Source organism: Sorangium sp. So ce406 (assembly GCF_051474675.1).
GTDB classification, from domain to species: Bacteria; Myxococcota_A; Polyangia; order Polyangiales; family Polyangiaceae; genus Sorangium; species Sorangium cellulosum_G.
This window is the reverse complement of the sequence record NZ_CP150340.1, coordinates 9,717,908-9,833,250: the sequence shown is the minus strand read 5'-3', so window position 1 is coordinate 9,833,250 and position 115,343 is coordinate 9,717,908. Positions and strand designations below refer to the sequence as shown.

Annotated in this window: 92 protein-coding genes and 1 pseudogene (2 of these 93 running past the window's edge); 45 read left to right on the top strand and 48 right to left on the bottom strand. The window is 71.8% G+C overall.

All coding sequences use genetic code 11. The features are described 5' to 3' along the window. On the top strand, positions 1 to 2,339 hold the 3' portion of the coding sequence (locus tag WME96_RS36905; RefSeq protein ID WP_437286266.1) for a hypothetical protein. Its footprint begins 352 nt before the window's first position; 2,339 of the gene's 2,691 nt are visible here — the last part of the coding sequence; the start codon falls outside the window, past its left edge; its stop codon occupies positions 2,337 to 2,339. A 94-nt stretch (positions 2,340 to 2,433) separates the two neighbouring features. Further along, positions 2,434 to 3,306, top strand: a complete 873-nt coding sequence (locus WME96_RS36900) for a DNA-formamidopyrimidine glycosylase family protein (protein WP_437286265.1) — start codon at positions 2,434 to 2,436, stop codon at positions 3,304 to 3,306. A gap of 84 nt (positions 3,307 to 3,390) precedes the next feature. Here the strand turns inward: WME96_RS36900 and WME96_RS36895 are convergent, their stop codons facing one another. Together WME96_RS36895 and WME96_RS36890 are read right to left on the bottom strand one after the other, a co-directional pair. Continuing rightward, positions 3,391 to 4,086 carry a hypothetical protein gene (locus tag WME96_RS36895; protein ID WP_437286264.1) on the bottom strand — a complete coding sequence of 232 codons (696 nt, stop codon included), beginning with the start codon at positions 4,084 to 4,086 and terminating at the stop codon, positions 3,391 to 3,393. Further along, positions 4,083 to 4,751, bottom strand: a complete 669-nt coding sequence (locus tag WME96_RS36890; RefSeq protein WP_437286263.1) for a hypothetical protein — start codon at positions 4,749 to 4,751, stop codon at positions 4,083 to 4,085. Before WME96_RS36890 ends, WME96_RS36895 begins: the two co-directional genes overlap by 4 nt. 731 nt (positions 4,752 to 5,482) lie before the next feature. On the opposite strand from WME96_RS36890, the gene WME96_RS36885 reads away from it, so the two are divergent. The 5 genes from WME96_RS36885 (at position 5,483) to WME96_RS36865 (ending at position 12,110) form a co-directional block, all read left to right on the top strand. Continuing rightward, on the top strand, positions 5,483 to 6,292 hold the full coding sequence (locus tag WME96_RS36885) for a cyanophycinase (protein ID WP_437286262.1): 810 nt from the start codon (positions 5,483 to 5,485) through the stop codon (positions 6,290 to 6,292). 24 nt (positions 6,293 to 6,316) lie between these two features. Beyond that, positions 6,317 to 9,001 (top strand): cyanophycin synthetase, encoded by a 2,685-nt coding sequence (gene cphA, locus WME96_RS36880; protein WP_437286261.1) that lies wholly within the window; start codon positions 6,317 to 6,319, stop codon positions 8,999 to 9,001. Beyond that, complete coding sequence (gene iadA / locus WME96_RS36875; RefSeq protein WP_437286260.1) at positions 9,001 to 10,155, top strand: beta-aspartyl-peptidase; 1,155 nt, start codon at positions 9,001 to 9,003, stop codon at positions 10,153 to 10,155. Before cphA ends, iadA begins: the two co-directional genes overlap by 1 nt. Continuing rightward, the gene (locus WME96_RS36870) at positions 10,130 to 10,999 is read left to right on the top strand and encodes a cyanophycinase (RefSeq protein WP_437286259.1); all 870 of its coding nucleotides are present in this window, start codon (positions 10,130 to 10,132) and stop codon (positions 10,997 to 10,999) included. Before iadA ends, WME96_RS36870 begins: the two co-directional genes overlap by 26 nt. A 220-nt stretch (positions 11,000 to 11,219) precedes the next feature. Continuing rightward, complete coding sequence (locus WME96_RS36865; protein WP_437286258.1) at positions 11,220 to 12,110, top strand: LamG-like jellyroll fold domain-containing protein; 891 nt, start codon at positions 11,220 to 11,222, stop codon at positions 12,108 to 12,110. A gap of 331 nt (positions 12,111 to 12,441) precedes the next feature. Here WME96_RS36865 and WME96_RS36860 read toward each other — a convergent pair whose 3' ends face one another. Continuing rightward, complete coding sequence (locus WME96_RS36860) at positions 12,442 to 12,813, bottom strand: hypothetical protein (RefSeq protein WP_437286257.1); 372 nt, start codon at positions 12,811 to 12,813, stop codon at positions 12,442 to 12,444. 786 nt (positions 12,814 to 13,599) lie between these two features. Here WME96_RS36860 and WME96_RS36855 point away from each other — a divergent pair. After that, entirely contained in the window at positions 13,600 to 17,580 is a 3,981-nt protein-coding gene (locus WME96_RS36855; RefSeq protein ID WP_437292393.1) for a protein kinase domain-containing protein, read from the top strand. A gap of 161 nt (positions 17,581 to 17,741) precedes the next feature. Then, the gene (locus WME96_RS36850; RefSeq protein ID WP_437286256.1) at positions 17,742 to 18,563 is read left to right on the top strand and encodes a hypothetical protein; all 822 of its coding nucleotides are present in this window, start codon (positions 17,742 to 17,744) and stop codon (positions 18,561 to 18,563) included. A gap of 75 nt (positions 18,564 to 18,638) precedes the next feature. On the opposite strand, the gene WME96_RS36845 is transcribed toward WME96_RS36850, so the two are convergent. Further along, positions 18,639 to 19,568, bottom strand: a complete 930-nt coding sequence (locus WME96_RS36845) for a hypothetical protein (RefSeq protein WP_437286255.1) — start codon at positions 19,566 to 19,568, stop codon at positions 18,639 to 18,641. 217 nt (positions 19,569 to 19,785) lie between these two features. After that, positions 19,786 to 20,508, bottom strand: a complete 723-nt coding sequence (locus tag WME96_RS36840; protein WP_437286254.1) for an MBL fold metallo-hydrolase — start codon at positions 20,506 to 20,508, stop codon at positions 19,786 to 19,788. Positions 20,509 to 20,978: 470 nt separating this feature from the next. On the opposite strand from WME96_RS36840, the gene WME96_RS36835 reads away from it, so the two are divergent. The 3 genes and pseudogenes from WME96_RS36835 to WME96_RS36825 all read left to right on the top strand — a co-directional run bounded on the left by WME96_RS36835 (position 20,979) and on the right by WME96_RS36825 (position 22,213). Further along, a complete protein-coding gene (locus WME96_RS36835) occupies positions 20,979 to 21,572 on the top strand; it encodes a hypothetical protein (protein WP_437286253.1) in 594 nt (197 codons plus the stop codon). Positions 21,573 to 21,613: 41 nt separating this feature from the next. After that, positions 21,614 to 21,826: pseudogene (locus WME96_RS36830) on the top strand (VOC family protein); the annotation flags it as partial. A gap of 69 nt (positions 21,827 to 21,895) precedes the next feature. Further along, the gene (locus tag WME96_RS36825) at positions 21,896 to 22,213 is read left to right on the top strand and encodes a hypothetical protein (protein WP_437286252.1); all 318 of its coding nucleotides are present in this window, start codon (positions 21,896 to 21,898) and stop codon (positions 22,211 to 22,213) included. Between the two features lie 125 nt (positions 22,214 to 22,338). On the opposite strand, the gene WME96_RS36820 is transcribed toward WME96_RS36825, so the two are convergent. Next, the gene (locus WME96_RS36820) at positions 22,339 to 22,836 is read right to left on the bottom strand and encodes a hypothetical protein (RefSeq protein ID WP_437286251.1); all 498 of its coding nucleotides are present in this window, start codon (positions 22,834 to 22,836) and stop codon (positions 22,339 to 22,341) included. 286 nt (positions 22,837 to 23,122) lie between these two features. Between WME96_RS36820 and WME96_RS36815 the strand changes: the two genes are divergently transcribed. Then, positions 23,123 to 24,874 carry a hypothetical protein gene (locus tag WME96_RS36815; protein WP_437286250.1) on the top strand — a complete coding sequence of 584 codons (1,752 nt, stop codon included), beginning with the start codon at positions 23,123 to 23,125 and terminating at the stop codon, positions 24,872 to 24,874. 82 nt (positions 24,875 to 24,956) lie between these two features. On the opposite strand, the gene WME96_RS36810 is transcribed toward WME96_RS36815, so the two are convergent. Continuing rightward, positions 24,957 to 26,816: an FG-GAP repeat protein gene (locus tag WME96_RS36810; RefSeq protein WP_437286249.1), complete on the bottom strand. Its 1,860-nt coding sequence runs from the start codon at positions 26,814 to 26,816 to the stop codon at positions 24,957 to 24,959. A 322-nt stretch (positions 26,817 to 27,138) separates the two neighbouring features. Between WME96_RS36810 and WME96_RS36805 the strand changes: the two genes are divergently transcribed. Then, complete coding sequence (locus WME96_RS36805; protein ID WP_437286248.1) at positions 27,139 to 27,819, top strand: hypothetical protein; 681 nt, start codon at positions 27,139 to 27,141, stop codon at positions 27,817 to 27,819. A 69-nt stretch (positions 27,820 to 27,888) separates the two neighbouring features. On the opposite strand, the gene WME96_RS36800 is transcribed toward WME96_RS36805, so the two are convergent. After that, on the bottom strand, positions 27,889 to 28,686 hold the full coding sequence (locus WME96_RS36800) for an MBL fold metallo-hydrolase (protein WP_437286247.1): 798 nt from the start codon (positions 28,684 to 28,686) through the stop codon (positions 27,889 to 27,891). A gap of 65 nt (positions 28,687 to 28,751) precedes the next feature. After that, a complete protein-coding gene (locus WME96_RS36795; RefSeq protein WP_433929382.1) occupies positions 28,752 to 29,936 on the bottom strand; it encodes a thiolase family protein in 1,185 nt (394 codons plus the stop codon). Positions 29,937 to 30,167: 231 nt separating this feature from the next. On the opposite strand from WME96_RS36795, the gene WME96_RS36790 reads away from it, so the two are divergent. From WME96_RS36790 to WME96_RS36780, 3 genes are all read left to right on the top strand, one after another. Next, complete coding sequence (locus WME96_RS36790; protein ID WP_437286246.1) at positions 30,168 to 31,052, top strand: DUF2515 family protein; 885 nt, start codon at positions 30,168 to 30,170, stop codon at positions 31,050 to 31,052. A 168-nt stretch (positions 31,053 to 31,220) separates the two neighbouring features. Beyond that, entirely contained in the window at positions 31,221 to 31,793 is a 573-nt protein-coding gene (locus WME96_RS36785) for a peroxiredoxin (RefSeq protein WP_433929378.1), read from the top strand. A gap of 271 nt (positions 31,794 to 32,064) precedes the next feature. Continuing rightward, on the top strand, positions 32,065 to 34,200 hold the full coding sequence (locus WME96_RS36780; RefSeq protein WP_437286245.1) for a glycosyl hydrolase: 2,136 nt from the start codon (positions 32,065 to 32,067) through the stop codon (positions 34,198 to 34,200). Between the two features lie 13 nt (positions 34,201 to 34,213). Here WME96_RS36780 and WME96_RS36775 read toward each other — a convergent pair whose 3' ends face one another. The 5 genes from WME96_RS36775 to WME96_RS36755 all read right to left on the bottom strand — a co-directional run bounded on the left by WME96_RS36775 (position 34,214) and on the right by WME96_RS36755 (position 41,373). After that, positions 34,214 to 35,959: a class II glutamine amidotransferase gene (locus WME96_RS36775; protein WP_437286244.1), complete on the bottom strand. Its 1,746-nt coding sequence runs from the start codon at positions 35,957 to 35,959 to the stop codon at positions 34,214 to 34,216. Between the two features lie 21 nt (positions 35,960 to 35,980). After that, on the bottom strand, positions 35,981 to 37,018 hold the full coding sequence (locus tag WME96_RS36770) for an alpha-E domain-containing protein (protein ID WP_437286243.1): 1,038 nt from the start codon (positions 37,016 to 37,018) through the stop codon (positions 35,981 to 35,983). Further along, a complete protein-coding gene (locus tag WME96_RS36765; protein ID WP_437286242.1) occupies positions 37,015 to 38,616 on the bottom strand; it encodes a circularly permuted type 2 ATP-grasp protein in 1,602 nt (533 codons plus the stop codon). Before WME96_RS36765 ends, WME96_RS36770 begins: the two co-directional genes overlap by 4 nt. 63 nt (positions 38,617 to 38,679) lie before the next feature. After that, positions 38,680 to 39,147, bottom strand: a complete 468-nt coding sequence (locus tag WME96_RS36760) for a response regulator (protein WP_433929372.1) — start codon at positions 39,145 to 39,147, stop codon at positions 38,680 to 38,682. Between the two features lie 327 nt (positions 39,148 to 39,474). Further along, positions 39,475 to 41,373 (bottom strand): chloride channel protein, encoded by a 1,899-nt coding sequence (locus tag WME96_RS36755; protein ID WP_437286241.1) that lies wholly within the window; start codon positions 41,371 to 41,373, stop codon positions 39,475 to 39,477. A gap of 206 nt (positions 41,374 to 41,579) precedes the next feature. Between WME96_RS36755 and WME96_RS36750 the strand changes: the two genes are divergently transcribed. Together WME96_RS36750 and WME96_RS36745 are read left to right on the top strand one after the other, a co-directional pair. Next, positions 41,580 to 41,948: a hypothetical protein gene (locus WME96_RS36750; RefSeq protein WP_433929369.1), complete on the top strand. Its 369-nt coding sequence runs from the start codon at positions 41,580 to 41,582 to the stop codon at positions 41,946 to 41,948. Between the two features lie 101 nt (positions 41,949 to 42,049). Further along, positions 42,050 to 42,436 carry a hypothetical protein gene (locus tag WME96_RS36745; protein WP_437286240.1) on the top strand — a complete coding sequence of 129 codons (387 nt, stop codon included), beginning with the start codon at positions 42,050 to 42,052 and terminating at the stop codon, positions 42,434 to 42,436. A gap of 46 nt (positions 42,437 to 42,482) precedes the next feature. On the opposite strand, the gene WME96_RS36740 is transcribed toward WME96_RS36745, so the two are convergent. Then, positions 42,483 to 43,187 carry a hypothetical protein gene (locus WME96_RS36740; RefSeq protein ID WP_437286239.1) on the bottom strand — a complete coding sequence of 235 codons (705 nt, stop codon included), beginning with the start codon at positions 43,185 to 43,187 and terminating at the stop codon, positions 42,483 to 42,485. A 497-nt stretch (positions 43,188 to 43,684) separates the two neighbouring features. Between WME96_RS36740 and glgC the strand changes: the two genes are divergently transcribed. From glgC to WME96_RS36715, 5 genes are all read left to right on the top strand, one after another. After that, complete coding sequence (gene glgC / locus WME96_RS36735) at positions 43,685 to 44,953, top strand: glucose-1-phosphate adenylyltransferase (protein ID WP_061614391.1); 1,269 nt, start codon at positions 43,685 to 43,687, stop codon at positions 44,951 to 44,953. A 244-nt stretch (positions 44,954 to 45,197) separates the two neighbouring features. Continuing rightward, positions 45,198 to 45,893 (top strand): metallophosphoesterase, encoded by a 696-nt coding sequence (locus WME96_RS36730; RefSeq protein ID WP_437286238.1) that lies wholly within the window; start codon positions 45,198 to 45,200, stop codon positions 45,891 to 45,893. Positions 45,894 to 46,016: 123 nt separating this feature from the next. After that, the gene (locus tag WME96_RS36725) at positions 46,017 to 46,982 is read left to right on the top strand and encodes a 50S ribosomal protein L11 methyltransferase (protein WP_437286237.1); all 966 of its coding nucleotides are present in this window, start codon (positions 46,017 to 46,019) and stop codon (positions 46,980 to 46,982) included. Continuing rightward, positions 46,979 to 47,728 carry an RsmE family RNA methyltransferase gene (locus WME96_RS36720; protein WP_437286236.1) on the top strand — a complete coding sequence of 250 codons (750 nt, stop codon included), beginning with the start codon at positions 46,979 to 46,981 and terminating at the stop codon, positions 47,726 to 47,728. Before WME96_RS36725 ends, WME96_RS36720 begins: the two co-directional genes overlap by 4 nt. 31 nt (positions 47,729 to 47,759) lie before the next feature. Continuing rightward, positions 47,760 to 48,674, top strand: coding sequence for an alpha/beta hydrolase (locus WME96_RS36715; protein ID WP_437286235.1), 915 nt, complete (start codon positions 47,760 to 47,762; stop codon positions 48,672 to 48,674). A gap of 50 nt (positions 48,675 to 48,724) precedes the next feature. Here WME96_RS36715 and WME96_RS36710 read toward each other — a convergent pair whose 3' ends face one another. From WME96_RS36710 to WME96_RS36695, 4 genes are all read right to left on the bottom strand, one after another. Then, complete coding sequence (locus WME96_RS36710; RefSeq protein WP_437286234.1) at positions 48,725 to 49,654, bottom strand: hypothetical protein; 930 nt, start codon at positions 49,652 to 49,654, stop codon at positions 48,725 to 48,727. 129 nt (positions 49,655 to 49,783) lie between these two features. Further along, positions 49,784 to 50,323 (bottom strand): hypothetical protein, encoded by a 540-nt coding sequence (locus WME96_RS36705; protein ID WP_437286233.1) that lies wholly within the window; start codon positions 50,321 to 50,323, stop codon positions 49,784 to 49,786. Beyond that, positions 50,320 to 51,105 (bottom strand): hypothetical protein, encoded by a 786-nt coding sequence (locus WME96_RS36700; RefSeq protein ID WP_437286232.1) that lies wholly within the window; start codon positions 51,103 to 51,105, stop codon positions 50,320 to 50,322. The genes WME96_RS36705 and WME96_RS36700 overlap by 4 nt, the downstream gene beginning before the upstream one ends. After that, positions 51,102 to 53,705 carry a TonB family protein gene (locus WME96_RS36695; RefSeq protein WP_437286231.1) on the bottom strand — a complete coding sequence of 868 codons (2,604 nt, stop codon included), beginning with the start codon at positions 53,703 to 53,705 and terminating at the stop codon, positions 51,102 to 51,104. The genes WME96_RS36700 and WME96_RS36695 overlap by 4 nt, the downstream gene beginning before the upstream one ends. Before the next feature lie 258 nt (positions 53,706 to 53,963). On the opposite strand from WME96_RS36695, the gene WME96_RS36690 reads away from it, so the two are divergent. From WME96_RS36690 to WME96_RS36665, 6 genes are all read left to right on the top strand, one after another. Beyond that, positions 53,964 to 54,380, top strand: coding sequence for a hypothetical protein (locus WME96_RS36690; protein ID WP_061617236.1), 417 nt, complete (start codon positions 53,964 to 53,966; stop codon positions 54,378 to 54,380). A gap of 113 nt (positions 54,381 to 54,493) precedes the next feature. Beyond that, complete coding sequence (locus WME96_RS36685) at positions 54,494 to 55,303, top strand: ParA family protein (protein WP_061617235.1); 810 nt, start codon at positions 54,494 to 54,496, stop codon at positions 55,301 to 55,303. Further along, entirely contained in the window at positions 55,278 to 56,126 is an 849-nt protein-coding gene (locus WME96_RS36680; RefSeq protein WP_437286230.1) for a hypothetical protein, read from the top strand. The genes WME96_RS36685 and WME96_RS36680 overlap by 26 nt, the downstream gene beginning before the upstream one ends. Beyond that, on the top strand, positions 56,123 to 57,043 hold the full coding sequence (locus WME96_RS36675; protein ID WP_437286229.1) for a hypothetical protein: 921 nt from the start codon (positions 56,123 to 56,125) through the stop codon (positions 57,041 to 57,043). The genes WME96_RS36680 and WME96_RS36675 overlap by 4 nt, the downstream gene beginning before the upstream one ends. Continuing rightward, positions 57,040 to 58,347, top strand: coding sequence for a hypothetical protein (locus tag WME96_RS36670; RefSeq protein ID WP_437286228.1), 1,308 nt, complete (start codon positions 57,040 to 57,042; stop codon positions 58,345 to 58,347). The genes WME96_RS36675 and WME96_RS36670 overlap by 4 nt, the downstream gene beginning before the upstream one ends. 176 nt (positions 58,348 to 58,523) lie before the next feature. Further along, positions 58,524 to 59,465, top strand: coding sequence for a fibro-slime domain-containing protein (locus WME96_RS36665; RefSeq protein ID WP_437286227.1), 942 nt, complete (start codon positions 58,524 to 58,526; stop codon positions 59,463 to 59,465). A gap of 114 nt (positions 59,466 to 59,579) precedes the next feature. Here the strand turns inward: WME96_RS36665 and WME96_RS36660 are convergent, their stop codons facing one another. From WME96_RS36660 to WME96_RS36640, 5 genes are all read right to left on the bottom strand, one after another. Next, positions 59,580 to 60,821, bottom strand: a complete 1,242-nt coding sequence (locus tag WME96_RS36660) for a thioester reductase domain-containing protein (RefSeq protein ID WP_437286226.1) — start codon at positions 60,819 to 60,821, stop codon at positions 59,580 to 59,582. Positions 60,822 to 61,087: 266 nt separating this feature from the next. Next, positions 61,088 to 62,485, bottom strand: coding sequence for an MFS transporter (locus tag WME96_RS36655; RefSeq protein ID WP_437286225.1), 1,398 nt, complete (start codon positions 62,483 to 62,485; stop codon positions 61,088 to 61,090). Positions 62,486 to 62,610: 125 nt separating this feature from the next. After that, the gene (locus tag WME96_RS36650; RefSeq protein ID WP_437286224.1) at positions 62,611 to 64,416 is read right to left on the bottom strand and encodes a fatty acyl-AMP ligase; all 1,806 of its coding nucleotides are present in this window, start codon (positions 64,414 to 64,416) and stop codon (positions 62,611 to 62,613) included. Next, positions 64,413 to 64,679, bottom strand: coding sequence for an acyl carrier protein (locus tag WME96_RS36645; RefSeq protein ID WP_012239660.1), 267 nt, complete (start codon positions 64,677 to 64,679; stop codon positions 64,413 to 64,415). Before WME96_RS36645 ends, WME96_RS36650 begins: the two co-directional genes overlap by 4 nt. 103 nt (positions 64,680 to 64,782) lie before the next feature. Then, positions 64,783 to 65,778 (bottom strand): helical backbone metal receptor, encoded by a 996-nt coding sequence (locus tag WME96_RS36640; RefSeq protein WP_437286223.1) that lies wholly within the window; start codon positions 65,776 to 65,778, stop codon positions 64,783 to 64,785. A 160-nt stretch (positions 65,779 to 65,938) separates the two neighbouring features. On the opposite strand from WME96_RS36640, the gene WME96_RS36635 reads away from it, so the two are divergent. After that, positions 65,939 to 67,345, top strand: coding sequence for a serine/threonine-protein kinase (locus WME96_RS36635; RefSeq protein ID WP_437286222.1), 1,407 nt, complete (start codon positions 65,939 to 65,941; stop codon positions 67,343 to 67,345). Positions 67,346 to 67,352: 7 nt separating this feature from the next. On the opposite strand, the gene WME96_RS36630 is transcribed toward WME96_RS36635, so the two are convergent. Beyond that, complete coding sequence (locus WME96_RS36630) at positions 67,353 to 67,946, bottom strand: DUF2231 domain-containing protein (protein ID WP_437286221.1); 594 nt, start codon at positions 67,944 to 67,946, stop codon at positions 67,353 to 67,355. Positions 67,947 to 68,409: 463 nt separating this feature from the next. On the opposite strand from WME96_RS36630, the gene priA reads away from it, so the two are divergent. Beyond that, the gene (priA, locus tag WME96_RS36625) at positions 68,410 to 70,866 is read left to right on the top strand and encodes a replication restart helicase PriA (protein WP_437286220.1); all 2,457 of its coding nucleotides are present in this window, start codon (positions 68,410 to 68,412) and stop codon (positions 70,864 to 70,866) included. A gap of 18 nt (positions 70,867 to 70,884) precedes the next feature. Here the strand turns inward: priA and WME96_RS36620 are convergent, their stop codons facing one another. Next, entirely contained in the window at positions 70,885 to 71,454 is a 570-nt protein-coding gene (locus WME96_RS36620) for a hypothetical protein (protein WP_437286219.1), read from the bottom strand. A 339-nt stretch (positions 71,455 to 71,793) separates the two neighbouring features. On the opposite strand from WME96_RS36620, the gene WME96_RS36615 reads away from it, so the two are divergent. Then, positions 71,794 to 72,237 (top strand): helix-turn-helix domain-containing protein, encoded by a 444-nt coding sequence (locus WME96_RS36615; protein ID WP_437286218.1) that lies wholly within the window; start codon positions 71,794 to 71,796, stop codon positions 72,235 to 72,237. Positions 72,238 to 72,249: 12 nt separating this feature from the next. On the opposite strand, the gene WME96_RS36610 is transcribed toward WME96_RS36615, so the two are convergent. Next, positions 72,250 to 72,810: an RNA polymerase sigma factor gene (locus WME96_RS36610; RefSeq protein WP_437286217.1), complete on the bottom strand. Its 561-nt coding sequence runs from the start codon at positions 72,808 to 72,810 to the stop codon at positions 72,250 to 72,252. A gap of 517 nt (positions 72,811 to 73,327) precedes the next feature. On the opposite strand from WME96_RS36610, the gene WME96_RS36605 reads away from it, so the two are divergent. Together WME96_RS36605 and WME96_RS36600 are read left to right on the top strand one after the other, a co-directional pair. Next, positions 73,328 to 74,248 (top strand): prephenate dehydratase, encoded by a 921-nt coding sequence (locus WME96_RS36605; protein ID WP_437286216.1) that lies wholly within the window; start codon positions 73,328 to 73,330, stop codon positions 74,246 to 74,248. A 265-nt stretch (positions 74,249 to 74,513) separates the two neighbouring features. Then, positions 74,514 to 76,595: a hypothetical protein gene (locus tag WME96_RS36600; RefSeq protein ID WP_437286215.1), complete on the top strand. Its 2,082-nt coding sequence runs from the start codon at positions 74,514 to 74,516 to the stop codon at positions 76,593 to 76,595. 193 nt (positions 76,596 to 76,788) lie between these two features. On the opposite strand, the gene WME96_RS36595 is transcribed toward WME96_RS36600, so the two are convergent. From WME96_RS36595 to WME96_RS36585, 3 genes are all read right to left on the bottom strand, one after another. Continuing rightward, a complete protein-coding gene (locus WME96_RS36595) occupies positions 76,789 to 78,717 on the bottom strand; it encodes a bifunctional metallophosphatase/5'-nucleotidase (RefSeq protein WP_437286214.1) in 1,929 nt (642 codons plus the stop codon). Between the two features lie 91 nt (positions 78,718 to 78,808). Then, a complete protein-coding gene (locus WME96_RS36590; protein ID WP_437286213.1) occupies positions 78,809 to 80,092 on the bottom strand; it encodes a diaminopimelate decarboxylase in 1,284 nt (427 codons plus the stop codon). 134 nt (positions 80,093 to 80,226) lie between these two features. Further along, positions 80,227 to 81,195 carry a protocatechuate 3,4-dioxygenase gene (locus tag WME96_RS36585; RefSeq protein WP_437286212.1) on the bottom strand — a complete coding sequence of 323 codons (969 nt, stop codon included), beginning with the start codon at positions 81,193 to 81,195 and terminating at the stop codon, positions 80,227 to 80,229. Positions 81,196 to 82,402: 1,207 nt separating this feature from the next. On the opposite strand from WME96_RS36585, the gene WME96_RS36580 reads away from it, so the two are divergent. Next, positions 82,403 to 82,810 carry a response regulator gene (locus WME96_RS36580; protein WP_437286211.1) on the top strand — a complete coding sequence of 136 codons (408 nt, stop codon included), beginning with the start codon at positions 82,403 to 82,405 and terminating at the stop codon, positions 82,808 to 82,810. A gap of 65 nt (positions 82,811 to 82,875) precedes the next feature. Then, positions 82,876 to 83,772, top strand: coding sequence for a dienelactone hydrolase family protein (locus WME96_RS36575; protein WP_437286210.1), 897 nt, complete (start codon positions 82,876 to 82,878; stop codon positions 83,770 to 83,772). Between the two features lie 3 nt (positions 83,773 to 83,775). Here the strand turns inward: WME96_RS36575 and WME96_RS36570 are convergent, their stop codons facing one another. Beyond that, positions 83,776 to 88,101 carry a VIT domain-containing protein gene (locus WME96_RS36570; protein WP_437286209.1) on the bottom strand — a complete coding sequence of 1,442 codons (4,326 nt, stop codon included), beginning with the start codon at positions 88,099 to 88,101 and terminating at the stop codon, positions 83,776 to 83,778. A gap of 650 nt (positions 88,102 to 88,751) precedes the next feature. On the opposite strand from WME96_RS36570, the gene WME96_RS36565 reads away from it, so the two are divergent. Further along, positions 88,752 to 89,462: a thermonuclease family protein gene (locus tag WME96_RS36565; protein WP_437286208.1), complete on the top strand. Its 711-nt coding sequence runs from the start codon at positions 88,752 to 88,754 to the stop codon at positions 89,460 to 89,462. Between the two features lie 557 nt (positions 89,463 to 90,019). After that, positions 90,020 to 91,360, top strand: coding sequence for a cytochrome B6 (locus tag WME96_RS36560; protein WP_437292392.1), 1,341 nt, complete (start codon positions 90,020 to 90,022; stop codon positions 91,358 to 91,360). On the opposite strand, the gene WME96_RS36555 is transcribed toward WME96_RS36560, so the two are convergent. After that, on the bottom strand, positions 91,357 to 92,295 hold the full coding sequence (locus WME96_RS36555; RefSeq protein WP_437286207.1) for a LysR substrate-binding domain-containing protein: 939 nt from the start codon (positions 92,293 to 92,295) through the stop codon (positions 91,357 to 91,359). The genes WME96_RS36560 and WME96_RS36555 overlap by 4 nt on opposite strands. Before the next feature lie 128 nt (positions 92,296 to 92,423). Between WME96_RS36555 and WME96_RS36550 the strand changes: the two genes are divergently transcribed. After that, positions 92,424 to 92,825, top strand: a complete 402-nt coding sequence (locus tag WME96_RS36550; protein ID WP_437286206.1) for a cupin domain-containing protein — start codon at positions 92,424 to 92,426, stop codon at positions 92,823 to 92,825. Positions 92,826 to 93,001: 176 nt separating this feature from the next. On the opposite strand, the gene WME96_RS36545 is transcribed toward WME96_RS36550, so the two are convergent. The 5 genes from WME96_RS36545 to WME96_RS36525 all read right to left on the bottom strand — a co-directional run bounded on the left by WME96_RS36545 (position 93,002) and on the right by WME96_RS36525 (position 103,547). Then, positions 93,002 to 95,983: a penicillin acylase family protein gene (locus WME96_RS36545; RefSeq protein WP_437286205.1), complete on the bottom strand. Its 2,982-nt coding sequence runs from the start codon at positions 95,981 to 95,983 to the stop codon at positions 93,002 to 93,004. A gap of 116 nt (positions 95,984 to 96,099) precedes the next feature. Beyond that, a complete protein-coding gene (locus WME96_RS36540; RefSeq protein ID WP_437286204.1) occupies positions 96,100 to 96,762 on the bottom strand; it encodes a glutathione S-transferase family protein in 663 nt (220 codons plus the stop codon). Between the two features lie 160 nt (positions 96,763 to 96,922). Then, positions 96,923 to 100,762: a methionine synthase gene (metH, locus tag WME96_RS36535; protein ID WP_437286203.1), complete on the bottom strand. Its 3,840-nt coding sequence runs from the start codon at positions 100,760 to 100,762 to the stop codon at positions 96,923 to 96,925. A gap of 2 nt (positions 100,763 to 100,764) precedes the next feature. Next, positions 100,765 to 101,718, bottom strand: coding sequence for a metalloregulator ArsR/SmtB family transcription factor (locus tag WME96_RS36530; RefSeq protein WP_437286202.1), 954 nt, complete (start codon positions 101,716 to 101,718; stop codon positions 100,765 to 100,767). A gap of 272 nt (positions 101,719 to 101,990) precedes the next feature. Beyond that, a complete protein-coding gene (locus tag WME96_RS36525) occupies positions 101,991 to 103,547 on the bottom strand; it encodes a sigma-54 interaction domain-containing protein (RefSeq protein WP_437286201.1) in 1,557 nt (518 codons plus the stop codon). Positions 103,548 to 103,731: 184 nt separating this feature from the next. Between WME96_RS36525 and WME96_RS36520 the strand changes: the two genes are divergently transcribed. From WME96_RS36520 to WME96_RS36505, 4 genes are all read left to right on the top strand, one after another. Continuing rightward, on the top strand, positions 103,732 to 104,967 hold the full coding sequence (locus WME96_RS36520; RefSeq protein WP_437286200.1) for an RtcB family protein: 1,236 nt from the start codon (positions 103,732 to 103,734) through the stop codon (positions 104,965 to 104,967). Further along, the gene (locus WME96_RS36515) at positions 104,964 to 105,617 is read left to right on the top strand and encodes a peptide chain release factor-like protein (protein WP_437286199.1); all 654 of its coding nucleotides are present in this window, start codon (positions 104,964 to 104,966) and stop codon (positions 105,615 to 105,617) included. The genes WME96_RS36520 and WME96_RS36515 overlap by 4 nt, the downstream gene beginning before the upstream one ends. A 375-nt stretch (positions 105,618 to 105,992) precedes the next feature. Beyond that, a complete protein-coding gene (locus WME96_RS36510) occupies positions 105,993 to 106,277 on the top strand; it encodes a hypothetical protein (protein WP_437286198.1) in 285 nt (94 codons plus the stop codon). A 200-nt stretch (positions 106,278 to 106,477) separates the two neighbouring features. Then, a complete protein-coding gene (locus WME96_RS36505) occupies positions 106,478 to 107,428 on the top strand; it encodes an acetyl-CoA carboxylase carboxyltransferase subunit alpha (RefSeq protein WP_437286197.1) in 951 nt (316 codons plus the stop codon). Between the two features lie 24 nt (positions 107,429 to 107,452). Here the strand turns inward: WME96_RS36505 and WME96_RS36500 are convergent, their stop codons facing one another. From WME96_RS36500 to WME96_RS36480, 5 genes are all read right to left on the bottom strand, one after another. Then, positions 107,453 to 108,172, bottom strand: coding sequence for an SDR family NAD(P)-dependent oxidoreductase (locus tag WME96_RS36500; RefSeq protein WP_437286196.1), 720 nt, complete (start codon positions 108,170 to 108,172; stop codon positions 107,453 to 107,455). 124 nt (positions 108,173 to 108,296) lie between these two features. Further along, positions 108,297 to 108,902 carry an antibiotic biosynthesis monooxygenase family protein gene (locus WME96_RS36495; RefSeq protein ID WP_437286195.1) on the bottom strand — a complete coding sequence of 202 codons (606 nt, stop codon included), beginning with the start codon at positions 108,900 to 108,902 and terminating at the stop codon, positions 108,297 to 108,299. Then, a complete protein-coding gene (locus WME96_RS36490; protein ID WP_437286194.1) occupies positions 108,899 to 109,534 on the bottom strand; it encodes a hypothetical protein in 636 nt (211 codons plus the stop codon). Before WME96_RS36490 ends, WME96_RS36495 begins: the two co-directional genes overlap by 4 nt. 51 nt (positions 109,535 to 109,585) lie before the next feature. After that, on the bottom strand, positions 109,586 to 110,191 hold the full coding sequence (locus WME96_RS36485) for an antibiotic biosynthesis monooxygenase family protein (RefSeq protein WP_437286193.1): 606 nt from the start codon (positions 110,189 to 110,191) through the stop codon (positions 109,586 to 109,588). A 7-nt stretch (positions 110,192 to 110,198) separates the two neighbouring features. Beyond that, entirely contained in the window at positions 110,199 to 110,600 is a 402-nt protein-coding gene (locus WME96_RS36480) for an antibiotic biosynthesis monooxygenase family protein (RefSeq protein WP_437286192.1), read from the bottom strand. Positions 110,601 to 111,200: 600 nt separating this feature from the next. Between WME96_RS36480 and WME96_RS36475 the strand changes: the two genes are divergently transcribed. Further along, the gene (locus tag WME96_RS36475; protein WP_437286191.1) at positions 111,201 to 111,659 is read left to right on the top strand and encodes a hypothetical protein; all 459 of its coding nucleotides are present in this window, start codon (positions 111,201 to 111,203) and stop codon (positions 111,657 to 111,659) included. A 17-nt stretch (positions 111,660 to 111,676) separates the two neighbouring features. Here WME96_RS36475 and WME96_RS36470 read toward each other — a convergent pair whose 3' ends face one another. The 6 genes in view from WME96_RS36470 to WME96_RS36445 are tightly spaced (at most 60 nt apart) and all read right to left on the bottom strand, a layout consistent with a single transcriptional unit that may run on beyond the window. Further along, positions 111,677 to 112,417, bottom strand: a complete 741-nt coding sequence (locus tag WME96_RS36470) for a glucose 1-dehydrogenase (RefSeq protein ID WP_437286190.1) — start codon at positions 112,415 to 112,417, stop codon at positions 111,677 to 111,679. 36 nt (positions 112,418 to 112,453) lie between these two features. Beyond that, positions 112,454 to 112,972 carry a hypothetical protein gene (locus WME96_RS36465; protein WP_437286189.1) on the bottom strand — a complete coding sequence of 173 codons (519 nt, stop codon included), beginning with the start codon at positions 112,970 to 112,972 and terminating at the stop codon, positions 112,454 to 112,456. Positions 112,973 to 113,019: 47 nt separating this feature from the next. Next, positions 113,020 to 113,391, bottom strand: coding sequence for a holo-ACP synthase (locus WME96_RS36460; RefSeq protein ID WP_437286188.1), 372 nt, complete (start codon positions 113,389 to 113,391; stop codon positions 113,020 to 113,022). Between the two features lie 25 nt (positions 113,392 to 113,416). Then, positions 113,417 to 113,665, bottom strand: coding sequence for an acyl carrier protein (locus WME96_RS36455; RefSeq protein WP_437286187.1), 249 nt, complete (start codon positions 113,663 to 113,665; stop codon positions 113,417 to 113,419). A gap of 60 nt (positions 113,666 to 113,725) precedes the next feature. Beyond that, the gene (locus WME96_RS36450; protein ID WP_437286186.1) at positions 113,726 to 114,970 is read right to left on the bottom strand and encodes a beta-ketoacyl-[acyl-carrier-protein] synthase family protein; all 1,245 of its coding nucleotides are present in this window, start codon (positions 114,968 to 114,970) and stop codon (positions 113,726 to 113,728) included. 14 nt (positions 114,971 to 114,984) lie between these two features. Continuing rightward, a protein-coding gene (locus tag WME96_RS36445) for a beta-ketoacyl-[acyl-carrier-protein] synthase family protein (RefSeq protein WP_437286185.1) crosses the window boundary here: on the bottom strand, positions 114,985 to 115,343 show its 3' end. 922 nt of this gene lie beyond the right edge of the window; 359 of the gene's 1,281 nt are visible here — the last part of the coding sequence; its start codon lies beyond the right edge, outside the window; its stop codon occupies positions 114,985 to 114,987.

The following is a 115,343-nucleotide window of genomic DNA, read 5'->3' as shown; positions in this document are numbered from 1 at the left end:
AGATCGCGATCGACCTCTACGCGATCATGACGCGGCGCGAGCTGCTCGAGCAGTTCGGGCTCGTCACGCTGGCGGTCTGGGGGCTCGCGTTCGGCGCCTCCGTGCTGCTCAGCCACCTCGCGATCCCGCACGACTACGACGGCCGCGGCCCCGTCCCCGACACCGGCTTCCTCGACCGGATCTGGTGGTCCTTCCGCCAGCTCGAGAGCGCCGACAACCTCGTCGCCAACCTCCACGTCCACCCCATCGTCGCCGTCATCTCGCTCGGCCTCACGATGGTCGGGGTCTTCGTGACCTCGTTCATCATCGGCATCGGCGCCAACGTGGTCGATCAGGTCGTGCGCGCGGCCCGGCGGCGGCCTGTCGGCTATGCGGGCCACGCCCTCGTGATCGGCCCGGTGCACGAGGCCGAGATGCTGGTGCAGGAGTTCGTCCGCCTCTACGAGCGCCACCGGTCGCTCCGCAGCATCCGGCTCTCGGAGCTCTGGCTCTGGCTGCTCCGCCGCGGGCCCGCGCCGACCCGGCACGCGCTCCCGCGGATGGCCCTCCTCGGCGCCGAGGACGACCCGCCCGCGTACCTCTACGCCCCGAGCATGCGCTGGGTCGTCTACCGCAAGGGCGACAGCGCGCAGCCCGAGGCGCTCGACCTCGTGGGCGCCGCCGGCGCGAAGCGGGCGCTGATCCTCGCGCGCCACGACGCGGGGCCCGACGCCGATGCGTTGACGGCGATGGCGCTCTCGTCGTTCCGCACGCAGAACCGGCGCGGCCACGTGTTCGTCGAGGTGCAGGAGACCAGGAACCGCGACCTCATCCAGGCGGTGGGCGGGCCGGGGACGTACCCGCTCGACATGCAGCGGTTCCTCGGCCTCTTCCTGTGCCAGCACCTGATCACGCCCGGCGTCGAGTCGCTCTACGCCGACCTCATGACCGCCGACGGCTCGGAGTTCTACACGCACGTCTTCCTCGGCGCGGACGAGGCGCGCGCCGTCGCCGCGCTCGGCGAGGGCCCAGGCGGCGAGATCTCGTTCTCGCGCATGGCGCGCGCGGCCCACGAGAAGAGCGTGATCCTTGCGGGCGTCTTCCTCGGCGACGAGGTGCCGGAGCGCAGGGAGGGCGAGCTCGTGCCGGTGGAGGGGCTCGTGCAGTGGCTCAACCCGCTCCTCGATCCGCCCGAGGGGTCGCCGGCGTGGGCGCTCGGCGCGCGGGCGGGCCGGGTGCCGGCGCGGCGGCTCCGGGGCCTCATCGGCGTGTCGGCCACGTACGCGCCGCTCCGGCGCTACGGGCGCGAGCTGCTCATGGGCCGGGGCGTCGCGGCGGTGAGTGACGCCGCGCGCGCGGCGGACGGCGCCGAGGCGGCGCGCGCGTGGACCGAGGCGTGGGCGGCGACGCTCTCGCGGCGCCGCAGCCACCTCGAGCGGGTGCTGATCGTCGGCTACAGCCCGGCGCTGCCCTCGCTGCTCCACGCGCTCGCGCGGTTCGTCCCTGGGGTCGACGTGACGCTGGTCCTCGGCGAGCGCGGCGACGAGCGGATGCCGCTCGCCGACCGGCTCGCCTCGCTCGGCATGACGCTCGCGCCCGACGGCCCCCCGCCGGGCGCGGAGGGCGCGCCGCTCTCGCTCCCGCGCGGCGGCCGCGCGACCGTGTACACGCAGCGCGGGCACGACCTCGCCTCGCTCGCGGTGCGCTGCGCCGCGCGCGGGGCCCCCCCGTCGGCGGCCGTGTTCCTGAGCGAGCCCGAGGGGCTCGATCGCGACGCGCGCACGGCGATGCGGCTCATCCGCTTCGCGCGGGCGCTGGAGAGCCGGGAGCTCGCGCACGGCGGGCGGCTGCACGTGCTCGCGGAGTTCTCCTCGGTGGCCAAGGGCGAGCACGTCCGCAGCCTCCTCGACGCCGGCCGGTGCGGCTTCGCCGGCCCGGACCGGCTGCGGCTCAGCCTCGTCAGCACCGAGCGCATCAAGAACTACTTCATGGTCCACAGCGCCTTCGTGCCGGGAGTAACGACGCTTTACGAAGAGCTCCTCGGCGAGGGCGGGCAGGATCTCGTGCGCATCGAGGCGCGGCCGCCCGGCGCGGCGGAGCAGGCGCGCGGCGCCATCGGCTTCGACGATCTCCGCGCGGCGCTCGAGCCGAGGGGCGCGGTCCCGGTGGCGCTGGAGCGCGACGACGGGACCGTCCTCCTGAACCCGGAGCCCGGGTCGATGCACGCGACCGCGCGCATCCGCGCCGTGTACGCGCTCGCGCGGAGCCCGGAGCTCGCGGCGCCGGGCGAGCGGCGGGCGAGGGAGAGCGACGGCGGCGGCGCCGCGCGCGCCGAGGGGGCGCCGCCGATCAGCGCGTGATCGGCGCCGGGCGGCCCGCGCCGCGCGCTCCTTTTTTCCGCCTGGCGGGAAAACCGCACGTCGACCTCCGCGGCGAGATGGGTATTCTGGGGTGGTGCCGGAGCGCCCAGACCTGGAGTACGTCGTCCCGATCCTCGCGCGCGAGCTCGCGGGCGCGGCCGTGGTCGGGGTCCGGGCCGACAGCCCGGTGGTGCTGCGCGTCCTCGTGCCGGAGCGGGTCGACGCGCTCTTGCCGGGCGCGCAGATCCGGCGCGTCGCGCGGCGGGCGCACGCGGTGATCTTCGAGCTCGGCGGGCCGCGCGCGCTCGATCTCGTGATCTGCCCGATGCTGGCGGGGCGGTTCTCGATCACGCTGCCCGGCGAGACGCGGATTCCGACCGATCTCGCCTTCTCGCTCGTCCTCTCGGACGGGCGCGAGCTCAGGTATCGGGACGAGGTGCAGATGGGCAAGGTCTACGTGCTCGCGCGGGGCGATCTCGACAAGATCCCCGGCCTCGGTCGCGTGGGCCTCGACGTGCTCGATCCCCGGGTGTTCACGCCCGAGGCGTTCCGCGCCGCCGCGCGCGGCCGGCGCGACCTCGCCAAGGATTTCCTGATGGACAAGGCGGCGCTCGACTCCATGGGGAACGCGTACGCCGACGAGGTGCTGTTCGAGGCGAAGATCCACCCGAAGGCGTCGGTCAAGGGGCTCTCGGACGAGGAGATCGACCACCTGCACGCGGCGATCGTCCGTGTCCTCGGCGACGCGACGCGGACGATCGCGCAGCGGTCGCCGGCGCTCGACGAGAAGCTCCGCGACTTCCTGAAGGTCCGCGGGCGCCCGGGCCATCCGTGCCCGCGCTGCGGCGACAAGCTCCGACGCGCGAGCGTCCACGGCCACGACGCGATCTTCTGCCCGACGTGCCAGCCGGAGGATCGGAAGAGCGCGTCGTTGGGCCTCCGCCGCCCCCGGCGGGAGCCGGGGTGACGCGGGGCCGGCGACTCTTCAGGTCACTGCCGGGCTGAGCGCGCCCCCAGGGGCGCTGCGCCTCATGGGGCGGAGCGATGGTGTCTAGCGCGGCGGGGGCAGGGGCGGCGGCGCGGGCGTGTCGCTCTGCTGTTCCGGCGCGGGGGACTCGGCACCTGGCGAGGCCGCGGGAGCGGGCTCCGGCGCGGCCTCGGAGCCGGGTTGCGGCGCGGGCTCCGGCGCGGTCTCGGGCGCAGGCGCGGCCGGCGGCGGGTAGGTGAGGTCGTCGCACGTGGCGCCGAGGCTCCCGACAGCGTCGTTGTAGTGGTTCATCGCGTCGAACGCGTGCCCGTGGGCGTTCTCCTTGCCTTGCCTGGAGAGCGCGCCCAGCACGACGGCGGTCACGGCGACGGCGACGCCCGTGCCGAGGATCACGCCCATGGCGGCCTCGTTCTTGTCGTGGAAGTAGAGCCCTGAGAACCCGCCGAGGCTCCCGAGCCCGAGCACCACCCCGAGGGTGGAGAGTGTCGTCGCGGAGCGGCCGCTCTCCGACGCCTGGCGCGCGTGCTCGCGCGCCTCGGGGACACAGCGCACGAAGCGCTCCAGGCCGTCGTAATGGTAGCTCTCCGCCACCTTCCGGCCGCCGGCCCACAGCGTGAAGCCCTCGTCGTAGGTCGCCGTGAGCTCGCCCCGCGCCACCACGCGCGGTGTGTACATCGTGTGCCCGCTGGAGCAGCCGAGGAGCGTGGAGCCGAGGACGCTCGCGATCAGGGCGGTGGGGGGGCGCTTCGCCGGCCTCACGGGAGCTGCCCTTCTGTCGCCGGGAGCGCGCACGGCGAGCCGGGGGTGCGCGCGAGGTCGTTGTAGGCGTTGACCTGGTCGAGCGCGAGGGCCGAGTCCTTGTCTCGCTCGGGGCTCCCGACCGAGAGCCCCACCGCGATCGGCGGCAGTGCGGCGAGCGCGAGGACCGCGACCGTGGCCAGCAGGATCGAGGCCGCCGCGTTGCCGCCGTTGGCGCCGCTGCCGCCGTTACCGCCGGAGGCGGAGCTGCCGCCGTGCCCGGGCTTGCCGCCCTTCGAAGGGGACGCGGGGGTCCGCACCACCTCCGGGCCGGGCCTGTGGAGGTGCGGCGGCGGCGGCGCCACGCCGTGCCGTTCGACGACGATGCGCGGTCCGAAGTAGATCGGCACCCAGAAGCCGCCGCTGACGCGCACGGGCGAGGCCGCGGCGGCGCGCGAGGCCGGCGGAGGCAGCGCTGCGCCCGACCCGGGCTCACCGGAGAGGCACTCCGGGATCGCCCCGCCGAGCTCCATCGCGACCGCTCCGTCGCGGTACACCGGGCGGGCCCGCCCGTCCGGCGGCGGAACGTACTCGGAGACGTAGGATCCGCAGCCCGACAGCGCGGCGAGCGCGAGGGCGCCGAGCGCGGCGCGCGTGACGCGGAAAGAAGGTCGACGAGACTTCACGGCAGTGCCCGCGAGAGTATCCGCCCGCAGTTGCCCTGCATAGGGTCTGCCGCGCCGCGAGCGTGCTGCGATGCGGGCCCGGAGAGAGATTGAACCACAGAGGCACAGAGGGCACAGAGGCGAGAGGAAGAGAGGCTGAGGAATCCCTCATTTCGCAGCCGCTTTTCAGCGGGAAGATTGAACAGGGAGGCGGGGAGTATTTGAAGATTTTTCCTCCCCGCCTCCCCGCCTCCCTGTTCAATCTTCCGAAGAATTTTGAGGGGTCGTCAGGAAGAGAGGTGAAGAGAAGCGCGTCTTCATCTCTCTCTCTCTCTCTCTCCCTCTCTCTCTCCGTGGTTCATGTATCCATCTCTCTCTTCTCCCCTCTGTGCCCTCTGTGCCTCTGTGGTTCAATCTCTCTTTCTTCATCCGGCACGCAGGGCACCCGCCACGCGCCCCGCTAGCCCCCTGTGAAGCACATCACCGCAGCAGGCCTCTGACGAGCGCTCGACGGTGTGCGCCCGACCGGCCGAGCCGAGCCCATGCCTCCGCGCAAAGCCGGCCGGCCTCAGCGCCTCACGTCGCCGGCCAGTCCACGCCAGGCGCCAGCCTCATCCGGAGCCGAAGAGGGGCAATCGGACACCCTGTGGCATTTTGCCATGGTGCAGGTCTGACCATCTCGTCGAAACCTGCGTGAAGCGGAGCGAACCCTGCCTGGCCCGGGCGTTGCGAGAGCGCGTGAGCTCCTGGACATGGTCCCCGGTACGAACTTTCCGCGCTTGGTGGCCATCGGCGGCGCCGAGGACAAGGAGGGGGAGCGCACCATCCTTCGCGAGTTCGTGCGCCTCGCCGGCGGCCAGGACGCCTGCCTCGTGGTCATCCCCTCGGCCAGCGAGACGCCCGATGTGGTCGGCGAGCTCTACCAGCGGCTCTTCCACGAGCTCGGCGCCTCCGAGGTCGCCGTGCTCACCATCGCTGCCCGCGACGACGCGCGCAACGAGGCCGCCATGCGGCAGGTCGAGCGGGCGACTGGCACCTTCTTCACGGGGGGCGACCAGCTCCGGATCATGAACCGGCTCGGCGGCACCGGGGTCGATACCATGCTCCACCGGCGGTGCGAGGAGGGGATGGTCGTCGGCGGCACGAGCGCCGGCGCGGCGGTCATGTCGTCGACCATGATCGTCGAGGGCGAGACGAAGTCCCCCCGCGCGGGCGCCGTGCGCACCGGCCCAGGCCTCGAGCTCCTGCCCGGCGTCATCATCGATCAACATTTCGCCCAGCGCGGCCGCATCGGCCGGCTCCTCTCCGTGGTCGGGCTGTTCCCCCATTACCTCGGCGTCGGCATCGACGAGGACACCGCCATCGTCGTCCAGGGACACCGCGCCACCGTGATCGGGAGCGGCGCCGTCACCATCGTCGACGCCGGCGGCGCCTCCTTCAACGACGCCGTGGACACCCCATCGGGAGGCTGCATCACGCTCTGCGGGGTCACCCTGCACTCGCTCCCTCACGGACGGAGCTTCGATCTGCTCGAGAGAAAACCCATCATCGCCGCTGACTGACTCCAACACAGCCGAGCTAGACCCATGCGCATCATCACCATCCGTACGCTTCAGGGCCCGAATGTGTTCGCCAGCTGGCCGGTCCTCCGCATGACCCTCGACCTCGAGGACCTCAACGAGACGAGCAGCGCGCAGGTCCCTGGCTTCGTCGACCGCCTGCTCGGGCTCCTGCCGGGCCTCGCCGAGCACCACTGCTCGCGGGGCAAGCCGGGGGGGTTCGTCGAGCGCCTCCGGGAAGGCACGTACTGGGGCCACATCGTCGAGCACGTCGCGCTCGAGCTCAGCGAGCCGGCGGGGATCGGCGTCACGTACGGCAAGACGGTCTACGCCGGGGCGCCCGGGCTCTACGACGTCGTGGTCGAGTTCGAGAACGAGGCCGCCATGCGCCTCCTGCTCGAGGCCGCCTTCGAGCTCGTCACCGCCGTGCTCGAGGGGAAGCCCTACGACGTGGCGGCGAAGGTCGCCGAGGCCGCGCAGGTCGCCCAGGAGACGGCGCTCGGGCCGAGCACGCGGGCCGTGGTCAAGGCCGCCGAGAAGCGGGGAATCCCCTGGTCGCGCCTCAACGACGAGAGCCTGCTCGTGTTCGGCTACGGAAAGCACCGGCGCTTCGTCCAGGCCACCACCTCGTGCAACACGAGCTGCGTGGCCGTCGAGATCGCCGGCAACAAGCAGCTCACCAAGGAGCTGCTCGAGCGCGCCGGGCTGCCGACGCCGCGAGGGGTCGTGGTGAGGACGGCCGGCGAGGCGGCGCGGGCGCTCGGCGAGCTGCGCGCGCCCGTCGTGGTCAAGCCCCTCGACGGCAACCAGGGAAAGGGCGTGTCGCTGAACCTCTGGACCGAGGCGCAGGTGCGCGAGGCGTTCGACATCGCGCGCGAATACCGCGCTCGGGTCCTCGTCGAGGAGATGGTGAGCGGGCGCAACTACCGCGTTCTGGTCGTGAACGGGCGCGTTGTCGCGGCGAGCGAGCGGCTGCCGGCCCACGTGGTCGGCGACGGACAGCGGACCGTGGCCGAGCTCATCGCGCTGGAGAACCAGAACCCGCTGAGGGCCAACGGGCACAACGGTGTCCTCACGAAGATCGTCGTCGACGACGTGGTCCGCGCCGGCCTCGCCAAGCAGGGGCGCTCGCTCGACGAGGTGCCGGCTGCCGGCGAGCGGTTCTTCCTGCGCGAGAGCGTCAACCTCTCGACCGGGGGCATCGCGCGGGACGTCACCGACGAGATCCACCCCGACACAACCCGCCTGTGCGAGCGCGCGGCGCGCGCCATCGATCTCGACATCTGCGGGATCGACCTCGTGGCCGACGACATCGCGCAGCCCCTCGGCCGCGGCGCGATCATCGAGCTGAACGCCGCGCCGGGCATCCGCATGCACGAGCACCCGAGCGAGGGGAAGCCGCGGGACGTGGGCGGCGCCATCGTCGAGATGCTCTATCCGCCGAGGACGCCGTCGCGCATTCCCATCGTCTCGATCACGGGCACCAACGGCAAGACCACCACCACGCGCATGGTGGGCCACATCCTCGGGGCGACGGGCGCCACCGTGGGAATGACAACGACCGAGGGCATCTACGTCGGCGGGCACTGCGTCGAGTCGGGGGACACGACCGGACCGGGGTCGGCGCGCACGATCCTGTTCGACCCCACGGTGGACATCGCGGTGCTCGAGACGGCGCGCGGCGGCATCGTCCGGCGGGGGCTCGGCTACGACTGGTCCGACGTCGCGATCATGACCAACATCGGGCCGGATCACCTGGGCCAGGACGGGATCGAGAGCGTCGACGACCTGCTCTGGATCAAGATGGTGGTCGCCGAGCGGGTGCGCGAGGGCGGGACGCTGGTGCTCAACGCGGAGGACCCGCTGCTCGCCGCCGTCCCGGAGCACCGCCGCATGAAGAAGCTCTCGCGGAACATCGTGTTCTTCTCGCTCGACCCGTCGAACGCGGTGCTGCGGGACCACGTCGCCCGCGGCGGGACGGGCTACACGCTGAGGGACGGCGCCATCGTGGAGCTCCAGCGCGGCGTCGAGCTGCGCATCATCCGGGCCGCCGACATCCCGGCGACCTTCGCGGGCGCGGCGCTCTTCCAGGTCGCCAACGCCATGGCGGCGATCGCCGCCTGCCGCGCGCAGGGGGTGATGGTCGAGACCATCCAGCGCTCGCTCCGGACCTTCGAGGCGTGCACCAGGAACAGCGGTCGAATGAACCTCTACCAGCTCGAGGACAACTACGTCCTGATCGACTATGGCCACAACCCGGGCGCCTTCCGCGCGACGTGCGCGCTCGCGGCGCAGTGGGAGGGGCGGAGGATCACGGGCATCGTGAGCCTGCCCGGAGACCGCTCGAACGCGCTGCTCGAGGCGTGCGCCTGCGAGATCGCGGAGGGCGGGTTCCACCGCATCATCGCCAAGGACGACGATGAGCGGCGGGGTCGCGCGCCTGGCGAGGTCCCGGCCCTGCTGCAGCGGGTCGTGAAGGAGGTGAGGCCCGGGCAGCTCTGCCAGGTCGTCCCGGAGGAGCGCGAGGCGGTCGAGCACGCGCTCGCCACGGCGGAGCCGGGCGAGGTCATCGTGCTGTTCACCGAGGAGGCGTCCCGGATGGGCGAGATGCTCACCCGGATGGGGGCTGTCGCGGTGAACGAGGTGCCCGAGCTGATGTCCGGTCCCCGGGCCCGCACGCGGCGCCGCCAGGACGCGATCGTGGCGGTCTGATGTTCGTGCTCATCGAGGGCGGGGAGGTCTTCGCGCCCGAGCCGCTCGGCGCCGCGCCGGTGCTCGTGGCCGGCGACCGGATCGCGAAGGTGGGTCCGGTCGACGGCCGCGCGCTCGCCGCCCTCGGGATCGACGTCGACGTGATCGACGCGCGCGGGTGCGCGGTGATTCCCGGGCTGCTCGACCCCCACGAGCACCTGCTCGGCGGCAGCGGCGAGCGCGGCTTCGCGTCGCAGACGCCCGAGATCGCGCTGGGCGAGGTGGTGACGGCGGGCATCACCACGGTGGTGGGGTGCCTCGGCGTCGACACGATGACCAAGACGATGGCGGGTCTGCTGGCGAAGGCCAGGGCGTTCAAGGAAGAGGGGATATCGGCGTACCTCTACTCGGGCGGCTACGACGTGCCGCCCGTCACGCTGACGGGCACGGTGCGCCGCGACATGCTGCTCGTCGAGGAGGTCATCGGGGCCGGCGAGGTGGCGGTCTCCGACCTCCGCAGCGCCGAGCCGTCGCTCGCCGAGCTCGCGCGGCTCGCGAGCGACGCGTACGTGGGGGGTATCCTCACCGGCAAGGCGGGGATCACGCACCTTCACGTGGGCGACGGGCCGAGGCGGCTCGAGCCGGTGCGCCGGCTCATCGCCGAGCATGACGTCGCGCCGGGGTGGCTCTATCCGACGCACGTCGAGCGCAACGAGGCCTTGATGCGCGAGGCCGTCGCGCTCACGCGGCAGGGGGTGACGGTCGATATCGACACCGTCGAGGAGGACCTCGGCCAGTGGCTGCGCTTCTTCTGCGACGAGGGCGGCGACCTCGACCGCCTGACGGTCTCGTCGGACGCCTCGATACCGAGCCCTCGCACCCTCTTCGAGCAGCTCCGGGAGGTGGTGCGCGAGCACGGCTTTCCGCTGGAGCGCGCGCTGCCGCTCGTCACGTCGAACACGGCGCGCACACTGAAGCTCGCGCGCAAGGGGGCATTGCGGCCCGGCCACGACGCGGATGTGGTCGTGCTCGAGAGGGGCTCGCTGGAGATCGTCGAGGTGATCGCGCGGGGGCGGCGGATGGTCAAGGCAGGGCGCCTCGCCGTCACGGAGCGGTTCCTCGAGCAGAGCAATCGAAAGGTCGAGTTGCATGGTCGAAAGCAAAGGGGGCGCTGAAGGGCCGGACAGGGATGCTCCGGCGGGCGCGCCGCGCGGCCGCCCGGGCGGCGCGCTGGTGCTGATCGGGGGGCACGAGGACAAGGAGGGGGCGCGGGAGATCCTGCGCGAGGTCGTGCGCCGCGCCGGCGCGCGGCCGATCGTGGTGGCCACGCTCGCGAGCGAGGTCGCCGGGGAGCTCTGGGTCGAGTACGAGCGGGTCTTCCGGGCGCTCGGCGCGGGCGACGTCAGGCACCTCGACATCGCGCAGCGCGATCAGGCCAGGGAGGCGCGATGGCTGGAGAGCCTCGAGGGCGCGGGGTGCGTGTTCTTCACGGGGGGCGATCAGCTCAAGATCACGAGCAAGCTCGGCGGCAGCCGCCTCGCCGACGCGATCTGCGCCGTGTACCGGCGCGGCGGCACCGTCGCGGGCACCTCGGCCGGCGCCTCGGTGATGAGCGAGACGATGCTCGTGGGCGGGGCAGGCGAGGAGTCCGCGAAGGTGCGCGGCGCCGTGCGCATGGCGCCCGGCCTCGGGCTGGTGCGCGACCTCCTCGTCGATCAGCACTTCGCCCAGCGCGGCAGGCTCGGCCGTTTGCTCGGCGCCGTCGCCCATAACCCCCGCTTGCTCGGGGTCGGCGTCGACGAGGATACGGCCGCCGTGATCGAGCCCGATCGCCGCCTGCGCGCGCTGGGGACAGGCGCAGTCTACATCGTAGACGGACGCAACATCAGCCACACGAACATCGGCGAAGAGGAGGGGGATCGCGTGCTCAGCCTGTTTGACGTGCGGCTCCACGTGCTGAGCGCCGGGGACTCGTTCGACCTCGAGACAGGGCGCCCGGGGTGCGGGCAGCCTCGTTGATCCGAGGCCGGCTGCGGCCCATCGCTGAAGGGTGGCAGACGTGACAGGCGAAGACGGCGCAGAGCGATGAGCGATCTCCGCGCCTCCTTGGTTCATTTTTCTTCTCATGGCATCTGCGCAGGCCAGCGGAGGAGAGCGCGCTGACATCGATCGCATCTTCGCGAGAGGCTCGGTGACAGTGCGCGGCCTCCTGAGCTACGCTGCTCGCAGGAAACACAGGATGCTTGTCTCATCACATCTTTCCACATGCCGCCTGGCCGGCGTGGCCCTCGTGCTGCTGTCCTCGACGGGGTGTGTCCTCGAGGGGGGCGGCACGGCGGCGCCGCGCGGGGCCGAGCAACAGCAGCCGCCCCCTCGGGAAGAGCTCCCCGGGCAGGGGCCTGGCCCTCAAGATGAGCGCCCGGACCAGGAGCCTGGCCCTCAGGGGGAGCTCCCCACGCAGGAGCCTGGGCCTCAGGGGGAGCTCCCCACGCAGGAGCCTGGGCCTCAGGAGGAGCGCCCCGCTGCGCTGTGCGAGGCGGGAGACCCGTCGCTCATCGCGTGCTTCGCGTTCGAGGGAGATCCCAGCGATGGCTCGCAGCACCGCTTCATGCCCGATCGCACGCGCAACCTGGAGTACGCGCCTGGGAAGGGCGGCAAGGCGCTCCGCGTGACGAAGGGGAGCCGCCTCCGCTTTGGCCACGACGCCGCTTGGACCGCCCCCGCGATGACGATCGATGTCTGGATCAACCCGGCTTCCCTCCCGGAGAAGGAGCGATTCACCGTGATCGACAGCGGCGGGAAGCCCTCCCTCTTCCTGATGCCGGACGGCCAGATCCGCTGCACCATGGGTGTCGAGCGAAACGTGCCCTACTCCATCGTACCTGGGGAGTGGACGCACATCGCCTGTCTGTCAGATGGCCAGACGCAGAGCCTCTATGTGAACGGCGTCGAGGTCGACCGGAGCCCCTCCGGGCCGGTGCTCGCCGACGGAGAGCAGCCGATCCACATCGGCTCGGAAGAGCCGACCGACCAGGACGAGTTCCACGGGCTGATCGACAGCCTCCGCCTCTTCGGCCGGACGCTCGCGCCGCAGGAGATCTGCGCCGCCGCCGGCAAGAACGGCTGCTGAGCGAAGGGGCGCTGCCTCCAAGGGGGCTCTGCTCCAGCGCAGCAGGGGTGTGCCTGCGCTGTAGCGATGTGCCGACGCTGTAGCGATGTGCCTGCGCGGCCGAGGGCTCCGTGCTTGCCCTGGCGGAGCTCCACGCGCGCCCGGGCCAGGCCCTGGCGGTGCGCCGCGCCTGCGCGGCGGCAGCCGCACGGCCGGGCCAGGCGCAGGCCGACCGGCGCGCCCAGACGCTCAGGTCCGGGCTGCCGGGGGGACGCGCGCTCGGAGCGCGAAGAATGACGTGAGGGATGAGGGAAGGAGAGGGAAGGGAGACAACGCCCCGGATCGGAGCCGATCAGAAGGCGTTGGCGCGGAGCTCGTCCTTGTACTTCTTCTTGTACATGTCGTGGCAGCTCTTGCAGCTCGCCTTGGCGCCGTCGATGTCGCCCTTCTTGGCCTTCTCCGCGCCCTCCTTCGAGATCGCGGCCCACTTGGCCATCCCCGGCGGCGGCTTGGCCGCGACGTACTCCAGCGCTTCCGCGATCTTCGCGCCGTCGCCGCTGTTGGTCGCCGACTGCATCACCGTCTTCATCCAGCCCTGCATCGGACAGGGCTTCTGTCCTTTTTCACCGCAGCCGAAATCCTTCTTTTCGGCGATGGACGCGGGGACGTCCGTCGTCCCGCCCGCTGCCCACGCGGCCCCAGCAAACCCAATGCCGACGCTCATCAGCACGACACTCATCAACTTGCTCATCGACATCCGACGTCTCCTGTAGGTAAGGGCAAGCTCAGCGAGAGACATCGCAGCTCCGCGGGTGGTTGTCAACTGCCACCTTGAGCATCGAACGCGCTCGCGAACGCCACCCAGGCGCAGACGAGGTCGGGGGCAGAAACTTCATTCGAGCCTCCGTTTTTTGCTCCGTCGCCGGCGGCAGCGCGGTGCACGCGGAAATTTCCATCCACGTTACGCGGCGAGCGCGATCGTCACGATGAAGCCGAGCCGCGTGATCACGAGAACCATGCCGAGGAGCAGCGCCGCGCCGAGCAGGACTGAGTGGATCAGCGCCGCGCCACCGACGTTGATCGCAAGACCGTGGAGGGCGAGGACCCCTGTCGAGGAGCGACGGCCCCTGGCAGGTGCGGATGACGCAAGGCGGCATCCACAGCCCGAGCGTCGCGAGCGTGGCGAGGAGCACGGCGGAGGTGGGTGGGCGTGCGGTCATGGGTGTTCCTCCGGCGAGCCCGGTGGGCTCGGTGGACCCGCCCGGGGCGGCGCGCTTGCCCGAGGCACACGAAGCGGTCCGGCGCGACACCGTGGGTTGTGCCGGCATTCACAAGGGCGGGAACACCGCTCCTCGCCGAACGCACTCTTTCGATCCATGTCACCCGCGACGCATCGCATCGAGCGAATGAGCCGGCCGCATCCGCGATGATGTGAGTCCGCGCACCATCCCAGGACCGGATCCGGACCAGGAGGGCCGCGCGCGTGATATCGCTGGATCCACGGCGGTTGATGCGCGCGGGAGAGATCGTCGACGAGCGGTTCGAGATCGAGGGCCTCGCGGGCTCCGGCGGGATGGGGCACGTCTACCGCGCGCGCGACCGGCGCACCGGCGACACCGTCGCTCTCAAGGTGCTTCGCCGCGCCGGCAAGAGCGAGCTCGGGCGCTTCTCCTGCGAGGTGCAGGCGCTCTCGGCCCTGCGCGTCCCCGGCGTCGTGCGCTACATCGATCACGGCGTCACCGCGGACGGCAAGCCGTATCTCGTCATGGAGTGGCTCTCCGGCGAGACGCTCGCCGAGCGCATGGCCGCGCGGGGGCTCACCCCGGCCGAGAGCGTCGATGTCGTCGCGCGGGTCGCGGGGACGCTCGGCGCCATTCACCGGCAGGGCGTCGTCCACCGCGATCTCAAGCCGAGCAACCTGCTGCTCGTCGAGGGGCGGCTCGATCGGGTGATGGTGCTCGACTTCGGGATCGCGCGCTTCCGGATCGACCAGCAGATCACGACGCCGGGCACCGTCCTCGGGACCCCGGAGTACATGGCGCCCGAGCAGGCGCGCGGCGAGCGGAGCGTCGACGCCCGCGCGGACGTGTTCGCGCTCGGGTGCGTGCTGTTCAAGTGCCTCACCGGGCGCGCCGCCTTCCAGGGCGCAGGGGCGCTCGCCGTGCTGGTCAAGGTGCTCCTCGACGAGCCGCCGCGCCTCCGCGAGCTCCGCCCCGAGCTGTCCGAGGAGCTCGACGCGCTCATCGCCAGGATGCTCGCGAAGCAGCCGGGCGAGCGGCCCCGCGACGGCGAGGCCGTCGCCGAGGCGCTCGGCGCGATCGAGGTGCGCGGCGTCGACGCGGCGGACGGCCGCGCGGCCGCCGCGCCGGTGCGCGTCCTGGAGCTCACGAGCAGCGAGCGGCGCGTCACGTGCCTCGTGCTCGCGCACGAGCGCTCGGCGCCCGAGGAGGAGACGCGATCGCAGGAGGAGGAGCAGGCGCGCGCGCTCGAGCGGACCGAGGAGCTGCGCGCGCTCGCCGCGCGCTACCAGGGGCAGCTCGAGCTCATCGACGCGAGGTCGCCGCTGCTCGTGCTGACGAGCGCCGAGGCGGCCACGGATCTCGCGGCGCAAGCAGCCCGCTGCGCGCTCGCGCTGCGCGCTCTGCTCGGGGGCGCGCCGGTGGCGCTGGTGACGGGGCGGGCGGAGCTCACGCCGCGCATCCCGATGGGCGAGCTCATCGACCGGGCGGTGCAGCTCCTGCCGACGCGCGGCGAGCCGGCCCCCGCGGCCGCGGTCCGGATCGACGAGGTGACGGCGGGGCTGCTCGGCGGCCGGTTCGAGACGAGCTGCGAGGGCGGCGCGAGGTTCCTGCACGGGGCGCGGGACGACCTCAAGGTGGCGACCGCGCCGGCGCTGCTCGGCAAGCCGATGGCGTGCGTGGGACGGGAGCGGGAGCTCGCGGTGCTGAGCGCGGAGCTCGAGCGGAGCATCGAGGAGTCGACCTCGGGCGCGCTGCTGGTCGTCGCCGCCGCGGGGATGGGCAAATCGCGGCTGCGGCAGGAGTTCCTCGAGAAGGTGCCGTCCGTCGCGGCGCGCGGCGTGAACGGCGCGCGCGACGCCGGGGGCGGCGGCGTCGAGGTGTGGGTCGGCCAGGGCGACCCGATGAGCTCCGGCTCGGCGTTCGGGCTCCTGTCGCGCGCGCTGCGCCGCGCGATGGGCATCGTCGACGGCGAGCCGCTCGAGGAGCGGCGGCGCAAGGTGCGGGCGCGGGTCGAGCGCCACCGGGAGCTCGACGTGGGGCGCGTCAGCGCCTTCCTCGGCGAGCTCGTGGGCGCGCCGTTCCCGGACGACGACATCCAGGTCGGCGCCGCGCGGCGCAACCGCCTGCTGATGGGCGATCAGCTCCGGCTGTCGTGGGAGGAGTTCATCCGCGCCGAGTGCGCGAAGCAGCCGGTGCTGCTGATCCTCGAGGACCTGCAGTGGGGCGACCTGCCCACGGTGACGATGGTGGAGGCGGCGCTCCGGAGCCTGAAGGACCTGCCGTTCCTCGTGCTCGGCCTGGGCCGCCCCGAGGTGCACGACATGTTCCCCGGGCTCGCGCAGGGCCGCTTCGGCAACCAGATGATGCTGCCGCCGCTCACGCGCCGCGCGAGCGAGCGGCTGGTGCGCGCGGCGCTCGGCGACGAGGCGAGCGAGGAGCTCGTGGCGACGCTGGTGGACCGGGCCGACGGCAACCCGTTCTACCTCGAAGAGCAGGTGCGGGCGGTGGCGGCCGGCCACGGGGCGGACCTGCCGGAGACGGTGCTCGCGATGGTGCAGGCGCGCATCGAGGCGCTCGACGCGGAGGCGCGGCGCGTGCTGCGGGCGGCGAGCGTGTTCGGCCAGGCGTTCTGGCCGAGCGGGGTGAGCGCGCTGCTCGGCGGGGCGGGGGTGACGCGGTGGCTCTCGGAGCTGGAGCGGCGCGAGGTGATCCACCGGCGCGGCCCGGGGCGGCTGCGGGGCGAGGTCGAGTACCGCTTCCGGCACGCGCTCGTGCGCGAGGCGGCGTACGGCATGCTGACCGAGTCGGACCGGCGGCTCGGCCACGCCCTGGCGGGCGCCTGGCTGGAGGGCGCGGGCGAGCCCGACGCGATGACGCTCGCGGAGCACTTCGAGCGCGGCGTCGTGCCGGCGCGCGCCGCGGCGGCGTACCTGCGCGCCGCGCAGCACGCCCTGGAGGGCAACGACCTCGGCGCCGCGATCGCGCGGGCCGAGCGCGGGCTCGCGTGCGCCCCGGAGCCCGCCGTGGTGGGGGCGCTGCGGCTCGTCCAGGCCGAGGCCCACGTGTGGCGCGGCGACCTCGCGCTCGCCGAGGAGCGGGGGACAGAGGCGGCCCGGCACCTCGCGCGCGGCTCGGCGCCGTGGTTCACGGCCGTCGCGCAGGTGGTCGCCGCCATGGGCAAGCTGGGCGATTTCGAGGGGGTGGAGCGGTGGACGGGCACGGCGGCCGTCCTGCCTGCGTTGCAGGGCGCCGAGGGCGCGAAGAGCACCTGCCTCTCCATGGGGGCCTCGACGCTGGCCTTCACCGGCCGCCTCGCCGTCGTCGACGCGCTGATCGCGGCGGTGGAGCGCGCCCTCGACGGCGGGTCTGCGGCGGGCGCCGAGGTGGTCGCGGGGCTCCACCAGGCGCGCGCCTTCCGCGCCATGAGCGGGGGCGACCCCGGCGCCTGCGTCACCGGCCTGGAGGCCGCGCTGGCGGCGTTCGAGCAGGTCGGCGACCGGCGCAACGCGTGCATCACCCGGGCGAACCTGGGCTATTCGTACGGGGAGCTCGGCGATTTCGAGGGCGCCGAGATGGCGCTCCGCTCCGTGCTGGAGGCCGCCGAGCGGATGGGCCTCCACGAGGTGGCGGCGGCGGCGCAGGCCAGCCTGGGGCAGGTCCTCGCCTACCGCGGTCGGCTCGCGGAGGCGCGGGCGGTCGAGGAGGCGGCGCTCGCGTCGAGCCAGCGGCTCGGCGATCCGCGCGCCGAGGTGGTGTCGCGCTCGTACCTGGCGAAGATCGCCTTGCTGGCCGGCGACTTCGGCGCCGCGGAGCGCGAGGCGCGCCTCGCCGGGGCGCTGGAGAGCGCGTCGCCGCTGCGCGTCGCGGCCACGGCGCTGCGCGCGCGGGCGCTGCTCGGGCTCGGGCGCGCGGGCGAGGCGCTCGCGGCCGCCGGCGAGGCCCTGGCCGCGCTCGAGTCGCTCGGCGGGCTGGAAGAGGGCGAGTCGATGATCCGGCTGGTGTATGCCGAAGCCCTCGCGGCGAACGGCGATCTCGGCAGGGCCTCCGCCGCCATCGCCTCGGCGCGCGACAAGCTGCTCGAGCGGGCGGGCAGCGTCCGTGACGCCGAGTGGCGCAGGCGCTTTCTCTCCCACGTCCCCGACAACGCCCGCACACTGGAGCTCGCGGCGCAGTGGGTCGGAACAGGTCGGAACGGGTCAGAACAGAGCGCCGCTGTCCCACGGGAGAATCTGCACAGGGCGTGCAATTAACAGCTGACAGAGCAGGTGATTCGCCGTACCCTGTCCATAGACGTGGAGAGTTCCCGGCAGCGGTCGCCCTGAGCGAAGCGCCGGAGGGCGTGCTGTGATCGGGGAGCGCGAGCGCTCCTCTTGGCTCGCTACCGAGGTCTCATCACGTGAAAACCAGGGATATGCTTGGATGCGCAGGCATCCTTCTCGCGATCACCGGCTGCATGGCGCCCGAGCTCGCGTCGGACGAGGAGACTGACGGTCTCATCTCGAGCGCCGATGCGCTCGTGAGCGGAAATGCGCTGAGCGCCAACGCGCTGAGCGCCAACGCGCTGAGCGCCAATGCGCTGAGCGCCAATGCGCTGAGCGCCAATGCGCTCAGTCGTGAGGCGGCGTTGACGCTGCAGGATCCGGGCGAGGGGGGAGAGCTCTTCCGGACGCTCGTGAAATACATGGTGAGCTGCGCGCTCGACGCGTCCCAGAGCTTCAGCTTCTCCTGGACCGACGCCGCTGGCAGGACCCACGACGAGGTGTATCACGGGGAGCTCGGGCTCGCCGATGCGTGGGGCGAGGGCCCGCTCGACCCGGCCGGCAAGCAGATCGTCTCTGCCTGCCTGGCGGCGCGCACGAACCGTTATGGCGTGTCGGTCGTCATCTCGATGCGCTCTCACCAGGACCCGCTGCGCCACGAGGTCGGGCGCGAGGAGCGGGAGGCGTACCCTCACGTCGAGGGGGCCTTCTGGGGGAATCTCTTCGCGGAGACGCCGTACCTGCGCGCCTGCTACAACAGGGCGAGCGTCGATCTGTCGCGCGCGGCGCGGCGCGACTGCGCGGCGGGGCACGTCGACGGGGAGGGGGATCTCGAGGCCTGCGGGATGATCGAGATCGTCGGAGACTGCCAGGCTCACTGCAGCAAGCTCCACCCGCCCGGGCAGTACTACAAGGACTGCGTGGATCCGGAGGCGGGCAAGACGCGGTATGTCGTCACGACGGCGCTGCGCTGAGCCCGTCCTTCACGTACGTCTCCGGGCCTCGCGGCAGCGGCCTTTCCCGCCTTGTCGGGCTGCCTCCGTCGACCGTCAGGAGAGCACTTCGGCGGCGGTCTCGGCCCCGAGGACGTTATCGATCCAGCGGTCGAGGGTCGCGATGTCCGTGCATGCCTGGACGCGCGCTCTCTCGTCCTCGGTGAGCACGAGCCCTGCGCGCGCGAGCAGCCGCAACAGCGTGTCCCTTTTGCCTTTGAGCTCGCCCTCGCGCATGCCCTTGAGCTCGCCCTCGCGCATGCCTTTGAGCTCGCCCTCGCGCATGCCGCGATCGATGAGCTTCTGCACGAACGGGGGAAAAGTCGCCTCGCCTTCGATCTGCCGTTCCATGACCAACGCCTCCAGAGCTTGCCGCATCGGCTCACGCAACCCGTTCCAGATGAGCTGAAAGTAGACCATGGCGTGCTCCTGGTCGAGCAGGCCGAGGGCAACGAGCGCCGCCTGGACCACGGTGAGCCCGTTCGGCCCGTTGCCGTGCGCCACCGCCGAGAGCACCGCGAGCTCGGCCTCCTTCTCCGCGTCGGCCGGGTCGGTGATCTCGGGGACGACGGCCGGACCGAGCACCAGCGGCGCGACGTTGCCGAGGCCCAGGCCAAGGTCGATGTTCTCCGCCGCCCAGGCCGCCACGCCCTCGTCCGGCGCGACCACGAGGACGACCGTACCGCAGCGCTTCCTGGCGCGCACGACCGTGACGTACGTCGGCCACGAGAACTTCTTGTCCGGGTCCACGTCGCGCTGGACCTCGACGACGATCGCCAGCACGAGCGTGCCAGTCGCGCCGCGGAGCTCGAGCACCAGGTCAGCGCGGAATTCCACCGGGATGAGCTGGTCGAGCGACGACTCGACCACCGCGACCGAGGCGTGCGGCGGCACCTCGACGTGGAGGAGCGTCGCCAGGAAGTGGGGCGCGAGCGCCGGGTGCTCGCGGAACATCTCGACGAGGGCGTTGTGCTCGAGCGTCGGCATGACGCTCGGCCTCGAGCACGCCGCATGCCGGCACGAAACGCAGGCGAAATGCGAGCAGAGCTCCAGCTCAGGGGGTGGCGGCGCCATGGCGGACGCAGGCGGCCAGCGACGCCGGCTGGGAAGCGAACCGGGCCGGCGACGGCGGCCGGGGCACGCCGGGCCGTCCGTCTCCTCGCACGCCCACCACCCCACGCTTCCGAGGGGCGCCGAGCGCCGCTCACGTCGCGCCGGCGAGCGCGCGCGCGAGCCCGCCCAGGAGGGCGGCGCCGTCCCCCTCGTACGCCCGGCCGTGCATGCAGGCGAGAAGGCGGGGAGATGTGGCCGCGAGCTTCTCGAGGAGTCCGGGCGCGTCGCGGCCGTGCGCGTAGTAATCCATCGCCCGGCGCATGGCCTCGCTCGGCTCGAGGATGTCGTCGCGCGTGAGCGCCGGGTGGACGGCGCCGGGCTGCGTGAAGAGATCGCCGCACAGCAGCGTGGCGGTGGACTCCTCGAACAGGTAGCCGCACTCCCAGCCGTGCGGCAGGTGGGGCGCATCGAGCCAGCGCACCCGGCGCCGGCCCAGCTCGAGGACCTCGCCGTCGTCGAGCGCCCGCGGCGCGCGGTCGAACAGGTCCTCGTCGACCACCGCGGCGATCCGCCCGCACACCGGCGCCGCCTGCGGGGCGGCGGCGAGCAGCTCGTTCATGGAGCCGCACTCGTCCGACTCGCAGTGGGAGAACGCCACGTAGCGTAGCCGCTCGACGGGCATCACCCGCGCGATCGCCGCGCGCACCGCCGGGAAGAGGCGGCGCGGGCCGGTGTGGAAGAGCAGCGGCGCGTCGTCGACCAGGAGATACTGGTTGAACGAGAACCCAGCTTTGCCCTCCCCCACCGGGGTGTGGAGCTGGTAGATGCCATTGGCCACCTCGGTGACCCGAGCCTCCGCCGATGAATTGGTCATCTGTTCCTCCTCTCCAGCCGTACTGGACGCCGCCGCCGGGCCTTGCGGCGCGGGCGGCGACTCACGCAATGTCGCACGGATTCAGCGTCCTCCACCACGGTCGCTCGACGAGCTCGCGACGCGCGGGGGGTCATCCCACCGGCTCTTCGCCGCGGCGCGCCCCGGAGAACAGATGATTTCTGTCGATTGCTCGCGTGGCCTGCGCCCCCGCCGTCGCAGCATCGCAGGGCCGGATCGATGCCGGCGCGACCGGGCGTAGAGGTGCATCCAACGCATTGAATTTGCTCGGTTTATCCGGCCGCAAGCCCCGTCCTCCGGCCCTGGCGAGCTGGGACAATGTCCGTCCGATCGATCCCTTTCCGGACGGGTCGAAGGTGGCCATCCGTGGTAGACGTCAAGCACACGGGGTGACGGACGGCGTGCTCTCGCGAGCCGCGCGCGCTGGACGGCTTCGTTTTGTAGGAGACTTCATGGACAAGATCTCGCTCACGTACTTTGTCGACTTCGTTCTCAAGGCCGGGGCGCCCAAGCTGACCGGCGTCAGGGAGTTCAAGGAGCGGAAGGATGAGCTCCACACGGACTTTTACAGGCAGGTCACAGAGGCGATTGTCGACATGCACAGGAGCGGAAAGCCGACCAGCGTGCTCGACACCTTCCTCGCCGCCCAGCACGACGAGCGGCGCCGCCGCATCTATCCGTCGGTCGTCCACGGATACCGCAAGTTCCTCGCCTCCGGGAAGATGACGTGGTTCGATCCGCCCGTGGCGACATACCGTCTCGGCGATCTCGAGATCAACGTCAACCCGGAGCTCGGGCTCGTCATCGACGGGACGCCTCACGTGATCAAGATGTATTTTCGCGGGGAGCCGCTGTCGTCCAAGCGCGTGTCGGTCGTGCTGAACCTCTTGATGAACGGCCTCGCCGAGAGCACGCCGGGCGGCGCCTTCGCGGTGCTCGACGTGCGCAACGCCAGGATTCACACCTTCAAGGTCCCGAACCCGCGGATCGGCCTGCTGCTCCGCGGCGAGGCCGCCTCCTTCGCCACCATCTACACCGGGCTGTGACCGCCGTCCCGCCGCGCGAGCCCGTCGTCACATCTCCCCGCATGCCATGGGAGCGAGGCAAGCACGCGTTCCTTGTCTCGGTCCGCGGCGACTCGGCCAAGGAGATCACCGAGCTCTGGGAGAAGCTCTCTCTTGGCGCGACCGTCGCGCAGCCTCTGGCGCCGTCGGGATGGACGCCCCTCTACGGGATGCTCGAGGATCGCTTCGGCATCACCTGGGTCCTGGATGTCGTCACGGAGTACAAGGTCCCCTGAAGGCAGAACGCGCGGAATCGCCTCGTCCAGGGGCCGACGCTGGGACTCCCGCGACGATGAAGGCCAAGCGTGGGTGATTGTGCCGCGCTTTGCAGCGTAAGCGCCCAGCCCCGAGAACTTCTTGTCCGGATCCACGTCGCGCTGCACCTCGATGACCATCGCCAGCACCAACGCGTCGTTCTCGTCTCGAAGATCGAGCACCAGATCGGCGCGGAACTCCACCGGGATGGGCTGGTCGAGCGACGACTCGACCACCGCGACCGCCGCGTGCGGCGGCACCTCGACGTGGAGGAGCGTCGCGAGCAAGCGGGGCGCGAGTTCCGGGTCCTCGCGGAACATCTCGACGAGGGCGTTGTGCTCGAGCGTCGGCATGACACGCGGCCTTGAGCACGCCCCATGCCGACGCGAAACGGCGGGGAAACGCGACGAGAGGTCCAGCTCAGGGGTGGCGGCGCCATGGCGGAAGGGGCCGCACGACGCCCCACTCCATGGCGCGCCTTTGGGGCGGTCCGCTATTCGTTGGCATCCACAAACTCGCTCCAGAACCGGATCCTGCGCATCTCTTCGTGGACGGCGTCGATGTGAGATGTCCGATGGAATTCGTGCCGCAGGTACGTCGCGAGATTGCTGCCGTAGTAAATGATGTCGGTCTGATAGACTGAAAACACGGGGTTTCCGGCGAGATCTGGCTCCGCCGGAATGTAGCGGTGGCCCGCGATCGGAATCAGGCGGGGCGCCTCGGCGACGATGGCCCGCGCGATCCGTATCGCTTCCGGCAGCTCCGAGGGCCGAACGCCCCATGCGTCCAACCAGAACGCGTTGTGCTCGATATCGAACGCCAGGCCTTCGAAGGGCCAGTCGAGCTGCCGGCGAATCTCCGTCGAGTCTGGCGCCCGCCAGTCGGGAAAGCGCCCGCCGACAGGGAGCCCTTCCGAAAGGAAGGAGCGCAGATCAGGCGGAAACCTGGCGCCGATGACGGACTCGGCTCGGCCGAGCTCGGCTTCCGTCAAGCCGGGCGCAACCGTGACTCCCGCCTCGGTCAAGATCCGGTGTTCCGCTCGCCAATCCATCCGCGTTCCCCGCCTGTCCCTCCCCGGTTCATCAAGGGGAGGCAGCGTAGCCGGCGCTGATTCTCCTCGTCAACCACCCCGGGGCCATGCCGCCCTCGCGGCGCCCCATCGCGAGGCCGCCGCCCGACGCAACGCTGCCCCTGTGAGCTCGACCTGAACCGGCCACTACGCTGCCCTGCGCGCCGCCCTTGTTGACGCCTCGGGCGGCAATGCGAGGATGACGGTGATGACTCCTCGCCAGCGCCTCGCCCGCTTGCTCCCGCTCCTCCTCACATCGCTGTTCCCGCTGGCTTCCGTGAGCTGCCAGCAGATCCTGGGCATCCACGATGTGGACCTCGAAGCGGACGCGAGCCCGTCCGATGCCGAGACGTCGTCCGGGACCGGCGGCCGCCCCGACGCGCCCGGCTCCGGCGGGGGTGGCGCCGGCGGGGACGGCGCCGGGGGCGGCGAGACGGGAGTGCCTGACTTCTCTCTGGCCATCCTCACGCCCAACATCACGGTCCCCCTCGGCGGGAAGAACGTTCTCGAGATCGAGATCCGGCGCATCGGCGGCTTCAGCGGCGATGTGACGGTCCTGCCGGTAAGCCCTGCCGTAGGCCTGGTGATCGACGCCGTGACGGTGCCGGCAGGGCAGACCAGCGCCGAGGTCACGGTCGGCGCGGAGGCGCCGCTGGCCCTCGGCAACACGGTCTCCTTCACCCTGTCGGGCACCTCCGGCGCCCGGGAGAGGACCGCCTCCGTGACCGGCGCCCTGATCACCGGCCGCCCCGGCGCCCTCGACGATACGTTCGGCGCCGCGGCGACAGGCCTGGCCGCCATCAGCTTCGGGGCCGACGACGGCGGCACCCTGACGGACATCGAGGTGGTCAGCGGGAAGATCCTCGCCACGGGGTGGGGCGCCGGCGGGCTCGGCGGATCCTCCATGAAGGTCGCGCGCCTGACCGGCGAAGGAGCGATGGATCCCACGTTCTCCGACGGAAAGCTCGTGTCGGTGCGGTTCGGCGGCTCCTCGAGCTCCACAGCCGAGGCGCACGCGGTGGGGCACCAGCTCGACGGCAAGATCATCGCGATGGGCTGGCACGAGAGCCCGGAGCCGCGCGACATCGCGCTCGTGCGCCTCGGGGCGAACGGGGCGACAGGCGATGCGCTGTTCGGCAACATCAGCGGTGGCAAGGCGCTGATCGACACGGGCGGGAGCGAGACGGTCACGGACGGGCTCGTGCTGTCGAACAACAAGATCCTCGTCGTCGGCGATCGAAGCGGCGAGCCGCTCGTGGCGCGCGCCTCCCCGGACGGCGCTCCCGACAGCTCCTTCGGCGCGGGGAGCGGCCATGTGGTCCTGAGCCCGTCGTTCGTCGCGCAGGCCATGGCCGTCGACGGCGAGGGTCGGATCCTCGTGGCCGGCCACGTGGAATCGGGCGGCGAGAGCGACGCCGTCGTCGCCCGCCTGCTCGCTGACGGACAACCGGATACGGCGTTCGGGACGGGCGGCCAGCGGGTCATCGCCGTGCCCGGGAGCAGCGAGCGGGCCGCGGCGGTCGCCCTCCTCGCGGACGGCCGCATCCTCGTGGCCGGCGCGTCGAACCAGAACGGCGACGCCGACTTCCAGGTTCGCCGCCTCCTCGAAGACGGCGCCGACGATCCGAGCTTCGGCGCCGGCGGCGTCGTCACGGCGCCGATCACCAGCGGTGACGACGTCGCGGAAGACATGGTCTTGCTGCCCGACAGCCGGATCCTCGTGGTGGGCAACGCGGGCGGCGGCGCCTCGCCGGGGCCGGTGCTCGCGCGCTACACGCGCGACGGGAGGATCGATGCCAATTTCGGTGCCGACGGCGTTGTTCCCTTGTACGTCGGCGATCAGGGCGGGATTCACCGCGCCGCGATCTACTCGGGCCAGAAGGTCGTTGTTTGCGGCGGGAACCAGGGCGGGGTGCCGGGACCCGGGACGTTCGGAGTCGTGGCGCGCCTCTGGATGTGAGCGGCGGGCTGCGCGCCCCCAGCGCGCGCGGCCACGCGTCATCCGCCGTTGTCCGACGCCATGTCCCCGTCGCTCGGAGCGATCAGGAGGGGACCCAGGCTATCCAGCCCCTGGTTCGTCGCGCGGATACGGCTGCGAGCGCGAAGAGGACGACCGCGATCGCCGGAGCGCGCTGCGCCGGCCGGTCCGGGCTGCCCATCTGACATCCCCCGCCGCCTGCGCCCGCCGTGCTGTCGCCGCCGCTGCCCGTGGCGCCGCCGCCTGCGCTCGCCGTGCTATCGCCGCCGCCACCTGCGCCGGCCGTGCTGTCGCCGCCGCCTGCGCTGACGCCGCCACCTGCGCTGTCGCCGCCGCCTGCGCCCGCCGTGCTGTCGCCGCCTGCGCCGCCTGCGCCCGCCGTGCTGTCGCCGCCGCTGCCCGTGGCGCCGCCGCCTGCGCCCGCCGTGCTGTCGCCGCCGCTGCCCGTGGCGCCGCCGCCTGCGCCCGCCGTGCTGTCGCCGCCGCTGCCCGTGACGCCGCCGCCTGCGCCCGCCGTGCTGTCGCCGCCGCTGCCCGTGGCGCCGCCGCCTGCGCCGCTGCCACCTGCGCCCGTCGCGCTGTCACCGCCGCCTGCGCCCGCCCCGCTGCCACCGCCGCCTGCGCCCGCCCCGCTGCCGCCGCCGGGGGCGCACTCGCCCGCCAGGCACGTGCCGCTCAGGCAGTCCTCATCCGCGGCGCAGCTCCCGCCATCGAGGGACGGCAGCGCATAAACATACGCCGCGCCGGCGCGGCTGGGCGACTCGCCCAGGTAGGGCGCCCCGACGATCGCGCTCCCTCCAGCATAACCGGTGCTCAGACCGAAGAAATCAAACGCATGGCCATCCGATGGAACGAGCGTGCGCGCTTCCACCCACGTCGCTCCTCCGCCATGAAAAACCGAGGCGACGCCCTTCTGATCGTTCACGCCGACGAACCCGGCCAGCACCGCGTTGCGCAGGAGCTGCACCCCGGTCGCCGCGGACCCGGTCAGCGCGGGCGTGAGCTTCGCTTGCTGGGTCCACACGCCGTCGTGGCGCGCATAGATGTACACGGCGCTCTTGGCCCCGATCGCCGCGGTGTCGCCCTCGACGGAGACCGACGTGCCGAATGCCAGGTTCACGCCGCTGTCGGGCGGCACGAGCTTCGCCTGCTGCGTCCACGCGCCGCCCTCGCGCACGAACACATAGGCGGATCCGGCGCTGTAGCGCCCCTCGGGGTCGTCCTGGGGCGCGCCCAGGATCGCGGTGTCGCCCGAGAGCGCGACCGACCAGCCGAGGCCGCGAGGGCTGTCGTGCGGCACGAGCTCCACGCGCGGCGACCACGCGCCGCCCGCCCTGGTGAACGCGAACGCCCGGCCCAGGGCGACATCGCCATCCTCGCAGACATCGCTCGCCACGACCGTGTCGCCGTCCACGTCCACGGCCATCGTCGACAGGCCGCCCGTGATCACCTCCGGGATGGTCAGCAGGGCCTGCTCGGACCATCCCTCGTCGCCCCGGCCGAACACATAGATGCGCTCCTCGATCGAGCTCGCCTCGTAGTCGGCGCCGGCCATGACAACGGCGGTGTCGCCGTCGATGGCGACCTGACGGCCGAACCGCATGCCGTCCTCTCCGTCACCCGGCTCGAGCGTGGTGGCGAATGTCGCGACCCCTCCGGCCACCGTGTAGACGTGCACCGCACCTCGGGTCATGCCCGCCTCGCCCGGCGCCCCGATCAGCACCGTGCTCCCGCTCCCGGCGACGGCGAAGCCGAAGAGGCGCAGCGCCTCCGGCGCGGGCTCGGCGAGCCGCTGATCCTCCATGACGGTGAGCGCCGCGCGCGCGGTCGCGGTCGGGCCTTCGTCGGGCGTCGCCGCGGCGCAGCCCGCAGCCGAGAGCGCAGGCGATAGCAGCGCGATCCAGTAGAGTCGCCGGTCGTCCATGGGTCACCTCGACCTGGAGAGTAGTCGAGGCGTCAACCTGTTGAAATCGCGTCGCGCGCGTGAACGCGTGACCGCACAGGGCCGTACACGGGACCAGCGAGCTCGCCGGGGTGGAGGCGCGAGCCTCCGTCGCGCTGCCGATGGAGGAGGCTGCCGCCTCCATCGCCGGACAAGCGGCGGTCGGCTCCATGGCGCGCGTAGCGATCTTGCGCCGCGAGCGCGTTGAACGCCCCGGAGCGCGCAGCGGATCGTCGTGGGCACGCTCCCTGCTCTCTGGTCGGGCGCGGGCCAGAGAGGCCGGCAACTCAAGGGGAGTCGCACCATGAAGATCGCTGCAGTTCATGTCGGTCTCGTTCTTATCACCATCTCGATGGTCACGGGCTGCGTTGTGGCGGATGACGGCAGCTTCGACGATGAAGACACGGCGGAGAGCGCCGAGGCGCTCGGGGGAAACCCGGACCCCTGCGCCACGGGGACCAACCCGAACTTCACCAGCGCGCAGCTCACCGCGGTCGGAGCAAGCGATACGTATGTCCGCTCCTACCAGTGGATCGACAGCATCTGTCCGGCCAGCGGGCAGGATCGAGCGACGACGATCGTGGATTTTCCCGTGCCCAGCTATTACCAGCACCAGACCCCGGAGACGTACAGCTTCGTCGTGCAGCCGTCCTTCTGGGGCTCCTCTTCCACGTCGTGGAGCGACGCGTCGCAGGCGATCAGCGACTGCGAGGACACCAAGATGGCGACGCGCGTGCAGCGCTGGGACTCGGCCACGAGCCAGTTCGTGCAGCTCACGTACAAGGAGCAGGCGGGCGCGTGGGTGTGGGACAACCCGCTCACCGGCCGCGGGCACTGCTCGACTCCGGTGTTCCTCTACTACCACGAGAACTACGGGACCGCGCAGCAGGTCGCCACGAACAAGTACCGCGTCCGCACCTGGGCCACGCAGCCCGACGGCTCCCACGCGACCGTCTGGATCACGGGGAATCATACTGGCCTGTAGCCCCGCGGCGGCTCCTGGCGACGCCGGCCGACGCCGGCCAGGCCCGATGAGCACGGACGGCGTCCGAGGTCAGGCGTCGTTCGTCGACGCCCGGCGCCACAGGTCGTCGCCCCGCCGGGCTCGCCCCTCGCGCTCCAGCTTGATCAGGTGCGCCTCCAGGCTGAGCCGCGCGATCGGCCAGAGCGCCGGCGCCGTGTCGGCGTACACGACCGGCAGGAGACCGTCGAGCGTCGCGCCCCCCTCGCCGGCCCCGTCGAGCGCCGCGGCCACCTTCTGCTCGCGCCCGAGCCGGTGCGCGATGTAGCGCCGGAACAGCGCCTCAGGCGCGTCGATCGGCCCCCCGTGTGCCGGCAGCGCGATCCGCGCCCCGAGCGCCGCGAGCCGCTCGATCTGCGCCAGGTACACCGCCATGTCGCCCTCCCGGGGGTCGATCAGGATGGTCCCCACGCCGGCCACCATGTCGCCGCAGACCAGCACGCCCTGCGCCTCGTCGAGGAAGCAGAGGTGGTCGGGCGCGTGCCCCGGCGTGTGGAGCACGCGGATCTCCATCGGCTCCGGCCCGCCGAGCCGCACGACGTCCCCGTCCGCGAGGCGCCGCGCGAGCGGCACGCCGGGGAGGCGCGGGGCCGCCTCGGCGTGGGCCCAGACCGGCACGCCGAGCTCGGCCGCGAAGAAGCGCGCGCCCCCGACGTGGTCGGCGTGGTGGTGGGTCACCGCGATCGCCACGATCGTCCGCCCCTGGGCGGCGAAGCCGCGCGCCCACGCGAGCCACTCGCGGCGCTCGTCCTCGTACGGCGTGGCCGGCTCGACGAGCAGCACCTCGCGGCCGCCGAGCGCGTAGCTGTTCGTGTGCGTGGCCGGGGGCAAGGTCGGCGTGCGCGCGGCGAAGGTTTCAACGCCGCGCGCGCCGGGACCGACGGGCCGCGGCCGGATCACCGCTCGACGACGACGGCCAGCGCCTCGCCGCCGCCGATGCAGAGCGTCGCCAGGCCGCGCTTCGCGTTCTGGTCCTTCATCGTGAAGAGCAGCGTGGTCAGGATGCGGGCGCCGCTCGCGCCGATCGGGTGGCCGAGCGCGACCGCGCCGCCGCGGACGTTCACCTTCTGGGCGTCGATCCCGGCGAGCTTGTTCACGGCGAGCGCCACCACCGCGAACGCCTCGTTCACCTCGAACAGGTCGATCTGGTCCGCGCTGAGCCCGAGCTTCTTCGTGGTGTTCGCGATCGCCGCGGCCGGCGCCGTCGTGAACCACTCCGGCGCCTGCGCGGCGCCGCCGTAGCCGACGATCCGCGCGAGCGGCGTCAGCTTGTGCTCCTTGACCGCCCGCTCGCTCGCCAGGACGAGCGCGCTCGCGCCGTCGTTGATCGACGAGGCGTTGGCCGCGGTGATCGTCCCGTCCTTCTGGAACGCGGGCTTCAGCGACGCGAACTTCTCGGGCTTGCCGGCCGGCGGGCCCTCGTCGTCCTTCACGACCACGGCGTCGCCCTTCCGCTGCGGTACGGCGACCGGCGCGATCTCCGCGGCGAAGAGCCCCTCGCGCTGCGCGGCGAGCGCCCGGCGGAAGCTCTCCTTCGCATACTCGTCCTGCGCCTCGCGCGAGAAGCCGTGCTCCTTCGCGCACGCCTCGCCCGCGGTGCCCATGTGGAAGTTGCCGTACGGGTCCCAGAGGCCGTCATGGATCATGCCGTCCACGAGCTTGCCGTCGCCCATGCGGTAGCCGGTGCGCGCCTGCGGCAGGTAGTAGGGCACGTTCGACATCGACTCCATGCCGCCGGCGACGACCACGTCCGCGTCGCCGAGCGCCACCGTCTTGGCGCCGAAGATGACAGCCTGGAGCCCCGAGCCGCAGACCTTGCTCACCGTGGTGGCCGGGACCTTGCTCGGGATGCCGGCATAGATGGCGGCCTGCCGGGCAGGGGCCTGCCCGATGCCCGCGGAGAGGACATTGCCGAGGAAGACCTCCTCGACCGCATCCGGAGAGAGCTTTGCCCGCTCGAGGGCCGCCCGGATGGCGACCTCGCCCAGGCGCGGGGCGGGCAAGGGGGAGAGCGCGCCCTGGAACGCGCCGATCGGCGTCCGGGCCGCTGCGACGATGTACACGGGGACAGGTAGGGTCATGATTTCCTCCAGCGGCGCCGGCGCCGTCTCATTCGATGACGCCGTCGAGGGCGTCTCACGAATGTGCCTTTGGTACCTCGGTTGACCGGTGGGGGCAAGCCGGCCCAGGGCGCCCCTCCGCCTGCGCGGCCCCTCACAGTTCACGACAGCTCGCGCCGCTTCACAGGCTCGCCGAGAGAACCCGGAAAGCCTTGAATTCTCCATGGCCAGGCTCGTGCAAAGCCGCCGGGCATGGCTGAGACGGTGTGCTCGGAAGCGCCGGCCCGCGCCGACGTGGCGCGCCTCACGGCGCTGCTCGCCGAGCTCGACGAGCGGAACCTCGACAATGTGACCCGCACGGAGAGCTACCTCGAGCTGTATGCGCTCACCCGCGCCCATCCGCCGGATCTGCCCTGGCTGCTCATGGCGCACCTCGTGTCGCGCAACGCGGGCTCGCTGATGACCGACATCGCGGTCCTCCTCGACCGCGGCGACGGCGCGATCGCCCCGCCCGCGCTGCGAGAGCTCTTCCTCTTCCTGGAGCGCGCCAATCACCTCATCTTCTTCGACGCCTGGTATCATGTGCTCCACCACCTGCTCGGCCGGAGCGCCGATCTCGCGCCCGGCCGGTGCTCGCGCTTCGTCCGCGAGGCGTGGGCCCGGCACGAGGGCGCGCGGCGGGCCGGCCAGCCGCACCGCGCGCACGAGCGCGCGCTCGAGCGCGCGCTCGTGCGCGACCTCGTGACCAACGAGCAGAACTTCATCGAGCGCCGCGTCGTGCACCACCCCCGGTTCCCGATCGCGCGGGCGCTCGTCGCGCTCGCCGAGGCGCTCGGGCAGGAGGCCCCGGTCGTGCTGCCGTGCACGCAGGCGTCGATCCAGGTCGGCGGCTTCGCGATCCTCGAGCGGCGCATCCGCGCCGGGATGCGGATCTACGAGGCCATGGCCGACCGCGCGACGCGCGACGCGATGTACGAGTGGGCGCGGCGGCACCCGCACGACGGCTCGCGGCCGCCCTGCGACGGCGCCCGCGGCCCGGCGCGGCCGAGGCTCACGGACGCGTGGCCCGCCCACGCCGTGCGGGCGCTTTGGGACGGAATTCATGCCCCGCCCGAGCCGGACCCGGGCTGGCCCTGAACGCTCGCCGCCCTGCCGGGCCCGAGGGACGGTCGACTCGCCGGCTCGGGCCTGTGCGCCCGGCCGACGCCTTGTGGTGCGCCGGCGACGGCCCGTGTATCGTGCTCGCCCCGCGGGGGGAGGGGGTCAGTCCTCCTCGCCTCCGGGCGGACAAGGAGCGAGCGAGCGATGTTGAATGCAGGCGACCGTGCCCCGGATTTCTCTCTCGACAGCGACAGCGGCAAGACGGTGAGCCTCGCCGATTTCCCGGGCAAGACGGTCGTCCTTTACTTCTACCCAAAGGACGACACGCCCGGCTGCACGCGGGAGGCGCAGGCGTTCTCCGAGGCCCTCCGTGCGTTCACCGAGGCCGGCGCCGTGGTGCTCGGCGTCTCGCGCGACTCGGTGGAGCGCCACCGGAAGTTCAGGGCCAAATACGATCTCGGGGTGACGCTCCTCAGCGATCCGGATCTCACCGCGCACGACGCTTACGGCGCCTACGGCGAGAAGACGATGTACGGCAAGAAGGTGATGGGCACGATCCGGAGCACCTTCATCATCGGCCCCGACCGCACCGTGAAGCACATCTTCAGCGGCGTGAAGGTCGACGGCCACGCGGACGCGGTGCTCGCGCTCGTGCGCGGCGGCGGCGCGCCCGAGGCCCCGCGCGCGTCGACGTCGGCGGCGAAGACCGCGGCCAAGGCGCCTGCCAAGAGAGGCGCGGTGAAGGCGCCGGCAAAGCCCGTTACGAAGCCCCGATAACGGCCGCCCGGACGGGCGGACAACCACGCAGCCGACTCACGACTCCAGCGCGGCGATCGCCTGATTGAGGCCGTCGCGAGGGCATCCCGCGCGGCCGCCTGCGCGTCCTCCGGGCTGGACGGGCCCCGCGCTTCGTGAAAGAATCTTGCACCGTTCCTTGTAGATCGATGAAATTACCACGACACCAGGGCTCATCCCTCGACTCGCCTCACGTCAGGTGGAGCGATGAGCGCTGGAGCGAGGGAGCCAGATCATGATTCTAAAGCATCCGATGGTAAGGACCTTTACCCTGCTGAGTTGCCTCGGCGCGATCGTCGCCTGCGGCGGGGACGACCCCCCGCCGCCCCCGGCGACCAACAACGACGGCGGCGGCGGGAGCGGCGGCGCCGACGGCGCCGGCGGCGCCGGCGGCGAGGAGGTCGAGGTCTGGGAGCTCGACCGCGACAGGCCGCTGTCGGGGGTCGAGCCGGGCTTCACGGAGGCGCCGCACCCGCTCGAGCCGGGCGACGTCCTGAGCGAGCTGGACACCCCGCTCCCCACGAACGCCACCTGGATGAACTTCGCGCTCGGCGACGGCGACCAGCGGATCAACGCCGCGCCCTACGACCTCAAGGCGCTCGGACAGGGGCTGTCGATCTCCCGGCCGGGCATCGTGGTGAACAGCACGTCCGTCACGTCGGCCGACGCGTCGCAGCTCGGGCTCACCGTGCGCCAGGCGGTCACGGGCCACGTCGTCCGGTCGTCCGACCTCCTCTCGGTCACCGTCGAGTGGTCGGCGCAGGGCGGCTCCATGACGGCGCCCATCGTGTACGGGATGCCGTACGTGACGGCCATGTACGACGGGCTCACCCCCTCCGTGCGCGCCGGCGACGGCGTGGCGTTCACCGCGGTGAACGGCGATTCCACGAGCCCCACCAAGGTCACGGGCGATCGATTCGAGATCTCGCTCAACAACGGCCAGACGTGGGTCCTCTATGCGTCTCCCGCCATCACCCTCGAGTGGGACGCCATCGTGATGAACGCGTCGGAGCCCTATGTTGGGTCGCTCCGCGTCGCGCTCGTGCCCGGGCCGAACGCCGCGGCCGTGCTCGACGAGCACGCCGGCGTCATCCCGGTCGGCGGCGACATCAAGGCGTCGATCATCGAGGACACCGCCTCGCTGCGCTTCGTCTGGAAGACGAAGGGCGAGGGCGATCTCCTCACCATGGCCCTGCCGCACCACCTGGAGCGCCTCGAGAAGGCGCAGACGGCGGACCTCTCGTACCCGACCGTGATCGGCGACATGAAGGCCATCTCCGGGGCGGAGTGGGAGCTCGTGTACCCGCTCAGCGCGATCGGCTGGGACGCGCCGCGCCGCGTCTCGGACCAGTGGGGCGAAGCCGTCGTCGACGCGCTCGAGGACGAGCGGGGGTTCACGCCCGACGCGGATGTCGTCGGTTCAGACCCCTACTTCGGGGGCAAGGAGCTCGCGAAGCTCGCGCGCCTCGCGCAGATCGCCGAGGTGGTCGGCAAGGCGGACCTCGCCGAGGAGCTCAGGGCGCGGCTCAAGTCGCTCATCAACCCGTGGCTCAACGGCGAGAACGACAACCCCTTCGTCTACGACTCGACCTGGGGCGGCATCGTGACGACGAAGGGCATCGCGGACGAGACCGCCGACTTCGGCCAGGCGTATTACAACGATCACCACTTCCACTACGGCTACTTCCTCTACGCGGCGGCCGTGCTGGCGAAGGGGGATGAGAACTGGCGCGACAACTACGCCGACAAGGTGCTGTGGCTCGTCCGCGACATCGCGAACCCGAGCACGAAGGACCAGCACTTCACGCCGTTCCGCAACATGGACTTCTTCCGGGGCCACTCCTGGGCTTCCGGGCTGTTCCCGTTCGCGGACGGCCGCAACCAGGAGTCCACGTCCGAGGCCGTCAACGCCTGGTACAGCCTGCAGCTCCTCGGCGACGCGCTCGGCGACAAGGACGTGATGAACATCGGCCGGCTGCTCCTCGCGGTGGAGACGGCCTCCGCGCAGACCTACTGGCAGATCACCTCGGACAGCACCGTCTATGATGTGCCGTTCAAGGACAACGGCGCTGTCGGCGTCCTCTGGTCGACCAAGGCCGATTTCTCGACCTGGTTCGGGCCGAACCCCGAGTACATCTATGGCATCCAGATGCTCCCGATCACGCCCATCTCGGAGTCGCTGCTCTCCAAGGAGTGGATCCAGGACGCGTGGCCGGCGATGTCGGCCGCCGCCGAGCAGGCGGCGGAGGAGCCCTGGAAGGCCTTCCTGACCGCGGCGCACGCGGTCGTCGACAAGGAGGCGGCCTGGGAGGAGGCGCAGGCGCTGACCGAGCTCGACAACGGGCTCAGCCGCACGGCGCTCCTCTACTGGATCGCCACGCGGCCCTGAGCGGCCCTCCCGCTCAGTCGATCGGCTCGACCCGCACGTCGACCTCGAGGCGCTCTGCCCCGCCCCCCACGAAGATGGTGCCCGAGGTCGGCGTCGCGTCCACGTAGTTGCGGCCGACCGCCACGCGGATGTGATCGGTCTGCGTCAGGATCCCGTTCGTCGGATCGAAGCCCTTCCACCCGATCTCCGGCAGGTACACCTGGACCCAGGCGTGCGAGGCCTCGCTCTGCCGCTGGTTCTCGTGCTTCGGCCCCGTGTAGATGTACCCGCACACGTAGCGTGACGGCACGCCGAGCAGCCGCGTCAGGCAGATGAACAGGTTGGTGAAGTCCTGGCACACGCCGCGGCGGTTCGCGTACACGTCGAACGCCGTCGTGGACAGGTTGGTCGCCCCCTGCTTGTACTCGTACTCCTGGAAGATCGACGCGTTCAGGTCGAGCAGCGTGTCGAGCAGGTCGTAGTCGTTCCGCTCCACGAAGCTCATCGCGTACTCGCTGAGCTCCGCGAGCTCGCTCTCCGCGAGCTCCGGCGGCAGGAGGAACGGCTGCAGGATCTGGCGCTGCCAGGGCATCCACACGAGCGGGATCGTCGACCGGGCGCGCAGCGGGCGGAAGCTCAGCGGGTCGGTGTCGAGCAGCTCCACCTGCGACCTCGACTCGATGACGAGCTCCTTGAACGGCGTGTCGAGCAGCACCCGCCGCGCGCGGTTGCCGAAGACGTCGTCGTACTCGCGCTGCTTGCCCTCGACCGAGATGTCGATCTCGTTGTGCAGCAGCGTCTGCAGCCGGTCGTGCGCGGGCGTCAGCCGCAGCAGGTGCGTGCTGCGCTCCACCGCGGTCGCGTAGTGGTACGCCGTGCGGTGCACCACCTTGAAGCGGCGGATCGAGGCGTGCGTCGGCCGGCGGACCGGGCGCGACGACGTAGGCGGCGTCGAGGGCGACGGCCTGCGCCGGTCGGTGCTCGGCGACGCCGTGGCCCGGAGCGCGCCCTGGCGCAGCACCACGAGGTGGCCCGGCGGGACGCGCGTCCACGTCGCCGGCTGCGCGCCGGCGTGGACCTTGAGCTCCTCCGACGAGACGATGACGCCCTTGCGGCTCTTGACGCCCCGCTTGGTGAGATCGACCTCGAGGTCGTCGTCCCCGAACGCGAGGCGCTCGTAGGGCGGCAGCACCTCCCAGAGGAACGCGTCGCCCTCGCGATCCCGGTCCGCGTAGACGACCAGGTCGCGGCCGTCGGCCAGGACCGACGTGAGCGGGCCGTGCTCGTTCATCTCGTCGAACCAGTCGCGCAGCACCCGCGGATCGATGTCGCCGATGCTCCGGAGGCCCTCGGACGCCATCCAGCGCAGGAGCTCGCACAGGATGAGCTCCGTGTCCGTCGAGCCCACGGGCTGGAAGAGCGACCTCGGGTCGACCTCGATCCGGTCGACCAGGCTGCCGCTGTGCGCGAACAGCCAGTCGCGCCCGCCCCAGCTCCGGCTGAACGGCTGCGTGTTCGCGTCGTTGATGCTCCCCCACGTCGCCGTGCGGATGTGCAGCACGAGCAGCGACGACTCGAGGTGCTCCCACGCCTTCACGAGCTCGCTGCGGATGCTCCCCTGCGGCGGCGCCGGCTCCTTGAGCACCGTGGCGCTCGGCTCCCCCCCCGGGTAGTAGCCGATGCCCCAGCCGTCCGGCAGCCTGCCCCCGGGGCGCAGGCAGGTGAGATCGAAGCACGGGGCGAGCTCGCCCTCGAACGACATCGCGAGGAGGTTCGGCATGGATGGATCTGGCGGGTCCGGCTACTGGCTCGTCGCAGGTGGATTGCTGTCGGGCGGCCCGTAACCGAGCAGCTCGCGGCCAATACCGTCGCAGATCGTCGCTGTCTCGTCGACCACGTGCGTGAGCGCGGCGTGCACCGAGAGGGAATCGAACGGCTCGGCCGCCCTGTCGGCGACCCACTGGTGCAGCAGGTGCAGCCGCTCCAGGCACTCGCCCCCGGGGAGCGTCGCGCTCTCCGGCGGGCGGATCTCGCAGAGCCGCGTGAACGCCGCGTGCACGCAGTGCCGGATCGAGCGCGGGAAGCGCGGCTCGAACAGGAGGAACTGTGCGACCGCCTGCGGGGTCACCTGACCCTGGTTGAGCTTCATGAACGGCTCGAACCCCGAGCAGGCGCGGAGGAGCGAGAGCCAGAGCGCCGTCTCGACGACCCGGTGCCGCCGGCGCACCCCGCCGCCCTGCGCCTGGCCGCCCCGCTCCGAGAGCGGCGGCTCCAGGTGGGTGAGGGCGTGGTGGTGGACGTCGAGCGTGCGCGCCGTCTGCCCGACGCGCTCGAGCAGCACGCCGAGCCAGATGAAGTCGAGCGGCGTGTCGTGGAGCATCGTGCTCTGCGTGACGCCGAGGCAGAGCTGCGTGAGCTGCCGCACGCGCCGGTAGAAGGCGTAGCGGCTCGACCTGAACTCCTCGCGCGCCTGCTCGCTGTTGATCCAGAGGTGGAGCTCGTTGGTGGTCTCCCACGCCTCGAGGCTGACGACCTCGCGGATCGACCGCGCGTTCCAGCGCGCCGCGGAGCTCGACCGGCAGAGGCTCGTCGGGTTGTCCTCGTCGACGCTCATGTAGCGCTGCACGAGCTCGCCGTCGGCCGCGGCCTCCTCGCCGTGCTGGGCGGTGAAGTGCTCCTTCTGCCCGGCCACGATGACGACCGGCATCCAGCACTGGGTGGGCGAGAGCTCGGCGTCGAGCGCGAGGTTCTGCGTGACGGCGAGGATCCGGGCCACGCTCTCGGTCCGCTCGAGGTAGCGGCCGAACCAGAAGCAATGGTCAGCGACGCGGGAGATCACAGCGCCTCCGGGGGTTCAGACGGGGGTGGCGCGCTCGGCACGTCGTTGCGGTCGTTGCGGTCGTGGCTCGCGGCCCCGGGGGCCGGGTCCGCGGCGCCGACCGACGGGACCCGCTGCGCGCCGTCGTGGGGGCCCTTGAGGACCCACGTGTCCTTCGAGCCCCCGCCCTGGCTGGAGTTGACGACGTAGGAGCCGGCCACGAGCGCGACGCGCGTGAGCCCGCCGGGCAGCGCCCACGAGCCGTCGCGGCCGGTGAGCACGTAGGGGCGGAGATCGAGCCGGCGCGGGACAGCCGTCCTGGCGGCGGGGTCCCACGTGGGGCTCGTCGAGAGCTCGACCCGGTGCTGCGCGATGTAGCGGCGCGGCGTCGCCTCGATGCGCGCGCGGAACTCCTCGCGCTGCGCCGCGGTCGACTGCGGCCCCATGAGCATGCCGTAGCCGCCGGCCTCGTCCACCGCCTTGACGACAAGCTCCTCGAGGTGCTCGAGCACGTAGCGGCGGTCGTCGTCGCGCATGCAGAGGTAGGTGGGGACCTGCTCGAGGATCGGCTCCTCGCCGAGGTAGTAGCGGATCATCTCGGGCACGAACGGGTACACGGCCTTGTCGTCGGCCACGCCGTTGCCAGGCGCGTTCGCGAGCGCGACGTTGCCGGCGGCGTACGCGCGCATCAGGCCGCGCACGCCGAGCAGGCTGTCGGGCCGGAAGGCCTCGGGGTCGAGGAACGCCTCGTCGATGCGGCGGTAGATGACGTGGACCCGGCGCGGGCCGCGCGTCGTCCGGACGAAGACCTGGTCCTGATCGACGAAGAGGTCGGGGGCCTGCACGAGCTCGAGCCCCATCGTGCGCGCGAGGAAGCTGTGCTCGAAATACGCCGAGTTGTACGGCCCCGGCGTGAGCACGACGGCGCTCGTGCCGCCCGGCGCCACGGGCGACACCGAGCGCAGCGTCTCGGCGAGCCGGGCAGGATAATGGTCGACGCGCTGGACGCGCGCCTTGTCGAGCAGGTGCGGCAGCACGCGCTTGCTGATGAGGCGGTTCTCGAGGACGTAGGAGACGCCGGACGGCGTGCGGAGGTTGTCCTCGAGCACGCGGAAGGTGCCGGTCGGGTCGCGGATGATGTCGACGCCCGCGATGTGGATGCGCACGCCGCCCGGGGGCCGCAGGCCGTGGATCTGCTTCAGGTACTGGCCCGAGCCGAGCACGAGATCCCGGGGGACGCGCTCGTCCTGGAGGATGCGCTGCTCGCCGTAGACGTCGTCGAGGAACAGGCCGAGCGCGCGGACCCGCTGCTCGAGGCCCCGCTCCATGTGGGCCCAGTCCGCGGCGGAGAGCATCCGGGGCATGAGGCAGAGCGGGAAGATCTTCTCCGCGCCGCGCTGATCCGCGTAGACCGAGAACGTGACGCCCTGGTTGAGCAGGGCGAGCTCCGCGAGCTGCTGCGCGCGCGCGAACTCGTCGGGCGCGAACGCGCCGAGGAGCGTCGCCGTGCGCAGGAACTCGGGTCGAGGGGCGCCGTCTGGACCGAACAGCTCGTCGTAGGCGCCGGGGAGTGGTGTGTAGCCGGCGAAGAGGCCGGCACCCGGGGTCTCTAACAACACTTGAGTGAAGCTACCGCCTTGAGGCCCCGGAGGTCCATGGGCCCGTGGCGGTGAAGGGCGGCGTCACTCGGCGTCGAGGGCCTGACGCTCGCGGCAGCGGGTGAGCTCGTCGACCGCGGCCAGAAACGCGTCGTAGTCGATGGGCTTCGGGAGCACTCGAGCGACACCGAGGCTCGTCGCGTCATGTTTTGAAGACGCGGATGAAACAATAACCGGTATACGCGCCGTCTTCTCGTTGTGCCGGAGCGCCGTGAGCAAGCCCCAGCCGTCCATCACCGGCATCATGATGTCGACGACGAGCAGATCCGGCGGGGCGATCTGGTCGAGGAGCGCGAGCGCCTCCTCGCCGTTCGAGGCGCAGCGCACCTCGTAGCCGCCCTCGCTCTCCAGGATCATGCTCACGACCTCCTGGATGCTTGGCTCGTCGTCGACGACCACCACCAGCTTGGCGCGGCTGTTCGGCGCGCTCGAGCGTGTTCGTACCTCTGCGTTGCGCCGCACCGTCCGACCTCCGAGCGTATCGACCAGCATGAACCTTCTCCCCTGCGCGCTCTCCGGACCGAATTCCAGGGATGAACCAGAGTATCCACCACACCTCTCGTTCCGTCGCTGCGTGGAATCCAAGATTGGTAGCTCAGGAGACTCCCGAAACCGTGCGGCGGCCGCGCGCTCGATCGCTGCGCCCGTTCATGCGGTCGACCGGCGAGACGGCGCGACGCGTGACCGGGACAGCCGAGCGCGTGCATTCGTGAAGCACGGGCGTTCGCGTCCAGGCGCGGGGGCGCGCGGGCCGAAAACTTGCCTTTTTCGAGCGCCGCGCGGCGTCGCGCCGCGTGAGGGCCAGCGGGCGCGCGGCTCCTACTGCGCCGCACCTTCGAGCTGCGCGGTCGCCTCGTGGTAAGCGCGGGTGATGTCGGACTCGTCGAGGATGCCGACGATATGGCCGTCGGCGTCGGTGACGAGGAGCTCGCGCACGCCGTGCTCCAGCAGCACCCGCAGCGCGCCGTGCAGGTCCTCCGTCTCGCTGACCGAGGCGGGGCTCGTCATCATGTCGTGCGCGATCGCGAGCCCCGAGAGCTCGGGGCTCATCGCCGCGGCGCGGAGGATCTCGGCGTCGATGGTGCCGATGACCTTGCCGTCGTCGGAGAGCACGGGGAACGTGTCCTGCCACTCGCAGGCCGCGATGCGCTCGACGACGCTCGTGGCGGGCGCCCGCGCGTCGAACGACACGAACGGGCGGCTGCGGATGACGATGTCGGCGACGCGGATGCTGCGGAGCACGTCGACGATGAGCTCGTCCCGGTGCGCCGGGGACTCGCGCTTCGTCGCGACCTGGGCGCGGTACAGGGTGCTGTGCCGGAGCGCGACGAAGGCGATGCCCTCGCACAGCATGAGCGGCACCAGCAGGTCGTAGCTGCCGGCGAGCTCGCAGACCATGACGAGCGAGGCGATCGGCACGTGCGCGATGCCGCCGTAGAACGTGCCCATCCCGACGAGCGCGAAGGCGCCGGGATCGATGCGCGGGTCGTTGAGGAGCAGCTCCGCCGCGCGCCCGAAGGCCCCGCCCGTGAGCGCGCCGAGCACGAGCGACGGGCCGAAGTCGCCCGCGCAGCCGCCCGAGCCCACGGTGAGCGACGTCGCGACGATCTTCGTGGCGAGCACCACGAGCAGGAGCTGCACGGCCGTCCACCCGCTCGGCATCCACGAGGCGCCGGTGATCGCGATCTGGGCCGCGCCGTAGCCCGCGCCCAGCATCCCGAAGCCCTGCCCCGGCCGGTCGAAGCGCGGCCCGAGGAGCATGAGCAGCGGCGTCACGAGCGCGCCGAGCGCGAGGCCGCCGAGCGCGGGCTTCGCCCAGATCGGCAGCCGGATCTGGTGCGCCGCGTGCTCCACGGCGTGCATCGTCCGGAGGAACACGGTGGCCACCAGCGAGACGACGAGCGCGAGCGCGGCGTAGAGGGGGAGGTGGCTCGGGATGAACGGGTAGCGCGGCGCGTGCGCGAACAGCGTGGACTCGCCGAAGAAATAGATGAAGACGGAGTACGAGACGACGCTCGCGAGGATGGACGGGACGAGCGCGTCGGCCTCGAAGTCGTCGCGGTGCAGCACCTCGACGGCGAGGAGCGCGGCGCCGAGCGGCGTCCGGAACACGGCGGACATGCCCGCGGCCGCGCCCGCGATGAGCAGGATCCGCCGCTCGCGCGCGCCCACGCGCAGGGCGCGCCCGATGATCGAGCCGATCGCGCCGCCGATCTGCATGGTCGGCCCCTCGCGCCCGCCGGAGCCGCCGCAGCCGAGGGTGAAGATGGCGGCGAGCGCCTTCACCACCGGCACGCGCCTGCGCATGTTGCCGGCCTTGTGGTGGAACGCGGCGATGAACGCGTCGCTGCCGCCGCCGCGCGTCTCCGGCGCGAGCTTCGCCGTGAGCAGCCCGCCGACGAGGGCGCCGAGCGCGGGCAGCACGCAGACGAGCCACGGCCGGAACGGCCCGGAGTGCGCGCCCGCGAACACCGACTCGCCCTTCGCGCGGAGCGGCTTGTAGCCGGTGAGCGAGAGGAGGAACTCGTGCTCGGCGAGCTCGAGGGCGGCGAAGAAGAGCGAGCCGACGATGCCGGCCGCCACGCCGACGAGGATCGCGTGGAGGAGCACCCGGCCGACGAGCTGGAAGGCGATCAGCCCTTGCGCGCGGGGTAGCGGGGTGCGCGCGACCCCCATGCGGCTGGGGCGTGCGTGGGAGTCCTCGGGGGACGACATCATGACTTCGGGGCTCAGGGTCCCCCCGGCGGTAGCTTCCCTGATCTCTCCGCCGGTTGCTGCCTGAAATCGCGGCCAGGCGCGACTTCTTCAGCGGCGCCATCACGGGACCGGCTTCCGCCCGGCGCTCCCGCGCTCCATGAGCGTGGGAGGAAGCCCGACGCGGGCGCGGTCTCCAGGCTCGGTCGGAGCGTGGGCGAGGTGAAGGAATGACGAACGATCCGAGCACCGTCGAGTACGGCACCATCATCACCGAGGACGAGAGCGTCGCGATGGGCGACGCGGCGGTCCAGACGACGGACGAGAGCGTCCGGACGACGGACGACGCCGTGTTCACGCCCGTGCTGGCGCTGGATCTGGCGGCCGAGATCCTCGTGGCCACGCTCGGCCCGCTCATCGACGCCGACTACGTGCAGGGCAAGACGCAGTTCCGGGACGTGCTCTGCGGCCGGATCGACATCTCGCAGCTCGAGGCGGAGGAGCTGGTCGACGACATGGAGCGGTCCGGGCGGATCCGCTTCGTCGGCGCGGAGGAGGGCCGCGGGTGGCATGTCCAGCCGAGCACCGGCGTGCGCTGAGCGCAGGGCGCGCGCGCGGGTAGGCAGGCTACGCGCCGTGGTGCTCGGCGAAACAATTCCCTTGCCGGCGTACTCAGGTCATGGCCTACCCTGAGCCGGGTATGGAGGACGGTACGAAGCCGCGCAAGGCCGTGGTCCCGAGCGCTCCGCCCATCCCTCTCGTGATCGTGGCCGGCTGTCCTGCCGAGTTCGTCGCCGTGTGCCGGGAGGTCGGGGCCCGGCTCGGGGTCGCGGTGCGCGAGTGCGATCTGCGCTCGCTCCGGCCGACGATCGCCGCGTCGCAGCCCTACGCCGTCGTCGTCGCGGAGGAGCTGTACCGCTTCGACGCGGCGTCGTTCGACGCGGTCATCCGCCAGGCGCCCGCCTCGCTGGTGCGCCTCGACCGCCGGGAGGCGAGCGACGATGCGGCGCGCCGGCTGATCATCGACGCGATCTTCGAGTCGGCGGCGACCGAGCCGAGCAGCGGTATCCGCTCGATCCTCACGTGAACCTCACGTGACGCGGCGGCCCGGCGCGGGCCGCCGCGCGCGGGCGTCAGGGGCGCCGCTTCATGCCGGGGAGGGTGGCCTTCTCGGTCGGCGGCTCGAGGTACTCGATCTGCTCGACCGACATGATGCCGTACTTCGGGTTGGCGGCCGCGCCGCCAGTCGACTTCGTGAACGTCACGCCGTAGGTGCCGGTGACCTTCACCTTCGCGCCGACGGCCGGGATCGGGTTCGGCATCTCCTGGCCCCAGAACTCGTCCGTGAGCTTGGCCTCGCCCTCCTTGCCGCGCGGCGCCTTGTCGATCGCCTCGATCATGCTGTAGATCTGCGCGAAGTTCGAGGCCCAGCCCATCACCTCGATCACGTCCTTCGTCTCGCCCTTCTCGTCGGCGATCGCGAAGCTCGGGACGGGCGCCTTGCAGTCCGGCGGGTCGGCCTTGCCGGTCTTGTGCACGGCGCAGGCCGGGGCGTCCGCGAGGTTCGTCTTGACGATGTAGCCGATGATCGAGAGCTTCTTGCCGTTCACGTCCTCGAAGTGGACGCGGCTCCGGAGGTCGTGCGTGACGCCCCAGACCGTGTAGGCGTCGCCCTGCTTCTTGTTCTTCGCGGGCAGCGTCGGCACCGCGGGCAGGTTCGGCTTGCTGCCGCTGAACGCGGGCTTGGGCTGGTACGGCTGCTCGTCCGTTCCGCACCCTGAAGTGCCCGCGACGAGGAGGACAGCGGCGGCGAGGGTTCGACCGAATCGGACGTTCATGGCATCTCCAAAGGTCAACGTGACGGGCGCGCCAGCAGGAAAGATCCAGCGCTGGAGTAGCCCTCGGACAGCGGTGCGCCGCGCGCGAATCAGGCGCCTCTCGCATGCGCGCGCGGCGGCAAAAACGGCTAACACGGCCGCGAGCGGATCGTAAAGAGAAACGGAAACGTCCCCTGCGCTTCATCAAGCGGCGAGCGGCCACCTGGTCGACGCGCCCGCCGCCGCGCCGCGGCGAGCGGCCGCGCCGGAGGAGCCCGCTCGCGGCGCTCGCCGACGCGGCGCCCGCGGGGGCCCGCGGGACCTCACGCGCGCAGGTATTCTCGGGTGTGGTGCCGCGCGGCGCCGCGCCCCGCGGCGCGTCGCGCGGCGCCGTGCCCCGCGGCGCGTCGCGCCGGCCTCCGCGACGCTCTCCCGGCGCCCCGGATCGCCTCGAATGCGCGGAGGGCGCGTTTCCGCTCTTCGCGCTGGCAACACCGATCGAGTACCCTCTGCGTCCCATGCGCGAGACGACCCTGCGCGCCGCTTTCGAAGCGTCGAAGGTTTTGGTGATGATCCTCGCTGGCGGTGAAGGCCGCCGGCTCGGCCCGCTCACGCACGATCGGGCGAAGCCAGCCGTGCCGTTCGGCGGCCGCTACCGGATCATCGACATCGTCCTCTCGAACTTCGTCAACTCCGGCCTGCACCGAATCAAGATCCTCACGCAGTACAAGAGCGCGTCGCTAGACGAGCACATCGCCCGAGCCTGGCGCCTGTCGCCGATGCTCGACAGCTTCATCGAGACCGTCCCCGCGCAGCAGCGCACGGGCAAGAGCTGGTTCAAGGGGTCGGCGGACGCCGTCTACCAGACCCAGCACGTCATCACGGACGAGTCGCCCGAGCACCTCTGCATCTTCGGCGGCGATCACGTCTACAAGATGGACGTGCGCCAGATGCTGCACGAGCACCTGTCGCGCGACGCCGAGGTGACGGTGGCGGCCATCCCGGTGACGAAGGAGGAGGCCCGCTCCTTCGGCGTCATCGAGTGCGACGAGGCGGGGCGCATCATCGCCTTCCACGAGAAGGTGCAGGATCCGCCGAGCATGCCGGGCAGGCCGGGCATGTGCCTCGCCTCGATGGGCAACTACATCTTCAAGACCCCGGCGCTGCTCGACGTCCTCGAGCAGGACGCCGCGACGGAGGACAGCGCGCACGACTTCGGGCGCGACATCATCCCGCGGATGGTCCAGAGCGGCAGCCGCGTCTACGTCTACGATTTCCACGAGAACCTCGTCCCCGGCGAGGACGAGGGCGCGGGCTACTGGCGCGACATCGGGACGATCGACGCGTACTGGGCGGCGCAGATGGATCTGGTCAGCATCCAGCCGGCGTTCAACTTCTACAACCCGCGCTGGCCGATCCGGACGGGCATCAGCCACGACCCGCCCGCCAAGTTCGTGTTCCGCGACGAGGCGAACGCGCGCGTCGGCATCGCGACGGACAGCCTCGTCTCGCTCGGGTGCATCATCTCCGGCGGCCGGATCCACCGGAGCGTGCTCTCGAACCGGGTGCGCGTGAACTCGTTCAGCCACATCGAGGAGTGCGTGCTGTTCGAGGACGTGAAGATCGGGCGCCACGTCAAGCTCCGCCGCTGCATCATCGACAAGGACGTCGAGATCCCCGCGGGCGCCGAGATCGGCTTCAACCTCGAGGAGGACCGCAAGAAGTGGTTCGTCAGCGAGGGCGGGATCGTCGTGATCCCGAAGCGCGCGAAGATCGACTCCCCGTAACGTTCCTGACCGGAACCCCGTCGCCGCGCGCCCGCGCGGCGACCGGGCCGCCGGCGGCCGATGAGCCCGACCGCCTGGCGGCGATGCGCTTCCATGTGTCCGGAATTTCAGGAAAAATTGCTGCTCATGGCGTCCGGGCGCGGCGGGCGCTCGCCGGGCGCGGGGCCGCGCGGTCGGGCTGCGCGCGGGAGGCCGGGGCCTCGGGGCCCCCTGGACCGGGCGTCCCTGCTACCTTGGGTGTGAGATGCCGCGCACGATCATCATCGGTGACGTTCACGGCTGCCGGGATGAGCTGGCGCGGCTGATCGAGCACGTCGGCTTCGCGTCGGGCGACCGGGTCGTCATGGTCGGCGATATGATCGTGCGCGGACCGGATCCGTGCGGAACGCTCGACCTGCTCCGGGAGCTCGGCGCGATCTCGGTGCGGGGCAACCACGAGGACCGGCTGCTCCGCTGGCGCGCGGGGCGCAGCGATCCGCGCGGCGAGCCGCTGGGGGAGCTCTCGAAGGAGACCGCGCAGCAGCTCCGCAAGCGCGACTGGGCCTGGCTCGAGACGCTGCCGTACTGGCTGGATCTGCCGGAGCACGGGCTGCGCGTCGTGCACGCGGGCCTGATCCCCGGGCTGCCGATCGAGCGGCAGGACCCGCACACGTTGATGTACGTGCGCTGCCTCGGCCGCTACGGCGAGCCGGTCGAGCGCCGCGGGGGCAAGACGCTGTGGGGCCAGACCTACCAGGGCCCGCCGCACGTGGTGTTCGGGCACAACGCGCGGAGCGAGCCGCAGATGCACGCGTGGGCGACCGGGATCGACACGGGCGCGGTGTACGGCGGCCGCCTCACGGCGATGGTGCTCCACGACGGCGAGCGCGTGCCCCCGCCGGCGGCGCGCGGCGAGGTGCTCGTCTCGGTCCCGTCGCGGCGCCGCTACGTCGGACGCTAAAAATGCTCCGGTTCTTCCAGCGGTTCCGCGCGATCGGCGGCCCCGCCGCGCGGGATTTTCGTTAGGCTCCCGGCCGCGCCGCCGCCGCTCTTCAGGCCGGCGGCCCGTCACGGAGCAAGCCACGTGGAGCCTCGATACCCGTTCGTCGCAGTCGATGTCCCCGAGCCGGAGGCCGACGAGATCGCCGCCGCGCTCTTCGAGCTGGGCGCCACCGGCGTGGAGCAGCGCGACGAGCAGACGCTCGTGCGCGGCGCCCTCTCCGGCCAGGTGACGCTTGTCGCGAGCTTCGAGGATCACGACGAGGCGAACGCCGCGATCGCGACCCTCGCGGAGCTCGATCCGCCGCTCGCCGCGCGGCTCGAGGAGGTGGTGGGCGACGCGTGGCGCGACGCGTGGAAGGAGCACTTCGCGCCGTTCGCGCTGACGCCCACGATCACGGTCGTGCCGCCGTGGGTCGAACACGCGCCGCGGGGCGAGGGCGAGCGGGCGCTCCTGCTCGAGCCCGGGCGGGCGTTCGGCACGGGCCTCCACGCGACGACAGCGCTCGTCGCGGAGCTCCTCGACGAGCACGCCGCGGAGCTCCGCGGCCGCGAGATCCTCGACGTGGGCACGGGCAGCGGCATCCTCGCTCTGGTCGCGCTGCTGCTCGGCGCGGAGCGGGCGGTGGCGATCGACAACGACGACGACGTGATCGAGGTGGTCCGCGAGAACGCGGCGCGCAACGGCCTCGAGGGCCGCGTCGACGCGAGCGCCGGCGTGGTCGAGGCGGTGACGCGGCGGTTCCCGTGGGTCGTCGCGAACATCGAGGCGCGGGTGCTCCGGCCGATGGCGCCGGAGCTCGCGCGCGTGCTCGAGCCGGGCGGCCGGCTGATCCTGTCGGGCATCCTCGAGAGCGAGCGCGACGACCTGGTGGCGCGGTACACGTCGCTCCAGCTCGAGCACGTCGCGACCCGTCCGGATCCGGCGTCGCCGCGCGGCGAGCGGGGCGCGGCGCGGCCGGCGGGGCGCGGCGACGCGGGCGGCGAGGGGTGGGTGGCGCTCCTGTTCCGCGCTCCTGTGCCGCGCGGCGCGGCGCCCTCGTCGGGATGAGCGGCCCGGGGCTCTTGCGGGTGCCGCTCGGATCGATCGCGGCCGGCGTGATCGCGCTGCCGGCGGAGACGGCGAGCTACGTGGTGCGGGTGCACCGGCTGCGCGAGGGCGATCGCTTCGTCGTGTTCGATCCGGAGCTCGGGGTCGAGGCGGACGCGACGCTCGAGTCGGTCGGCCGGCGCAGCGCGGAGGCGCGGATCGAGGCGCCCCGCCCGGCGGCGCTGCGACCCGGGCGGCGGGTGACGTGGATCCAGGCGGTCGGCAAGGGCGACAAGATGGACGCGGTGGTGCGCGACGCGACCGAGCTCGGGGCGACGCGGATCATCCCGGCGATCTCGGCGCGCAGCGTGGCGCGGCCCGCGGAGGACAAGGGGCAGCGCTGGCGCAGGATCGCGGTGGAGGCGGCGCGCCAGTGCGGCCGCGGGGACGCGCCGCGGGTGGACGCGCCGATGAGCCTCGCGGCGGCGCTCGCGGAGGCGCGCGCCGGCGGCGGGGGCGCGCTGGGGATGTGCCTCGACCCGTACGCGGAGACGCCGCTCGGCGCGCGGCTCGCGGCGCTCACGCCGGGCATGGAGGCGGCGTTCGCCGTCGGTCCGGAGGGCGGCTTCACGCCGGAGGAGCTCGGCGTGTGCGCGGCGCTCGGGTTCGAGCGGGTGCGCCTCGGCACGCTGACCTTGCGCACGGAGACGGTGTGCGCGGCGGCGCTCGGGGCGCTGATCGCGGTGAGCGACGCGCGGGCGGGGTGATGGGCCGGCCGGAGCGTCGCCTCGAGGCGCCATGAACGGCGCTGCGCCCGGCGGGCGGATCGCGCGGCGCTTCACCGCGCTCGTGGTCGTTTCCTGCGCGTGCAACAGCGCCGCGGACGCGCCGAGGAGCCGGCCCGCGCTGGCGCGTGACGGCGCCGCGCCTGCTCGAGCAGCGCCCGCCCCGGCGTCGCCGCCGCCCCCGGCCGTGACCGCGTCGACGAGCGCGCAGGCAGCGCTGGCGCCGTGGCCTCGGGCGCGCCCGCCGCGGGTCGAGACGGACTGGTGCATCGACGGCGTCGACGCGCTCGACGAGGAGACCTGCTACGTGCTGCCCGACGCGCCGACGCGCGCGCTGCTCATCTACCTCCACGGGATCGTCCCGCCGGGGAAGGACAGCCAGCAGAAGACCAACTTCGAGACGGTCGTGTCGCGCGCCTCCCGGCGCGCGGGCGTCGCCGCGCTGATGCCGCGCGGCAAGGTCGGCCTCGCGCCGAAGGGGTACGCGCGCTGGTGGGGCTGGCCGACGGGCGCGCCCGCGTACGAGAAGCACGCCGCTGCGTTCGTGGCGACGTTCGCGGAGAAGCGGCGAAAGCTCGAGGAGATCGCCGGCGCCCCGTTCTCGCGCGTGTACGTCGCCGGCTCGTCGTCGGGCGCGTTCTTCGCCGCGGCGCTCGCGCTGCGCGGCGGCATCGTCGCCGACGGCTATGGCGCGATGTCCGGCGGCGGAGGCCAGGCGGCGCCCGAGCTCGCGACGCTCGATCCCAGGCCGTTCTACATCGGCTTCGGCGCCCACGACACGGTCGGCCGCTCGGCCCGCGCCCTCGCCGACGTGCTGCGTGGCGCGGGCTGGCCCGTGCGCGTCGCCGAGCACCCGGTCGGCCACGGCGCCAGGGAGATCTACCTGGACGAGGCGTTCGCCTTCTGGCGCGAGCACGAGCCGCGCTAGGCGGGCCGCGCCGGCCGTCACGGCCGACGCGGCCAGCCGCCTTCACCCGATCACGGCAGGACGGCGCGCGTCGGGCACTCGCCGTCGCCCTGGAAGTCGCCGAGCGTGCGCGCCTGCGCGACGACGTAGTCGTACGCCGTCTCGATCACCCCGAGCGCGCCGCCGAGGTTGTAGTCCTGGCCGAAGACCTCGGCGACCTTCACCTCCCTGAGCTCGTCGATCGTCGTCTCGCCGTCGCCGTCGAGATCGCTGTCGGCGATGTACTGCGCGTAGCGCTTCGTGATCTCCGCGCCCGCGGTGATGTTGTTGAAGAACCAGTGATCGCCGTGGATGGTCGGCTTCACCGCGATCGTCCCGCCGGTCGGCACGCTGAAGCCGGTCAGCTCGTCCTCGGTCGCGCAGTCGTCGAACGACGTCCCGGCCGACAGACCCCAGCTGAAGCGCACCTTCTCCGCGGGGACGCACGCCTCGCCGCGCGGGCACGACTCGCCGCCCTCCTTCTCGATCGACCCCTCGAAGAAGACCGAGTAGCCGTTCTCGACCATCAACGCCACGTCGCCCTCCGAGGTGGGCGACAGCGACTTCACCCCCTCCCGCGCGTTCGGGAGGTCGAACCCGAAGCGGTCCCAGCGCACCGCGCTCACGCCGTCGAACTCCGCGATCACGTACCTCGTGGCCGGCGCGTTCTTGAGGTCGAGCACGAACACCGAGGGATCGCGCAGCGTCTCCTCGGCGTCCGAGCGCGCCGCGCGCACGTTGCCGATCGTCACGAGGAACTTGTCGTACGTGACCCGCCAGCCGTCCGCGATGTTCTCCTCCCCCGTGCCCGGCTCGAGGCCCTCGGGGATGGTGTCCTCCGGCTCGACGAAGATCTGCACGGCGCCGGTCCCGGACCCCGCGCTGTCCTCTCCGCCGCACCCCGCGACCAGCGCGAGCGCGCACGCCGCGACCAGCACCCCTGTCTCTCTCGCTCTCACCATGATCCTGGCTCCTCTGTCGTCGAAAACTCCGGACGAGCGCGCACGCGCGCGCCGCCCGTCACGTGGGCCGAGCGCAGGCCCGCGCCGTCTCGCGCGCCCCGCGCCCGCATCACCCGCTCACCTCGCAGCTCAGGCCGCGGGCGGAGAGCTCTTCGGCGCCAGGATCAGCAAGGGGATCGGCCGGACCTCCGGAGAGGGCCGGAGCGCGGCGAGGCGGAGCACCTCGAGCAGGGTGGCCTCGCCCACGCGGTGAACGGGCGCGCCGAGCTGGCCGCGCAGCGCGAACGCGTCGCAGTGATCGTCGTCGAGGTGGGGCAGCGCGTCCTGCGCTGCGACCCGCTCCCCGGGACCGGGCGCTTCGCCCTCGGCCTGCTGCGGCGCCGCGGCGGCGGCCGGCAGCGCGGCGCGGGCGGCGCCGTGGCCGGCGTGGACAGCGCCGACGAGCGCGCCGACGTGGACCAGCTCGCCGTGCTCGCAGCGCGCGTGCCGCACGAGCAGCGCGTGCGCCAGCCCCGAGAGCTGCGCGAGCAGCGCGAGCAGCGCGATCCACCGCGCGCTCCAGCCCGCGCGCAGCCCGGCCGTGCGCGCGCGCGCAGGCCCGAGGAGCGGCCGCCGCGCCGTCCGCCCGCGCGCGGTCGCGCCGGCGACCGCGCCGCGGCGCCCCCTCACGGCGCCTCCGACCAGACGAACTCCGGCGGGCTCTGCGCCGTCATGGCGATCACCAGCGCGTTGTGCGCGCGCGACCCCGGCGCGATCACCGCCTCGGTCGTCCCGCCCTCGCCCCCGGCGCCCTCGAGCACCGCGTCGAAATCGACCCGCGCGAGCCACGCGCCCACGTCGAAGCGGACCGCGAGGCGCACCGGCTCGGCGCCGACGGTCGCCGCGGCCGCGACGCTCGGGACGGCGCGCTGCCCCTGGAACTGCGGCGCCGCGTCGACGTCGGCCACGAACTCGAGCACGTCGTCGCCGCGCGTCGCGCGCCCGCGCAGGTGGGCCGAGTGCCCCCCGGGCGCCGCGGGCGATCGCGCCGGCGCCGACTCGGTCAGGAACCAGTGGATGCCGTAGTCGAACGACGCGCTCCGGATCTCCCCCTCGAAGCCGCGGACCCGGCCGAGCGGCTGCGGCTCCGGGGCGAGCAGATCGACCTGCGCGATCGAGAGCAGCTCGGCGATCGCGGTGCTGCACAGCGTCGCCGATCCGGACGCGGCCGCGCAGAACTGGACCGGGCCGAACGCCACCGCCGCCTCGTCGAGCGCGACCGTCCAGTCGCCGGCCGCGATCTCCCCGGGCGGCGTGGCCTCGGCGTACGCGAGGTACGAGACCTCCGCCTGGCCGGTGCCGGCGCAGCCGACGAGCGCCGGCAGCGCCATGGAGAACGCCAGCGCGAGCGCGAGCAGGCCGCGCGCGGCGGGGCGGCCTTTCCCATCGTGGCGAGCGCGGCGATCGTTCATAGCGAGAGCGTCACGTTGCCGAGGACCGTGAGCGGCGGCCCCGCGCTGATGTGCCGGGCCGGCAGCGCCGAGGGCAACGGCGTCGTCTGCCAGTTCGAGACGAACGAGTACTCGGTGTCCGCGTGCTCCGCGTCGAGCAGGTTCTGCGCCTCCACGCCGACCTCGATCCAGGGGCCCTCCTGCGCGGGGTCGCCGCCCGCCCGCAGGCTCCGCCGGAGCGACAGCGAGGCGTCCATCACGAGGACCGGCGCGGCGCTCTGCGCGTAGGGCAGCGGCCGCGCCGAGAGGAACGTCGCGCCGTAGCCGAGGCGCCCCTCGATCGGCCGGCCCGCGATCGTGACGATCGGCCGCTTCACCGACAGATCAGCGCGCACCACCACGGGCGGCACGAACGGGAGCTGCTGCCCCTCGACGTACGGCGGCGTCGGGTTCTCGGGCGTCGGCGGGGGCGGCGCGTCCAGCGTGGCGTGGGCCAGGGTCGCGCTGACACCCGCGGTCAGCGCCGGGCTCGGCGCCGCCTGCAGGTAGACGACGACCCCGCGGCGCGTCGTCGGGCCGATGCGCGCGAGCCCGCCCTCGGCCGCGTCGAACGCGAGATCGTAGGAGAGGCGCGTCTCGTACGCGGCCGCCGTCGCGCTGAGGCCCCCGCCGGGGCGCACCGTCGCGCCGACCTCGTAGCTCCTCACGGTCGCGAACGGCGCGTTCTCGCCCTCCTCGAGCTGCCGCGCCTGCGGGGAGCGGTAGCCATGGCCGTACGCGGCGGAGAGGCGCAGCGCGGGCAGCGGGTCGACCTCCAGCGTGGCCCGCGGGCCGAACGCCACGCCCGCCGCCGTGCGCCGGAACCCCTGGATGTGCGTCTCCTTCTGGAACGCCGGGATGAAGTTGCCGAGGCGGTCGTCCACGTTGAAGACGAGCACGTCCGCGCGGGCGCCGCCGCGCAGGCGCGCCCAGCGCGACAGCTCGAGCAGCGCGTCGCCGTGCACGCCGATCCCGGTCAGCCGGATCGACGCGTCGACGCGCCGATCCCAGGTCTCGTTCTGCGGCGGCTGGAGGAGGCTCTGCGCCTGATCGATGCCGTCGGTCTGCACCTCGGCCCCGACGGCCACCTGGCCGTGGAGCCACGACGCGAGCGGGACGCGCGGCGTGCGGTAGGCGAGGCCTCCGCCGAGCGCGGCGTCCTCGTTCGATTGCTCGATGAGATCGCCCCGGCCGGCCCACGTGGGCCGCTCGCGCGAGCGCTGCGTGTAGCCGGTGAAGTTCATCCGGCTCCGGTACCCGGACGTCATCGCCCAGAGCCACGCGCTCTTCTGGGACCCGTCGTCGTCCGCGCGCTCCGCGGAGAGCGCCACCTGGAGCCGGGTCGACGCGGCCGACTGCGAGCGGGCCGACGGGTCGCGGTACGCGTCGTGGAAGCCGACGCGCCCCGCCTCGATGTCGTCCCGCCGGAGCACGCCCGCGAGGTTCGCGCGGCTGCCGTGGGCCGCCACGTGGAGCAGCAGCGAGAACTCGTCCGGCAGCGGCATCCGGTACTGGCCGACCGCGGCGCCCGAGATCGCCCCCCGCGTGCCGTCGCCGAAGCCGTCGGTGGCGCGCACCGCGGCGGCCCCGAACGTGTCCTCCGACTGCGCCTCCGGCGCCCAGATCGCGAGCAGCCGCCGCGTGCCGAACGAGCCGAGCGTCCCCTTGAGCAGGAGCCCGCGATCCTCCACGCCGAGGTCGAAGTACGCGCTGCCCGCGACCGCGAAATCGCCCTGCTGCGGGTCGTACACGCCCTCGACGACGCGGAGCGACCGCACGACCTCGGGGATGATCACGTTGAGGTCCCCGTAGCCCTGGCCGTGCACGTGCGAGCGCTGGTTCAGCGGGATCGGCCCGACCCGGAGCTCGACGTCCTGGCCGTGCTCGGCGTCGAAGCCGCGGAGGAAGATGCGCTGCGCGACCGCCTCGCCCTCGGGGTGCGCCACGTGCACGCCGGGCGCGGTGCGCAGGAGGTCGGCCGCGGTCGCGTGCGGCGCGGCGGAGAGCGCGGCGCGGCCGATCCGGAAGTCGCTCGACGCGCGCCGCGGCGGGTTCGGGCGGCCCTGCACGTGGATCTCGATCGGCTTTCCCGGCTCGGCCACCGCGTGCGGGCCCGCGACGCCCCCGGCGAACTCCACCGGCCTCGGCGCCTCGGGCGCGGGCGCCGGGGACGCCGCCGGCTGCTCGGGCGTCGCCGGCGCCGGCTCGGGCGGCGCCTCGTGCGGGCCCGGCGCGAAGTGGAACGGCACGCGGATCCGCGCCCGCACCGGCGCGCCGTCGCGCATGGCCGGAGAGAAGCGCCACCGCCGCGCGGCGTTCAGGGCGGCCTCGTCGAACCCCGCGCCGCCCGACTCGGCGATGGCCGCGTCGCTGACCGTGCCGTCCTTCTCGACCGTGACGAACAGCGTGACCGTGGTGTCGATGCCCTCGGCGAGCCGCTCGGGCGGGTACACCGGGTCGACGTGCTCGAGGATCTGCGGCGGCGCGGCCGCGCCGGGCTGCGCGAGCGCCGGCGGCGCGGCGAGCGCGGCGACGGCGCTTACCGACAGACAGCAGGCGAACACCCAGCGGCTCCTCGACACGGCAGATCGCTTCGATGCACGAGCAGCGAACTCTGCAGCGCCCTCCGGAGCGGACGCGCGCCGCGCGCCGGCGCGCGGCCTCGCTGTCCTTGCTTCTGCTCCAGACGCGCGCATGGGTAAGAGAGCCCCACGCGACTACCACGGCGCACAGCGGCGCCGCAAGCGCAGCGCCCGCGCTCGCCGGCGACGGAAGCGCGGGCGTCGCGGCGTCGCAGCGGCGTCTTCCCCGCGCGGCGCGGGCCCGTGTATCGTCTCGTCATGGCGAATGAGGCGCTCGTCCAGGCGGTCAAGTCCATCGTCACCCTTGCGCGCGGGGGCGACCTCGACGCCGCCTACCGGGGGTACCGCGATCTCTTCCAGAAGCCCGAGTTTCTCAAGCACCGGCCCGAGGACCAGCGGCAGGTGCTGCGGCTCATGATCCTCGCCAAGGGCGTCCCGTCGACGCCGACCGACGCGATGATCGAGGCCCACCGCGCCGCGGTGCCCGCCCTGACGGAGCTCGTCTCGATCCACGGCGACCCCGGCGACCACGAGCTCCTCGGGCTGTGCCACGTGGTGCTCGGCAACCTCGAGAGCGCCGACAAGATCTTCCGCGCCGGCCTCACCATCGAGCGCGAGCGCAACCCGCAGAGCGACCTGTGCGGCACGCTGATGAAGCGGATCTCGCTGCTGTAGCCCCGCGCGTCGGCGGCCCCGCCCCGGGGCGCCGAGCGCGGCACTAGTTTCCTGCGGCACCCGTCCTGTTAGGATGCGCCCTGGGCGCCGGGGTGTGCGCCGTCAGGGAGTCCATGTACGTCATTGCGGTCGCGAGCCAGAAGGGCGGCGTGGGAAAGACCACGATTTCCCTCAACCTGGGGCTCGCCCTCGCGCGTGCCGGCCATCGCGTGTTGATCCTCGAGGTCGACGCGCAGGGGAGCCTCGGGCTGTCGCTGGGCCTCGCCGACCGCGCGCGCCCGGGCATCGCGGAGCTGCTCACGGGCGCCGAGCGCCTCGAGTCGGTGCTGCTCCGGACGCGCGATCCGCAGCTCCAGGTGCTCACGGTCGGCCGCGTCGACCCCACGACCGTCGCGGGCTTCGAGGACGCGCTCGCCCGCGCGCCCGTGCTCCCCAGCGTGCTCGCGCGGCTCGCGCCGGACTTCGACGTCGTGGTCGTCGACTGCCCCGCGGGGCTCGGCAAGGTCACGACGCGGGCGCTCGAGGTGGCGACGCACGCGCTCATGCCTCTCCAGGCCGAGCCGCTGGCGCTCCGCTCGGTCGGCCAGCTCCTCGCGGTGATCGACCGCGTCCGCGCCGAGAAGAACCCGCGCCTCTCGCTCATCGGCATGGTGCTGTCGATGTTCGACCGGCAGGCGCCCGCGTCGCTCGACGTCGCCGAGGCGCTCTGGACCAGGTTCCCCGACGGGATCATCCTCGACACCGTCATCCCGCGCGACGGCGCGTTCCTCGAGGCGTCGCTCCGCGGGGCGCCGCTCCTGCTGATGCAGAAGCGGCCGCCGCCGCTCGCGCGGGTCTTCGATCAGCTCGCGAACGACGTGCTCGTTCGCCTGGAGCCCACCTCGCCGGACGATGACGATGGCCCGATCTCGCTCCTCCTTTGACATCGACGGCGCCGTCGCCACCGCGGCGGCGCTCGTCAAGCGGCCGAGGCCCCGCAAGGCGCGGGCGCCGTCGATCGCGCCCGCGGCCGCGCCGCTCGTGTCGTTCGAGTCGCGGCCGCCGCCCACGCGGCCGGAGCCGGAGCCGATCTCCTCGCCGCCGATGTCGCCGCTGTCGCCGCTGTCGCCGGCGTTCGAGGAGCTCGCGCCGTCGAGCGATCTCCTGCCCCTGTCGAGCGCGGGCGCGAGCGGCGAGATCGGCCTCCGGAGCGCGCTGCCCCCCTCGGCCGACGACGTCGACTCGCGGCACGGCGCGGCGCTCGATCTACCGTCGCCCGCCTCGTCGGCCTCGTACGCGGCCCTGTCCGGGCCGCGCGCGGAGCGGCTCGACGACGCGATCGCGGCGCTCGCGGCGGGCCGCGCGCCGCGCTTCCCGGACCTCTCCGCCGCCGGGCCGGTCGCGCGCTGCGAGCGGGTGATCGAGTGGATCGCCGAGGCGACCGGCGCGACGGACGTGTTCCTCGCGGACGCGGCCGGGCTCCCGTTCGCCGGCGCGATCCGCGACACGGAGGCGAGGCTCGCCGCCTCGGGCCTCATCGCGTCCGCGATCGGCTCGCTCGTCGCGGCGCTGCCCGGCGCCCCGTCGCAGCGCTTCGAGCTCTGCGCCGGCGACGGGCCGTTCTTCCAGCTCATCGGGTTCCAGGTGCGCTCCGCCGCGTACATCGTCGGCCTGATGCGCCCGAGCCCGCTCATGCCGCGCGAGGCGCACGCCGTCCGGATCGCGTGCCAGCACGCGCTCGACGCCGCGGTCGGGGTCGTCGGGTGAGCGCGGACCACGGCGAGCCCTCGCTCGATCGTGGGCTCACGGCGGTCGCGGGCGCGCTGGACGACGACGATCCGCTCGCCCCGATCGCGCTCGACAGCATCGGCTACGGCGTCGCCGGCCTCGACGCGATCGTGGTGTTCCACCTCAGCGACGCGCGCGTCCACGCCGTGTTCGTCCGCGAGGGCGCGCCGCTCTCGCCCGCGGACGTGGCCGCCGGGCTCCGCGACGCGTACCTCGGCAGCCAGCTCGCCGCCCAGCGGCTCGTCCCGGAGCGCGAGGGGCAGGCCCGATCGAGCCGCGCCCGCGGCGCGCGCGCGTCGAGCAAGCCGCCCGGATCGCAGGGCCGCGCCGAGGAGCTCCCGGACCCGGTGGTCACGCTGGAGCTGAGCGGCAGGACCGTGCTCCTGCGCCGCGTCCGCGCGTGCGTCGTCGCGAGCCTGTTCGACGCCACGATGCCGCTCGGCATGGCGCGGCTCGTGGCGCAGCGGCTCGCCGCGACGCTCGCGCCCGAGCTGCCGCTCGAGGAGCCGCCCGAGGAGATGCTGAGCGACCCGCCGGGGTTCTTCGACGATCCGCTCAGCGCCGACACGGTGGACGATCTCGTGCGCGGGGTCGCGCGCTCGGCGCCGCCGCGCGGCTCGTCCAGCAGCATCCCGTCGCGCCGGAGCAGCGGGACGCCGCCGCCGGTCGAGCCGCCCTCGGCCGAGGTCGCGCGGACCGAGCGGCTGCTCGCGCTGCTCGAGTCCCGCGCGCCGGAGCCGCACGTCGCGCGGCTGCGTCTCGCGCTGCGCGCCGGGCTGACGCCGCTCGCGCTGGAGCACCCGGACGAGCTCGGCGCGGAGGCGGTCTTGCTCATCGAGACGGCGGTGGCGGACATCCTCGGCCTGGAGCGCGCCGCGCTGCGGAGGCTCCTGTGACGTCGCTCCGGCAAGGCCTGCGGGGTCGCATCGAGGGCCCCCTCGACGATCTGCTCGGCCCGATCGAGCCGCACTGCCTGCTCCACGTGGCGGATCAGCTCGTGATCGCGCACTCGCACCACTTCTCGCTCTTCCTGGAGCAGACGATCTTCGACGCGCTGGGCGGGGAGAGCCGCGGCGTGCGCCGGCAGGCGGCGTTCGAGGCGGCGCACGCGCTGCTCGGCCCCCTGTACGCGGAGCGCCACGGCGCCTCGCCGCGGGAGAAGCTCGAGCTTGCGGCCGATCTGTTCGCCGCGATGGGGCAGGGGCGGCTCAGGTTCGAGCTGAGCGCGGAGGGCGGCGCGGTGCACGCCGCGTCGCTCTTCCACGGGACGAGCTTCCTCGCGAAGTACGGCGGTCGGATCCAGAACCGGATGGTCATGGACGCGTTCGCGTCCGGCTACTGCGCGGCGGCGGCGAGCCTCGCGTTCCCGTCCGACTGGGGGCGGCTCGACGCGGACGAGGTGACGTGCGTCGCGCGGGGCGACGCGGTCTGCACGTTCCTGCTCACGCGGCGGTCGGAGCGGCCGCGCTTCGGCGAGGCGCTGACGCGCAAGGTGGTCGAGTCGGCGCGGGTGAGCTGGGCGTTCGAGGGCGGCGCCGCCGCGCGGGCGCGGCGCACGGGGATCGCGATGCTCGAGGAGCTCGGGGCGCTCCGGGCGGACGAGCGCGGCCTCATCTCCGCGTACGGCGTGAACCTGGCGCTCTTGCCGGTGGGGTACGTGCATCAGAAGACGTTCGACACGGTGCACCTCATCGAGCGGCGGTCTCCGGAGCTGGTCCCGGTGTTCGAGGCGCTCGTGCGGGAGGCGGCGCAGACGGGCGCGTTCCACCTGCTCGGGGGGATGCTCGCGTCCGCGTCGTTCGAGGCGGCGTGCGGCCCGGTGGGCCGGGACCAGCACGAGCGCCTGGAGCAGCTCCTCGGGCTGGCCCGCGCGCTCGGCTGGGGGGCGCTCTCTGCGCCGGAGTTCCAGCCGGGCCGGGTGCTGGTGCTGCGCGCGCCGATGACGCACGAGAGCGCGTATTACGCGATGAAGCACGGCCCCACGGCGCGGGGGCGGCTCCTGTTTCAACAGGGGACGGCGCTCGCGATCATGCAGCTCCTGCACCGCGTGGATTTCGAGACGGAGCGGCCCATCGACGCGGAGACGTACGGCGCGCTGTTCAAGCTGGGGACGCGGTTCCGGGTGCAAGAGACGAAGTCGCCGCTCCGGGGCGATGAGGCGTGCGAGGTGAGGGTGGAGGCGGTCGAGGACAGGTGGTGACGACCTCGTCTGAATCCAGCGCCTGGATCTCGTGACGACCTTGCAGGAACACACCGCTGTTGAACAGGACCTCTGCGCCCGGCGGCGCCCTGGATGCGGTGCTCACGGACTGACATCCTCCTGGCTCCCGAGTCGGCGCGCGGGCGCGAGTCGACCCGATCTGCTATATAGCGCCAGTGCGGCCGTCGACGATCGAGCAAAGGAAGAGCGGGCATGGCGCATCCACCGAGCAGGAGGCGATCTCGATGAACATGGCCCCGCAGACGGCATCCTTTCTCCAGGGCTCTCCGACAGCGCTGGCCGTCCTCCTCTCGGCGCTCGCGCTCGCCGGGTGTACCGCGATGCCCGAGTTCATCGGCAGGACGAGCGACGCCGCCGGGACGGGCGGCGGCTCCTCCGGGACCGGCCTGGGCGGCGACCTCCCGCCGGCCGGCGGATCGACCCAGGACGCGTCCTCCTCGAGCGGCGGGCAAGCCGGCTGCGAGCCGCGGCTCGCAGGGGTGGTGCGCGACTTCAAGGCGTACGGCACACCCGGCGGGCACCCGGACTTCGAGCGCTTCGAGGGCGCGGGCTTGACGGGCATCGTCGAGGCGGAGCTCGGCCCTGACCAGAAGCCGGTGTACGCCCACGAGGGCCCGACGGAGTTCACGGAGGGGCCCGAGTACTTCGATCAATGGTTCCGGGACGTCCCGGGGGTCAACCGCTCGAACCAGTTCACCGTCCCGCTCAACGTGAGCGATGACGTGTTTCGTCTCTTCACCAGCAGGGCGTTCTTCCCCGCCGACGGCGAAGGCTGGGGGAACCAGGGCAGGGACCACAACTACGGCTTCACGTTCGAGCTCCACATGAGCTTCCGGTACAGGGGCGGGGACGACTTCACCTTCGGTGGCGATGACGACATCTGGGTCTTCATCAACAACCAGCTCGTGATGGATCTGGGCGGGGTCCACGGCCAGATGTTCGACACCCTCAATCTCGACGCGATGGCCGACGAGCTCGGCCTCGAGGTCGGCAAGGACTACCCGCTCGACATCTTCTTCGCGGAGCGCCGCAGCGGCGGATCGAGCTTCATGATCTCGACGCTCAAATACACGAACTGCGAGCCGATCATCCTGTAGCGGCAGACCCGCCCGCCACTTGCACGGGAGCGCCTTGGCGAGCTCGATCGCGTCGAGCCGGGGTGTCGTGGACCGGAGGCTCCAGGGGCTCTCGGGCGCCTGGACGCGACGCGCCTACCTCGCGGCAGCGCCCCTCGCGCGCCTCGCCGCGCGGCGGGCGGGTTGTCCAGCGAGCCCTCGGCGCAGCGCCGCGAGGTGGTGCTCCGCGCGCGCCCCGAGGACGCCCGCGTCGACCGGCGGCCAGCGGAGGCCCAGGTCGTTCAGCGCCTGCGTGGTCCTCTCCAGGGCGTAGTGGCGCGTCGCGTCCGTGAACAGCGCCGCGAGCGCCTCCCCGGCGCGCCCGTCCCCCGCGCCGAGCGGCGCGGGCAAGAGCGCCGCCAGGCTCGCCAGGCCCTTCTCCGTCGGATAATGCGCGACCCTCTCCGTCAGGGCCTGCCAGAACTCGGCATAGAGCACGTTGCGCAGGCCGAACCCGCGCCGCGCGAAGGTCGCCAGGATGTCGTTGAAGGAGACGCTCTCCGGCTGGAGCACGTGGAAGCAGCCGCCTCGCGCGTCGTTGCTGCGCAGCACCTCGACGACGAAACGGCTCACGTGGTCCACCGGCGTATAGTCGAGCCGGATGGAGCTCTCGAAGGACAGGCCCAGCCGGAGGCAGGCCTGCAGCAGCACGTCGGCGAGCCCCCGCGGGTTCGGGGTGCCCTTGCTCGAGTGCGGCATGACCTCGCCGAGCCGGTAGACGGTGACGGGGATGCCTCGACTGCGGCCCTGAGAAAGGAGCCTCTCGGCCACCCACCTGGACTGGCTGTAACCGTCGGTCGGGAGCGACGCCTCGGACAGCTCTGCGTCCTCGGGGATCTTGCCCGCGGCGCGCGCGCGGGCGGACTCGGGAAAGACGCCGAGCGTCGAGAGGTGATGAACGGTCTTGGGCCGCCCGATGCCGGCGAGCCGGAGGAGCTCGACGGTGCCTCCCACGTTGGCGGCGCGATGGGCCTCGTAGTCGTTCAGCGGGTTCACCAGCGCGCCGCTGTGCACGAGGGTGTCCAGCGTCTGCGCCAGCCCGTCGAGCACCTCCGGCGAGAGGCCGAGCCCCGGCTGGCTCAGGTCGCCCACCACCGGGACAATCCGGGGGACGAAGGACTCGTCCCACAGCCCGTGGTGCCTCAGGTTGGCCTGCACCCGGCTCATGGCCTCCGGCGCGCTGGCGCTGCGGACGAGGCAGAGCACGCGCACGTCGCGGAGCCCCAGCAGATCGTGCAGGAGATGGGCGCCGATGAAGCCGGTCGCCCCGGTGAGCAGCACGTTGCGGGGGCCCCGGTGCCCTGGGCCGGACGGGGCAGAGATGTCCGGAGGGAGCACGAGATCCTCGAACAGGTGGGGGATGGTCCCATCTTCGGGGGAGCGAGCTGGCCGTCCGTTGAGCCCCACGAGCAATTTGCACCTGCTGTCCGGAATGAGCCCTTCGACCGATTGATGCCTCCAGGGGCAGCGGTCCTTCACGCCAATTTGCCTCTCGCGGGGGCGACGGCGCGGCTCAGGGGCCCCCGCGGGCTGGTCGTCGGGCGACGCGACTCGGCCGGGCGCTCTCCTCGTGAACGTGTGGCCCTGGCCTGCTGCGCTGCGCGTCAGTGCGCCGCTGCGTGCCGCTGCGGCCTCGCGTTCCAGACGCGGGTCGCCAGCGCGAAGCCGATGAGGGCGACGGGGAGCATGGCGATGGGCCATGGCATCCAGTTTCCCGGGTCCTTCGCCGCGTCGCCCGAGGGCAGGATGCTCGCGTAGAGGAACGACTGCGCTGCCGTGCCCAGGTAGACGAATCCGTCGATGATGCCGGTCGCGACGCCGGCGTTCTTCTTTCCGCCGAAATCCATGCTCGCGGTCCCGGAGAGCATGCCGTGGACGCCGATCACGCAGAGGGACATGAACACGACGGTCCACCCCGCGATGGGGAGGCTCAGCGTGAAGAGGACGATCACCGCGCCGAGCACGAGGCCCCCGTACAGCACCGAGGCCACCGGTCCGCGGCGCGACTCGAACACGTGATCGGAGATGAAGCCGGCGAAGACGCCGCCGAGGATGCCGGCGATGCAGAGGAGCACGCCCCAGTGCGTCGACACGAACCCCTTGAGCCCCGTCTTGTCCGCGAAGATGAGGTACCACTTCATCACCGCGTTGCGGAGGAAGCCGCTGCAGAACTCGATGGCGACGATGATCCAGATGACCTTTTGCGAGAACATGCGCCTCGCGACCTCGACGGGGCCGAGCTGCTCGCCGGTGTCGCCCGACGAGGCGTCGGCCGTGTCGAAGTCCTTGAATCCGGCGTGGCCTGGCGTGTCGCGGATGAGGGAGAAGTCGAGCGCCGCGAACCCGAGCAGCAGCAGGGCGGGGACGTGGAAGACCCACGGCATCGGCAGGACCTTCGCGATGAACCGGCTCCAGTCGTACGCGAAGTAGAGCCCCAGCGAGATCAGGATACCGAAGACGCCGCCGAGCATCCCGCGCTCGCGGACGTGGAACCACGGCGCGTTCACCTTGACGATGGATACGGCGCCGAAGCTCTGGAAGTACATGTTGCCCGCGAACAGCGCCGTCATCGCGGTGATGGCCGCGTCGTGTCCGAGCTGGCCCTCCTGGGCGAAGCGGACCGCCGTGCCCATGAGCGCGTTCATGAGCGCCGACCCGCCCGCGGCGAGGAGGATGGTGACGCGCCCGCCCCACCGGTCGGTGAGCGGCCCGTTCAGCAGGAAGGCGATCCCGTAGACGGCCGAGCCCCAGCCGTCGATGTTCCCGAACTCCTGCTTGCTGACGAGGTGCATCGCGTCGAGCGCCGACGCGTTGGCGGAGAAGTTGTACCGCCCCATGTAGAGGAAGGCGTAGGTGAGCCCGAGCGGAAACCAGTTGAAGAACCGCCTCCGCCGGAACTCCGCCGAGTGTCCGAGGTCGATCTTCGGCAGCCGCCGCATGACGACCGCGATGGCCGCGAGCAGCAGAAGGATCGGCAGAAGCTGATTGAGCCACGCAGGCATGGATCGCCCTCCGGCCGCCGACGATAACGGCCCTCCGCACCAGCGGCTACGCCTTCGCGAGAATCCAGCCTCGCCCGCTCGCTACCTCGGCGGGCCCCCGCCACCCGGCCCCCCCCGGGTCCGGATCACCCTCCGCGCCCGCGGAAGATCGCGTGGCGGAAGTAGTTGATCTGGCTCTTGGCGAACTCCTTCGCCGCGTCCAGCCGGTCCCCGTCGCGCGACGAGCTGCGGATCAGGAGCTCCCCGTTCTCGTAGAGCTCCCGCGTCTTGCTCCGCTGGAGCTTCCCGCTCGACGTCTTCGGCAGCACGCCCATGCCGACGGCCACCACGTCGTCGACCGTGAGCCCCATGGCCTGCTGCACCACGCGGCGCACCTCGCCCTTCAGCGCCTGCTTCTCCTGCTCGTCCGACGCCCCCGTCTCGAAGGCGATCACCACCCGCTCGCGGTCGTTGTGCGGCTTCATCGTCCCGAACGCGATGACGTTGCCCTTCCGCACCCCGGCGACGCGGCTCGCCTCCCACTCGAGGTCCTGCGGGTAGTAGTTGCGCCCGTTGACGATGATGACCTCCTTCGAGCGCCCGCAGATATAGACCTTGCCCTCCGCGAGATACCCGAGGTCCCCCGTCCGCAGCCACCCGCCCGCGAACGCCTCCTTCGTCATGTCCGGATCATTGAAGTAGCCGGGCATCACGCTCGGGCCCCGCAGCCTGAGCTCACCGACCTCGCGGTCGCCGAGCGGCCGCGCGCTCTCCGCGTCGTCCGACGCGAACACCGCGATCTCGTGCCCCTCGAACGCCGACCCGCACTGCACGAGCGCCGACGCGCCGTCGCTGTCGGCCGGGACGGGCACCGCCTTGCCCTCCTTCCAGAGCGTCTCGCCGTCGACCGAGTCGGTCTGCAGCCCCGTCCCGAGCGCGCTGAACGACACCGCCAGCGTGCTCTCGGCCATCCCGTACGAGCAGACGAACGCCTTCTCGTCGAACCCGACCGACGCGAACTTCTCCGCGAACGCGCGCAGGTTGTCCGCCCGGATCGGCTCGGCGCCGCAGCCGGCCACCCGCCATGTCGACAGATCCAGCCCGGCCATGTCCTGCTCCCGGATCCGCTTCACGCAGAGCGCATAGGCGAAGTTCGGGCCGAACGACACGTTGCCCCGGTGGCGCGTGATCGTCTCCAGCCAGCGCACCGGCCGCTTCAGGAACAGGAGCGGAGGCAGGAACGACACCGTGTTGACGTAGTAGAGCGGCGCGATCACGAAGCCGATGAGCCCCATGTCGTGGTAGAGCGGCAGCCACGACACGCCGGTGTCCACCGACCCGCGCACCCCGAGGCCGAGCTCCACGATCGCCCGCACGTTCGCCGCCAGGTTCGCGTGCGTGAGCACCACGCCCTTCGGGCGCGACGTCGAGCCGCTCGTGAACTGGAGGAAACACACGTCGTCGAGCTCGACCTTCACGGGCCTGAGCTCCTCGCGGGAGCCGCGGATGCCCTCGACCGCCACGACCTGCTGGAGCTCCGGCGCCTGCGCCTGGATCGTGCCGAGCATGCGCTTGATCTCGGCGCTCGTGAGCAGGACCTTGGCGCCGCTCTTCGCGACGATGTGCAGGGTGTTCTCGAGGTAGCCCGTCAGCTTGCCGAGGCCGGTCGGCGGGTAGATGGGCACCGGGACGACGCCGGCGCGGATCGCGCCCAGGAAGGAGAAGATGAAGTCGGCGTTGTCCGGCAGGATCAACGCGACGCGATCGCCCTTCTGGAGCCCGAGCGCCTGGAGCGCGCCGCCGAGGCGCGCGCTCGCCCGCTCGATGCCGCCATGCGTGAAGAACGGCTCGTTTTCGCTCGACTCCTCGATGAAGCGATAGCCCGTCTTCGTGCTCGCCGCTGCGTCCTCGATCGCCTGAGCGACCGTCCGCGCTTTCCAAACAGCCGTCATCCCGAGAGCCTTCCTTCGTTCTTGAGCCTGAGCTCGATGGCCTTGACGACGTCGGCGACCGTGTCGACCTCGCGCAACATGTCGTCGGGGATGGAGAGGTCAAACTTATCCTCCATGTCCGCGACGATCTCCATCACCCCCAGCGAGTCGAGGCTGAGGTCGGCGACCAGATGGCTCGACTCCTCGATCTTCACCTCGCCGGCCGTGTGTCCTTCCAGGAGCTGGATGATCTCTGCCCGCAATGTCTCCCGTGTCCACGTCATCGTACGGTCCTACCCCAACTGCGGCGTGGCGAGGAGGGGCTTGCGGCGGCGGCGCGGCGCTCGAATGCGGCCGCGTACCCCCTGAACAGACGATGGCGCTGCATCAGGGACGGGCGGCATCGATGATCTCGCGGAGCCGACTGAGCCCCTCGAGCGCCCTCGCCCCATACCACATGAGGTCCTTGCCATCGCACCGGATCACGTGGCCGCGGCGGGCGGCGGGGATATCGAGGGAGCGAAATATTGCCGCGTCGGCGTCGGTGAACGCGTGCGGCTCGTCGGGCAGCAGCACGATGTCCGGGGCGCGGGCGATCACCTCCTCGAGGGTCACGCGGGGGTAGCGGAGGTCGCGGCCCTCGACGCGCTCGGGCGGGAGCGCCGGCGCCTTGCCGAGGTCGGCGGCGAGCGGGTAGCGCCGCGGCCGGTCCGCGAAGACGTTCTGCGCGCCGGCGAGGTCGAGCATGTCGGAGATGAACGTGTCGCCGTGCACCGTCATCAGCGGGTCCATCCAGATCGGGATGAAGGCGCGGACCGGCGGGCGCTCGCGGCGCCGCGCCTCGGCCGCGGCGTGGGCGCGGTACGCGGTCGCGACCAGCTCGCGCGCGGCGGCCGACGGCGGCGGCGCGGCCGGGGCGCCGTCCTCCGGCGCCGCCGCCGCGGGGCGCGCGGGCGCCGCGGAGTGGCCGAGCAGGCGCGCCAGCCGGGCGAGGTGCGCGACCCCGTCGGCGACGCGCCGCGGGAACGAGACGAGCACCCGGAGGCCCGCCGCGTCGAGGCGCTCGATGTCGCGCTTGCTGTTCTCCTCCTGGTTCGCGACGACGACCTCGGGGTCGAGCGCGACGATCCGGTCGACGTCGGCGTCCTTGGTGCCGCCGACGGGCTCGATGCTCTCGACGCCCTCCGCGGGCGCGACGCAGTAGCGGGTGCGGCCGACGAGGCGGCCCTTCGCGCCGAGCCGGAGGAGCGAGTAGGTGTCGCTCGGGACGAGCGAGACGATGCGCTGCGGCGGGGTCCGCCACTCGTGCTTGCGCCCCCGGTCGTCGACGATGCGGATGAACGACCCGGCGAACGACGGGCCCCAGCCTGCGCTGAACGTCATGCGCCGGATGTAGCCCGTCGCCGCGCGCGCTGCACGCGGCGCGGCACGGTGAGGGCTGCCGCCGCGCGGGCCGGCGCCGCGCGGGCCGGGCGCCGTCCGGGCCGGGGGTCGGGCGGCTGCTTAGTTGGCCCGTCCGGGCGAAGTCTGCGAACGAGGGCGCGTGCAGATCGATCGCCTCGATGTGCGTCGCGGAGGCACGCTCCCGTACCCGCCTTCTGGCCTGCCGCCGCTCGCCCTCGGCCCCGGGCGCGACGAGCCCGCCCGCAGCGCGTCCCCGTCCGGCGGGGGCCGGGCGGCGCGCGAGCGGGGGATCGGGCGGCTGCTGCCGTGCCGACTGGGCCGCTACACGCTCTTCGACCACATCGGCCAGGGAGGGATGGCCGACCTCTACCTGGCGCGGGTGCGCACCGACCTCGGCGCCGCGCGCCTCGTCGCCATCAAGGAGGTCGCCCCGAGGTTCGCGCACGACCCGCGCTTCGTCGAGATGCTCGCGAGCGAGGCCCGGCTCGCCGCGGGGCTGCGGCACGCGTCCATCGTGCAGGTCGAGGACCTCGGCCGCGAGGACGGCGCGCTGTTCATCGCCATGGAGTACGTCGAGGGCTTCGACCTGCGCGAGCTGCTCCGCCGCTGCGCGCGCCAGAAGGTGAAGCTCCCGGTCGCGTTCTCGCTGCTGATCGTCGTCGAGGCGCTGCAGGCGCTCGCCTACGCCCACCGCAAGGGCGTCGTGCACCGCGACGTCTCGCCGTCGAACGTGCTGCTGAGCTTCGAGGGCGAGATCAAGCTCTGCGACTTCGGCATCGCCCGCGCGCACGAGCGCAGCGGGGGGACGCTGGACGAGGCGCTGCAGGGCAAGGCCGGCTACATGAGCCCCGAGCAGGCCCGCGGCGAGCCGCTCGACGCGCGGTCCGACCTCTTCGCGACCGGCATCCTGCTCTGGGAGCTGCTCGCCGGCCGGCGGATGTACAGCCCGGGCCCCGGCGCGTCGCTCTCGAAGGAGGAGGCGCGCGGCGAGCTGCTCGAGCTCGCCCGGCGCGCGGAGATCCCGCCGCTCGTGGAGCGCGGGCTCCCGGAGGAGGCGGCGCTCCACGCGATCGTGGCGCGGGCGCTCGCGGTGGCGCCCGACGACCGCTACCCGAGCGCGGCGGCGATGCTGCGGGACGTCGCCGCGTACGCGGCCGCGGCCGAGCTGACCGCGAGCCCGCTGCGCTTCGGCGCGTGGCTGCGCGACAACTTCGGCGCGGAGATGGTCGCCGCCCGCCGGGCGCGCGAGCGCGCGGTGCGGGCGCTGGAGCTCGGTCCGCCCGCGGTGCTCGAGCCGGTCGCGACCGCGGCCGCCGCGCCGGGCGCGATGGCGGCGGCCGCCGCGCCGGTGGCCCCGGCGGCCTGCGCGCCGCGCGCCAAGCCCGCCGCGCTGGTCGCGGCAGCGCCGCCATCCCCGTGGGCCAGGGCGCAGCGCCCGGTCGCGCTCCCGCCGCAGCGCGCGCTCGCGCCGCTGCTCCTGCACTGCGCGCTGCTGTTCGCCCTCGTCGCGCTCTGCATCGCCGGCTGCTACTTCGCGGCGCGCTAGCGACCCGTCACGAGGGCTCGGCGATCGGCGCCTCCGGCACGGGGATCTGCGTCTCCGGCCTCCGCTCGCACGCGTCGTTGCTGACGCCCACGCCGTAACGATAGATGAGCTCGCCGCCGAGCCAGCCGCTGGCGCCCGCGAGGCCGAACCCCGCGGTCGAGAGCGCGATGCCGAGGGGCCGCAGCCCGGCCGCCCGCGAGGCCAGCGAGGCGCCGTACAGGCCGGCGATCGCCATGTTCATGGCGCCGTGGACGAAGCCGATCCGCTTCGCCGGCCCGAGCGTCGTGCTCCAGTCGGCGAGCCCGGCGACCGCCGCCACCACCGCCCCGGCGAGGCCGATCGCCGCGGTCGCGTCCGCTCCCCGGTGGAGCTTGCGCCGGCCGATGCCGGCGAAGTCGAGCACGAGCGCGCACGACCAGGCGCCGATGGGGACGGTCACCAGCACCGGGTGCAGCGGGTGCCCGAGGAACTTGCCGTGGAGCACCTTGGCCACCGCGGGCGCTCGCCCGAGGACGGACTGGATGCCGCGCTGCAGCGGGTTCGCGATCCGGTCGATCCAGTCCTGCTCTTCGATGCCCCCCAAGACTGCGGTTCCGATCATGTTCCCTCCTCGAATGCGCGCGTCGCTCGCGCACATTCACAGCTCCTTGCGCCCGCGCCGCCGGCGTCCAGCGGTGAACCTCACCTGACGCACGAGCAATCAGCGGACCCCGCGCGAGCGGCTCGGGTGTTCCCATCGCCGCGCGACGCGCCCTGACCAGGCCGGCGCACTTCGCTTCTGCAAGGATGGGATGCCGAGATTTCAGATCCGAAACGGGAAACACCGTATCTGGAGCGAAATACGTTCCGATCGCGACCATCACGGATGGCATGGACGGTGCTCTCTGTCCGGACAGCGCTGCCGGCGCGGCCTTCCCCCCCCCGAGGCCCCGGCGGCGCTTTTTTTTGCCGCGCTGTCCCGCGCTGCAGGGCGCGCCGGCGCGAGCGCGCCGTGCGTTCCTCGTCCCGCGCGGCGTTCTCTGGTATCTCGCCCGTGCCGCGCCGCGCGCGGCCCTCCCGGAGCGATGCCCCTCCTCGCCGACGTCGCGGTGCCCGTCCCGCTCTCGCAGGCCTTCACCTACGAGGTCCCCGCCGCGCTCGCCGCCGAGGTGCGACCCGGGGCGCGGGTGCTCTGCGAGTTCCACCGGCGCAAGCTGCTCGGCGTCGTGCTCTCGGTGAGCGAGCGCAGCACGGCGATCGATCCGTCCAGGATCAAGCCGCTCGCGGCGCTCGTCGACGCGCGCCCGGCGCTGCCGGCCGAGCTGCTCTCGTTCCTGCAAGAGCTCGCCGCCTACTACTTCGCGCCGATCGGCGAGGTGCTCCGCCTGGCGCTGCCGGCGATCGAGCGCGAGCAGGTGCGGGCGCTCAAGGCCCAGGGGGAGCTCGACGGCGTCCTCGACCTCGGCCGGGCCAAGCAGGTGGGCGGCCGCAAGGTCGCCTTCGCGCGGGCGACGGACGCGATCGAGGAGCCCGGCACGCTCCGCGGGCAGGCCGCCGCCCTGCTCGCGCTGCTCCGGGCGAACGGCGAGCAGCCGGTCGCGCGGCTCGAGGAGCGCTTCGGCAACGCGCGCAGCGCCCTCAAGAAGCTCGCCGAGCGGGGCCTCGTCGCCCTCGACGAGCGCGAGCCGCCGCGCGACCCGTTCTTCCGCCTCGCCGAGGCGCGCGACGTGCCCCCCGAGCTCAACGCGGCGCAGGCCGAGGCCGCCGCGCGCATCGACGCGGCGCTCGCGGCGGCCGCCGGGGAAGGGGAGCCGCGCGCGGGCGCCCCGCACGAGCCGCGGCCCGCCGGGCCGAGCGCGTTCCTCCTCTTCGGCGTGACCGGCTCCGGCAAGACGGAGGTGTACCTGCGCGCCATCAAGAGCTGCCTCGAGCGGGGCCGCGGCGCCCTCGTGATGGTGCCGGAGATCGCCCTCACCCCGCAGCTCGTCGCGCGCTTCCGCGCCCGCTTCGGCGACGAGCTCGCCGTGCTGCACAGCGGCCTCAGCGACGCCGACCGCCACGCGATGTGGTCGAGCCTGCACGGCGGCAAGGTGCGCGTCGCCATCGGGGCGCGCTCCGCCCTGTTCGCGCCGGTGCCGGACCTCGGCCTCATCCTCGTCGACGAGGAGCACGACGGCTCGTTCAAGCAGGAGGAGGGCGTGCGCTACCACGCGCGCGACATGGCGCTGCTCCGCGCCCACCGCGCCGGCGCCGTGTGCGTCCTCGGCTCCGCCACGCCCTCGATCGAGTCGGTCGCGCTGGTGCGCCGCGGCAAGCTCACCGAGCTGCGCCTGCCGGACCGCGCGCACCGCGAGGCCAGCCTCCCCGAGGTCACGCTCGTCGATCTCCGCCGCTTCGGCGCCGGCCCCTCGGGCGACCCGCTGATCTCCCTGCCGCTGCACCGCGCGCTCGAGAAGACGCTCGCGGCGAAGGAGCAGGCGATCCTGTTCCTGAACCGCCGCGGCTTCGCGCCGAGCGTCGTCTGCGGCTCGTGCGGGACGCTGACGACGTGCGACGCCTGCTCGGTCGCGCTGACGTACCACCGCGGCCGGCGCCGCGACGCGCCCGCGGGGGTGAGCGCGGCGGGCGCGGGCGCGCCTCCGCCGGCCGGCGCGACCGCGCCGCCTCCGCCGGCCGGCGCGCCCGGGGCGGGCTCGCTCGAGGAGCGGCCGCAGGGGGGGCGGCTGCGCTGCCATTACTGCGACTACGCGGGGCCGCTGCCGGAGCGCTGCGCGGCGTGCGGCTCGCGGACCCTCTTGCTGGAGGGCCTCGGCACCGAGCGGCTCGAGGCGACGATCGCCGCGTCGTTCCCGGAGGCGCGCGTGGCGCGCCTCGACCGCGACGTCGCGGGCAAGGACCGGTCGCAGGCGATCCTCGCGCGCATGCGCGAGGGCAAGATCGACATCCTGGTCGGCACGCAGATGGTCACCAAGGGCCACGACCTGCCCAACGTGACGCTGGTCGGCGTGGTGAACGCCGACGCCGCGCTGGGGCTGCCCGATTTCCGCGCGGCGGAGCGCGGCTTCCAGCTCCTCGTGCAGGTGGCGGGGCGCGCGGGCCGGCGCGATCGCCCGGGCCGGGTGCTCATCCAGACGCGCAACCCCGAGCACCCGGCGATCGCGTTCGCCGCGGCGCACAACGTGCCCGGCTTCCTCGATCGGGAGATCCGCGATCGCGAGGAGGTGGGTTATCCGCCGGCCACGCGCCTGGCGCTGCTCCGGATCGACGCGGTCGACGAGGGCGTGGGCCGCGGCGCCGCGGCCAAGCTGGCGGCCCACGCCCGCACCTGCCCGGAGGGGCTCGCGCGGCGCGTCGAGGTGCTCGGGCCGTCGGCGGCGCCGATCGCGCGCCTGCGGGGGAGGTACCGGTTCCGGGTGCTCCTCCGCGCGCGCGAGCGCGGCCCGCTCCGGGGGACGCTCGCGGCGCTGGCCGGGCTCATGCGGGACGGCCTCGACCGGAACGCGCGGGTGATCATCGACGTGGATCCCGTCGCGATGCTGTGACCGGCGTCGCGGCGCGCGCTAGCCCGGCGCGGCGAGCGCCGCGAGCTCGCCCGCGCTCGAGAGCCGCTCGAACTCCGCGCCCAGCCAGTCGAGGAACGCCGCGTCCCACGGCGGCCCTTCCGGCCGGCCGGCGACCGCCTCGGCGAGCTCCCGGTCCCAGCGGCCGTAGACCTCGCGGAGGAGGGCGTGCGCCCGGCGGCTCGCGCCGGAGGCCGGGTCTGCCCGGCCGTCCACGCGCTCGGCGAAGGCGTCCTCGCAGAGGAAGTAGTTGCACGTCGCGGCCCGCCGCTCGGCGGGGACGGTGCAGCCGCGCGGGCCGTGATAGACGCACTTCGCGCGCCGCGGGGCCGTGCGCTCCTCCCGCTTCCGGACGCGCCGGAGCTCGAGCCCGCGGCTCACGGGCAGCAGGTTGCCGGCGGCGATCTGCTCGAGCAGCCAGCCGCGACCGCCGAGGGAGACGATGCGACCGATGTCGGTCCAGTCGAGCTCTGGCGGGCTGACGCAGCAGCCCGCCGGGCCTTGCGGGCACTGGCTGCACAGGGTCGAGTGCAGCCGGGTGTGCTCTCCCGAGAGCTCCAGACGGATCATCGATGCCCTCGCCGTGGCTCCAGGGTCCGAGACACGCCATCGAGACAGCGCACGTCGATGTACATGGCTCGCCAGCAATGACAAAAGCGTTGCGCGGTTGCAAGGGTCCAGACCGGACGCGGGGCAGAAGCGACGCGCCCCGCGCGTCCTCCCGTACCAACATGGTGTTCCAGAAGCGCGAGAACTCGCACTCCCGGGCGCTCGTGGAGGAGCTGAATCAGTTATAGTAAGTAACGCACACCGGCGTGCGCGCGCGCCCGCGCGGCGCCGCGCGACGTCGAGAGAAAGGTGCGATCGTCCTTTTCTGGCCGCGGCGGGAGTTGATAGGCTGCGCCGGTCATGGGCGATACGCTTCCCAGGGAGGTCGGCCGGGCCATTCGCGTGCTCCGGCTGCTGCACGGGCTCAGCTACGCCGAATTCGCCGAGAAGGCGCGCCTCTCTGCGACATACCTGCGGCAGGTCGAGCGCGGCGAGCGCGACCTCGGGCTCGGGGCGCTGGCGCTCATCGCACAGGGGCTCAACTGCGATGCTCGACTCCTCCTTCCCGGCGACGGGCGGAGCCCGGTCTCCGCGGTCGTCGCCGATCGCTTCGACCGCGCGCCCGAGGCGCTCCAGGAGGCGCTCCTCTTCCTCCTGATCGAGCCGGACGACTCGCCGAAGAAGCAGGCCATCCTCGCGCTCATCAACGACGATCCGGAGCGCGCCCGGCCGCGCTCCCGGCCGCGGCCGGACGGGTCGCGGAGCGGGGCGCCCTCGTCGTCGAGCCGGCGCCCCGGGCGATGATCCGCTGAGCGCTCACGGGCGCGCCGACAGCGCGGACAGCAAGACGAGCGGCGGCGGGACGCTGGATACCACCGGACGGGCGCCGTTCCGGACCTCGATCCCGTCCATCGACGCGAGCCGCTGCGCGGCGAGGAGCTGAAAGGCGCTGAGCGCCCGCGTCCGCCGCTTGTAGGCCGTCGAGAGCGGGATTCCCGACTGGCTCGCGAAGTCGGCCATCGGGATGCCCTCGATGTCGTGCGCCATGAGGACCGCGCCGAGCTCTCCGTCGATCTCCCGGAGGACCGAGAGCGCAAACAGGCGATCGCACTCCGAGATGATCTGCTCCTCTGCCGATGGCTCCTCGAGCTCCGCCTCGAAGTCGTCCGGCAGCGGCACCTCCACCCGGCGCCGCGCGCGCTCCGCGTAGTGGGACGCGGTGTGGACCGCGATCCTGTTCAGCCAGCGGTCAGGCGGCCCGCGCGCCGGATCGTAGTTCCCGAAGCTCTCGTGCGCCGCGAGCATCACGTTCTGGGCGACGTCCCGGCGATCCCGGCGCGGCACTCCCAGCAGGCGCAGCCAGCGCCGCACGAGCACGATCGTTTTCTTGTTGAAGATCCGCCAAAAAGCCTTTTCCCTGTCGTTCGGCGGCTGTGCACCGTCGCCTCCATGCCCCGTGCCCGGCATCGCGTAACGATCGTTATCACAAGAAACGAAACTTGCAAAACGTGGCCGAAGCGATTGCGGGCAGAATTCCGCTTTGTGGGTGAGATAATGTAGGTGAAGGTGGTTGGTGCCGCCGGTGGCCTCGACGGCGCGTGTTGCGCGCAGGGAGGCTGAATCGTGGGAGAATGCGCCGTTCGACGATCGTGCTGAAGATGTAACGATCGTTCCTCTCCCGGTGCGGGTCGCGGGCGCCTCGGGCACGGCCGTTCGCGGCGCGCCGGGGCGGGGCTCGCCCGCGCGGATGCGGCCGCTTTCCCCGCTGGACGCCACCGCACCGCGCCGGTAGACAGGCCGCGCTCGATGCACACGCTCCCTCGAAGGATGCCGGCCTCCCGTCGGACCGGCGCCGCGCTGGTCCGCAGGGGCCCTGGTGAGGCGGTCACCGCCCATGTCGACTGACGCCGGGGATCCGGGGGCGGCGCGCCGCGACGAGGCGACGGCCGCGGCGGCAGGCGGCGCGGGGGAGGCCGCGGCGCCGCGCCCGCTGGTCGCCTACTTCGGGCGGCCCGGGACGTTCAGCCACGAGGTCGCTTCCCGGCGGTTCGGGCAGAGCGCGGACCTCGCGCCCCGGCGCACCATCTCGGAGGTGTTCGACGCCGTGGCCGCCGGCGCGGCGACCTACGGCGTCGTGCCGATCGAGAACGCGGTGGGCGGCCCGATCTACGACACCGTGGATCAGCTCATCCGCCGCGAGGGCACCGGCGCGGCGCTGGTCGTGTGCGAGGAGCTCTCGCTGCACGTCACGCTGTCGCTGCTCGGCAGGGGGGGCGTGACGCCGAAGCGCATCTATTCGCACTTCGTCCCGCTCAAGCACTGCGGCGACTGGCTCCGGCAGAACTACCCTGACGCGCAGATCCTCGAGGCGGAGAGCACCGCCGAGGCCGTCGAGCGCGCGGCGCAGGACGGCGAGGCCTGGGCGATCGGCAACAGGGGCGCGGCGGCGCTCTACAAGCTCGAGGTCCTCGTGCCGAAGCTCGGGGTGAAGGGCGAGAACATCACGCGGTTCTTCATCGTCGGCCGGGCCGAGGAGCCGCCGCCCTCGGGCGGGCGGACGCTGCTCCTGTTCGGGCTGGACCACCGCCCCGGCGCCCTGGTCTCGGCGCTGTCCGCGCTCGGCAAACACCATATCAACCTCACGCGCATCGTCTCGCGCGCGCTGCCGGACAGCCCGGAGGAGTACCTCTTCCTCGTCGAGTGCGAGGGCAGCACCAGGGAGCCAGCCTTCCAGGACGCGCTCGCGCTCCTCCAGCAGCACGCGACCGGCGTGCGCTCGCTCGGCTCGTTCCGCGTCAGCCAGAAGTACGAGTAGGCGCCCTGCTCGGCCCGGGGCGTCACCTCGGGACGAAGCTGCCCGATGATGATCCTAATGAGTTCATCGTGGCGGACGTGAGCCGGTCTCTCGTCGAGTAGGCACCCCCACCGGCGGACGAAACAACGCCGCTGAGAAGGTGGAAATATGATTGCGCAGGGTATCCTGCGTGACCCTCTGCTCTTTTTCGATCGCCAACACCGCCTCGCCTGGGACTAGAACGCTCGCCGCGTGCGGTCTCGCACCCCTCGACAGGCAAGGTGACATGGAACGACGATGGCGATGGCTCTTCGTGGTTGTGCCGGCGCTCATGGGCTCTCTGGAAGGGTGTGATCACGGCCCATGGCTCTCGGCGTTACCGGTCGACAGCGACCTGCGCGGCGAAGCGGCGGGCCCGAAGGTCAAGCCGAACGGGGCGAGCTGCAGCTGTGACGCGGACTGCGACGGCGCGGGGGCCCTCTGCATGCTCGGCATCTGCATGCAGCGCGCGGAGGGGCCTTGTGCGGCGCCGAACAGCGAAGAGGGGTGCGCGCCCGGATCTCGCTGCTTCAACACGGATATCCTGACGGACACGGGGGTGTGTTATCCCGTCTACGATCCCGCGACCTGCGAGGGCGTGGAGAACCGTCATGGCCTGTGCTCTCCGCGGCGCGGCGAGGGGTGCAACCCCGCCTGCGGCGCGGCGTGCGCGGAGGACACGGTGGGGGCCGGGGACGTGGGCTCGGCCTGCGAGACGGCGGCCGAGTGCTCGCTGCGCGGCGCGACCTGCTACAGCGACGCGAGCACGGCGGAGCCGAACGGCTGGGTCGAGGGCTATTGCCTCGCGTTCGACTGCGCGCGCGACGCCGAGTGCGGCCCGGACGCGGGCTGCTTCCCCGCGGCGGAGGGCGGCGCGCCCGTGTGCATGAACACCTGCGGCAGCGACCTCGACTGCCGGCCTGGCTACGTCTGCCACGTCGTCGACGGCGCGAGCCGCCCTGCCTGCTTCGCGGGCTGCGACGCCGCCGCGACCTGCCCGGTGGGCACGACCTGCCTCGGGGAGCTGTGCGTGTCCGACGACGTCGCGTGCTCACCGGACGTCCCCTCCGGGTGGTGTCCGGAGGGCGAGCGGTGCGACGACGGCGCGTGCCGCAAGGACGGGGCTGCCTGCGAATCCGGGGGTGACGTGCTCGAGCCCAACGATGCTCCGGGGGCCGCGGTGAGCGCGCCCGCGGGCGTCACGGAGGGGCTCACCGTGTGCGAGGGGGACGAGGACTGGTTCAGGATCGTGGTGCCGGAGGGGACGATCGTCCGCGTGGGCATCCGGCTCCGCCACGCCGCCGGGGACCTCGATCTGGTGGCCTACGACGGCGAGGGCCGGCTGCTCGGGTCGCGCTACGGCGAGCAGTACCCGTACTCGTACCGCGATCAGGAGACGGACACGGAGGTGTACGGGTTCTACTCCGAGCGAGGCGGCGCCGAGTACCTCCTCCGGGTCGTCGGCCACGAGGGCGCGCAGAACACCTATCAGCTCGACGTGACCTCGTATCCTTACGTCGACGGCCCGAGCTGCGTGAGCGCCGGCTTCTCGTTCGACGACTGCGCCGGCTTCGGCGACGGCGGCAGCGGGCTCTTGCCGTTCCCGTTCCCCGACCCTGACGATTCGGTCGTCGGCGGCGGTTATGTCTGGGAGACCTTCAGCAACTACCGCTTTGCTCGGCGCGAGCTCATCATGCTCGTCCGCGACGCGCTGTCGGAGACGCTGGGCGCCTTCCCCGGCACGACGCCGCTCTCGCTGATCGACGTCTGCCAGATCGACGGCGTCACGCCCGGGTACGACATCGGCGATCCGCGCCACCCCCAGTCGACGCACGATCAGGGCGGGAACATCGACATCGCATATTTCCAGACGGACGGCTCGAACGACGGAGAGATCATCTGCGGAGACGGGTCGAAGCACGAGGACGGGTACTGCTCCTCGGCGGCGAAGCGAAATCACATCGTCGATCTCGAGCGCCAGGCGTTCTTCATGGCCAGGCTGTTCCGCTCGCCCCGCACGCGCGTCATCGGCGTGGACAAGATCATCGCGCCGTTCCTCTCGAAGACGGCGGCCAGGCTGAACGCCCTTCCGGCGCGCGATCCGCGGAAGATCACCGACGCCGAGCTCGCGAGCTTCTCGGACCGGATGGCCTACGGCTCGGGGTGGCCGTATCACCATCACCACATCCACCTCAGCATGGACTGGTGGCCGAAGCGCGCCTCCGCCGGCGGCGGCCCTGCGGCTGCGTCCTTCGCGTCGTCCCCTGTCATCCACCGCTCGCCCGCGGTCGCGGCGGAGCAGCGGATGACGTGGCCGCCGCGGCCGTAGCGTGGTGACGCGGTGAGCGATTAGAAAGAGAAGAAATTAACCACAGAGGGCACAGAGGGCACAGAGGGAGAGAGAAAGAGAAGAGAGATGAGGACGAGCTGTTCTCTCTCTAAATCTCTCTTTCTATTCCTCTGTGCCCTCTGTGCCTCTGTGGTTCAAATCTCTCTTCTTCCCCGGAGCAACCGAGCCCCGCTCAGGGCACGATCGTGATCCGGTCGAGCGGGGGCGGCGAGACGGGCGAGTTCACCGCGAAGTAGTCCCGCAGGGCGTCGAGATCCAGGGCGCCGCCGAGGCGGTCGGTGCCCTCGTTGAGCACGGTGAAGCCGTCGCCGCCCGACGCCAGGAAGCTGTTCACCGTCACCCGGTACGTGCGCGCCGGCTCGATCGGGACGCCGTTGATCCGGATCGAGGCGATGTCGACCTTCGCGTCGACGGGCGCGCTCTGGCTGTAGGTGTAGGTGAAGCCGTCCGAGACCTGCAGGATCAGGCTCCGCGGCGTTCCCATCGCGTCGACCCGGAACTGCTGCTCCAGCAGCGTATCGATCTGCGCGCCCGTCAGGGTCATCACGACAAGGCTGTTGCCGAACGGCTGCACCGTGAACGCCTCGCCGAACGTCACCACCCCGTCCATGAGCTCCGTCGGCGACGCCGCGTAGGCGAGGTCGGCGCGGACGCCGCCCGGGTTCATGAAGGCGATCTCGGCCCCGCCGGTGCGCGCGTCGCGCGTGGCGGCGAGCTGGCTGTCGGCGATGACCGCGCCCAGCGTGTGCAGCCCGGAGCCCGTGGGCGGGACCGCGCGATCGAGCGTCGCGGTGATCGTGCCGATCTGCACGTTGGCCAGCGGCGCCGCGAGGTCCCTGTAGCGCGTCACCAGGGCGTCCACCCCCGCGTGGACGTCCTCGCGCGCCACGATGACGTTGTTCGCCGTCTTCGCCGTCACCTCGCCCGTGGTCCGGCTGATCTCCAGATCGATGTCGGTGACCAGCCGGCCGAACGACGCCGCGCTCGTCACGACCTTGTCGCCGAGGATGCAGTTGTACGCCTGGTGCGTGTGCCCGCTGACGATGACGTCCACGGCGGGGTCCATGTTCGTGGCGATGTCGACGAGGGGGCCAGAGAGGCCCGGGCACTCGTTGAGATGGCCGGTGGGGAGCCCTCCCTCGTGGAGCACCACCACGATGGCCTCGATACCCTGCGCCTGGAGCTCCGGGACGATGGCGTTCACCGTGTCGACCTCGTCCATGAACGAGAGCCCCGCGACGCCGATGGGCGTCACGATCGACGGCGTGTCCTCGAGCGTCATGCCGATGAAGGCGATCTTCACGCCGTCGAACTCGCGGACGTCGTAGCGGGGGAAGAGCGTCCTGCCGGTCGTCGTGTCCACGACGACGTTGGCGGCGAGGAACTGGAAGCTCGCGCCCGCGAAGAAGGTGCCGTCCGCGCAGCCGTCGACCGGGCTGCACCCGCCGTACTGCATGCGGAGGAGCTCCGCGGTGCCCTTGTCGAACTCGTGGTTACCGACGCCGTTGATGTCGAGGCCGAGGAGGTTCATGGCCTCGATCGTCGGCTCGTCGTGGAAGAGCGCCGACACGAGCGGGCTCGCGCCGATGAGGTCTCCGGCCGAGACCACCACGGTGTTCGGGTTCGTGGCGCGGAGCGCGGCGACGCGCGACGCGAAGTAGGCGACGCCGCCCGCGTTCACCTGCGTCGTGTCGGGCAGCGTGATCCTGCCGCTGCTGCCCGCCGGGGGCTCCAGGTTGCCGTGGAAGTCGTTGAAGGCGAGGATCTGCACGCTCACGGTGTCGCTGCCGCCGCCGCCCGAGCCGCCACCGCCGCCCTGGCCGCCCGTGCCGGCGGCGCCCGAGCCGCCACCGCCGCCCTGGCCGCCCGTGCCGGTGGCGCCCGAGCCGCCGTCGCCGCCCTGGCCGCCCGTGCCGGTGGCGCCGCCGGTGCCACTCGAGGCGGTGCCGGTGGCGCCGCCGGTCCCCTCGACGGGGCTCGGCGCGTCGTCGCCGCAGCCCGCGCTGGCGATCGGCGGCACGAACAGCGCGGCGCCGACCAGCGTCACCCGCCACGCCCGTGCGCACCGCCCCACGACCCCGGAAGCTCCAGTCCTCCTCATCCCTGCTCCTCCACGTCGAAGCGCTCGCCAATCCACGCTCTCACATGCTGGGCCCGCGGCGAAACAGCCACGTGAACGCCCCGCGGCGGCCTCATGGCTGGCCGCGGCCGCGGCTCCAGAACGCCACCACGTCCTCGGGTCGCTCGCGCTCGCGCAGGACGCGGAGCTCGCCGCCGTCGACGCCGAGCACCGCGGGGATGCCGCGGCTGCAGTGGCGGGACCACATGCTCAGCGTGTAAGCCCCCGTGTCGCGGACGAGCACGAGATCCCCGGGCGACAGCGCCGGGAACGGCAGGTCGCGGGCCAGCACGTCGCCGCCGAAGCACAGCGGGCCGCCGAGGGTGCATGGCGAGAGCGGCCCCTCCTTGAGGGCGGCGTCCGCGTCGAGCGCCACGAAATCGTGGTGCCAGTCGGCCGGGTGGTAGGCGCGTCGCAGCAGGAAGTCGGCCCCGAGGTGCAGGATCGCGGTGCGCCCCGCCGGGTCCTCCTTCACGTACTCCACGCGCGAGACGGCGAAGCCGCAGCCCGCCTGGACCCAGCGCCCGAACTCGGTGATCAGCGTGGTCCCCTCCTCGAAGAGCGTCGGCACCTCCAGGCGCAGCGCGGCCGCGTGGTCCTCGAGCAGCGGCGGCCGGTCGGTGCTCCGGTAGGCGACCGGCAGCCCGCCGCCGATATCCATGGTGCGGGCGGCGCCCGGCCCGAGCGCGCGGCGGATCTCCTGGCGCAGCGCCTCGACGCGGCGGATCCCGTCGACGAGCTGCGAGCGCGCGCACCCCTGCGAGCCGACGTGCACGTGCAGGCCGGTGAGCCACCGGTACCGCGCGAAGGCGGCGCGCACGGCGTCGGCCTGCTCGAGCGGGACCCCGAACTTGGAGCGCCGATCCGCGACGCTGGTGAGGGCGATGCTGGACGCCCCGACCTGCGGGTTGATCCGCAGCCCGATGCGGTCGCCCGCCTCCCCGTGCCGGACGAGCGCGTCGATGCGCTCGAGCTCATCGAGGTTGTCGGCGTTGATCCGCACGCCCAGTCGGAGAGCCTCCGCGATGTCGTCGCGCGTCTTCGCGGGGGAGTCGTAGACGATGCGGCCGGGGGGGCAGCCGGCGGCCGCCGCGAGCTTCACCTCCTCGAGCGAGGCGGCCTCGAGCCCCGCGCCGCAGTCGACCGCCGCGCGGAGGACCTCCACGAGGGGGTTCGCCTTGATCGCGACCGCGTGGAGGGCGCCCGGCGGGAACGCCGCGCCGATCCGCCCGATGCGCGCCCGCATGCGCCCGAGGTCGTGGAACAGGACCGCAGGCTCCACATCCATCCCGCGGCGCCGCGCCTCGCGGAACGCGCGCGCCATGCTCTCGGGATCCAGCCGATCCGCGTCGCTCATGGGACCTCCCTACCGCAGTCTGGCCTCCGGGCGGGAGGTTGTCCGCCCCTGCGCGCCGTCGCGGCGCCCCGCGCCGGCGCGATCGTGACCGGGCGGCGCGACCCGTATTTCCAGGATGTCTCGCGCCGGCGCGCTCAGCCGTTGACGATGACGTTGAGCTTGCCGATGACGAGCCCGGGTGTGTACGACATCGTGGGCATCGCAGGGTTGCCGAACCCCGGGGGGTTGAGGCTCGACGCCGGGATGTTCGTGGAGCGGGCCTTGTACGCCGGCTCGTTCTCGTAGATCTGCCTGCTGAAATCGGCCTCGAAGTAGAACTGCGTGGTGATCAGCCGGGTCGTGGCCCCGTTGATGCGTGCGACCAGGTGAACGTGGACGGGGCGCCCCGCGTACCATCCCGGCCAGATCGTCCTGAAGCCGGCGATCCCGTTGCGGTCGGTGAGCTGGACGCCGCGGCAGAAACGCTCGTCGTTCTCGACCGTGCGCTCGCCCGGGCCGCTGTACGGCGTGGAGGGGTCCTGGCCGTCGAAGCCGCTGTAGTAGCCGTCCGCATCGCAGTGCCAGATGTAGATCTCGGCGTCGGGGATGGGCTCGCAGTTGTTCTGGGCGTCGAGCAGGCGGAAATAGAACTGGAACTCGCAGCCGGGATGACCGTCCCGGAGATCGCTGCGGAACAGGCTGATGTCGTTCGGGATCTCGCTGTCGTCGATGAAGAACGGCCCCTCGATGTCCGTGGTCGTCAAGGCGCACCTGACGGCATCCTCGAAGATCGAAGGATCGAGGTTCAGCGAGTCGTCGCCCCACGCGCCGCCCACACCGGCGCCGCCCTCGCCGGCCCCGCCGGTGCCCGAGCCGGTGCTGCTCGTGCTGGCGATGCCTGAGCTGCTGCTGCTGGTCGCCGTGCCCGTGCCTCCACCGCCGCCTCCGGTACCTCCGGCGCTGCCGGTGCTGCTGGAGCCCGGAGCGTCGGTCCCGTCGTCCTCTCCGCAGGACGTGAGCGCGGGCGCGGTGATGGCGAACGCCCCGAGCTTGATGAGGATCTGTCGGCGGTCGAGCACCCAGCCGAGCAGATCACGCGCCAGGGGTCCCTTTCTCTCAGCCATACAAAGATCTCCTTCGATAAGTCATGCCACGACCGTGAATCACGCTGACTGGAACGGGTGGGGATCGGCGCCCCATCCAAGATCCACCGACGAAAGGGCTCGAGCAGATCGGCCGGGATGCCCACGCCGCCCGGCGGCGCCGTGTCGTCGGCTCCGTCGGGGGATCCCCGCTCTCCGCAGTGCACGCCATCACGAGGAGCGATGACGAGCGCGCCGAGGATGCGGCGAAGGGCACCGGCATCGGAGCTGCCTGGCAACGGATCGACTCACCCGCTGTTCACGGGATGACGGTGCTCCGGGGACATGAGGGACTGCCATCCCTAAGAAAGACTCGCGTGACGGGCTGCCGGCGCAGTCGCAGTGCGCCGGAGCCGTCAATGGGAATACCGTCCCACCGTTTTGGTGTCAAACAGAGTTTTGGATCTCGGATCGATGAAAGAAAGTTAAATGGTGTGATGCTGAGGCCAAGTCGGCTCATCGCCGAGCGGGCGAAAGAGGCCAAGTGTCCAGTGAGGATTTCACTCCTCCCGGGCGAGCGCGGAACGATGATGGCCAGTGGGAAGTAACCGTGCGTATCTCGTCTAAGGTCGTCCACGGGGGAGGCCAGGAGATGGCCAGCGGGCGGAGCGCTCGTCGAGCTGTCCACCGACCGGCTCATCGTCCTCACGCTCACGGGAGACGCCGCCGCTGCCGCTCGCGCGGACCGGTCTTACAGTCATGGTGAATAAGTACAATACGCCAGCGCGCACCGTCGTCTCCCGTGTGGCCCAGACGAATTCCCGGAGGGAGGCGATGTGATCACGCCAGGGGCTCGGAAAGTGGCCGAAGATGTCGCTTTCCCGGACGTGGGGGGCGCCCGGCGGCGCAGATCGCGGCTGCGCGCGCCGCGGTGAACGGGGCAGGTCGAGCCTCGGGGAGCTGCTGCGGGGAGCGCGGGCGAGGCCGGCCAGGGGCTCGCGGGCCAGGGAAAGCGGATACCCGGGCATCCGGCATCGAGCGCCGGCGCGAGGTCGCGGGGGAGGGGAGGCCGGGAACGGGCTCGTAGGGTCGGGCCGGGAATGGCGGGGTGGCGTTCACCTCCGGCGGCGCTGTCCCGTGTCACTGTACAGGCGGGCAGGTGCAGGCACGTCGGAAAATTGGTAAATGCTTCAGGTCCTGTGGTTTCTGTTGTAGGAGGCGCTCCCAAACCCTCCGACAGGACCCCCGCATGACCCGCATCCTCCTCATCGATGACTCCGCCGCGATGCGAACGCACATGCGGGCGGCGCTCGCGGGGTCGAAGGAGCTCGGGCCGGCGGTGGAGATCGCGGAGACGGCGAGCGGGTTCGAGGCGCTCCGGCTGATGCACCGGGGCGCGTACGACGCCGTGATCATCGACATCAACCTGCCGGACATCGACGGGCTGGAGCTCATCCGCTTCATCCGTCAGAGCCGGCACCACCGCGACGTCGCGCTCGTCGTCGTCTCGGCGATGTCCTCGGCGCGCGAGCGCGAGCGCGCGTTCCGGCTCGGCGCGCACGCGTTCGTCGCGAAGCCGTTCTCGGCCGACACGCTGGCCTCGGCCGTCCGTCGAGGCGTCTCGTCGAGCCAGCTCGGCCTGCGCGTGGCGACGTAGGCGGGCGCCGCGTCGCCGCGGGGAGGCTTCCGGCGCGCCTCCCCGAGCTGGTAGGGTGCGCGGCCATGAAGCTCCGCCCCAGCCGCCTCCGCCTGGCAGCGCCGCTCGCGCTGGCCGTGGCGACCGCCGCCTGCTCTGGCTCGTCTCCGGCCCCCCGCGCCGAGCCGCCGTCCGGCGCCGCCGCCCCGGCGCCCGCGCCGTCCAGCGCCGCGGACAGCCCGACCGGCCTGCTCTCGGAGGAGGACTTCAAGGCGCTCCACCAGCTCCGGGCGGACAAGGCGCCGCCCGCGCGCGGGCAGTCGGTCGAGGTGGCCGGAACGCGGGCGTACCTGAGCCTGCCGAAGGACGCGAAGCCGCCCATCCCGGGCGTCGTGGTCATCCACGAGTGGTGGGGCCTGAACGAGCACATCAAGCACTGGACCGACCGCCTCGCCGAGGACGGCTACGCCGCGATCGCCGTGGACCTGTACGGCGGCAAGGTCGCGAGCACGCCGGACGACGCGATGACGGCCATGAAGGCGGTCGACGAGGCGAAGGGGATCGAGACGGTGCGCGCCGCGCACCGCTTCCTCGCGACCGACGCGCGCGTCTCGGCCCCGCGGACCGGCTCGATCGGGTGGTGCTTCGGCGGCGCCTGGTCGCTCAAGCTCGCCATGAACGAGCCCGAGCTCGACGCTGCCGTCATCTACTACGGCCGGCTCGTCACCGACCCCGCGAAGCTCACGGCGGTCAAGGCGCCGCTGCTCGGCGTCTTCGGCGACCGGGACGAGGGCATCCCGCCCCAGGTCGTGAACGAGTTCGACAAGGCGCTGCACGAGGCGGGCGTGGAGCACGAGGTGCTCCGGTACGACGCCGAGCACGCCTTCGCGAACCCGTCGGGAGAGCGGTACGACACGAAGGCCGCGGCGGACGCCTGGGAGAAGGTGCGGCGGTTCCTGGCGGCGAAGCTGAAGGAGCAGTGACCCTCAGGGCGCCGCGGCGCTCGCCAGCGCGGCCTCCTGTTCCCCGGCGCGGATCGACCCCGGCGCGCTCGTCACGCGGAACGACGCGCCGTCCCACACGATCGTCGTCACCACGAAGCGCACGTCCCGGCGCGGCGGATCGCTGCGGAACCGCACGCGCCACGCGAGGCGCGCGAGCTCGGACGCGGGGAGCTGCACCGCCGCGAGCCCGACCGCCGGCGCGAACACGCCGTCGCCGAGCGCCGCGTCCACCTCGCCGTCCCGCGCCGCCAGGGCGAGCTCCGCGGCGTGGTCCTCCCAGAGCACGACGCGGAGCGCCCCGGGGCCGCTGAAGAGCTGGAGCTCCTTCAGCTTGCGGGCGAGGCTCTCGGCGTCGACGCTAGCCGGCGCGCCCGGCGCGCCGCCGTCGGCGAGCAGCCGGCCGATGCGCGCCGCCGACAGGAGGCGCGCCCACGCGCGCGGATCGTCCGCCCCCGGCGTGCCCTCGGCCGCGGCGACCTTGCGCTGGATGCGCAGCGCCTCGTCGACGCGCCCGCTGCCCGCGGCCGCCGCGGCGAGCCGCAGCCAGCCCCGGGGCTCGGTCGGCGCGAGGTCCGTGAGCGTCGTGTACTGCCGGTACGCGGCCGCGTACCAGCCGTGCCGGAGGTACACGTCGCCGAGCATCTCGCGCGACGCGGGGCTCGCCGGATCGAACTCGACGATCTCCGAGTACGTGCGGAGCGCGTCCGGCTCGAAGCCGCTCGCGGCGAGCACGTCGCCGAGCTCCAGCGCGAGCCCGGGGCTCATGAAGCCGCGGTCGCGGAGCCGCCGCCCGTAGGCCAGCGCCTCGTCCTTCCGGCCCGCCTCCGCCAGCAGGCGCACCCGCCGGATCTCCCCCTCCGGGTCGTCGGGCCGCTCGGTGAGCATCTGGCGCACCAGCGCGAGCCGCTCGTCCACCGTCGACAGCGCCGCGAGGCGCTCGTCGACGAGCGTCCAGCGCGGCTTCGGATCGGCGCCCCCGAAGAGCGTGCGCCGCACCGCCGCGGAGATCGCGGGATCGACGGTCCGCCGCATGAGCCCGCGCGCGATGAACCGCTGCGCCTCGGGCTCGTCGGCGAAGCGAACGAGCAGCGCCTCGGCGCCGCCCTCGGTGGTCACCTTCGCCTGGAGGAGCGAGAGGAGCGCGGCCTTCGCGCGCCAGTCCGGCAGCTCGCACGTCGACAGCGCGCCCTCGTAGCGCGCGATGAGCTGCTCGGCCGACGTGGCGCGCGCGAGGCGCTTCGACCACACGACGAGGCGCTCGGCGAGGGGGCGCCGCGCGGTGTCGCTGCACGGCGACATCGCCACGGGCCGGGGCCTGGGCGTCCACGCCTGGGCAGCCCTCCGCGCGGCCGCCGCCCCGTCCGCCGCGCCCGGCTTCGCGGCGGCCGCGGTCGACTCGAGCGGACCGCCGCCGCGCGGCGCGGCCTTGAGTCGATCCGCGCCGATCGCGCCAAACGCGCCGGACGTCGGCGCCCCGCCGCCCTCCGAGGCCTTCCGGGGCGCGCGCTCCGACCGAGGGGCGGCCACGTCGTTCGTCGCGGCCGCGGCGCGCTCCTGCGGCGCGAGCTCCTGCTCCGCGTCGCCGGCCGGGGCTGTGGCCGTCGGGGCGGGCGCGGCGGCGGGGGAGGGCATCGCGGGGGCGGGCGGGGCGAGGTCCGCCGCGGCGCCCGGCTCCCGCGCGTCGGCCTGCGCGGGCGCCGCCGCGGCAGCCGGCGCCTGCTTCCTCATGCCGTGGCCGCCTTCCTTGTTCGAGACCTCCTCATCGCCCGCCGCGCTCGGCTCGCTCCTCGAGCAGCCGGCGGCGACCGCCATCGAGGGCGGCGCGAGCAGCGCCGCGAGCTCGCGCTCTCGCTCGGGCGTCAGCGCCGTCAGCCGCTCGCCCCGGAGCGGCGAGCGCCGCCGCCGGATCCCCTGGTTCGCGTAGGCCTGCTCGCTCTCGAGCGCCAGCGTGCTCGTGAACGGCGTGATCAGCCCGTACTCGAGCCCGAGCTCGACCACCTTGCCCCGGTGCGCCTCGATGTCGTCGCCGTCCGCGAGCAGCCGCCGCATCTTCTCGGCCGCCCAGAAGCGCGGCACCAGCGCCGCCCCGACACCCCGATCGATCTCGATCGGGTGCTCGCGCGCGTACTCCTTCCCGGCGAGCCGCCCCTTCACGATCGCCTTCGCGGGCAGCGCGTGGTGCGTGCGCGCGAGCAGCACGACCTCCTCGCCGCGCGACACCTTGCCGCTCGCGGTGAGCATCGGCTCGTCGAGCCCGGCGCCGAGGTCGATCGACAGATCGGTGATGGTCGCCGTCTTGATCGCGCTGGCCAGGCGCAGCACCTCGGACGTCGAGCCCTCGGCCTCGTCGATCCGGAACGCCTGCCCGCCCCCGGCGCGCGCGAGCTCGCGCAGCAGCGCGTGGTTCGCGTTCTCGCCGACGCCGACGGTGAAGAAGCGCGCGCGCGAGGCCGAGAGCGACCGGCGGAGCCGCTCCGAGAGGCGCGCGCCGGTCACCTCGCCGCTCGTCGCGAGCCCGTCGCCGATGTAGATGACCGCCGGCTGCTCCTTGCCGTGCACGCGCCCGAGCGCCGACTCGAAGAGCGCGCCGAGGTCGGTCGCGCCCCCCGTCGCGTGCTCGGCCAGCCGCGTGAGCGCGGCGGAGATCTCCTGCTCCGACGCCTCGGCCAGCCCGTCCCTCGGGTGAAGGACCGCGGGCGCCGAGTCGAGCGCGACCAGCGCGAAGTGGTCCGACGGCGACATCGCCCGGAGGATCGCCTCGGCCGCCGCCGCCTTCTGCTGCCGCGCCGGCTCGTCGGCCGACGCCGACGTGTCGACCACGACGACGAGGTCCGCGGGCAGCTCCTTGAGCTCGGTCCAGTCCACGTCGGGCACGTACCGGGCCATCACGTAGTCGGCGCGGTCCTCGCCCGCGGCGAAGCGCGACACGCGCAGCGGCGGCGCCTTCGCCTTCACGGAGGCCTCGAGCTGGAAGTCCGCGCGCGGCTCGTAGCCGCTCCGCCGCATGCTCACGCGTCGCCCGCCGTCCTCGATGACGGCGTCCGCGAGCGTCGCGATCTGCATGCCCTGGCCGGCCTGGCCGAGGTCGACGGAGAGCGAGAACTCGCCGATCTGGGCCGGCTCGCTCGAGCGCATCGGGTACACGTAGGCGAGCTTGCCGGCCGGCGCGCCGAGCATCTCCACGTACCGCAGCACCACGCGCCGTGAGCCGCTCGCGGGCACCGGGAAGATGCGGGCGCGGTAGCTGTGCCCGTCGACCCACTCGAGCAGCGCCGGCTCGTGGCCGGTCTGCACGGCGGTCTGGTACCGCTGCGCCGCCTCTCTCCGCTCGATCACCTCCCCCTCGACGAGCACGCCGTCGGTCTCCACCGCGAACGAGCTCACGAGGGCCCGCTCGGGCACGGTGAACCAGTACCAGCCCTCGACCTGCCGCCCGCCCGGGTTGGAGAAGGTCTGGTCCACCTCGGTCTCGGCGATGCCGTCGCGCACGACCGCGCGCACGACCTGCCGGCTGATCTCGAGCGTGCGCGCCTGCGCCCCCGGGGCGCCCTGCAGGTCGACGCCGTAGATCCGGCCGGCGCCGCTGCCTTCGCCCGCGAGCGGCCGGTGGTCGCCCATGCCGCCGGTCCAGTCCTCCCAGTAGGCGAGCGGCGCGACCTTCGGCGCGGCGTCTCCGGCGACGGTCGCCTGCTCCCCGGCGTGCACCTCGACGCGCCCTCCGGGCGCCGTGACCACGGCGAGCCCGCGCGCCACGTACACGCTCACCTCCTTGCCCGAGCGCCTCATCGACAGGCCCGCGTCTGCCGCCGAGACCTTGACGTCCCCGAGCGCGTGCGAGAGCTCGCCGCGCTCGGACGGCGGCGCGTCGAGCCACACCTCGCCCTGGCCGAGCGAGAGCCCGCCCGCGCCGAGCGCGATCTCCGAGTCTGCGCGGAGGAACACCGCGGAGCCGTCGGCGAGCCGCACGAGCGCCCGCGCTCCCTTTCCGGTCGCGAGCTCGGCCCCGACCGGGATCGGGGTGCCGGACACCACCGTCGACCGCGTGTCGTCCTGCGCGCCCTCCGTCAGCGTGACGTCTCCCGAGGAGAGCTCCAGCCGCGCGCCGATGGCGCTGGCCCGCGCGGGCGGCGTTTCCCGGGTCAGGACGAGCGCGGTCACGGTCGCCGCGAGCGCGAGCACCCCGGCCGCGAGCCCCACGCGGAGGCTGCGCCTGCGCCGGCGACGCGCCGCCTCGTCTTCCGCCGCTGCTGCGCGTTCCCGTTCCGGTTCCGGCGCTCCGGCCGGCTCTTCGTGTTCAAGCGACGACATCCAGGACCTCCTCGCCGCGGCGGCTCTCGCCCCCGGAGCCCAGCGCGGGGTCACGTGCAGACGTCCCGTGCCCCGCGACGATCTACAGAAGCGATCGCGACGGCCATCGTAACGGGAAAGCGCGAACGGCGCGTAGCCCGACCCGGCGCGGGATGGCGAGGGGCGCTCGTCCGGCGGCGGCCCGCGTGGGGAAAGGAGAGAGAGATGAACCGCGAAGACGCCAGGGACATCATGGGGAGAGGGAGCCGAGGCATTCCCCATCATTCTTCGGAAAATTCACAGGGAGGCGGGGAGGCGGGGAGAAAAATCTTCAAAATACTCTCTGTCTCCCCGCCTCCCTGTCCAATTTTTCTGCTGAAGATGGCTGCAAAATGAGGGTGGTTCTCAGGGGATGGAGAGAACAGGAAGAGTAGAAGAGGGGGCTTCACCGCTCTTTTTCTTATCTCTCCTGGCGTCCTGGCGGCCTCTCTCTCTTCAATCCGCCCATTGATTCAGGCCACCCGCGCACCCCGGGTCAGGGGGGCCGAGCGCTTTCATCGGGCCTGGGCGCGCTCTATAGCGTCATGGAACAGGCCGCCTGGGCAGGAGTGGAGTCCGATCGCCCTGACGAACGGCGGTTTCTGGGGGTTGATCCATCCAAGGAGGGGGCGATGACAGGACTGCTTCCGGGGTTCCGGAGGTTCATCGGCTACGTATCCCTTGTCGCTCGGAGGCGGAGGCTCCGCGAGCCGCCGGATCTGCCGGGCCCACGCTTCCCCGCGACGGTGGTGAGGACGGTCGACGGGGACACGCTCCACGTATCCGACGAGCGGGGCGTGGACCACGCTATCCGCATGCTCTCGATCGATACGCCGGAGACGCACTTCCTCGGCGCCTCGCAGGGCTACTGGGCCGAGATGGCCGCCGCGCGGCTGTCCGAGCTGCTCCCCGAGGGCGCCGCGGTCGAGATCCAGACGGACGAGCAGCCGTGCGACGCGTACGGCCGCGTGCTCGGGTATGTCATCTCGGGAGGACAGCTCATCAACCGGCTGCTCCTCGAGGAGGGCCTGGCGATGACGTATATCGTCGCCCCGAACCTGCTGCACGCCCAGGAGCTCTCCGAGGCCGCGCGGCGGAGCTTCTCCGCGCGGCGCGGCATGTTCAGCGATCCCAGCGTCCTCCTTCCCTACGAGTTCCGGTGGAGCATGAGGGGCCAGTCGAGCGCGAAGCTCGTCGGCAGCCTGTCCCGGGGCGAGGTGTTCGACCTGTCGGAGCGCGAGCGGGTGCCCTGCTGGGATCGGGTGTTCTTCTTCGACGCGCGCGACGTCAAGGAGCCCTTCGTCCGCATCGCTCCGGCGCGGCGCGCGCGCGACGGAGGTTAGCCGCCCAGACCCTCGCTGTCGCCCGTCATCGCGTTGCGCTGGCGGGTCCTCTGAGCGCCGCTGCCACACGCGTGGCACTTTGCCACATCCCCTCGCGCACCCGATACCGATGGCCCTCGCCCTGCATCTGCCAGGGGGAGCGAGAATAGAGGAGGTTTCCCGCGCCGGGCGCTCCGCTCTGCGCTTCCTCCGGAACGCGCGCGTGGCGGACGCGACCCTGGCACAGGAACCGCCTCTGGACGGACCGGCTCATGGTGCCTGGCCTGCGTGCCTGGCGAGCCGTCATGCTGCATGGTCCGGACAGGCGCGCGGCATGGCGGGGCGCAGGTGCGCGCGTCGTTCGTTCGTACCCATCGATCGTTCGCTCGGGAAGGAGCGCTTCTATGCCTGTGAAGAAGATGGATGTGTCGTGCCTTGTCGCGTGCACCGCGGCGCTCTCGCTCGGCCTCGTGCATTGCGCCTCGACGCCGGGCGCGGCGCCCGAAGATCCCACCGGCCCGCGCGAGGCCCCGCCCGCCGCGGCCGGGACGATCGCGCCGGCGGGGCCGAGGGCGCCCATGAACGCGGACCCTCCGCCCGGCCCGGACACGCCGCGCACGAGCTACCTGCCGGTGGAGGACAAGGAGCCGTTCGCCGCCATGGTCGCCCGGATGAAGGCCGACAAGCCCGCGGTGATGAAGCGCCATCAGACCCTGCTCGACGAGCGGTACGACCTCTCGAACCGCCCGGCCCAGGGCGTCACCATGTCGCGCGGCAAGCCCGTCCAGGCCGGCGTCCGCGTGAAGCTCCCGAAGGGGACGACGTGGGAAGGGCTGGCCGCGCTCGCGCCCGACGCGATCCGGGAACAGGGGCTCTGGCCGAGGGGCTTCCTGCCGCTGCCGCACGCGAACCACCCGGAAGGGGGAATGGTCTTTCCGAAGTTCCACATCGACGAGCTGAAGCGCCAGACGGCGCGTGACCTCACGCGCTTCGATCTCGACTTCGACCTTCCGGATCACATCATCTCCGAGTTCCCGGCGCCGATCTACCTGACCACGCGGCCCGACCTCGGCGACGTCTCCCGGGGGCAGCTCGTCACGATCGACAACTTCTACGAGATCTTCAATGGCATCCTGACGCCGAAGCAGCTCGAGGGGCTCCGGCTGCTCGTCACGCCGTTCCCGCAGATGCAGTTCAACGCCACCGCGGATCGGCGCTCGGAGCGGGCGAGCCTCGGCGTCGCCTGCTTCGATTGCCACGCGAACGGCCACACGAACAACGCGTTTCACCTCGTGGGCGACACCCGGCCGCAGGAGTTCCGGCACCGGGTCGACACCCCCACGCTCCGCGGCGTCAACATCCAGCGCCTCTTCGGCTCGCAGCGCGCGCTAAAGACCGTCGAGGACTTCACCGAGTTCGAGCAGCGGGCGGCGTACTTCGACGGCGACATCGTCATCGCCGTCAAGAAGGGCATCAACATCCTCGACCGCGGGCACCAGGTGCACGCGATGTCCGAGTTCCAGGAGATCCTCGACTTCCCCCCTGCGCCGAAGCTCGGCGTGGACGGGCGCCTCGACCCCGCGAAGGCCACCCCGGAGGAGCTCCGCGGCGAGCAGGTCTTCCACGGCAAGGGCCGGTGCGGGACGTGCCATGTGGCGCCCTACTACACCGACAACCTGATGCACAACCTGCGGGCGGAGCGCTTCTTCAAGCCCGAGCTCATCAACGGTCGCATGGCCACCGCCGACGGACCCATCAAGACCTTCCCGCTCCGCGGCATCAAGGACAGCCCGCCTTACCTGCACGACGGCCGCCTGCTCACGCTGGAGGACACGGTGGAGTTCTTCAACCTCGTGCTCGGCACCAGGCTGACCGCGCAGGAGAAGGCCGATCTCACGGCGTTCCTGCGGGTGCTCTAGTTTCTGGTCCCGTTGCCATCCACGAGGGCTTCGCGCTGGAGTCCACGAGCGATCTCGATGGGACGTTGCAGCGCCTGCACCACGAGGGCCGCGAGGCGGGCGGTCGGGAGCCCCGGTTCCGCCTCTGCGTGGTGCAGGGCCAGGGGGAGCGCGGGCAGCGCCGGCAGCCTGGCCTCCCCGGGGCCGAGCGCCCGCACGCCGGCGGGCAGGCCGATCGGCGTGCGCACCGTGAACCCGAGCCCTGCCGCCGCCGCGGCCCAGAGCCCGCCCAGGTCCGGGCTGGTGAACGCGAGCCGCCACGGGACGCCGGCGCGATCGAGCGCCGCCGCGGCCGCATCCCGGAACCGGCACGGCGCCTCGATGGCCAGGAGCGGCAGCGGCTCGCCCTCCGCCCCGGTCCACGCAGGGCACCCCGCGGCCGACCCGATCCAGCGCATCGGCAGCTCGGCCAGACGCTCGCCATGCGGCGCGCCCGTCCCGTCGCCCCACGCGAGCGCGAGATCGAGCCGGCCCGACGTGACCCGCTCGAGCAGCTCCGCATTGCGCGCGACCCGCACCTCGATCCGCACCCTCGGGTGGGCGCGCGAAAACCGCCCGAGCACCCCGGAGAGCAGCACGTCACCGAAGTCCTGTTGCAGGCCGAGCCGGACCCAGCCCTCGAGATCGACGCCGCGGACCGCGGCCGCCGCCTCGTCGTTCAGCTCGAGCAGGCGGCGGGCGTACGCCAGCATCGTCTCGCCCGCCTCCGTCAGCGCGAGACCGCGCCCGGCCTTGCGAAAGAGCGGCGTGCCCGCCTGCTCCTCCAGCTTCTTGAGCTGAGCGCTCACCGCGGAGGTCGACCGGCCCACCCGGCTCGCCGCCCTGGCGAAGCTGCCCAGCTCCACCCCCGTGACGAAGCTGCGCAGCACGTCGAGATCGAAGGTGACGCGTTGCATGCCAACCGTTCCGTTTTCCTGAACTATCCGTGCCAAACTTCCTGATTTTCAGCACGATGGTGCTCCGTCATGCTGGTGGCGTCAAGGCGAGCCGGGGCCGCCTGACAGAGCACAAGGACACACACACCATGCGTTTTGCTCACGTCTCGATGGCGACAGCCTTGCTCTGTGCCGGCGCGGGATGCACGCGGGACTCGGTCCTGGAGCGAGCCTCGCTCGGGACTCACGCGGTCGCGGGCGGGAAGGCCGTGACCCGCGTCGAGGTGCAGCGGCTGACGTTGCCCTCTGGGTTCAAGGCCGGGCCGCACACGCACCCCGGTCCGGTCGTCTGTTATGTGACCGAAGGGCGTATTCTGTTCCAGGTGAAAGGCCAACCGGCCAGGTACTACACGGCAGGGCAGACGATCTTCGAGCCCGCGAGCACGCCCATCGAGCGCTTCGACAACGATTCCAGCTCGGCCCACGCGACCTTCGTCGCCACCTACCTGCTGGGCGACCAGGACACGGAGTTGCTCCACAGGCTCCAGTAGACGCGCGTGCGCTCTCTCCCTCGTGCCCCTTGCGCCCTTGCGGCTCCTGTCCTTGCAGCGCCCGTGCGCTTTCTGCATCCGACGCCACCCGGGGACCTGCACGCGCCGGGGCTCCAGGAGTCCGCCGGCGTTACGTGACAGATGCCGGCCCGGCGTGGGCTCGGAGGACGCGCCGGCTACGGCGCCTCGACCACCGTGCGCGACTCCTTCGCCTGGATCACGTCGGGGAGCAGGAACGGCACCAGGTGCGTCTGGTTCTTTCGCCAGAGCTCCGCCTGATCGCGGAAATGTGGGCTCTCCGCGTCCCAGACATTGCCTCCGGGAATGGCGTTCCACGCCTTCGGCCCCGCCGGGTCGAGCTCCACGACGAGCCGTTGCGACGGGCCGTGGACGTACCGGAAATCCGGTGACTCGTCGAGCGCCCACGAGAGGCGGTAATCCGAGGAGTCCACCGCGAACTCGTCGCCCCCGCGCGGAAAGCCGCCGCGCCAGAGGGGATCGCTCGGCGGAGGGATGCTGAGGCTGCTGAAGAGGGGGACGAGCGCGTCGAAGGTGACCGTGTGGAAGGCGCCCCAGCGGGGCATCGCAGCCCCGGAGCCGCCCTGTTGATCGAGCCAGGCGAGGGCGTCGAGCAGGGCGCGCAGCACGCGCTCGTCCCTGGACTCGACCGCTGGCGTGCCCATGTCGTCCCACAGCGCGCTGTCCTGCACGGCCGGATCGAAGGTGGCGAGCTGCTCCCGATCGGCGGAGAACAGGTGGAGGAGCGCCTTCGCCGACAGCTCCCGGGAGAACGACGAGAATCCCATTCGGTCGAGCTCGTCGCCCAGCACCCGGCGCACCACCCGGACGAGCCAGACGTTGAAGACCAGGGTCGCCTCGGAGGCGCGGGCGTCGATCGCGCCGGGGCCATCGCCCTCGTCCGCGAGCGGCATGGCGGTATCGAGATCGACGCCGGCGGCCGCCTTGTAGTCCGCCTCCTTGCCCCAGCCGTCGAGGAGCGCCCGCACGGCGGCGAGGCGCGGCGGGTCGTAGGCGGCGTCCGCGACGATCGCGCTCAGATCGGGGTGAGCACCGGGCGTCGCGCGCTCCTCGCCGGCGCGGTCGATGGCGCGGAGGAGGTGAGGCACGAGCCTCGCGCCGAGCGCCGACTTGATGTCGCCCTGGATCGCCGCGCAATCCTCCGGCGACAGAGGTCCCTCGTGGGCATCGATCCGCTCCTGGATGCGGCCCTCGCGAAACCCGATGTCGAAGCTGCAACCCAGGTACATGGGGGTGCCGTCGGGGAGCGCGCCGTTCGATGGATCGTTGTCCAGGGTGTCCCCGATGGGGTCGTTGTTCGCCGTGGCGATGTATCCCGCCGGCGGGTTCTTCGCCCGGGGGATGAGGTGCTCGGGGAGCGTCCCGGTCCACTCCGCGGTCCCGTCGCCGGGGAGCACCATGCAGGGGAGGACGCCCGTATAGGTGGCCGCGTCCCAGGCGAACGCCTCACGAGACCGCGTCGGGATCGCCGCGTGCGTCGTCCAGAGGATGTCGCCCGCGGCGTCGCCCATCACCCAGTTCTGCGCGCCGACGCTGAATTTCGAGAGCGACTCCTGCGCCTCATCGACCGAGCGAGCGCGCAGCAGGCCGAAGATGGCCTCCAGCTCCTTGGTCGGCTCAAGCCCCGTCCAGCGGACGCTGAGCGCCCCCACGGCCGGGTCCGGATCCACCACCGCGTGGTCGACGATGGTCGGCAGGATCGGGCCGTGATGGGGCACGATCGGGACACGGTAGGTATAGGGCTCCCTGCCAGCGATCGCGATGACCTCCTCGACCGTCTGGAGGGGCACTGGATTGCCCTTGAAGAGCACGGCCTTGCCGTCGGGCGTGAGCTTCTCGGCATAGACATCGGTGACATCGTACATCGCGACCGTCGCTCCCCACCCGACGCGCTCGTTGTGGCCCAGGACGATCCCCGGAATCCCGGGGAAGGTGACGCCCCCGACGTGAACATCGCGGCTCGCGTCCTGGCCCTCGGGCGCGGTGACGTGGATCGAGACGGCATACCAGACGGCCGGCGCGCTCAGCGACAGGTGGGGATCGCTGGCCACGAGCGCGTGCCCCGTCGCGCTCCGGCTCGCGTGGATGGCCCAGTTGTTCGAGCCGAAGCCCTCCGGGGCGACCTTGCTCCTGGCGCGCTGGACCGCGCTCAGGTAGCCGGCCAGCGACGAAATGAGCTTGGCGCGGCCCGGCGCGGCGCGGCCCGGTCGTCGCGCGCGAGACGCTCTCTTCGCCGCCTTGTCCTCCGCCTTCTGCGCCTTCTCTCGCGCCGGGGAGGCGGGGTAGCCGCTGCTGGTCACCGCGGGCTCGGACGGGGCGAACCTCAGGAAGTCCCGCTCGAAGCCGGCGCGCTTCTGCGCGAGCGGATCGGCGCTGCTCGACGCGAACGTCGTCCGGGCGGCGTCGAAGAGCTGCTGCATGGTGATGTCCAGCTCGGCGTCGAACGACAGGAGGTAGCTCTGGAAGCGGCTGATCACGAGCGAGTCGACGCCGCTCCAGTCGGTGAACGCCTTGGCGGGTATCCCCGTCGCGCCTTCGGGGAGGCGGATGTCCCCGGAGCGGATCTTCCTGAACACCTGGGTCACCCCGTCCGCGTACGCGTCGAGCATCTGGCGGAGCTCCCCCTCGGGGAGCGCGTCGTACTGGGCCCTGGCGATCCGACCGAGCCCGACATGGCGGAGAGCGATGTCCTGATCGATGGTGGTGGGATCGAGGTCGCCGAAGAGCTCTGCGAGCCTCCCCGCGGCGGTGCGCCGCAAGATCTCGAGCTGAAGCGCGCGGTCGCGCGCCGTCAGATACCCTTCGACGCGCATCGCGTCCACGAGGTTTTCGGCATAGATATGGGGCCTGCCGTCCCTGTCCTGGACGACATCGACGGCAGAGAGCAGGCCGTCGATGGTGAGCCGCCCGTCGACGGGCAGATCCGGCCGCTCGCCGAGTGGACCGAACGTCGCGGAGGAGGGCGGGCTGCCGTCGGGCGCGCCCGCGTCGGGAACGCTGGGCGCGCCCGCGTCGGGCGCGCTGCTGCCGGGACCAGGGTCGTCCGAGCACCCGAGCATGCCCGTGAGCCCGGTGACCAAGGCGAGGACGCAATGTGCCGAAGATGATGACAGTCGCATGAACGCTCCTTGGTAGGATGGAAGCGAGCCAACGCGGCGGTGTCGCGCGACGCGGTGGCTGGGGCGCCCTCGGAGCGCCGATCAGCGCGCGGAGAGCTCTGGCGTCGGTGGGTCGCTTATCGCGCGCTTCCGCGGGGAATGCCGAGGCGGTCTTCGTAGGCGTTCAGGACCTTCACGAACGCGGGCCGCTCCTCGCAGCGACGACGGTAGTTCTCGATGTTCGGATACCTTCCGAGGATCTCCGTCTTGCGAAGCTCGCGCAGCACGCCCGTGAGAACGATGTCCGCAACCGTGAAGTCGGCCCCCGTGATGAACGGTTGAGCCTGCAGCATCCTGTCGATCGTCGGCAAGAAGCGATCGAGTATCTCGACATGCCAGGGGCGCAGGGCCTGCAAATGGGGGTTCGAGTCGCCTTGAAGATCGGCAAACAGAATCGGCAGCGCAAAAGGCTCGATGTTGTTCAATGACGTGAGCGTCCAGCGATAGACCTGCGCGCGCCCCTTCAGGTCAGGAGCAATCAATTTCCCGGATTTCTCCGCAAGGTAGAGCAGGATCGCGCCCGACTCCGTCAAGATGTACCCGTCGTCGTCGATCGCCGGAACCTGTTTGAACGGCGATACCGTCCCGAAGTCGGCTTCATCCTGAAGACCGTTCGGCCCGCAATCGAGCCCGACGGCCTCGTAGGCGATCCCACACTCTTCCAGCGCCCACATTGCGCGAAGATCGCGCGTGTACCCCCAGAGAAACGGCGGCAACGATTTGAAAACGTATACTTTCATGGAGCTGACCTCATCCAATGATCGAGCGAGCGCACTGGCTCAGAGATAGCACGGGGTGAGATGAAGACGCAGCTCGTCGAGGACCGCGGCGCGCGATCCGCCCCGCCCCAGCATGACCTCGTAGGCCTTCAGCCCGCTTTCGTCCCTGGGTGACGAGGCACTACCTTGATGCGTCGTAGTTGAGGTTCGAGCCGAGCCAGCGCTCGACCTCCGCGACCGTCATCCCCTTACGCGCGTGGTAGTCGACCACCTGGTCGCGATCGATCTTCCCGAGGCTGAAGTACCGGGCCTGCGGGTGCGCGAAGTACAGGCCGCTCACGCTCGATCCGGGCCACATCGCGAACGACTCGGTGATCCGGATCCCGGTGCTCTTCTCGACGTCGAGCAGCCGCCAGAGCGTGCCTTTCTCGGTGTGATCCGGGCACGCTGGGTACCCCGCCGCCGGCCTGATGCCGCGATATTTCTCCTCGATGAGCTCGCTCTTGGTCAGGTCTTCCTGCCGGCCATAGCCCCACTCGTCGCGCACCCGCTTGTGCAGGCACTCGGCGAACGCCTCGGCCAGGCGATCAGCGATCGCCTCCGCCATGATGGCGTTGTAGTCGTCGTAGCTCGCCCTGAAGCGCTCGCACAGCTCCTTCAGGCCGATGCCGGCGGTCACCGCGAAGCCGGCGATGTGGTCCGGGAGGCCGGTCTCCCTGGGCGCGATGAAATCAGCGAGCGACCGGTTCGGCTCGCCGTTCTCCTTCGCCGTCTGCTGGCGCAGGAAGTGAAACCGCTCGAGCACCTCCTTGCGCGTCGCGTCCGTGTATACCTCCACGTCGTCACCCACGGCGCTCGCGGCGAAGAAGCCATACACGCCGCGCGCCGTCAGCAGCCTCTTCTCGATGATCATGTCGAGCAGCGCGTTCGCCTCGGAGTAGAGCTGGCGCGCTTGCTCGCCGTATTTCTCGTGCTCCAGGATCCGCGGATAGACGCCCTTCAGCTCCCACGTGTGGAAGAACGGCGTCCAGTCGATGTACTCGCGCAAGGTGGCGAGCGGGAAGTCCTCGAGCACGCGCGCGCCGATGAACTCAGGCACCGGCAGATCCTCGGCGCGCCACTCGATCCGCGTCCGGTTCGCGCGCGCGGCCTCGATCGGGACGAGCTTGTGCTTCGGCGCCGAGTGCATCCGCCGGAGCTTCTCGTACTCGGCGCGGTGCTGGGCCACGAACGCCGGCTTGCCCTCCTCGCTCAGGAGGCTCGTCGTGACGGGCACGGCGCGGCTCGCGTCGACCACGTGCACGACCGGCTCGCTGTAATGCGGGGCCACCTTCACGGCGGTGTGCGCCTTGCTGGTCGTCGCCCCGCCGATCAAGAGCGGCAGCTTGAAGTTCTGCCGCTCCATCTCGCGGGCGACGTGGATCATCTCGTCGAGCGACGGCGTGATCAGCCCGCTCAGGCCGATCAGATCCGCCTTCTCCTGCCTGGCGCGCTCGAGGATCTTCTCGCACGGGACCATGACGCCCATGTCGATCACCTCGTAATTGTTGCACGCGAGCACGACGCCCACGATGTTCTTGCCGATGTCATGGACATCGCCCTTCACCGTGGCGAGGACGATCTTTCCCTGCGTCTTCACGGCCTGTCCAGCGGCGGCCATCGCCGCCTTCTCCGCCTCCATGAACGGCGTGAGGTACGCGACGGCCTTCTTCATCACGCGCGCCGATTTCACCACCTGCGGGAGGAACATCTTGCCGGCGCCGAAGAGATCTCCGACGATGCTCATTCCATCCATCAGCGGGCCCTCGATCACCGCGAGCGGACGGCCGAGCTTGACGCGCGCTTCCTCGGTGTCGACGTCGATGTGCGTATCGACGCCCTTGACCAGCGCGTACGACAGTCGCTCCTCGACGGTGCCTTTGCGCCACTCCTCTTCCTTCTTCTCGGCCTCGGTGGCGCCGGCGCTCTTGGCCTTCAGCGCTTCGCCGAAATCGACGAGCCGCTCCGTGGCGTCCGGACGCCGGTTGAGCAGGACGTCCTCGACGAGCTCGCGGAGCCCCGGCTCGATCTCCTCGTACACCTCGAGCATGCCCGCGTTGACGATGCCCATGTCCATGCCGGCCTGAATGGCATGATAGAGGAACGCCGAGTGCATGGCCTCGCGCACCCGGTTGTTCCCGCGAAAGCTGAACGAGATGTTCGACACGCCGCCGCTCACCTTGGCGTGCGGCAGGTTTGCCTTGATCCAGCGGGTGGCCTCGATGAAGTCGACGGCGTAGTTGTTGTGCTCCTCCATGCCGGTGGCGACCGTGAGGATGTTCGGATCGAAGATGATGTCCTCGGGAGGAAACCCCACCTCGTGGACGAGGATGTCATACGCGCGCTTGCAGATCCGGATCTTGTCCTGGTAGGTGGCGGCCTGCCCTTGCTCGTCGAAGGCCATGACAACGACGGCGGCGCCGTACTTGAGGATGGTCCTCGCGTTCTCGCGGAACTTCGCCTCACCCTCCTTGAGGGAGATCGAGTTCACGATGCCCTTGCCCTGCATGCACCTGAGGCCTGCCTCGATGACCTCCCATTTCGAAGAGTCCACCATGAACGGGACCTTCGCCACCTCGGGCTCGCTGGCCAGGAGCAGCAAGAAGCGCGTCATCGCGGAGACGCCGTCGATCATGCCCTCGTCCATGCAGATGTCGACGACGTTGGCGCCGTTCTCGACCTGCTGGCGCGCCACGCCCACCGCTTCTTCAAACTTCCCTTCCTTGATGAGCTTCGCGAACTTCGGCGATCCGGCGACGTTGGTGCGCTCGCCGAGGATCATGTAAACGCCGGGCTGCTGCGTGAACGGCTGCGAGCCGGACAGGCGAAGGGGGATCGGCGGGCCTGACGCGGGCGCGCCGCCGGGCGGGGTGTCAGGCGAGGCCTTCGCGTCGAGGGCGCGCGGCGGCTTGCCGGCGATCGCCTTGGCGATGGCCGCGATGTGCTCGGGCGTGTTGCCGCAGCAGCCGCCGGCGATGTTGAGGAGACCTGCCTCCGCGAAGCCGCCGATGTGGCGCGCCATGTCCGCCGGCTCCAGATCGAAGCCCGTGGGCGAGAGCGGGTTGGGCAGGCCGGCGTTCGGGTAGCAGGATATCGCGGCGCTGGATTTCGCCGAGAGGTCGGCCAGGAACGGATACATCAGGTCCGGGCCGAGCGAGCAGTTCAGGCCGACGGCGAGCGGGTTCACGTGCTTCACCGCGTTCCAGAATGCCTCGACCGTCTGCGCGGAGATCATCGTCTCTCCGCCGCGCCCGACGGCCGCCGAGATCATCACCGGCAGAGTTTTGCCGTCCTTGTCGAACACCTCTCGAATGGCGACGAGCGCGGCCTTCGCGTTGAGCGAGTCGAAGATGGTCTCGACCAGCAGCACGTCGGAGCCGCCGGCGATCAGGGCGCGGACCTGGTGGATGTACGCTTGCTTCACCTGATCGAACGTCACGACGCGGAAGCCGGGGTCGTCGGCGTCCGGGGAGCTGGACAGGGAGACGGTGAGCGGGCCGATCGCGCCCGCGACGAACCGCTGCCGCCCGTCGGCGTTCGCCACGCGATCCGCCCATTCGCGGCACTGCCGCGCGGACTGTTCGTTGATCTCCCAGGCGAGGTCGTTGAGGAACGGGTCGTCGATGATCCCTTGATAGAAGGCGGGATCTTTCCGCCCGCCGTGCTCCCGCGGGTCGTCCACGAAGAACTCGCTCTGGGTGATGCTCGTCGCGCCGAAGGTGTTTGTCTCGATGATGTCCGCGCCGGCCTCGAGGAACCGCCGGTGGATGTCGCAGATCATCTCCGGCTGCGTGAGCGTGAACAGATCGCCGTTGTTCAGCAGATCTTTCTTCGAGTCCGCGAATCGCTCGCCCCGGATGTCCGCTTCCTTCATCCCGTAGGTGCGGATGGTCGTCCCCATCGCCCCGTCGATGATGGCGATGCGGCTCTGGAGGAGCTTCTGGAGTGGATGAAGGGGAGGCGCGGGGTTGTTGGACGGCATGATCAGACTCGCTTGACGCTCTTGGAGGTACCCGGGGTCGGCTTGTCGGCGATGGCGAGCACGACCTGAAAATGTGGCTTCTTGGACTCGCGGCAGGCGACGTCGGACGCGACGACATCGAGCCTCACGCGGGTGAGCATGGCGCGGATATCGGAGGGCGAGAAGCCGGGGTGGCGCTCGCCGTACGGCGCGGTGACCTCCCGCTGCTGGTGCGCGTCGAGCGACAGGATCACCAGCCGTCCGCCCGGGCGGAGCACGCGGGCGCACTCTTCCAGCGCCTGCGCCGGGCGCTCGGCATAGGTCAGCGTGTGAAACACGAGGACCGCGTCGAAGGAGGCGTCCCGGAACGGCAGGTCGTGGACATCGGCGACCTGGGCGCGGACGTGGGGCTGAGCCGAGAATCGCTCGTTTGCGGACTCGATCATCCGGCTGCTCGAGTCGATGCACGTGAGCGAGCGGCAGTAAGGCGCGAGCGAGCTGGCCGCCGCGCCGTCGCCCGAGCCGACGTCGAGGACGTCGCCCAGGCGCAGCAACGCGGCGATGCCGGCCGCGAGCGACTGCCACGTGCGGCCTGGGGAGTAGCGCCTCTCCATCTCGCCGGCGAAGGACTCCGGGAGGCCGCCGCGCCGCTCGGCGTCGAGCTCCAGGAGGCGCCGCTGGTCGCCTTCCAGGGTCGGGTCAGCCGATCTCGTGGCGTCATCGAGGAGGGCCTTCGCGGTCCCGGGCAGGGTATCGACCGCGAGCGTGTAGAACGACTGCGGTCCCTGGCGTCGATCCCGGACGAACCCTGCCTCGCGAAGCCGCCCGAGGTGCGTCGAGACGCGCGACTGCGCGATGCCGGTCACGCGGACCAGATCCGTCACCCGCAGCTCGCGCTCGCGGAGGAGCACGCAGAGCCGTATCCGGCTCTCGTCCCCGAGGAGGTTCAGCGTCTCGATGTACTCGGAAAGACCCATGTATCCCTATATCTCGATGCACGAATGCAGTAGACCCCTCGACTTCCGGAGTCAAGGGCGCCGGTGCTCGGTCACGATGCCGTGCTCTCGAACGGTTCAGCTCGTGTAGTCCCGGCGCGACGAAGGTGTTCTCGAACGTTTTTCGCCCGGTTACGCCCGGTTACGCCCGGTTACGCCCAGGTAAGGGCGGCCCGCCTGGCCCGGTGAACACACGCTGCTTTGGTACGGGAGGCGCCCGGCCGGACGAGCGCCCGCACGACGACGTGGCGACATCAGGCCGCCTCGTCGCCGCGGAGGCCATACGCGGCCATCTTGCGCTTGAGCGTGTTCCTGTCGATGGCGAGCGCGCGCGCCGCGCGGGAGATGTTGCCCCGGTGCACCCGGAGCGCGCGCCCGATCGCCGCGCGCTCGGCCGACGCCACCGCGTCCGCGAGCGGCGCGACCTCGTCGCCGCCGGTCCCCGGCTCCGCCGGCCGCACCGCCCCGCCCGCGCCGACGCCCGCCGAGCCCGCCGATCCCGCCGCCGCCGTGATCTCCGGCGCGAGGTCGCCCACGTCGACCGTCTGATCGCAGAACACCCCCCACCGGAGCACCTCGGCGCGCAGCTCACGCACGTTGCCCGGCCACGGGTGGCTGCAAAGGCGCCTCAGCGCCTCGCGGGTCACCTTGAGCCCGCGCCCCTTGCGCGGCGCCCGCACCTCGTCGAGGAACGCCTGCATGAGGATCTCGATGTCTCCACCCCGCGCCCGCAGCGGCGGGACCTCGATGACCGCGCCACGGAGCCGATAGTACAGGTCCTCGCGGAACTCCCCGCGCTCGACCATGGCCGCGAGGTCGCGGTGCGTGGCCGCGAGGACGCGCACGTCGAGCTCGATCGTCGCCTCGCCGCCGACCCGGCGCAGCGTCCCGTCCTGGAGCACGCGCAGGAGCGACGCCTGCACCCGCGGCGACAGCTCGCCGATCTCGTCGAGGAACAGCGTGCCGCCGTGCGCCTGCTCGAAGACCCCGCGCCGCCGCCCCGCGGCCCCGGTGAAGGCGCCCGCCTCGTGGCCGAACAGCTCGCTCGCGAGCACGCCCTCGGCGAAGACGCCGCAGTTCTCCGCGATGAACGGCCCCCCGCCGCGCGGGCTCTGCTCGTGGATCGCCCTGGCCGCGAGCTCCTTGCCGGTCCCCGTCTCGCCGAGGATCAGCACGGGCACGTCGGTCGCGGCGACCCGGGCGATCCGGGCGCGGAGGAAGCGCATCGGCTCGCTCTCGCCCACGAGCACCGCGTCGCGGGTGCGCGCCTCGGCCCGCAGGCGCACCACCTCCTCGCGCAGCGCGCGGATCTCGGGGAACCCCTCGATGTCGAGCCGGACCTCGCGCACGGCGCGCGGGTGCGGCCGCGGCACGAACGCCGCCGGGATCACCTGGAGCATGCGCGCCGGCAGGAGCCCCGCCTGCACCAGGATGACCCAGAGCGTCTGCGCCTGCGGCGTGCCGGCCGAGAGCAGCACGTCCGTCGCCCAGGCCGCCGGGGGAAACGCGCGCCTGAGCTTGCCCAAGAGCGGCCCGAGCGCGCGGAAGAGCTTCGCGTAGTCCGACGGGTCGTCGACATCGACGACGCGGAGCTCGACGCGCGGCGCGCGCCCCCGCGCCCGCTCGACGAGCGCCCGCGACGGGGCCTCGCCCGCGGGGATGGTGAGGACCACGATCGCGTCGTAGCGGCTCTCCTCCTGGTCGAGGAGCCGCAGCACGGGCCCCCGGTCGCCCTCGGGCCGGCGGCCCTGGTGCGCGGGCGCCGGCCCGAGCGTGCCCGCGTCCGACCAGGTCAGCAGGAGGCGCTTCACTGGTGCACCGTACACCATCGCTGGTGCGCCATGCACCATCCAAGATGGTGCGCCATGCACCACATCGAGGGGGGTCGACCCGTTCTGCCGGCGAGGGGCGCCGAGCGCGCCGTGGCACGGGATCCGCAACGCTCCTCCGCGTTCGCGTTCGGCCGCGCCCCCGGCGCCACGGAGACCCTCGTTCATGAAATCGCCCGCCGACAGCGTCGTTCTTCCCGCCCACGCCCGCGTCATCGCCCGCGACGACGTCTGGCTCGAGGGCAACGCCGTCCAGCAGTTCGCGCGCGTCGCCGCGCTCCCCGGCTGCGTCCGCGCCGTGGGCATGCCGGACCTGCACGCGGGCCGGGGCATCCCTGTCGGCGCGGCGTTCGCGTTCGCCGACCGCGTCGTCCCGCAGCTCATCGGCGGCGACGCCGGCTGCGGCGTGCGGCTCGTCGCGACGTCGATCGGCCGCATGGCGCCGGACGTCCTCGAGCGGCGCGCCCGGGAGGCGATGGAGGACGACCCGCTCGCCGGCTGCGACCCGGCGGAGGTGTTCGATCGGGTCTGGCGCCGCGGCGCGCGCGGCCTCGCGGAGGTCGACGGCGCGCCCGAGGCGCTCGCGCGGCTCGCGGCGGCGGAGCCGGAGGACGGCCTGCGCCCGAGCGGCGACGCCGCGCCGTACCGCGCGGGGTACGAGGCCGCGCTCGGCTCGGTGGGCGGGGGGAACCACTTCCTCGAGATCGCCCGCGTCGGCGCCCTGCGGGACCTGGCGTCGGCGGCGGCGGTCGGCCTCTCCGCCGGGGATCTCGTGGTCCTCGCGCACTCGGGATCGCGCGGGCTCGGCGGCGCGCTCGGGGAGCGCTGGGGCGGCGCGGTGCTCGAGGGGGACGCGGCCGAGCCGTACCTCGGCGAGCTGGCGGGCGCGTGCCGCTTCGCGCAGGCGAACCGGCTCCTGCTCGCCTACCGGATGCTGCGCGCGCTCGGCGCCACGCGGGCGTCGAAGATCGCGGGCGGGTTCGATATCACCCACAACGACGTCGCGCGCGAGGCGGTGGGCGGCGAGCCGGCGTGGGTGCACAGGAAGGGGGCCGCGCCCGCCCGGGGCGACGCTCTCACGATCGTGCTCGGCTCGCGCGGGACGCCGTCGTGGGTGATGCGGTCGCGCGACGCGGAGGCGGGGCTGCGCTCGGTCGCGCACGGCGCCGGACGCAAGATGGGGCGCGGCGAGGCGCGCGAGAAGATCGCGGCCCGCTACCGGCGGCGCGAGCTCGCCCGCACGGAGCTCGGCGGCCGCGTTGTGTGCGACGACCCGGCGCTGCTGCTCGAGGAGCACCCGGACGCGTACAAGCCGATCGAGCCGGTGGTCGAGAGCCTGGTGGAGGCCGGCCTGGCGACCGTCGTCGCGCCGCTCGTGCCGGTGCTCACGGTGAAGCGATGAGCCGGTCCTGGGTGCAGATCAGCGCGGGCCGGGGGCCGATCGAGGTGCGGCGGTTCGTGGCGCGGCTCGGCGAGCGCATGGAGGCGCTCTGCGAGGAGCGCGGGCTCGCGGTGATCGACGTCACGGTGCACGGCGACGAGGACGCGCCGGCCTCGGTCGAGATCCTGGTGGAGGGCGACGCGCGGCGCTGCCTCGAGGGCGAGGTCGGGACGCACGCGCTGGTCGAGAGGAGCGCGGCGCGGGGGCGGGCGGCGCGCAAGCGGTGGTTCGCGGGGGTGGCGGTGCACCCCGCCGAGACGGGCGCCGGGGCGGGCGCTGCCCTGGACCTGCGCGAGCTCGAGATCTCCGCCTGCCGGGCGAGCGGGCCGGGAGGGCAGCACGTGAACAAGACCCTGTCGGCGGTGCGGGTCCACCATCGGCCGAGCGGGATCACGGTGCGCGTCGCCGACGAGCGCTCGCAGCGCGCGAACGTCCGCCGCGGGGTGGAGCGCATCGCCGAGCGGCTCGCCGAGCGCGCCGCCCGGCGCCTCGCCGAGGGGGAGGCGGCGCGCTGGAGCGAGCACGACCGGATCGTCCGGGGAGAGCCGGTGAGGACGTACCGGGTGGGGCGGAGGAGCGCGCTCGAGGCGGCGGACGCGAGGCGCGCGTGAGAGGCGCGGCCCGGTGTCACCCATGGCGCTGACGCATGCCTTCACTCCTGCAAACAGTGGAGACACGGCGCCCCTGGTGCGCAACCGTGCCATGCGGGCGCCCTGGCCTCGCTTTGCATCTCCTGGATCCGATCACGGCACCTTGCTTGATCACGCAAGCCACCGTGGAGAGGGGCGTCGCGCGCGGCGCCCGTCGATGCGCTGAGCGCAGGCGAGCACGCACGAACGGCGGCTCGGAGCCGCAGGCGCGAGGGGCACGGAGACTGCTACTGCCCCGGAGAGGCCCACGCAGAGGCCTGAAGCGAGAGGCGCCGGCAAGCGAGAGGTGGCGATACCCGCCCCGCACCGGCGTGGAGACCCATGCGGGAGAGCACCATGTCGAGCACGGGAGACATCGAGGTCGAGCCGTCGCGCGCAGCGAGCGGCCGAGAACACGCCGGCTGGAGGGTCCCAGGCCCCGAGGACACAGCGCGCGCGACGAAGATCGTGGCCAAATCGCTGGTTCGCGAGCTGCTCGCTCAGGGACATCAAGCTTCGCGCCTCGTCACGCTCGCCGCCGCGCTGATCGAGGCCGTCACGCTGGAGCTGCAGCGCGCCGCGCCTGGCTCACCGCCACCGGACGGACCGGACGGCTCGGGCTCCGCGGCCGCGCGCCCATGACCTGGCGGGATGCCTCGTATCGAGCTGCCGCTCCTTCTCGTTCTCCGTTCCATCCCTGCCTCCTGGTGACGTTTGGGGGTGTTCACGGACGCGAAGGAGGACCACGTTGCGCGCTGGATGCGCTGTCCTCGGCCCGCGTCGGCGCCCCGCGGGCATGACGCCGCGCCAGGGCGGGCGCCGGAGCTACCAGGGTGACCCGCATGGATAACGTCGTCCTGCCGTTCGAGAAGCCGATCGCGGAGCTCATCGTCAAGGTCCGGGAGCTGCGCGCGCTCGCCGCGTCCGATCAGAGCCTCGGGGCGGAGCTCGCCCAGCTCGAGGAGAGGATGAACCGGCTGGCGCGCGAGGTCTTCGCCGCGCTGACGCCGATGCAGAAGGTGCAGCTCTCGCGGCACGCGAACCGCCCTCACACCCTCGATTACGTGCAGCGCCTGTTCACCGAGTGGTGCGAGCTGAAGGGGGACCGCCGCTTCGCCGACGATCGCGCGGTGATCGCCGGGCTCGCGCGGTATCACGGCCTCAGCGTCGTGGTGGTGGGGCACCAGAAGGGCCGCGGCGCGAAGGAGAACGTGAAGCGCAATTTCGGCATGCCGCACCCGGAGGGGTACCGGAAAGCCGTGCGGCTCTACGAGCTGGCGGACAGGTTCGGACTGCCGATCCTCACGTTCATCGACACCCCCGGCGCTTACCCGGGCCTCGGCGCCGAGGAGCGCGGGCAGAGCGAGGCGATCGGCGCGGCGCTCGCAGCGATGGCGCGGGTGCGGGTGCCGATCGTCGCGACCATCATCGGCGAAGGAGGCTCAGGCGGCGCGCTGGCCCTCGGGCTCGCCAACCGCGTGCTGGTGCTCGAGTTCGGCTGCTACTCGGTCATCTCGCCCGAGGGGTGCGCGGCGATTCTCTGGCACGACCCCTCGCGCGTCGACGAGGCGGCGGCGCAGCTCAAGATCACCGCGCCGGACCTGCTGCGGCTCGGCGTCGTGGATGCGATCGTCGAGGAGCCGACAGGGGGAGCGCACCAGGATCACGACGGCGCCGCGGCGCTGCTCGATCACGCGCTCTGGACAGCGCTTTCCTCGCTCGACGAGATCGGTCCGGAGGAGATCGCCGACGACCGGTACCGGAGATTCCGCGGCCTCGGGTCGTTCATGTGACGCGTCATTCCGGAGCTTCGCCGGTCACGATCCCGTGCGCGCGCTGCCTGCGACAGGCTTGCATCCAATGACCAGGAGATCCACGAGCGCCGCGGTGGACAGCGACAGAACGAACTCGATCGCCCGACTGATGTCCGTCGTGGCGATCATCTGCTCCGGCCGCAGGCCCGACCCGGCCGCCATGTCGGTGTCGACCACGTCCGGGCACAATGTCGTGACCTTGATGCCCCTGGGCAATAGCTCTCGTGCCAGGGAACGACCATAGCCCACCAGCGCGTGTTTGCTGGCCGCATAACCGCCGACGGCGGCGAACGGCTCCACGCCAGTGACGGACGCGATGTTGATGATGTGGGCCGAGCCCGACTCGGCCAGCGCGTCGGCGCAGGTCGCGCACATGTTGTGTACCGCCTTTACATTGGTCGTCAACATCGAGTCCAGATCGTCCATCGTCACACCGCTGGTACCGAAGCGAAACATGCCGGCGGAGTTCACCAGCACGTCGAGGCGCCCCCTCCGGCTGATCTCCGCCTGAACGGCGCCGCGCGACGCGCCGAGATCGCACAGATCCACCGCGACGACGCTCACCGTGGTTCCATGTTCCCGGCGCAGCATCTCCGCGCGTTCGGCGAGCTTCGCGCCGTCGCGGGCCACGAGGATGAGATCGAAGCCACGGCTGGCGAACGAGCGCGCGATTTCCCGTCCGATTCCACGGCTCGCGCCGGTCACGAGCGCCACACGGGACATGGTTTATCTCCTTGTTGATCGCGAGCACCATGGCGAACGCGCCGTGGCCTGCGATCCAGATGGGAGCGGCTGGCCGCATCCGATCTGCCGAGCCACCGTCGACACTGGCTGTTGACCGTGCGAATCACCGACCGAAGCTGAGGCAGTGGGTCTGTGTGCAGATCGAGGGATGGAGCCGGTACGTCATCGATCTTTGTCGATGGCGGTCGTACGCCGCATCCCGCAGCGACTCCTTGAAGTCTTCAGCGCTACGCCATTGCGATACGTTGAACAGGCCGTACGTCGCCGACGGGGAGGCAGCGCGGAACAGTCGGGCGTTCAGGAAGCCCGGGTGCGCCGCCATGTGGTCCTTGGCGCGATCCCACATCTCGATGACATCCGGGATCTGGGCCTCGCTGACCTCGAATGGATTGATCAGCCACGCGTGGTCAGGCAGCGCCCGGGACAGCTCGGACAACATGACACCCAGTCGACACTTCGTTCCCTGGATCACGCCAGCCGATGCATCGCGGGGCAGCGCACCACGCAGCGCCGCCTCGTCTACGTCGGTGCCATCGAACGCATGAACGGAGAGCAGCGCGTAGTTCACGTCGCGGATCGGCTCGGTCACCTTGAACAATTCTGCGCTTCGCAGGCTGCACCGCTCCCGGAGAGCCAGCGCATGGTCCTGCCAGCGATCGGCATAGCTCGGCGCGGCCACGGCGTCGACGACGTCTATCCAGTAGATCATGTCCAGGCCTCAGCGCGCGGGGGCGTGAAGAGCGCGACACGGCGGCTCAAGTAGAGCGAAAAATCAGCCTTGAACGGGTCGACCGTTGCGGTGAAGCGATCGCTGTGGATCCCGTCGAAGAAGCGCTCGACGCTCTCCCATTCCGCCACGTTGATGAACTTGACCTCGTCGGCTAGGTCCTTGCTCCGGAACAGGCTGGAGTTGACGTACCCGCTCAGCCGGCGCATCGTCCGCGCCGCTTCGGCCCACATGGCAGCATAGGCCGCCATACGCTCCTCGGGCAGGAAAACGACGTCGACCAAGATCACGCTGTCGGAGGGCGGGTCGAAGAGGTACTCGGAGCCATCGACGAGATCCATCGTGAACCCCGTGAACCTGGTGCGGGCTGCGCGCAACACCGAGGCAAGCTCTACATTTTTCCGCGCAGCGGCGCGGGCGCGCTCCCAGTCGTCTGCCGAGCTCCACCTGCAGACGCTCACCATCCCCCAGTCCGCGCGCGGCCTGAGCGTCTGGAAGGTCTCGAGGAGCTGCCCCCCCTCGAAGCCTCGCTGCTCGGAGAGGAAGGCGCACACCGTGCGCCATGCGTTCGCCGCCGCCGGGCGGTCTGACGCTTCAAGGAGATCGATGACCATGACCATGACTCAGATCCTCTCGCAGTAAATGGACTACCAGCGGAGATGCCTTCATCCGGTTCTCGTGATTTCGTCGACGACGCGTGATAGACATATCTGGAACGTCCCCTCGAAGGGGGCGACGAGGCTCTTGTAGTCCTTGCCGGCGAGCTGCCTCATGAACGCGTCTTCGCTCCTCCATTCGGCGCGACTCACGAAGTAGTAGGCGTCTTCCTGCGGATGGTAGCTCTGAAAGAGCTCCGCGGAGATGAACCCGTCCCGCTTGGCCATGAGGGATCTCGTCGCGCCCCACATCATCGCGTTCTCCGCCGCCTGCGGCTGTCGGATGCGGTAAGGATTGGTGATGACGAGATGCGATCTCTGCGCTGGCTGCTCCACGAAGTCGCTCTGGTCGACGATGCCGTAGAGGTTGATGCCGCGCCCCGTCTCCAGCGGCAGCGCCAGGCCGGCTGCCTGGGCAGCGTAGTGGGCGCTGACGTCGGTCCATCGAACGATGCTGATCAGGTCGTACCCAGGGGCATTGATGCGCCTGTAAACGACGTGAAGCCGGGCGTTGCGGAACCCGGGATGCGCGGCCAGCTCGCGCGCTGCTGCAGACCATGACCGCTGAAGCGCGTCGGTGTCGTCGGTCTCTGCGATGTCGATTCGAGCGATCATGTGAAGGTCAACCCGGTTGGCGATCGGGGAGGTGAGCCAGCATGATCTGACCCTTCGACTGGAAGCCGCCGCTGATGATCGTCTTGAATGCCGGGCTCGAAAATGCAGCCTTGAACGCGGTGACGCTGGTCCAGCGCGCGACATTCACGAAGCGGCCGGCGTGCTCGCCGGGGACAGCCTCGAACAGGCGGCTCAGGACGAAGCCTGTCTGGGTCTCCATGAAAGCAGCCGCTTGCTCGAACTGTCGCAGGAAACGCGCGCGATCCTGCTGCGTGAGCTCGCACAGCGTGATCAGCAGGACGCCGGGCGAGGGGCCCGCTCGGGCGATCGGGGTCTCGTCTCGACGACCGCGAGCGCGAACGACCGTGCGCGCGTCGAGCCTGAGCGAGGGGCGTCGCGAGTCGTCCATGGGCTCAGCTCGAAGCAGACGAGCAGGTCCCGTCGAGACGCTCACGAGGACGTACGGGGCCCTGCCGTAGCCGTCGCGAGCCAGGTCGTCCTGCTCGATGGCCACGGAGAAGCCTGCGCGTCCGCTCCCCCGACGACGAAGCCGCTCGCCTGCGCCCGCGAGGTGAGCGCCTGCCGAGGACAGGCTGAAGAAGTCGAAACGGGTGATCATACGCCGCGATCCCACGATTGGCTGGCCAGCGCGCTGCTGGTCAGGCCGAGTCGACCCGCCACGTGACCGATGCTCCGGCCGCCCGCTCTCGCCGGCCGTACCGGCTCCGCCACGGAGTCCGGCGTGAGCGCTCTCCTCTTTCTCCATGCCATCCCTTCCTCCTCGTGCCCTCGTGAGCGTCCACGGCAGCGGGGGAGGATCATCCTGCCCACCGCCTCTCGTTCGTCCCGGCGCTCGATGCCTGGTATCGCTCGATGCCGGCTGGGGGGGCCGCTGCTACAATGATGACGTGTGGAGGGACGGCCGCGGAGCTCGCACGCCGGCGCGGCGGTCCCGGGCGCTCGCCGCGCGAACGGCAGCATGTACCGCGGAGTTGAGGAGGGGCATGCGATGGCACGAGCACCAGAGATCGCTTCGGTCGTACTCACCAGCGTGTTCGCCGGCGGCAGCCTGCTGGTGTCGACCGCCGTCGCTCCCGGCTTTTCATCCATGCGTCCGGGCGAGTTCCTGGACTGGTTCGCGGTCCATGGACCGGAGATGGGCATGACGCTCTTTCCCTTCAACGTCGGGGGGACGGTGATGTGTGGATACAATCTGCTCATCGCCATCAAGGAAAAGCAGCGCCGGTTGCCCTGGGGGCTCGCCACCGTGTGCATGGTCGGAACGCTCGTCATGTTGCCTCTCTACTTCGCGCGCGCGAACGCGGCTTTCATCGGGAAGAAGATCGATATCCAGGAGGTGCCCGCAGGGATCACCTCGTGGTCTAGCTGGCAGTGGGGTCGAACGGGCCTGAGCCTGATGGCAGCCATCTCCGCAGGCTGGGGAGCGTTCAGGCGGCCTTCCGAGTGAGGCCGCGGCGCGAGCGCTCACCTCATCAGCACGCCGCCATTCACGTGCAGGACCTGGCCCGTGATCCACCGGCTGTCATCGGACGCGATGAAGGCCACGACATCGGCCACGTCCTCGGGCGTCCCGACCCTGCCGAGCGGCGTCATCGAGATGATACCCTGGATCCGCTCGTCGGTCATCTGCGCGCGGAGCGCGTCGGTGTCGATGATGCCCGGCGAGACGGCGTTCACCGTGATCCCGCGGGGCCCGAGCTCTGCGGCGTGGACGCGCGTGAACGCCTCGATCGCCGCCTTGGCGCCGGCATAGAGCGACGTCCCGTGCATCGACATGCACGAGAGGTCCGAGGAGACGTTGATGATCCTTCCGCTCTTGCCCATGAGACGCGCTGCCTCCTCGGACGCGAAGAGCACCGAGCGCGCGTTCAGCTCGAACATGTCGTCGAACGCAGCCTGATCCATGTTCTGCAGGGCGCACGCCCCGAACACCGCGGCGTTGTTCACCAGAATGTCCACTCGGTCGAACTCCGCGGCGGTGCGCGCGAAGAGCAGTTTGAGCTCCTCCACGCGGGAGACGTTGGCCGGGACGGCGGTCGCGCGCCGCCCCATGCGCCTGATCTCCTCGACCACGCGCGATGCGGCCGCCTCGTTGGAGCTATAATTGACGACCACGTCCGCGCCGTCGCGCGCGAGTCGCCGCGCGACGGCGGCCCCGATCCCACGTGACGCGCCTGTCACCACGGCAACCTTGCTCTGCTTCATCGGTTCATCTCCGTTCTTCGTACCCTCGCGAGTACGTTACTCGTCCCCGTTGGCTGGTCGGCCACGTGTTCGCTCTGGCTTTCGTTGTGCGATCGGCGCCTCGAAGCTGATGGTCGGATCCGCACGGACTACCTGGCTCTTCTGCTCGACGACCGCTCGGAGCGTTGCCTCGAAATCCTGGCGACTGACGAACGGGACCAGAAGGCCCCTCTGCCGGAGCCGTGCGAGCGAGACGCCCATCGACGCGAGCCTGGACCGGACGAGGACATTGACGCAGTGGAGGCGCGGCCTGTTCCGCGTGATCCACGTGACCATCGCGGCGCGGTACTCGCGGTCGAAGTCCGTGAGGTGCTCGGCGTCCACGAAGAGGTCCGCTGGGTGGCCGGACGCAGCGAGCGCCTCGAAGTGGTCGAGCAGCGGGGAGACGAACGCGGCCTCCCCGTGGCCGCTACAGCGCACCACGAGCACGCCTGGAGAAGGTTGCTCCAGGCGTATCTCGCCTCGGTCGGTGCTGAGCCTGCCGCCGCCGAGCGGTGATGAGTCGAAGGTTGACATGAGATCTCCTCTTGCCGTGCCCGCGCCTGCGCGATCGCTCCCGGCCGTCATCGCTCTGCCACGACAGCGGCGACCGCGAAGTTCGCCTGATGGGAAATGGTCAGATGTATCTTCTCGACCCCGAGCGCCCTCGCGACCTTCAGCGATGCGCCGGAGAGCGCGAGCGTCGGCCGTCCTGCCTCGACGCGAACGACCTCGAGCTCGTGCCACGCCAGCCCCGCCGGCGCACCGAGGGCCTTGACGCAGGCTTCCTTGGCGGCGAACCGGGCGGCGAAATGCTGAGCAGGGGAGCCCCGCATGCGGCAGTACGTGCGCTCCGCCGCGGTGAACAGCCGCTCCTCGAAGCGGCCCTCGTGCCTCTCGAGAGCCGTCGCGATGCGATCGATCGCGCAAAAATCAACTCCGACACCGATGATCATCGCCTGAGCCCTCTCTCCGTTGGGATCAGCAGTGCTTCGCGCGGCTGACGGCGCCGAGGATGTCCGACACCGTTTTGAGCTCTTTCTCCGCGCCGTCCCCGAGCGTGACCTGGAAAGTCCGCTCCACCTCGCAAACGATCTCGATCATCTCGGTCGAGTCCACGTCCAGGTCGTCCTGGAGCGAGGCGCTGTCCGAGAGGTCCCTCATGGGCCTCCCGAGGAACTCGGAGAGGATCTTCTTCACCTGGATCTCGACGGTCTGAGCGTTCTGCATTGGTTGCTGCCTTGTCGATGGAATGCGTTGTGTGACGTACTTTGTGCGGTTCGGGTCGCGTTATCTCTGGTCCTGGCCGATGACCATCGACACGTTCATGCCACCAGAGCCTCGGCTGTTGACTTGGGCGAAGCGAAGCTCGCCGCCTTCGACCGCGTGCGTGGCGACCGCGAGGTCGCAGCTCGCGTCGAGCTCGTCCACGTTGGTCGTCGGCGGGATGGTTCGATAGGAGAGACCCATCGCCGCCAGGGCGGCGTCCACCGCGCCGCTGGCGCCGTACAGGTGCCCCAGCATCGACTTCGGCGCCGTCACCTTCACCTTGCTGGCGACCTCGCCGAACACCTTGTGGATGGCCGTGGCCTCCTGCGCATCTCCGTCCATCGTGGCCATCCCGTCCGCCATGATGAAGGACACGTCGCTCGGCCTGATCTCGGCGTCGCCGAGCGCCCTGCGCATCGCGATGCTCAGGCCGCGCTCCTCCTTCGGGAGCGGCGCGGGGTGGCACGCGTCGCTCGACAGGGAGAAGCCACGGATTTCACCGTAGATCCTGGCATCCCGTCGGATCGCGTGATCGCGGTCCTCCAGCACGAGGAACGCAGCCCCCTCGCCCGGGACGAGCCCACGGCGACCGGCGTCGAACGGGCGGTACGCCGTCTCGGGTGACATGTCCTTGTCCTGGTTCACGATGCCTTCCGTGAGGCACGCAGAGTAGGGCAGCGGCGACATGACCGTCTCCGTCCCGCCGGCGAGGATGACGTCGCAAGTGCCCTGCGCGATGGTCCTCGCGGCGTATCCGATGCTGGCCAGGCCGCTGGCGCGATCGCACACGATGGTCTTGCTGTGCCCGCGGAGCCCGAACAGGATCGAGACCTGCCCCTGCGGCGCAGCAGGGAACCACGCGGTGGCCTGGTGGGGGCTCACGTCTCGTACCCCTCCCGTGTGCAGGCGCCGGAGCTCGCGATCGGTCACGGTCCAGCCCCCGAAGCAGTTGCCCACATAGACGCCGAACTCTTGCTTGTTGACCTTCTCGAGGTTCACCTCGGCGTCCTTGAGCGCCATCGCGCAGGCGGCGATCGCATACTGCGTGTAGGGGTCCAGCTTGCGGGCCAGACGAGCCGGCATGAAATCCAGAGGATCAAAACCGGTCACCTCGCCGCCGAAGGCGGTCGGGAAGGCGGTCGTGTCAAACTTCGTGATCCTGCGCAGGGCGCTCTTCCGGTTCAGGAGGTTGGACCAGACGGTCCGACCGCCGACGCCGTTCGGGGTGAGCAGCCCGATCCCCGTGATGACAACCTGACGATTCATTGTCGTGCTCCTGCTCAGCTCGGGGCGCAAAACACCAGAGCGCTGTGGATACCGGAGAAGCCGCTCGCTGCCTTCAGGACGACATCCACCTTCCTCTTGATGCCTTCGTTGGGGACGTAGTCCAGATCGCAGGAGCTGTCCCTGCTCTCGTGGTTGATGGTGGGGAAGATCTCGGAGTTGTGGATGGCCAGCACCGAGGCGACGCTCTCGAGCGCATTGGCCGCAGCCAGCGGGTGCCCCACCATGGATTTCAGCGAGCTGACCGGCACCTTGTAGGCGTGCTCCCCGAGCGTCAGCTTCAACGCCGCCGTCTCGTTGATGTCGTTCTGCTTCGTCGAGCTGCCGTGCGCACAGGCATAATCGACCCTGTCCG

Coding starts and splice junctions, on each gene's coding strand:
- WME96_RS36730 (WP_437286238.1), top strand. CDS start 45,198: ATGCCGCGCACGATCATCATCGGTGACGTTCACGGCTGCCGGGATGAG.
- WME96_RS36565 (WP_437286208.1), top strand. CDS start 88,752: ATGACAGGACTGCTTCCGGGGTTCCGGAGGTTCATCGGCTACGTATCC.
- WME96_RS36745 (WP_437286240.1), top strand. CDS start 42,050: ATGGAGGACGGTACGAAGCCGCGCAAGGCCGTGGTCCCGAGCGCTCCG.
- glgC (WP_061614391.1), top strand. CDS start 43,685: ATGCGCGAGACGACCCTGCGCGCCGCTTTCGAAGCGTCGAAGGTTTTG.
- WME96_RS36600 (WP_437286215.1), top strand. CDS start 74,514: ATGGAACGACGATGGCGATGGCTCTTCGTGGTTGTGCCGGCGCTCATG.
- WME96_RS36805 (WP_437286248.1), top strand. CDS start 27,139: ATGAAGATCGCTGCAGTTCATGTCGGTCTCGTTCTTATCACCATCTCG.
- WME96_RS36530 (WP_437286202.1), bottom strand. CDS start 101,718: ATGGGTCTTTCCGAGTACATCGAGACGCTGAACCTCCTCGGGGACGAG.
- WME96_RS36515 (WP_437286199.1), top strand. CDS start 104,964: ATGAGCCGGTCCTGGGTGCAGATCAGCGCGGGCCGGGGGCCGATCGAG.
- WME96_RS36585 (WP_437286212.1), bottom strand. CDS start 81,195: ATGGCTGAGAGAAAGGGACCCCTGGCGCGTGATCTGCTCGGCTGGGTG.
- WME96_RS36680 (WP_437286230.1), top strand. CDS start 55,278: ATGGCCCGATCTCGCTCCTCCTTTGACATCGACGGCGCCGTCGCCACC.
- WME96_RS36740 (WP_437286239.1), bottom strand. CDS start 43,187: ATGAACGTCCGATTCGGTCGAACCCTCGCCGCCGCTGTCCTCCTCGTC.
- cphA (WP_437286261.1), top strand. CDS start 6,317: ATGCGCATCATCACCATCCGTACGCTTCAGGGCCCGAATGTGTTCGCC.
- WME96_RS36460 (WP_437286188.1), bottom strand. CDS start 113,391: ATGATCATCGGTGTCGGAGTTGATTTTTGCGCGATCGATCGCATCGCG.
- WME96_RS36860 (WP_437286257.1), bottom strand. CDS start 12,813: ATGAGCGTCGGCATTGGGTTTGCTGGGGCCGCGTGGGCAGCGGGCGGG.
- WME96_RS36455 (WP_437286187.1), bottom strand. CDS start 113,665: ATGCAGAACGCTCAGACCGTCGAGATCCAGGTGAAGAAGATCCTCTCC.
- WME96_RS36555 (WP_437286207.1), bottom strand. CDS start 92,295: ATGCAACGCGTCACCTTCGATCTCGACGTGCTGCGCAGCTTCGTCACG.
- WME96_RS36810 (WP_437286249.1), bottom strand. CDS start 26,816: ATGGACGACCGGCGACTCTACTGGATCGCGCTGCTATCGCCTGCGCTC.
- WME96_RS36690 (WP_061617236.1), top strand. CDS start 53,964: ATGGCGAATGAGGCGCTCGTCCAGGCGGTCAAGTCCATCGTCACCCTT.
- WME96_RS36615 (WP_437286218.1), top strand. CDS start 71,794: ATGGGCGATACGCTTCCCAGGGAGGTCGGCCGGGCCATTCGCGTGCTC.
- WME96_RS36710 (WP_437286234.1), bottom strand. CDS start 49,654: ATGGTGAGAGCGAGAGAGACAGGGGTGCTGGTCGCGGCGTGCGCGCTC.
- WME96_RS36630 (WP_437286221.1), bottom strand. CDS start 67,946: ATGATCGGAACCGCAGTCTTGGGGGGCATCGAAGAGCAGGACTGGATC.
- WME96_RS36520 (WP_437286200.1), top strand. CDS start 103,732: ATGAAATCGCCCGCCGACAGCGTCGTTCTTCCCGCCCACGCCCGCGTC.
- WME96_RS36510 (WP_437286198.1), top strand. CDS start 105,993: ATGTCGAGCACGGGAGACATCGAGGTCGAGCCGTCGCGCGCAGCGAGC.
- WME96_RS36720 (WP_437286236.1), top strand. CDS start 46,979: ATGAGCGGCCCGGGGCTCTTGCGGGTGCCGCTCGGATCGATCGCGGCC.
- WME96_RS36480 (WP_437286192.1), bottom strand. CDS start 110,600: ATGGACGACTCGCGACGCCCCTCGCTCAGGCTCGACGCGCGCACGGTC.
- WME96_RS36835 (WP_437286253.1), top strand. CDS start 20,979: ATGGACAAGATCTCGCTCACGTACTTTGTCGACTTCGTTCTCAAGGCC.
- WME96_RS36580 (WP_437286211.1), top strand. CDS start 82,403: ATGACCCGCATCCTCCTCATCGATGACTCCGCCGCGATGCGAACGCAC.
- WME96_RS36595 (WP_437286214.1), bottom strand. CDS start 78,717: ATGAGGAGGACTGGAGCTTCCGGGGTCGTGGGGCGGTGCGCACGGGCG.
- WME96_RS36775 (WP_437286244.1), bottom strand. CDS start 35,959: ATGCCGAACCTCCTCGCGATGTCGTTCGAGGGCGAGCTCGCCCCGTGC.
- WME96_RS36685 (WP_061617235.1), top strand. CDS start 54,494: ATGTACGTCATTGCGGTCGCGAGCCAGAAGGGCGGCGTGGGAAAGACC.
- WME96_RS36540 (WP_437286204.1), bottom strand. CDS start 96,762: ATGAAAGTATACGTTTTCAAATCGTTGCCGCCGTTTCTCTGGGGGTAC.
- WME96_RS36760 (WP_433929372.1), bottom strand. CDS start 39,147: ATGCTGGTCGATACGCTCGGAGGTCGGACGGTGCGGCGCAACGCAGAG.
- WME96_RS36640 (WP_437286223.1), bottom strand. CDS start 65,778: ATGACGTTCAGCGCAGGCTGGGGCCCGTCGTTCGCCGGGTCGTTCATC.
- WME96_RS36570 (WP_437286209.1), bottom strand. CDS start 88,101: ATGTCGTCGCTTGAACACGAAGAGCCGGCCGGAGCGCCGGAACCGGAA.
- WME96_RS36465 (WP_437286189.1), bottom strand. CDS start 112,972: ATGTCAACCTTCGACTCATCACCGCTCGGCGGCGGCAGGCTCAGCACC.
- WME96_RS36855 (WP_437292393.1), top strand. CDS start 13,600: ATGCGCGCGGGAGAGATCGTCGACGAGCGGTTCGAGATCGAGGGCCTC.
- WME96_RS36545 (WP_437286205.1), bottom strand. CDS start 95,983: ATGCGACTGTCATCATCTTCGGCACATTGCGTCCTCGCCTTGGTCACC.
- WME96_RS36865 (WP_437286258.1), top strand. CDS start 11,220: ATGCTTGTCTCATCACATCTTTCCACATGCCGCCTGGCCGGCGTGGCC.
- WME96_RS36845 (WP_437286255.1), bottom strand. CDS start 19,568: ATGCCGACGCTCGAGCACAACGCCCTCGTCGAGATGTTCCGCGAGCAC.
- WME96_RS36620 (WP_437286219.1), bottom strand. CDS start 71,454: ATGATCCGTCTGGAGCTCTCGGGAGAGCACACCCGGCTGCACTCGACC.
- WME96_RS36790 (WP_437286246.1), top strand. CDS start 30,168: ATGGCTGAGACGGTGTGCTCGGAAGCGCCGGCCCGCGCCGACGTGGCG.
- metH (WP_437286203.1), bottom strand. CDS start 100,762: ATGCCGTCCAACAACCCCGCGCCTCCCCTTCATCCACTCCAGAAGCTC.
- WME96_RS36490 (WP_437286194.1), bottom strand. CDS start 109,534: ATGGTCATCGATCTCCTTGAAGCGTCAGACCGCCCGGCGGCGGCGAAC.
- WME96_RS36785 (WP_433929378.1), top strand. CDS start 31,221: ATGTTGAATGCAGGCGACCGTGCCCCGGATTTCTCTCTCGACAGCGAC.
- WME96_RS36590 (WP_437286213.1), bottom strand. CDS start 80,092: ATGAGCGACGCGGATCGGCTGGATCCCGAGAGCATGGCGCGCGCGTTC.
- WME96_RS36885 (WP_437286262.1), top strand. CDS start 5,483: ATGGTCCCCGGTACGAACTTTCCGCGCTTGGTGGCCATCGGCGGCGCC.
- WME96_RS36475 (WP_437286191.1), top strand. CDS start 111,201: ATGGCACGAGCACCAGAGATCGCTTCGGTCGTACTCACCAGCGTGTTC.
- WME96_RS36815 (WP_437286250.1), top strand. CDS start 23,123: ATGACTCCTCGCCAGCGCCTCGCCCGCTTGCTCCCGCTCCTCCTCACA.
- WME96_RS36850 (WP_437286256.1), top strand. CDS start 17,742: ATGCTTGGATGCGCAGGCATCCTTCTCGCGATCACCGGCTGCATGGCG.
- WME96_RS36575 (WP_437286210.1), top strand. CDS start 82,876: ATGAAGCTCCGCCCCAGCCGCCTCCGCCTGGCAGCGCCGCTCGCGCTG.
- WME96_RS36495 (WP_437286195.1), bottom strand. CDS start 108,902: ATGATCTACTGGATAGACGTCGTCGACGCCGTGGCCGCGCCGAGCTAT.
- WME96_RS36780 (WP_437286245.1), top strand. CDS start 32,065: ATGGTAAGGACCTTTACCCTGCTGAGTTGCCTCGGCGCGATCGTCGCC.
- WME96_RS36605 (WP_437286216.1), top strand. CDS start 73,328: ATGTCGACTGACGCCGGGGATCCGGGGGCGGCGCGCCGCGACGAGGCG.
- WME96_RS36650 (WP_437286224.1), bottom strand. CDS start 64,416: ATGACGGCTGTTTGGAAAGCGCGGACGGTCGCTCAGGCGATCGAGGAC.
- WME96_RS36840 (WP_437286254.1), bottom strand. CDS start 20,508: ATGACCAATTCATCGGCGGAGGCTCGGGTCACCGAGGTGGCCAATGGC.
- WME96_RS36715 (WP_437286235.1), top strand. CDS start 47,760: ATGAACGGCGCTGCGCCCGGCGGGCGGATCGCGCGGCGCTTCACCGCG.
- WME96_RS36550 (WP_437286206.1), top strand. CDS start 92,424: ATGCGTTTTGCTCACGTCTCGATGGCGACAGCCTTGCTCTGTGCCGGC.
- WME96_RS36450 (WP_437286186.1), bottom strand. CDS start 114,970: ATGAATCGTCAGGTTGTCATCACGGGGATCGGGCTGCTCACCCCGAAC.
- WME96_RS36470 (WP_437286190.1), bottom strand. CDS start 112,417: ATGAAGCAGAGCAAGGTTGCCGTGGTGACAGGCGCGTCACGTGGGATC.
- WME96_RS36870 (WP_437286259.1), top strand. CDS start 10,130: ATGGTCGAAAGCAAAGGGGGCGCTGAAGGGCCGGACAGGGATGCTCCG.
- priA (WP_437286220.1), top strand. CDS start 68,410: ATGCCCCTCCTCGCCGACGTCGCGGTGCCCGTCCCGCTCTCGCAGGCC.
- WME96_RS36560 (WP_437292392.1), top strand. CDS start 90,020: ATGAACGCGGACCCTCCGCCCGGCCCGGACACGCCGCGCACGAGCTAC.
- WME96_RS36750 (WP_433929369.1), top strand. CDS start 41,580: ATGACGAACGATCCGAGCACCGTCGAGTACGGCACCATCATCACCGAG.
- WME96_RS36700 (WP_437286232.1), bottom strand. CDS start 51,105: ATGAACGATCGCCGCGCTCGCCACGATGGGAAAGGCCGCCCCGCCGCG.
- WME96_RS36505 (WP_437286197.1), top strand. CDS start 106,478: ATGGATAACGTCGTCCTGCCGTTCGAGAAGCCGATCGCGGAGCTCATC.
- WME96_RS36795 (WP_433929382.1), bottom strand. CDS start 29,936: ATGACCCTACCTGTCCCCGTGTACATCGTCGCAGCGGCCCGGACGCCG.
- WME96_RS36655 (WP_437286225.1), bottom strand. CDS start 62,485: ATGCCTGCGTGGCTCAATCAGCTTCTGCCGATCCTTCTGCTGCTCGCG.
- WME96_RS36500 (WP_437286196.1), bottom strand. CDS start 108,172: ATGTCCCGTGTGGCGCTCGTGACCGGCGCGAGCCGTGGAATCGGACGG.
- WME96_RS36755 (WP_437286241.1), bottom strand. CDS start 41,373: ATGATGTCGTCCCCCGAGGACTCCCACGCACGCCCCAGCCGCATGGGG.
- WME96_RS36485 (WP_437286193.1), bottom strand. CDS start 110,191: ATGATCGCTCGAATCGACATCGCAGAGACCGACGACACCGACGCGCTT.
- WME96_RS36645 (WP_012239660.1), bottom strand. CDS start 64,679: ATGACGTGGACACGGGAGACATTGCGGGCAGAGATCATCCAGCTCCTG.
- iadA (WP_437286260.1), top strand. CDS start 9,001: ATGTTCGTGCTCATCGAGGGCGGGGAGGTCTTCGCGCCCGAGCCGCTC.